The organism is Variovorax sp. J31P207 (genome assembly GCF_030316965.1).
GTDB lineage: Bacteria > Pseudomonadota > Gammaproteobacteria > Burkholderiales > Burkholderiaceae_C > Variovorax > Variovorax ginsengisoli_B.
Map to the genome: position 1 here is coordinate 113,301 of NZ_JASZYN010000010.1, position 111,125 is coordinate 224,425.

General features: G+C 65.5%; 109 protein-coding genes and 6 pseudogenes (2 of these 115 cut by a window edge). 49 read left to right on the forward strand and 66 right to left on the reverse strand.

The genetic code is table 11. From position 1 onward, the window contains the following. The 3 genes in view from QTI68_RS28800 to QTI68_RS28810 are tightly spaced (at most 36 nt apart) and all read right to left on the reverse strand, a layout consistent with a single transcriptional unit that may run on beyond the window. Positions 1-1,554, reverse strand: partial view of a TonB-dependent receptor gene (locus tag QTI68_RS28800; RefSeq protein WP_286526707.1) — the 5' portion only. 663 nt of this gene lie to the left of the window's left edge; 1,554 of the gene's 2,217 nt are visible here — the first part of the coding sequence; it begins with the start codon at positions 1,552-1,554; its stop codon lies off the left edge, out of view. Between the two features lie 36 nt (positions 1,555-1,590). Beyond that, the gene (locus QTI68_RS28805; RefSeq protein WP_286526575.1) at positions 1,591-2,871 is read right to left on the reverse strand and encodes an MFS transporter; all 1,281 of its coding nucleotides are present in this window, start codon (positions 2,869-2,871) and stop codon (positions 1,591-1,593) included. A 31-nt stretch (positions 2,872-2,902) separates the two neighbouring features. Continuing rightward, the gene (locus QTI68_RS28810; RefSeq protein WP_286526576.1) at positions 2,903-3,916 is read right to left on the reverse strand and encodes an aldo/keto reductase; all 1,014 of its coding nucleotides are present in this window, start codon (positions 3,914-3,916) and stop codon (positions 2,903-2,905) included. A 96-nt stretch (positions 3,917-4,012) separates the two neighbouring features. Here QTI68_RS28810 and QTI68_RS28815 point away from each other — a divergent pair, with 96 nt between their 5' ends. Then, positions 4,013-4,912 (forward strand): LysR family transcriptional regulator, encoded by a 900-nt coding sequence (locus tag QTI68_RS28815; protein WP_286526577.1) that lies wholly within the window; start codon positions 4,013-4,015, stop codon positions 4,910-4,912. A gap of 59 nt (positions 4,913-4,971) precedes the next feature. Here QTI68_RS28815 and QTI68_RS28820 read toward each other — a convergent pair whose 3' ends face one another. Then, positions 4,972-5,445 carry an Lrp/AsnC family transcriptional regulator gene (locus tag QTI68_RS28820; RefSeq protein ID WP_286526708.1) on the reverse strand — a complete coding sequence of 158 codons (474 nt, stop codon included), beginning with the start codon at positions 5,443-5,445 and terminating at the stop codon, positions 4,972-4,974. Positions 5,446-5,619: 174 nt separating this feature from the next. On the opposite strand from QTI68_RS28820, the gene QTI68_RS28825 reads away from it, so the two are divergent. From QTI68_RS28825 to QTI68_RS28850, 6 genes are all read left to right on the forward strand, one after another. Beyond that, positions 5,620-6,624 carry an ABC transporter substrate-binding protein gene (locus QTI68_RS28825; protein ID WP_286526578.1) on the forward strand — a complete coding sequence of 335 codons (1,005 nt, stop codon included), beginning with the start codon at positions 5,620-5,622 and terminating at the stop codon, positions 6,622-6,624. A gap of 15 nt (positions 6,625-6,639) precedes the next feature. Beyond that, positions 6,640-7,569, forward strand: a complete 930-nt coding sequence (locus QTI68_RS28830; RefSeq protein WP_286526579.1) for an ABC transporter permease — start codon at positions 6,640-6,642, stop codon at positions 7,567-7,569. Beyond that, positions 7,569-8,363, forward strand: a complete 795-nt coding sequence (locus QTI68_RS28835; protein ID WP_286526580.1) for an ABC transporter ATP-binding protein — start codon at positions 7,569-7,571, stop codon at positions 8,361-8,363. The genes QTI68_RS28830 and QTI68_RS28835 overlap by 1 nt, the downstream gene beginning before the upstream one ends. Before the next feature lie 24 nt (positions 8,364-8,387). Further along, positions 8,388-9,614, forward strand: a complete 1,227-nt coding sequence (locus tag QTI68_RS28840) for a Glu/Leu/Phe/Val dehydrogenase dimerization domain-containing protein (RefSeq protein ID WP_286526581.1) — start codon at positions 8,388-8,390, stop codon at positions 9,612-9,614. A gap of 51 nt (positions 9,615-9,665) precedes the next feature. Continuing rightward, a complete protein-coding gene (gene hppD, locus QTI68_RS28845; RefSeq protein WP_286526582.1) occupies positions 9,666-10,745 on the forward strand; it encodes a 4-hydroxyphenylpyruvate dioxygenase in 1,080 nt (359 codons plus the stop codon). Between the two features lie 170 nt (positions 10,746-10,915). Further along, positions 10,916-11,173, forward strand: coding sequence for a hypothetical protein (locus QTI68_RS28850; RefSeq protein ID WP_286526583.1), 258 nt, complete (start codon positions 10,916-10,918; stop codon positions 11,171-11,173). A gap of 52 nt (positions 11,174-11,225) precedes the next feature. Here QTI68_RS28850 and QTI68_RS28855 read toward each other — a convergent pair whose 3' ends face one another. The 3 genes from QTI68_RS28855 to QTI68_RS40190 all read right to left on the reverse strand — a co-directional run bounded on the left by QTI68_RS28855 (position 11,226) and on the right by QTI68_RS40190 (position 11,995). After that, a complete protein-coding gene (locus QTI68_RS28855) occupies positions 11,226-11,471 on the reverse strand; it encodes a hypothetical protein (protein ID WP_286373112.1) in 246 nt (81 codons plus the stop codon). A 99-nt stretch (positions 11,472-11,570) separates the two neighbouring features. Then, entirely contained in the window at positions 11,571-11,720 is a 150-nt protein-coding gene (locus tag QTI68_RS28860; protein WP_286526584.1) for a hypothetical protein, read from the reverse strand. After that, positions 11,717-11,995 (reverse strand): cytochrome P450, encoded by a 279-nt coding sequence (locus QTI68_RS40190; RefSeq protein ID WP_353506450.1) that lies wholly within the window; start codon positions 11,993-11,995, stop codon positions 11,717-11,719. The genes QTI68_RS28860 and QTI68_RS40190 overlap by 4 nt, the downstream gene beginning before the upstream one ends. Positions 11,996-12,033: 38 nt before the next feature. Here QTI68_RS40190 and QTI68_RS28865 point away from each other — a divergent pair, with 38 nt between their 5' ends. After that, on the forward strand, positions 12,034-12,336 hold the full coding sequence (locus QTI68_RS28865) for a thermonuclease family protein (RefSeq protein WP_286526585.1): 303 nt from the start codon (positions 12,034-12,036) through the stop codon (positions 12,334-12,336). On the opposite strand, the gene QTI68_RS28870 is transcribed toward QTI68_RS28865, so the two are convergent. The 11 genes from QTI68_RS28870 to QTI68_RS28920 all read right to left on the reverse strand — a co-directional run bounded on the left by QTI68_RS28870 (position 12,333) and on the right by QTI68_RS28920 (position 21,856). Further along, on the reverse strand, positions 12,333-12,857 hold the full coding sequence (locus QTI68_RS28870) for a cytochrome b/b6 domain-containing protein (RefSeq protein ID WP_286526586.1): 525 nt from the start codon (positions 12,855-12,857) through the stop codon (positions 12,333-12,335). The genes QTI68_RS28865 and QTI68_RS28870 overlap by 4 nt on opposite strands. Positions 12,858-12,859: 2 nt before the next feature. Then, on the reverse strand, positions 12,860-13,132 hold the full coding sequence (locus QTI68_RS28875) for a PepSY domain-containing protein (protein WP_286526588.1): 273 nt from the start codon (positions 13,130-13,132) through the stop codon (positions 12,860-12,862). A 327-nt stretch (positions 13,133-13,459) separates the two neighbouring features. Continuing rightward, positions 13,460-13,849 carry a DUF3597 domain-containing protein gene (locus tag QTI68_RS28880; protein ID WP_286526589.1) on the reverse strand — a complete coding sequence of 130 codons (390 nt, stop codon included), beginning with the start codon at positions 13,847-13,849 and terminating at the stop codon, positions 13,460-13,462. Positions 13,850-14,243: 394 nt separating this feature from the next. Further along, positions 14,244-15,146: a dioxygenase family protein gene (locus tag QTI68_RS28885; protein WP_286526591.1), complete on the reverse strand. Its 903-nt coding sequence runs from the start codon at positions 15,144-15,146 to the stop codon at positions 14,244-14,246. 107 nt (positions 15,147-15,253) lie between these two features. Next, a complete protein-coding gene (locus tag QTI68_RS28890; protein WP_286526592.1) occupies positions 15,254-15,853 on the reverse strand; it encodes a nuclear transport factor 2 family protein in 600 nt (199 codons plus the stop codon). A gap of 238 nt (positions 15,854-16,091) precedes the next feature. Then, entirely contained in the window at positions 16,092-16,982 is an 891-nt protein-coding gene (locus tag QTI68_RS28895) for an alpha/beta fold hydrolase (protein WP_286526593.1), read from the reverse strand. Continuing rightward, entirely contained in the window at positions 16,979-17,794 is an 816-nt protein-coding gene (locus QTI68_RS28900; protein WP_286526594.1) for a shikimate dehydrogenase family protein, read from the reverse strand. The genes QTI68_RS28895 and QTI68_RS28900 overlap by 4 nt, the downstream gene beginning before the upstream one ends. Further along, positions 17,781-18,599 carry a sugar phosphate isomerase/epimerase family protein gene (locus tag QTI68_RS28905; RefSeq protein ID WP_286526595.1) on the reverse strand — a complete coding sequence of 273 codons (819 nt, stop codon included), beginning with the start codon at positions 18,597-18,599 and terminating at the stop codon, positions 17,781-17,783. The genes QTI68_RS28900 and QTI68_RS28905 overlap by 14 nt, the downstream gene beginning before the upstream one ends. After that, the gene (locus QTI68_RS28910; protein ID WP_286526596.1) at positions 18,596-20,023 is read right to left on the reverse strand and encodes an FAD-dependent oxidoreductase; all 1,428 of its coding nucleotides are present in this window, start codon (positions 20,021-20,023) and stop codon (positions 18,596-18,598) included. The genes QTI68_RS28905 and QTI68_RS28910 overlap by 4 nt, the downstream gene beginning before the upstream one ends. A 30-nt stretch (positions 20,024-20,053) precedes the next feature. After that, positions 20,054-20,851: an alpha/beta fold hydrolase gene (locus tag QTI68_RS28915; RefSeq protein ID WP_286526597.1), complete on the reverse strand. Its 798-nt coding sequence runs from the start codon at positions 20,849-20,851 to the stop codon at positions 20,054-20,056. Positions 20,852-20,860: 9 nt separating this feature from the next. Then, a complete protein-coding gene (locus QTI68_RS28920; RefSeq protein ID WP_286526598.1) occupies positions 20,861-21,856 on the reverse strand; it encodes a Bug family tripartite tricarboxylate transporter substrate binding protein in 996 nt (331 codons plus the stop codon). A 116-nt stretch (positions 21,857-21,972) separates the two neighbouring features. Here QTI68_RS28920 and QTI68_RS28925 point away from each other — a divergent pair, with 116 nt between their 5' ends. Continuing rightward, positions 21,973-22,863, forward strand: a complete 891-nt coding sequence (locus QTI68_RS28925; protein WP_286526599.1) for a LysR substrate-binding domain-containing protein — start codon at positions 21,973-21,975, stop codon at positions 22,861-22,863. Positions 22,864-22,943: 80 nt separating this feature from the next. Here QTI68_RS28925 and QTI68_RS28930 read toward each other — a convergent pair whose 3' ends face one another. The 11 genes from QTI68_RS28930 to QTI68_RS28980 all read right to left on the reverse strand — a co-directional run bounded on the left by QTI68_RS28930 (position 22,944) and on the right by QTI68_RS28980 (position 32,660). Continuing rightward, positions 22,944-23,267: a hypothetical protein gene (locus QTI68_RS28930; protein WP_286526600.1), complete on the reverse strand. Its 324-nt coding sequence runs from the start codon at positions 23,265-23,267 to the stop codon at positions 22,944-22,946. 472 nt (positions 23,268-23,739) lie between these two features. After that, positions 23,740-24,528 (reverse strand): crotonase/enoyl-CoA hydratase family protein, encoded by a 789-nt coding sequence (locus QTI68_RS28935; RefSeq protein ID WP_286526601.1) that lies wholly within the window; start codon positions 24,526-24,528, stop codon positions 23,740-23,742. A 14-nt stretch (positions 24,529-24,542) separates the two neighbouring features. After that, positions 24,543-25,541, reverse strand: coding sequence for an acyl-CoA dehydrogenase family protein (locus QTI68_RS28940; RefSeq protein WP_286526602.1), 999 nt, complete (start codon positions 25,539-25,541; stop codon positions 24,543-24,545). 10 nt (positions 25,542-25,551) lie between these two features. Continuing rightward, positions 25,552-26,709 (reverse strand): acyl-CoA dehydrogenase family protein, encoded by a 1,158-nt coding sequence (locus tag QTI68_RS28945; RefSeq protein WP_286526603.1) that lies wholly within the window; start codon positions 26,707-26,709, stop codon positions 25,552-25,554. Then, a complete protein-coding gene (locus QTI68_RS28950) occupies positions 26,706-26,936 on the reverse strand; it encodes a hypothetical protein (RefSeq protein ID WP_286526604.1) in 231 nt (76 codons plus the stop codon). Before QTI68_RS28950 ends, QTI68_RS28945 begins: the two co-directional genes overlap by 4 nt. Further along, positions 26,933-28,027 carry an SDR family oxidoreductase gene (locus tag QTI68_RS28955; protein ID WP_286526605.1) on the reverse strand — a complete coding sequence of 365 codons (1,095 nt, stop codon included), beginning with the start codon at positions 28,025-28,027 and terminating at the stop codon, positions 26,933-26,935. The genes QTI68_RS28950 and QTI68_RS28955 overlap by 4 nt, the downstream gene beginning before the upstream one ends. A gap of 1 nt (position 28,028) precedes the next feature. Beyond that, positions 28,029-29,009, reverse strand: a complete 981-nt coding sequence (locus QTI68_RS28960) for an NADPH:quinone oxidoreductase family protein (RefSeq protein ID WP_286526606.1) — start codon at positions 29,007-29,009, stop codon at positions 28,029-28,031. Further along, the gene (locus QTI68_RS28965; protein WP_286526607.1) at positions 29,006-30,235 is read right to left on the reverse strand and encodes a CaiB/BaiF CoA transferase family protein; all 1,230 of its coding nucleotides are present in this window, start codon (positions 30,233-30,235) and stop codon (positions 29,006-29,008) included. The genes QTI68_RS28960 and QTI68_RS28965 overlap by 4 nt, the downstream gene beginning before the upstream one ends. Continuing rightward, on the reverse strand, positions 30,232-31,089 hold the full coding sequence (locus tag QTI68_RS28970; RefSeq protein ID WP_286526608.1) for a MaoC/PaaZ C-terminal domain-containing protein: 858 nt from the start codon (positions 31,087-31,089) through the stop codon (positions 30,232-30,234). Before QTI68_RS28970 ends, QTI68_RS28965 begins: the two co-directional genes overlap by 4 nt. Then, a complete protein-coding gene (locus QTI68_RS28975; RefSeq protein WP_286526609.1) occupies positions 31,086-31,865 on the reverse strand; it encodes a crotonase/enoyl-CoA hydratase family protein in 780 nt (259 codons plus the stop codon). Before QTI68_RS28975 ends, QTI68_RS28970 begins: the two co-directional genes overlap by 4 nt. Before the next feature lie 30 nt (positions 31,866-31,895). Continuing rightward, complete coding sequence (locus QTI68_RS28980) at positions 31,896-32,660, reverse strand: SDR family NAD(P)-dependent oxidoreductase (protein WP_286526611.1); 765 nt, start codon at positions 32,658-32,660, stop codon at positions 31,896-31,898. Positions 32,661-32,849: 189 nt separating this feature from the next. On the opposite strand from QTI68_RS28980, the gene QTI68_RS28985 reads away from it, so the two are divergent. The 17 genes and pseudogenes from QTI68_RS28985 to QTI68_RS29065 form a co-directional block, all read left to right on the forward strand. After that, complete coding sequence (locus QTI68_RS28985) at positions 32,850-34,037, forward strand: ABC transporter substrate-binding protein (RefSeq protein WP_286526612.1); 1,188 nt, start codon at positions 32,850-32,852, stop codon at positions 34,035-34,037. A gap of 43 nt (positions 34,038-34,080) precedes the next feature. After that, positions 34,081-35,223, forward strand: a complete 1,143-nt coding sequence (locus tag QTI68_RS28990; protein WP_286526614.1) for an ABC transporter substrate-binding protein — start codon at positions 34,081-34,083, stop codon at positions 35,221-35,223. A 19-nt stretch (positions 35,224-35,242) separates the two neighbouring features. Next, positions 35,243-36,013 carry an ABC transporter ATP-binding protein gene (locus tag QTI68_RS28995; protein WP_286526615.1) on the forward strand — a complete coding sequence of 257 codons (771 nt, stop codon included), beginning with the start codon at positions 35,243-35,245 and terminating at the stop codon, positions 36,011-36,013. Beyond that, positions 36,010-36,744: an ABC transporter ATP-binding protein gene (locus QTI68_RS29000; RefSeq protein ID WP_286526616.1), complete on the forward strand. Its 735-nt coding sequence runs from the start codon at positions 36,010-36,012 to the stop codon at positions 36,742-36,744. Before QTI68_RS28995 ends, QTI68_RS29000 begins: the two co-directional genes overlap by 4 nt. Next, positions 36,741-37,613, forward strand: a complete 873-nt coding sequence (locus QTI68_RS29005) for a branched-chain amino acid ABC transporter permease (protein WP_286526617.1) — start codon at positions 36,741-36,743, stop codon at positions 37,611-37,613. The genes QTI68_RS29000 and QTI68_RS29005 overlap by 4 nt, the downstream gene beginning before the upstream one ends. Further along, positions 37,613-38,617 (forward strand): branched-chain amino acid ABC transporter permease, encoded by a 1,005-nt coding sequence (locus tag QTI68_RS29010; protein WP_286526618.1) that lies wholly within the window; start codon positions 37,613-37,615, stop codon positions 38,615-38,617. Before QTI68_RS29005 ends, QTI68_RS29010 begins: the two co-directional genes overlap by 1 nt. Then, entirely contained in the window at positions 38,614-39,777 is a 1,164-nt protein-coding gene (locus QTI68_RS29015) for an acyl-CoA dehydrogenase family protein (protein WP_286526619.1), read from the forward strand. Before QTI68_RS29010 ends, QTI68_RS29015 begins: the two co-directional genes overlap by 4 nt. A gap of 21 nt (positions 39,778-39,798) precedes the next feature. Further along, a complete protein-coding gene (locus tag QTI68_RS29020) occupies positions 39,799-40,458 on the forward strand; it encodes a TetR/AcrR family transcriptional regulator (RefSeq protein ID WP_286526620.1) in 660 nt (219 codons plus the stop codon). Continuing rightward, entirely contained in the window at positions 40,415-41,746 is a 1,332-nt protein-coding gene (locus QTI68_RS29025) for a phenylacetate--CoA ligase family protein (RefSeq protein ID WP_286526621.1), read from the forward strand. Before QTI68_RS29020 ends, QTI68_RS29025 begins: the two co-directional genes overlap by 44 nt. Next, positions 41,739-42,839, forward strand: coding sequence for a CoA transferase (locus QTI68_RS29030; protein WP_286526622.1), 1,101 nt, complete (start codon positions 41,739-41,741; stop codon positions 42,837-42,839). Before QTI68_RS29025 ends, QTI68_RS29030 begins: the two co-directional genes overlap by 8 nt. 26 nt (positions 42,840-42,865) lie before the next feature. Further along, positions 42,866-43,693: an SDR family NAD(P)-dependent oxidoreductase gene (locus QTI68_RS29035; protein WP_286526623.1), complete on the forward strand. Its 828-nt coding sequence runs from the start codon at positions 42,866-42,868 to the stop codon at positions 43,691-43,693. A 51-nt stretch (positions 43,694-43,744) separates the two neighbouring features. Continuing rightward, complete coding sequence (locus QTI68_RS29040) at positions 43,745-44,941, forward strand: thiolase family protein (protein WP_286526624.1); 1,197 nt, start codon at positions 43,745-43,747, stop codon at positions 44,939-44,941. A gap of 34 nt (positions 44,942-44,975) precedes the next feature. Beyond that, the gene (locus tag QTI68_RS29045) at positions 44,976-46,244 is read left to right on the forward strand and encodes an acetyl-CoA hydrolase/transferase family protein (protein WP_286526625.1); all 1,269 of its coding nucleotides are present in this window, start codon (positions 44,976-44,978) and stop codon (positions 46,242-46,244) included. A 102-nt stretch (positions 46,245-46,346) separates the two neighbouring features. After that, positions 46,347-47,369, forward strand: coding sequence for a cyclase family protein (locus QTI68_RS29050; RefSeq protein WP_286526626.1), 1,023 nt, complete (start codon positions 46,347-46,349; stop codon positions 47,367-47,369). Between the two features lie 25 nt (positions 47,370-47,394). After that, on the forward strand, positions 47,395-48,381 hold the full coding sequence (locus QTI68_RS29055; protein ID WP_286526628.1) for a Bug family tripartite tricarboxylate transporter substrate binding protein: 987 nt from the start codon (positions 47,395-47,397) through the stop codon (positions 48,379-48,381). A gap of 55 nt (positions 48,382-48,436) precedes the next feature. Further along, positions 48,437-49,138, forward strand: coding sequence for a TetR/AcrR family transcriptional regulator (locus tag QTI68_RS29060; RefSeq protein ID WP_286526629.1), 702 nt, complete (start codon positions 48,437-48,439; stop codon positions 49,136-49,138). A gap of 158 nt (positions 49,139-49,296) precedes the next feature. Then, a pseudogene (locus QTI68_RS29065) lies at positions 49,297-49,476 on the forward strand (integrase core domain-containing protein); the annotation flags it as partial. Between the two features lie 486 nt (positions 49,477-49,962). On the opposite strand, the gene prpB reads toward QTI68_RS29065, so the two are convergent. The 12 genes and pseudogenes from prpB to QTI68_RS29125 all read right to left on the reverse strand — a co-directional run bounded on the left by prpB (position 49,963) and on the right by QTI68_RS29125 (position 62,786). After that, complete coding sequence (gene prpB / locus QTI68_RS29070; protein WP_286526630.1) at positions 49,963-50,859, reverse strand: methylisocitrate lyase; 897 nt, start codon at positions 50,857-50,859, stop codon at positions 49,963-49,965. Between the two features lie 22 nt (positions 50,860-50,881). After that, the gene (locus tag QTI68_RS29075; protein WP_286526631.1) at positions 50,882-51,559 is read right to left on the reverse strand and encodes an isochorismatase family protein; all 678 of its coding nucleotides are present in this window, start codon (positions 51,557-51,559) and stop codon (positions 50,882-50,884) included. 40 nt (positions 51,560-51,599) lie between these two features. Then, the gene (locus tag QTI68_RS29080) at positions 51,600-52,988 is read right to left on the reverse strand and encodes a dihydroorotase (RefSeq protein ID WP_286526632.1); all 1,389 of its coding nucleotides are present in this window, start codon (positions 52,986-52,988) and stop codon (positions 51,600-51,602) included. After that, on the reverse strand, positions 52,985-54,043 hold the full coding sequence (locus tag QTI68_RS29085; RefSeq protein WP_286526633.1) for a CobW family GTP-binding protein: 1,059 nt from the start codon (positions 54,041-54,043) through the stop codon (positions 52,985-52,987). The genes QTI68_RS29080 and QTI68_RS29085 overlap by 4 nt, the downstream gene beginning before the upstream one ends. Positions 54,044-54,052: 9 nt before the next feature. Further along, a complete protein-coding gene (locus tag QTI68_RS29090; protein WP_286526634.1) occupies positions 54,053-55,441 on the reverse strand; it encodes an MmgE/PrpD family protein in 1,389 nt (462 codons plus the stop codon). 12 nt (positions 55,442-55,453) lie between these two features. Then, a complete protein-coding gene (locus QTI68_RS29095; protein ID WP_286526636.1) occupies positions 55,454-56,872 on the reverse strand; it encodes an FAD-dependent oxidoreductase in 1,419 nt (472 codons plus the stop codon). A 23-nt stretch (positions 56,873-56,895) separates the two neighbouring features. Continuing rightward, positions 56,896-58,308, reverse strand: a complete 1,413-nt coding sequence (locus QTI68_RS29100; RefSeq protein WP_286526637.1) for an MmgE/PrpD family protein — start codon at positions 58,306-58,308, stop codon at positions 56,896-56,898. After that, positions 58,293-58,916 (reverse strand): annotated as a pseudogene (locus QTI68_RS29105) (ABC transporter ATP-binding protein); the annotation flags it as partial. The gene QTI68_RS29100 and the pseudogene QTI68_RS29105, both read right to left, overlap by 16 nt. 72 nt (positions 58,917-58,988) lie before the next feature. Next, the gene (locus QTI68_RS29110) at positions 58,989-59,774 is read right to left on the reverse strand and encodes an ABC transporter ATP-binding protein (RefSeq protein WP_286526639.1); all 786 of its coding nucleotides are present in this window, start codon (positions 59,772-59,774) and stop codon (positions 58,989-58,991) included. Between the two features lie 12 nt (positions 59,775-59,786). Further along, complete coding sequence (locus QTI68_RS29115; RefSeq protein ID WP_286526640.1) at positions 59,787-60,641, reverse strand: branched-chain amino acid ABC transporter permease; 855 nt, start codon at positions 60,639-60,641, stop codon at positions 59,787-59,789. Between the two features lie 28 nt (positions 60,642-60,669). After that, positions 60,670-61,587: a branched-chain amino acid ABC transporter permease gene (locus tag QTI68_RS29120; RefSeq protein WP_286526641.1), complete on the reverse strand. Its 918-nt coding sequence runs from the start codon at positions 61,585-61,587 to the stop codon at positions 60,670-60,672. A 44-nt stretch (positions 61,588-61,631) separates the two neighbouring features. Then, on the reverse strand, positions 61,632-62,786 hold the full coding sequence (locus QTI68_RS29125) for an ABC transporter substrate-binding protein (protein WP_286526642.1): 1,155 nt from the start codon (positions 62,784-62,786) through the stop codon (positions 61,632-61,634). 196 nt (positions 62,787-62,982) lie between these two features. Between QTI68_RS29125 and QTI68_RS29130 the strand changes: the two genes are divergently transcribed. Further along, a complete protein-coding gene (locus QTI68_RS29130) occupies positions 62,983-63,846 on the forward strand; it encodes an IclR family transcriptional regulator (RefSeq protein ID WP_286526644.1) in 864 nt (287 codons plus the stop codon). Here QTI68_RS29130 and QTI68_RS29135 read toward each other — a convergent pair. From QTI68_RS29135 to QTI68_RS29175, 9 genes and pseudogenes are all read right to left on the reverse strand, one after another. Beyond that, a complete protein-coding gene (locus tag QTI68_RS29135; RefSeq protein WP_353506451.1) occupies positions 63,830-64,615 on the reverse strand; it encodes an AMP-binding protein in 786 nt (261 codons plus the stop codon). The genes QTI68_RS29130 and QTI68_RS29135 overlap by 17 nt on opposite strands. Before the next feature lie 639 nt (positions 64,616-65,254). Next, a complete protein-coding gene (locus QTI68_RS29140; protein ID WP_286526646.1) occupies positions 65,255-67,156 on the reverse strand; it encodes an ATP-binding protein in 1,902 nt (633 codons plus the stop codon). 63 nt (positions 67,157-67,219) lie between these two features. Continuing rightward, positions 67,220-67,474: a hypothetical protein gene (locus QTI68_RS29145; RefSeq protein WP_286526713.1), complete on the reverse strand. Its 255-nt coding sequence runs from the start codon at positions 67,472-67,474 to the stop codon at positions 67,220-67,222. Further along, on the reverse strand, positions 67,471-67,599 hold the full coding sequence (locus QTI68_RS29150) for a hypothetical protein (RefSeq protein WP_286526648.1): 129 nt from the start codon (positions 67,597-67,599) through the stop codon (positions 67,471-67,473). The genes QTI68_RS29145 and QTI68_RS29150 overlap by 4 nt, the downstream gene beginning before the upstream one ends. A gap of 59 nt (positions 67,600-67,658) precedes the next feature. Further along, complete coding sequence (locus tag QTI68_RS29155; protein ID WP_286526649.1) at positions 67,659-68,339, reverse strand: SGNH/GDSL hydrolase family protein; 681 nt, start codon at positions 68,337-68,339, stop codon at positions 67,659-67,661. A gap of 106 nt (positions 68,340-68,445) precedes the next feature. Continuing rightward, positions 68,446-68,610, reverse strand: a complete 165-nt coding sequence (locus QTI68_RS29160) for a hypothetical protein (protein ID WP_286526651.1) — start codon at positions 68,608-68,610, stop codon at positions 68,446-68,448. Between the two features lie 263 nt (positions 68,611-68,873). After that, a pseudogene (locus QTI68_RS29165) lies at positions 68,874-69,970 on the reverse strand (tyrosine-type recombinase/integrase); the annotation flags it as partial. Beyond that, positions 69,967-70,347: pseudogene (locus tag QTI68_RS40345) on the reverse strand (helix-hairpin-helix domain-containing protein); the annotation flags it as partial. The pseudogenes QTI68_RS29165 and QTI68_RS40345, both read right to left, overlap by 4 nt. A 421-nt stretch (positions 70,348-70,768) precedes the next feature. After that, a complete protein-coding gene (locus QTI68_RS29175; protein WP_286526652.1) occupies positions 70,769-71,278 on the reverse strand; it encodes a YidB family protein in 510 nt (169 codons plus the stop codon). 214 nt (positions 71,279-71,492) lie between these two features. Here QTI68_RS29175 and QTI68_RS29180 point away from each other — a divergent pair, with 214 nt between their 5' ends. From QTI68_RS29180 to QTI68_RS29190, 3 genes are all read left to right on the forward strand, one after another. Next, on the forward strand, positions 71,493-72,086 hold the full coding sequence (locus tag QTI68_RS29180; RefSeq protein ID WP_286526653.1) for a hypothetical protein: 594 nt from the start codon (positions 71,493-71,495) through the stop codon (positions 72,084-72,086). Between the two features lie 181 nt (positions 72,087-72,267). Further along, entirely contained in the window at positions 72,268-73,434 is a 1,167-nt protein-coding gene (locus tag QTI68_RS29185; protein WP_286526654.1) for a hypothetical protein, read from the forward strand. Between the two features lie 180 nt (positions 73,435-73,614). Continuing rightward, positions 73,615-74,175 (forward strand): lipid-binding SYLF domain-containing protein, encoded by a 561-nt coding sequence (locus QTI68_RS29190; RefSeq protein WP_286526655.1) that lies wholly within the window; start codon positions 73,615-73,617, stop codon positions 74,173-74,175. A gap of 115 nt (positions 74,176-74,290) precedes the next feature. Here QTI68_RS29190 and ligD read toward each other — a convergent pair whose 3' ends face one another. The 4 genes from ligD to QTI68_RS29210 all read right to left on the reverse strand — a co-directional run bounded on the left by ligD (position 74,291) and on the right by QTI68_RS29210 (position 79,629). Then, complete coding sequence (gene ligD, locus QTI68_RS29195; RefSeq protein WP_286526657.1) at positions 74,291-76,855, reverse strand: DNA ligase D; 2,565 nt, start codon at positions 76,853-76,855, stop codon at positions 74,291-74,293. A gap of 448 nt (positions 76,856-77,303) precedes the next feature. Continuing rightward, complete coding sequence (locus QTI68_RS29200) at positions 77,304-77,480, reverse strand: DUF3606 domain-containing protein (protein WP_286526658.1); 177 nt, start codon at positions 77,478-77,480, stop codon at positions 77,304-77,306. Positions 77,481-77,598: 118 nt separating this feature from the next. After that, positions 77,599-78,267, reverse strand: coding sequence for a glutathione S-transferase family protein (locus QTI68_RS29205; RefSeq protein WP_286526660.1), 669 nt, complete (start codon positions 78,265-78,267; stop codon positions 77,599-77,601). Positions 78,268-78,549: 282 nt separating this feature from the next. Next, entirely contained in the window at positions 78,550-79,629 is a 1,080-nt protein-coding gene (locus tag QTI68_RS29210) for a flavodoxin family protein (protein ID WP_286526661.1), read from the reverse strand. A 235-nt stretch (positions 79,630-79,864) separates the two neighbouring features. On the opposite strand from QTI68_RS29210, the gene QTI68_RS29215 reads away from it, so the two are divergent. Then, a complete protein-coding gene (locus QTI68_RS29215; protein WP_286526662.1) occupies positions 79,865-80,482 on the forward strand; it encodes a hypothetical protein in 618 nt (205 codons plus the stop codon). Positions 80,483-80,543: 61 nt separating this feature from the next. Here QTI68_RS29215 and QTI68_RS29220 read toward each other — a convergent pair whose 3' ends face one another. Beyond that, on the reverse strand, positions 80,544-80,936 hold the full coding sequence (locus tag QTI68_RS29220) for a nuclear transport factor 2 family protein (protein WP_286526663.1): 393 nt from the start codon (positions 80,934-80,936) through the stop codon (positions 80,544-80,546). Between the two features lie 88 nt (positions 80,937-81,024). Then, positions 81,025-81,414, reverse strand: a complete 390-nt coding sequence (locus QTI68_RS29225) for a hypothetical protein (RefSeq protein ID WP_286526664.1) — start codon at positions 81,412-81,414, stop codon at positions 81,025-81,027. A gap of 350 nt (positions 81,415-81,764) precedes the next feature. Between QTI68_RS29225 and QTI68_RS29230 the strand changes: the two genes are divergently transcribed. From QTI68_RS29230 to QTI68_RS29240, 3 genes are all read left to right on the forward strand, one after another. Next, positions 81,765-82,532 (forward strand): histidine phosphatase family protein, encoded by a 768-nt coding sequence (locus QTI68_RS29230; RefSeq protein ID WP_286526665.1) that lies wholly within the window; start codon positions 81,765-81,767, stop codon positions 82,530-82,532. Positions 82,533-82,539: 7 nt separating this feature from the next. Then, positions 82,540-83,445: an NAD(P)H-hydrate dehydratase gene (locus QTI68_RS29235; protein ID WP_286526666.1), complete on the forward strand. Its 906-nt coding sequence runs from the start codon at positions 82,540-82,542 to the stop codon at positions 83,443-83,445. Positions 83,446-83,768: 323 nt separating this feature from the next. Then, positions 83,769-84,050, forward strand: a complete 282-nt coding sequence (locus QTI68_RS29240) for a hypothetical protein (RefSeq protein WP_286526668.1) — start codon at positions 83,769-83,771, stop codon at positions 84,048-84,050. A 63-nt stretch (positions 84,051-84,113) separates the two neighbouring features. On the opposite strand, the gene QTI68_RS29245 is transcribed toward QTI68_RS29240, so the two are convergent. The 4 genes and pseudogenes from QTI68_RS29245 to QTI68_RS40200 all read right to left on the reverse strand — a co-directional run. After that, positions 84,114-84,353 carry a hypothetical protein gene (locus QTI68_RS29245; RefSeq protein ID WP_286526669.1) on the reverse strand — a complete coding sequence of 80 codons (240 nt, stop codon included), beginning with the start codon at positions 84,351-84,353 and terminating at the stop codon, positions 84,114-84,116. A gap of 457 nt (positions 84,354-84,810) precedes the next feature. Then, positions 84,811-85,884: pseudogene (locus QTI68_RS29250) on the reverse strand (IS30 family transposase); the annotation flags it as partial. A gap of 268 nt (positions 85,885-86,152) precedes the next feature. Further along, the gene (locus QTI68_RS29255; RefSeq protein WP_286526709.1) at positions 86,153-87,205 is read right to left on the reverse strand and encodes a cyanophycinase; all 1,053 of its coding nucleotides are present in this window, start codon (positions 87,203-87,205) and stop codon (positions 86,153-86,155) included. A gap of 1,256 nt (positions 87,206-88,461) precedes the next feature. Then, a pseudogene (locus tag QTI68_RS40200) lies at positions 88,462-88,593 on the reverse strand (type I restriction enzyme endonuclease domain-containing protein); the annotation flags it as partial. 261 nt (positions 88,594-88,854) lie between these two features. Between QTI68_RS40200 and QTI68_RS29260 the strand changes: the two are divergent. Next, on the forward strand, positions 88,855-89,604 hold the full coding sequence (locus QTI68_RS29260) for an SGNH/GDSL hydrolase family protein (RefSeq protein WP_286526670.1): 750 nt from the start codon (positions 88,855-88,857) through the stop codon (positions 89,602-89,604). A 414-nt stretch (positions 89,605-90,018) separates the two neighbouring features. Further along, complete coding sequence (locus QTI68_RS29265) at positions 90,019-92,235, forward strand: DUF6351 family protein (protein WP_286526671.1); 2,217 nt, start codon at positions 90,019-90,021, stop codon at positions 92,233-92,235. 57 nt (positions 92,236-92,292) lie between these two features. Here QTI68_RS29265 and QTI68_RS29270 read toward each other — a convergent pair whose 3' ends face one another. After that, positions 92,293-92,466, reverse strand: coding sequence for a hypothetical protein (locus tag QTI68_RS29270; RefSeq protein WP_286526672.1), 174 nt, complete (start codon positions 92,464-92,466; stop codon positions 92,293-92,295). Between the two features lie 429 nt (positions 92,467-92,895). Between QTI68_RS29270 and QTI68_RS29275 the strand changes: the two genes are divergently transcribed. From QTI68_RS29275 to QTI68_RS29285, 3 genes are all read left to right on the forward strand, one after another. Further along, positions 92,896-95,727 carry a cation-translocating P-type ATPase gene (locus QTI68_RS29275; RefSeq protein WP_286526674.1) on the forward strand — a complete coding sequence of 944 codons (2,832 nt, stop codon included), beginning with the start codon at positions 92,896-92,898 and terminating at the stop codon, positions 95,725-95,727. Between the two features lie 200 nt (positions 95,728-95,927). Continuing rightward, a complete protein-coding gene (locus QTI68_RS29280) occupies positions 95,928-96,359 on the forward strand; it encodes a universal stress protein (protein ID WP_286526675.1) in 432 nt (143 codons plus the stop codon). 179 nt (positions 96,360-96,538) lie between these two features. Beyond that, complete coding sequence (locus QTI68_RS29285) at positions 96,539-97,024, forward strand: SixA phosphatase family protein (protein WP_286526676.1); 486 nt, start codon at positions 96,539-96,541, stop codon at positions 97,022-97,024. 479 nt (positions 97,025-97,503) lie between these two features. On the opposite strand, the gene QTI68_RS29290 is transcribed toward QTI68_RS29285, so the two are convergent. Continuing rightward, positions 97,504-98,004 (reverse strand): hypothetical protein, encoded by a 501-nt coding sequence (locus QTI68_RS29290; protein WP_286526677.1) that lies wholly within the window; start codon positions 98,002-98,004, stop codon positions 97,504-97,506. A 275-nt stretch (positions 98,005-98,279) separates the two neighbouring features. Between QTI68_RS29290 and QTI68_RS29295 the strand changes: the two genes are divergently transcribed. The 7 genes from QTI68_RS29295 (at position 98,280) to QTI68_RS29325 (ending at position 105,440) form a co-directional block, all read left to right on the forward strand. Then, positions 98,280-98,663 (forward strand): nuclear transport factor 2 family protein, encoded by a 384-nt coding sequence (locus QTI68_RS29295; RefSeq protein ID WP_286526678.1) that lies wholly within the window; start codon positions 98,280-98,282, stop codon positions 98,661-98,663. Positions 98,664-99,113: 450 nt separating this feature from the next. Next, on the forward strand, positions 99,114-100,034 hold the full coding sequence (locus QTI68_RS29300) for an ABC transporter substrate-binding protein (RefSeq protein ID WP_286526679.1): 921 nt from the start codon (positions 99,114-99,116) through the stop codon (positions 100,032-100,034). A 1,687-nt stretch (positions 100,035-101,721) separates the two neighbouring features. Beyond that, the gene (locus tag QTI68_RS29305) at positions 101,722-101,895 is read left to right on the forward strand and encodes a hypothetical protein (protein WP_286526680.1); all 174 of its coding nucleotides are present in this window, start codon (positions 101,722-101,724) and stop codon (positions 101,893-101,895) included. 20 nt (positions 101,896-101,915) lie between these two features. Continuing rightward, a complete protein-coding gene (locus tag QTI68_RS29310) occupies positions 101,916-102,413 on the forward strand; it encodes an SOS response-associated peptidase (protein WP_286526681.1) in 498 nt (165 codons plus the stop codon). Positions 102,414-102,717: 304 nt separating this feature from the next. Continuing rightward, on the forward strand, positions 102,718-103,200 hold the full coding sequence (locus QTI68_RS29315; RefSeq protein WP_286526683.1) for a hypothetical protein: 483 nt from the start codon (positions 102,718-102,720) through the stop codon (positions 103,198-103,200). Positions 103,201-103,650: 450 nt separating this feature from the next. Next, complete coding sequence (locus tag QTI68_RS29320) at positions 103,651-104,691, forward strand: NAD(P)H-dependent flavin oxidoreductase (protein ID WP_286526684.1); 1,041 nt, start codon at positions 103,651-103,653, stop codon at positions 104,689-104,691. 287 nt (positions 104,692-104,978) lie between these two features. Further along, positions 104,979-105,440: a GNAT family N-acetyltransferase gene (locus QTI68_RS29325; RefSeq protein ID WP_286526686.1), complete on the forward strand. Its 462-nt coding sequence runs from the start codon at positions 104,979-104,981 to the stop codon at positions 105,438-105,440. 28 nt (positions 105,441-105,468) lie between these two features. Here QTI68_RS29325 and QTI68_RS29330 read toward each other — a convergent pair whose 3' ends face one another. Together QTI68_RS29330 and QTI68_RS29335 are read right to left on the reverse strand one after the other, a co-directional pair. Next, positions 105,469-105,984 carry a nuclear transport factor 2 family protein gene (locus QTI68_RS29330; RefSeq protein ID WP_286526687.1) on the reverse strand — a complete coding sequence of 172 codons (516 nt, stop codon included), beginning with the start codon at positions 105,982-105,984 and terminating at the stop codon, positions 105,469-105,471. Between the two features lie 106 nt (positions 105,985-106,090). Then, the gene (locus tag QTI68_RS29335) at positions 106,091-107,572 is read right to left on the reverse strand and encodes a winged helix-turn-helix domain-containing protein (protein ID WP_286526688.1); all 1,482 of its coding nucleotides are present in this window, start codon (positions 107,570-107,572) and stop codon (positions 106,091-106,093) included. Between the two features lie 131 nt (positions 107,573-107,703). On the opposite strand from QTI68_RS29335, the gene QTI68_RS29340 reads away from it, so the two are divergent. Then, positions 107,704-108,171: a nuclear transport factor 2 family protein gene (locus QTI68_RS29340; RefSeq protein WP_286526689.1), complete on the forward strand. Its 468-nt coding sequence runs from the start codon at positions 107,704-107,706 to the stop codon at positions 108,169-108,171. Positions 108,172-108,337: 166 nt separating this feature from the next. Then, on the forward strand, positions 108,338-108,550 hold the full coding sequence (locus QTI68_RS29345) for a hypothetical protein (protein WP_286526690.1): 213 nt from the start codon (positions 108,338-108,340) through the stop codon (positions 108,548-108,550). Positions 108,551-108,610: 60 nt separating this feature from the next. On the opposite strand, the gene QTI68_RS29350 is transcribed toward QTI68_RS29345, so the two are convergent. Further along, positions 108,611-110,074 carry a patatin-like phospholipase family protein gene (locus QTI68_RS29350; RefSeq protein ID WP_286526691.1) on the reverse strand — a complete coding sequence of 488 codons (1,464 nt, stop codon included), beginning with the start codon at positions 110,072-110,074 and terminating at the stop codon, positions 108,611-108,613. Positions 110,075-110,309: 235 nt separating this feature from the next. On the opposite strand from QTI68_RS29350, the gene QTI68_RS29355 reads away from it, so the two are divergent. Then, positions 110,310-111,068: a GntR family transcriptional regulator gene (locus QTI68_RS29355; protein WP_286526692.1), complete on the forward strand. Its 759-nt coding sequence runs from the start codon at positions 110,310-110,312 to the stop codon at positions 111,066-111,068. Between the two features lie 19 nt (positions 111,069-111,087). On the opposite strand, the gene QTI68_RS29360 is transcribed toward QTI68_RS29355, so the two are convergent. Further along, positions 111,088-111,125 carry the end of an acetyl-CoA acetyltransferase gene (locus QTI68_RS29360; RefSeq protein ID WP_286526693.1) on the reverse strand. 1,135 nt of this gene lie beyond the right edge of the window, so only the last 38 of its 1,173 coding nucleotides appear in the window; its start codon lies beyond the right edge, outside the window — the gene reads right to left on this strand; its stop codon occupies positions 111,088-111,090.

The window sequence follows — 111,125 nt, forward strand, 5'->3', positions numbered from 1 at the left end:
CAGCCCTTCGATGTAGTTGCCGTAGAGCGAGACCTCGGGCGTGACCTTGAACACCGCGCCGAACACCGGCGTCGTCTTCGACTCGTCGTAGTGGCTCTGCTCCAGGCCAGAGTTGTAGTCGTAGGTGGTCTGCTTGATGGTCTGGTAGCGCGCGCCGAGCGTGACCAGCAGCCGGTCCTGCATGAACGACATCGTGTCCGCCAGGGCGAAGCTGGAGGTCTGGACCTTGAGCGTCTGCATCGGGTCGTTGAGCACGCCGCCGGTGAACAGGGTGGGCGGGGGCGGGAACAGGGTCGCAACCGGCGTGTAGATGTTGCTCAGGATGGTGGTGCCCGAGAGTCCGTAGGCATTGCGCTGGTCGTCGTTGTAGGCGGTTGCGCTGGCCACCAGGCTGTGCTGGACCGAGCCGGTCGCGAACTTTCCGCGCACGCCGATTTCGCCGGTGCTGACGTTGTCCTGGCGAGTGTTGTCGAAGCGAGACGCGGCGGTGGCGCCGAAGATGTTGGTCAAGGTCGGATTGGCGACCACGTTCGACTCGTCGCCATGGCGCAGGCCGCCGGCGGCATAGACCGTCCATTGGTCGTTGATGTCCAATTCGCCGCGCACGGTGCCGAAGGTGTCGCGCTCGCTCGAAGTGGTCCAGGGCTGGGCGAAGTTCTTCTGGGCGTCCGGCGCGGCCGGGATCGGCAGGCCGAAGCCGGGCGTGACGCTCGGGCGGCCCTGGGTCAGCGTGTAGTCCTGATAGCCGATGTCGGCCGAGATGCGCGCATTGCGGCTGCGCCAGTCCAGCCCGACGCTGGCGGCGGTCAGGTCGCGCTTTTCGTCGTCGATGCCGTCGTTGCCACTGCGCTTGACCGCATTGACGCGGATGCCGGTGCTGTCGTCGGGCCCGAAGCGGCGCGAGATGTCAGCCGAGCCGGAGACTTCGCCGCCGCTCTGGACGCCGAGGTTGAGGCGCGTCAGCGGCTCGTTCGATGCCCGCTTGGGCAGCAGGTTGATGGCACCGCCGAGCCCGCTGCCGCCCGGTGCGGCACCGTTCAGGAAGGCACTGGCGCCGCGGAACACCTCGACCCGTTCAAACAGTTCGGAGGCGATGTACTGACGCGGCAGCATGCCGTAGAGGCCGTTGTAGCCGATGTCGTCCGAATAGACCGGGAAGCCGCGGATGACATACAGCTCCTGGAAGTTGCCGAAGCCGCGCGCGGTGCGCACCGTCGGGTCGTTGAGCAGCACGTCCGACACGCTCTGCGCCTGCATGTCCCGGATGAACTGGCTGGTGTAGCTGGTGCTCGAGAAGGACGAGTCCATCACGTCCTGGTTGCCCAGGATGCCGATGCGGCCGCCGCGCGCCACCTGGCCGCCGGCAAAGGGCGCCGTCAGGCCATCGGCCGAGGCGTCGGCACTGGCTTCGACGGTCACCGTGGCCAGCGAGCCGACCGGCACGGTGGAGGCTGCAGCCGCAGGCGCAGTCTGCGCCGAGGCCGTAAAGGCCTGCAGCAGGGCCAAGGCACAGGCAACGGCGATCGGGCGCGGGAAGAAGCGAGGGGCGGGCATCGTCATGAATAGAAATACAAATGGCAATGATTATTATTAACCAACCTGGACGCCAGTGCCTGCAAATGTGTCGTTGGCTGTGCCATCCGACCTGCACATCGGTTCCGCTGCAGTTCGTGACACGAAGAAGAACAACGCAAGCCCGGCAAGGGTCAGCCCGAACCCCGCCCACACTGCTGACAGCAGGCCGTTCCCATGCGCGATCGTCTGACCGCCAGCCCAGGCGCCAATGGCGTTTGCCACGTTGAGGGCAGCCAGGTTCATTGCGCCCATCAGCGTCGGTGCGTCCGGTGCCGCCCGGGTGAGGCGCACCTGGATCGTCGGGATCGCAACCATCATCGTGCCGCCCACCATGACCAGGCCCGTCATCAGGATCCAGGCGTTGCCGCCACCGACCGCCAACAGCGCCAACGCAACCAGGGCGCTGCCGAACCCGGCGACCAAGCCCCGTGACGGATAGCGGTCCGCCATCCATCCTCCGACGACGTTGCCCGCCGTCATGCCGACACCGAAAAGGCCCAGCGCGATCGGAGTCCATGCTTGCGGCAGCGATGCCTCGTCGGTGACGAAGTGCCCGATGAACGTGTAGACGGCGAAGATGCTGGACACGCCCAGCGCCGCCACAGCCACCATCGCCCAGACAGCCGGCCGGTTCAATGACCGAAGTTCCTGCAGCACGGGTCCACCGTTCAAGGCGCTGGATCGCGGCACCCACATCCAGAGCGCCAGGAACGCCACCACGCCAAGAGCCGAAACGGCCAGGTAGGCGTTTCGCCAGCCGAGGTTCTGGCCGAGGAGGGTGGCGAGCGGCGAGCCGACGATGGTGGCCACCGTCAAGCCCGTCATCACCAGGGCGAAGGCGCGCCCGCCCTGGCCCGGCCCGACGATGTAGGAAGCGACCACGGCGCCCGCGCCGAAATAGGCGCCTTGCGGAATGCCGCTCACGAAGCGTGCGAGCGTGAACATGCCCAACCCCGTGGCGATGGCCGACATGACATTGCCGAGAACGAAGATCGCCATCAGGACCAGCAGCAGGTGCTTGCGATTCAGTTTCGCGGCCAGGATGGTCACGGCAGGACCTCCGAGCACGACGCCGAAGGCATATGCCTCGATGGCATGCGTGGCGGTGGCTATGTCCAGATCCAGGCTGGCGGCAAACAGCTGAAGAATGCCCATGCTCGCAAACTCGGACGTCCCGATGCAGAAGGTGCCGAGTGCAAGTGCCAGCAAGGTCAGCGTGCGGCGATTCAGTTGCCGCGTGTCGGCGCAGTGCGCCTCCATCGAGGCGCACTGCGGTTCACAGGCTTCGTTCAGCATTTTTGTCGTCCTGAAGGGTGGCGCGCCGGTGTCAGAGGCCGTGGGGCAGCGGCGCTTCCGCTTGCACGAGGCCTGCCTGTCGCAGCTCGCGCCAGAAGTCCTTCGGCACCACCGCTTCAAGCGCAGCGCGGTCCTCCGCAATGCGACCCGGCCGGCTGGCCCCGGGGATGACTGCGGCCACCGCGGGGTGCGCCAGGGCGAACTGCAGTCCTGCCGCCTTCATCGGCACGTCGTGGCGATCCGCGATGGCCTTGATGGCCTGGACCTTGGCCAGGATCTCCGGCGTGGCGGGCGCGTATTCGAAGTTCGGCCCGCCCACCAGCGCGCCTGAGCTGTAGGGCCCGCCGACGACGATGCCGAGGCCGCGAGCCGCCAGCTGCGGCATCACGCGCTGCAGCGCCCGCGCGTGGTCCAGCAGCGTGTAGCGGCCGGCGAGCAGGAAGCCGTCCGGACGCGGCCCTTCAAGCCCCAGCAGCAGCTCGATCGGCTCCACCCGGTTCACGCCCAGGCCCCAGGCACGGATCACGCCTTCGTCACGCAACCGGTCCAGCGCCTTGAAGGCGCCCTTGCGCGCGGTCTCGAACACGCCGAGCCACTCGTCGCCGTAGAAATCCTGGGCGACATCGTGCACCCAGGCAATGTCGATGCGGTCCGTCTTGAGTCGTTTCAGACTGTCTTCGATCGAGCGCAGGGTCGCGTCTTCCGAATAGTCGTTCACGATGCGGTTGGCGCGGCCATGCCTGAACACATCGCCCTTCTCGCCGAGGTCGCGAGCGTTGACGTCTTCCACTTCGTCGAGGATCAGGCGACCGACCTTGGTGCTGATGACGAACTCTTCGCGAGCGCGGGCCGCCAGCCCCTCGCCCAGGCGGGCTTCCGCCAGCCCTGCGCCGTAGAACGGCGCGGTGTCGAAGAAGCGGATGCCGTCGTTCCACGCGGCGTCCACGGTGGCTCGCGCTTCCTCCTCGGGAATCGCGCGAAACATGTTGCCCAAAGGGGCAGTGCCGAATCCCAGCACGCCGGGAAGAAGGTTCTTCAATTTCATGGTGATCTCCTGTGAATGGCTGAATGATGGGCATCCACAAGAAATTTATCCAATGTATTTCCTCGATTCCAGATTTATCCTTGGCGATAATTCTGCATGCGATACGACCTCAACCTTCTGCCCATCTTCGTGGCCCTGCTGGAAGAGCGCAGCGTGACCCGCGCGGCGGATCGCCTGGGCATGACCCAATCGGCGCTGTCCAACGCACTGACGCGCCTGCGCATCGTGCTGCAGGACCCACTGTTCATCCGGGAGCGTTACGGCATGCGACCGACGCCGAAGGCTGAGGCGCTGGCACCGGCGCTGACATCAGCACTGGCTGCGCTGGACACTGTGGTGCTCGGCCAGCAGGCCTTCGATCCGTCCCGCGCCGATCATCTGGTCACGATCGCGCCCAACAGCTACGTGGAGTTCGTGTTCGTGCCCGCCCTGGTGGCGCGGCTGCGCGAGCTCGCTCCGGGCATTCGCCTGCGCACATTGCCCTTCGGCGCCGATGTCGCCGCGACGGGGGTCACCTCCGGAACCACGGCGATCGTGCTCGGCCGCATCACTGATGCGCCCGACAACCTGGTCGTGCAGCACATTGCGGATGACGGCCTGGCCTGCGTGGTGCGTGCCGACCATCCGAAGGTCGGCTCGAAGATCACCAAGGCGCAATACGAGCGGATGAAGCACGTGAACCTGCTGCCGGCGGGAGGGCGCCTGCGCGCAGGGCTTTTCCAGGCACTGGAGCGGGGAGGGCTCAAGAGGGACGTCGCGGTGACAGTCACCCACTTCATGTCGATCCCCGAAATCGTGGCCGCCACCGACTACTGTGCGACGCTGCCGAAGCTGATTTGCCGGCGCCTGGCCGGCGATTCGAGGTTGAAGGTGCTGCCGGCGCCGGTCGATCTAGGCACCTTTCCGATGCAGATGGCCTGGCACGTGCGCTACCGCGAGGACCCTGCGCATGTCTGGTTGCGCAACCTGGTCGCGGACGTGGCTGCGTCCCTGTGAGGTGTGATCACCCGTTGACGATCGTCCCCCGAGCGCGCTGTTTCGCCGGGGCGTCGCCGTCATTCAGGTAGCGGCAGGGCACTCGTGCACTTGAATTCGTCCAGGCAGACGCTGGAACGCACGCCGTCGACGCCCGGCAGCCGCATCAGCTTGTCGATCAGGAACCGCGACAGCCCCTTGAGGTCGCGCGCGATGACCTTCATGACGAAGTCGTAGTCGCCGGTGATCGAGTAGCACTCGAGCACCTCCGGCATGTCGATGACCACGTTGGTGAATTTCGACAGGTCGCGGATATGCCCCTTTTCCATGGCCACGAGGATGAAGGCCACCACATGCAGGTCAAGCCGCGCCGGGGCCAGGCGCGTTTCATACCGCGCGATGAATCCCGCTTCTTCCAGTCGGCGGTGGCGGCGATGGCATTGGGCGGGCGACAGGCCCGCGGCCTCGGCAAGCTCCAGGTTGGACGCGCGCCCGTGCTCCTGCAGGAAGGCCAGGATCTTGCGGTCGGTACGGTCGAAATCGGGGTCGTACAAGATCGTCTCCTTTTTTGTGTTGAACGAGAAATTATGTTGCTTGTACGAGGGTTCGCCCCAACCCGCGATGAAAACAGATTGTTCGTGCGGAAGTTCACACTTCTTCACCTAGAAGACGGCCCCCGGACGGTGATCAAACAGGTTTCCGGCCGAGGCGGTTTTCCTAATTGAACCATGCCGACTATTTCTCACAAGGACATCAACGTGCAACATTCTTTCCTGCGCTCCTCCCTGGCCCTGATCGCCACCGCCGTCGCCTCTGCCGCGGCCACGCCCAGTTTTGCTGTCGAGAAGTCGGTCGCGGTCACAGCGATCGTCGAGCACAAGGCGCTCGACGCCGTGCGCGACGGCGTCAGGGACGAGCTGAAGTCGGCCGGCTTCGAAGCCGGCAAGAACCTCAAGTACGAATACCAGAGCGCGCAGGGCAACACCGGCACGGCCGCGCAGATCGCCCGCAAATATGTGGGCGAGCGGCCCGACGTCATCGTCGCGATCGCGACGCCCTCGGCGCAGGCCGTGGTCGCGGCGAGCAAGGACATCCCGATTGTCTACAGCGCGGTGACCGACCCCGTCGCGGCCAAGCTGGTCAAAGGCTGGGAGGCTTCGGGCACCAACGTGACGGGCGTGTCCGATCTCTCTCCGCTGGACAAGCACCTCGAGCTGATCAAGCGGGTCGTTCCCAACGCGAAGCGCGTCGGCGTGATCTACAGCCCGGGCGAGGCCAATTCGGTGGCGATCATCGAGGCGCTGAAGAAGGCCGTGCCGGCCGCCGGAATGACGCTGGTGGAAGGCGCCGCGGCGCGCACCGTCGACGTGGCGAGTGCGGCGCAGAGCCTGGTCGGCAAGGTCGATGTCATCTACGCGCCCACCGACAACAACGTGATGTCGGCTTTCGAGGGCATCGTCAAGGTGGCCCAGCAGGCGAAGATCCCCGTGGTCGCGGCGGACACCGACGCGGTCAAGCGCGGCGCCGTCGCGGCGCTGGGCCTGAACTACTACGACATCGGCCACCAGACCGGCAAGATCGTGGTTCGCATCCTCCAGGGCCAGGCGGCGGGCACGATCGCCTCGCAGACCAGCAACACCTTCGAACTGCACGTCAATCCGGGCGCTGCGCTGAAGCAGGGCGTGACGCTGTCGGACGAGCTCGTCAAGTCCGCGCAAGTGGTGGTCAAGTAAACCGGCATCGCCAACATGTCGCTCATTGCTTCACTGGGTGCCATCGAGATCGGTCTGATATTCGGACTGGTCGCGCTGGGCGTCTTCCTCTCGTTCCGCATCATCAATTTCCCCGACCTGACGGTCGACGGCAGCTTCCCGCTCGGCGGTGCTGTTGCCGCGGCGCTGATTGTCGCGGGCTGGAACCCGTTTGCCGCCACTGCGGCGGCCGTCGTCGCCGGCGCGCTGTCGGGCTATCTCACCGCGTGGCTCAACGTGCGGCTGCGCATCATGCAGCTGCTCGCCAGCATCCTGGTGATGATCGCGCTCTATTCGGTCAACCTGCGCGTGATGGGCAAGCCCAACATTGCGCTGATCGACGAGCCCACGGTGTTCAGCCTGCTCGAATTCGGCGGTCTGCCGGACTACGTCCTCAAGCCGCTGGTGCTGCTTGCGATCGTGGTCGCCGCCAAGGTTCTGATCGACCTGTTCTTTGCGTCGGAAGTCGGCCTGGCCATGCGCGCCACAGGTGGCAATCCGCGCATGGCCCGCTCGCAGGGCATCTCGACCGACCGGCTCACGGTGTGGGGCCTGGCGTTGTCCAACGGGCTGGTCGCGCTGGCCGGGGCCTTGTTCGTGCAGAGCCAGGGCGGCGCCGACATCTCGATGGGCATCGGCACGATCGTGGTCGGCCTGGCCGCCGTGATCATCGGCGAGACCATCCTGCCGGCGCGCAGCCTGGTCATCACGACGCTGGCTTGCGTCCTCGGGGCCGTGCTCTACCGCTTTTTCATCGCGCTGGCGCTCAACAGCGATTTCATCGGCCTGAAGGCCCAGGACCTGAACCTGGTGACTGCCGTCTTGGTCGCGTTCGCGCTGCTCGTTCCAACCTACAAGCGCAAGTTGGCTGGCCTATGGCCCGGCGTGCGCGCCAATCCGACGCACGTCGTGAAGGAGGCCAAGTAATGTTGCGCGCCAAAGGCCTGGAAATCACTTTCAACCCCGGCACCCCGATCGAGAACCGGGTGCTGCGCGGGCTGGACCTGAACATCCCCACAGGACAGTTCGTCACCGTGATTGGCTCCAACGGGGCCGGCAAGTCGACCTTCCTGAACGCAGTGAGCGGCGACCTCGCGGTCGACCGCGGCAGCATCCAGATCGACGACAGCGACGTCACCCGCCGCTCGGCATGGCAGCGCTCGGACCTGGTCGCGCGCGTCTTCCAGGACCCCATGGCCGGCACCTGCGAAGCGCTCACGATCGAGGAGAACATGGCGCTGGCGTGGAAGCGCGGTGCGCGCCGCAGCTTTGGCTTCTCGCTGACGCGCAAGCTGCGCGAACTGTTCCGCGAGAAGCTGAGCATCCTCAACCTCGGGCTCGAGAACCGCCTGGCCGACCGCATGGGCTTGCTCTCCGGCGGGCAGCGTCAGGCCGTGAGCCTGTTGATGGCCTCGCTGCAGCCGTCGCGCATCCTCCTGCTCGACGAGCATACGGCCGCGCTCGATCCGAAGACCGCCGCCTTCGTGCTCGAACTCACCGCGAGGATCGTCGAGGCCGGCAAGCTGACGGCCATGATGGTCACGCACAGCATGCGCCAGGCGCTCGACTACGGCACGCGCACGGTGATGTTGCACGAAGGCCGCGTGATCCTCGACGTCAAGGGCGTCGAGCGCGCCGGCATGGACGTGCCCGACCTGCTGCACATGTTCGAGAAGACTCGTGGCGAGAAGCTCGACGACGACAAATTACTTCTAGCCTGACTCCAGAGAGTCTGAAAGACCGAGATGAAAGAACTGCTGAATCGCTTCGAGAACAAGGCGCCTGAGATCGTCTTCGAATGGCACGACGCCGAGACGCCCGCCAAGGGCTGGGTGGTCATCAACTCACTGCGCGGTGGTGCTGCCGGTGGTGGCACACGCATGCGCCCGGGGCTCGACCGGCGTGAGGTCGAGTCGCTGGCAAAGACCATGGAGGTCAAGTTCAGCGTCTCCGGCCCGGCCATTGGGGGCGCGAAGTCGGGCATTGATTTCGATCCCGCCGATCCACGCAAGAACGACGTGTTGCGACGCTGGTACAAGGCGGTGACGCCGCTGCTCAAGACCTACTATGGCACCGGTGGCGACCTGAACGTCGACGAGGTGCATGAGGTGATCCCCATCACGGAGAGCTACGGCTTGTGGCACCCGCAGGAGGGTGTCGTCAACGGCCACTTCGCGCCGAGCGACAGCGAGCGCATCCAGAAGGTCGGGCAGCTGCGCATGGGCGTGGCCAAGGTTGTCGAGGACCCGCACTACACGCCTGACTCCGCCCGCAAGTACCTGGTGGCCGACCTGATCACGGGCTGGGGTGTGGCCGAATCAGTGCTTCACTACTACAGGCTCTACGGCGGCGAGGTCGCCGGCAAGCGCGTCATCGTGCAGGGCTGGGGCAATGTGGGCTCTGCCGCGGCTTACTATCTTGCGCAAGCCGGCGCGCGCGTGGTCGGCATCATCGATCGCGAGGGCGGCCTGCTCAATCCCGACGGCTTCAGCTTCGAACAGCTCCGCACGCTGTTCCTGCAGAAGAAGGGCAACCAATTGGCCGCGAAAGACATGCTTCCTTTCGACGTCATCAATCGTGCCGTCTGGTGCGCGGGCGCGGAAATCTTCCTGCCCTGCGCCGGGTCGCGCCTGGTGACGCAGCAGCAGATCGAGCAGTTGGTCAAGGGCGGGCTCGAAGTCGTGTCCAGCGGCGCCAACGTGCCCTTTGCCGATCGCGAGATCTTCTACGGCCCGATCTACGAGCAAGCCGATTCGAAGGTGGCGGTGATTCCCGACTTCATCGCCAATTGCGGCATGGCGCGTGCATTCGCGTTCCTGATGCAGGACGACGTGGAGATTTCCGACGCGGCGATCTTCGACGACGTCTCGGCCACCGTGGCGTCAGCGCTCGAACGCTGCCATGCGCGCTCCGGCGCCCGCACCGGCATTGCCCGCACCGCGTTCGAGAACGCGCTGACAGAGCTCGTCTGATGCGTGCACTGCGCTCACTCTCGTCGTCGTCGCAACCACAGGATCAGTGCCATGCCGGATCTGTTTGAAAACCCCATGGGCCTGATGGGCTTCGAGTTCGTCGAGTTCGCCTCCCCGACGCCCGACACGCTCGAGCCCTTCTTCGAGAAGCTGGGCTTCCAGCTAGTGGCCAGGCACCGTTCCAAGGACGTGGTGCTGTACCGCCAGGGCGACATCAACTTCATCGTCAACCGCGAACCCAACAGCCCGGCGGCGTACTTCGCCGCGGAGCACGGTCCGTCGGCCTGCGGCATGGCGTTCCGGGTCAGGGACTCGCACAAGGCCTATGCGCGCGCACTCGAGCTCGGCGCCCAGCCGATCGAGATTGCCACCGGCCCGATGGAACTGCGCCTGCCGGCCATCAAGGGCATCGGCGGCGCACCGCTCTACCTGATCGATCGCTTCGAGGACGGCAAGTCGATCTACGACATCGATTTCGAGTTCCTCGACGGCGTCGAGCGGCATCCGGTGGGCCACGGCCTGAAGCTGATCGACCACCTGACCCACAACGTGTACCGTGGCCGCATGACCTTCTGGGCCAACTTCTACGAGAAGCTCTTCAACTTTCGCGAGATCCGCTACTTCGACATCCAGGGCGAATACACGGGTCTCACCTCCAAGGCGCTGACCGCGCCGGACGGCAAGATCCGCATTCCGCTGAACGAGGAATCCTCCAAGGGCTCGGGCCAGATCGAGGAATACCTGATGAAGTTCAACGGCGAAGGCATCCAGCACATCGCGTTGCTCTCCGACAACCTGATCGACACCATCGACCAGCTTGGTCTCGCCGGCGTGCCACTGATGACCGCGCCCAACGACATCTACTACGAAATGCTGGAGACCCGCCTGCCGGGCCATGGCCAGCCCGTGGCGGAACTGCAGGCGCGCGGCATCCTGCTCGACGGCACCACCGAGGGCGGGCAGCCGCGACTATTGCTGCAGATCTTCTCGGAGACCGCGTTCGGGGGGCCGGTGTTCTTCGAATTCATCCAGCGCAAGGGCGATGACGGCTTTGGCGAAGGCAACTTCAAGGCGCTCTTCCAGTCGATCGAGCGCGACCAGGTGCGTCGCGGGGTGCTGAGCGCGGCATGATCACCGCTGCATGGATTGCTGCTCGCCGATCAGCACCCAGAAACGGACAGTGCCCGACGATGCATTGGCCGTGTCGTCCGGCGATGGGCAGCGAAATAAGGGTATTCAAAACAACGCCCTCTTGCGAATGTCGCACACTCCACACTCCCTAATCGCCTGAAAGGCACTTCATGTCCATGACCATTTTGCAGGCAATCGAGCGTCTGAAGGAGATCCCCAACGATCTCGACATTCGCGGTCGACTCGAGGCCTTCGAGCTGTGCGCGCCCAGCCACAAGGGCCGGCCTAGCGACATCAGCATGGTCAAGTCCGCACTGTGGCAAGGACAACTGCGCATCGACGCCGACACCCTGAAAGTCATACAGGCCATCGCGATCGAATCTGCGAATTCGCAGGATGCGCTGGCGCTGGCACGGGCCAGAGCTTGAGACTGGAGGCCTGCGCGCTCCGCGTTCTGTCCCATCTCGGCCGAAGGCTTGACTACGAGATGTGGAAGCGGCCGATGGCGTCGCGCTGCGCATTCGAGATCGCAGCAAACGCATCGTCGATGCCGCAGTCGCCCGTGTTGATCACGAGGGAATCGGACCAGTTCTTTCCGGCGTGATCGGCCTTGGCCAGTTTGTACTGAACGCTCACCTTGAGGCCCGCGCAGCCGGAGGTCCTGCGAGCCTTGTCGGTGATCCATTCGCTCAATTCCTCGAGCGTGACCGGGTGAGTTGTTGCCATGGTGTCCTTGTGTGTGGGTGCATTGTCGCTCTGCCACGCCGACCTTCAACGCGGGCGGTGGGCGCCGGGCAGAGCCGCTCAACCTGTCGTCCGCTGATGTCAATCGGTGGCAGCACGCGTCTTCAGACGCATACGCAGGTCGACAGGATGCATCGTGAACGTCAAGACCTCTTCAGGGACAGCACCGTTGGGCCCGGCGACCTCAAGCAACTCGAAGTTCCGAGCCAGCATCCCGAGCACGAGGTTCATTTCGAGCTTCGCGAGGTAGCGGGACCGGGGCAGAGTCGGGGTCCCGCGCCGAAAGGCATCGAAACGCGCTTCGGGGACGACGCTTCCATTGCCTTGTCGTCGGACAGCCAACGCTCGGGTTGGAATGCACTGGCATCTCTGACGTTGGCTTCGTCCACGGCTGCGGAGCGCATCACGCAAAACACCGTCGTGCCCTTGGTGACCCTCACATGGCCAACCTGCGTATCCTGGACGGCATCCAGGAAGAGGACTGGCGCTACCGGTCGAAGTCGCATCGCCTCCTTCGCGCAGGCTTCGGCGATACGCAGAAGTGTTGCGCAACGCCTTTGGCAACGTCTCGCGCCTGAGCCTGGCGCAGATGGTGGCAGGTCGGCAGGTGAGCGTGGAGAGCGTGGAGAGCGAGAAGACGGACCGCTACGGGCGCACGGTGGGCGTCGTGTTTGCGGGCGGCAGGGATGTCAATCGGCAGCAAATCGAACGTGGGCTGGCCTGGTGGTGCCGGGCCTACCTGTCAATGACATCGTTGCTGCCGCGTGCGCCGGCAACGTTGCATCGTCGTCGTTCGTTGGCACCGCCCCACTTCGAAAGATACTTCTTGGACCGACTTACTGACTAAGCGGGTGGGCCGCGCTTGCGTCCGCTCACCATCGCCGCCGCCAGGTTCTCGCGCCACCACCAACTCATCCCGCCGACCCCGAGAAGATGCAGGGCCACGGCAACTAGCAAGGCATCGGCGAGCCATGCGTGGATTTCCTGCAATCGCTCGTCGCCCCAGAAAATGTCAAGGCGGCTCATCCACCCCGTGAGTCCAAGAAGCAATACGAGCGACCAAAGAAGCCACACCATCCACAGCCCGAGAGGATCGTGCCCGATGCAACGCGGCGCGCGGCCACGAACATAGGCGACTACGGCGGCCGCAGAAGGCTTGAGAGCCGCCAAGCTGCCATGGCCCTTAGCGAACACGGCCCACAACAGGCGGGTCACGACCGCACTGGCCGCCGCATAGCCTGCAATGCGGTGCACCAGACCGCCGTCATCCTGGATCGAGCAAAAGATGACCAGTCCAGCCAACAGCCAATGATGAAGGCGGACAGCGGCATCCCATACAAGCGCATCGCTCCGTGCGGGATCCGCCACGGCTACTTTTCAACCTCGGTCTTCACGGGCTCGAGTGACTTGGCGTCGTAGTAGATCTCGACCTTCTTGCCGGCCTTGTTTCGGCCGTAAATCTCATAGCAGTTGCCGTCAACCTTGAACTTGGCGATCGTGTAGCCCTGTGCCTCAATCTTGGCCTTGGCGTCGGCTTGCGACATCCATTCGGACTTCGGATAGGCCTTGCAATTGGCCTTTGCGAATGCAGGGGCCGACGCAAACGTGCATATGCTCAGTGCGGCAAACACAATACGCTTCATCGATTTTCCTTGCTGAGTAAGAAGTCGCAAAAGCTTAGCACCGAACCGAGAGCCGGAGGTTGTCTACCCAAGCCTCAAGGCTGTCAACAGGGCTCTGGCGCAAACCGAGCCTCGGGTAGGTAGGCCAACGGCTCAGCGAGTCGGCCACGGCCTGCATCTCGTCCACACGCCCGGCACCGGACTGACCCTCCCGGCGTAGATGGCGCGCTTCACAAAACCAGTATTGGATTGTTTGCCCGCGGTGCAGAATCAACTTGCAGAGCAACGACGTTGATAGCCGCCGTACCGACTTGGTGCCTGGAACTCAGTGGAAAGCGGCCGCCTTGATCAATCTCGCAGTTCCGCAGGAACGGTGCCGCCGTTGGCCGCAATGCGTGTCATGACCTGGCGATGCAACCAGATATTCCACGCGGCAGAGCCAGGCTCGTCGCTGCCGGAATAGGTGAACTCAGTGGCAAGTTCCTTGCGGGCGGCAAGACTGCTGTCTAGACCGAGCAGCTTGAGCAGGTCCACGATCGAGGTGCGCCAGTTCAGGGCGCTGGCGCCTGGCATCGCGTCAAGGATGGGCGCCACGTCGCCGAGCGGGATGGAAGGTGGCGGCGCAGCCACTGGGGGCGAACTCGCGCTCGCTGCGGGTGCTGGCGACGGCGTTGCAACGACTTCGGCCGCGTTGGCCGAAGGAAAAATCTTCGAGAAAATCTTGCCAAAAAAGCTCATAGGTGCCCCGCTTGGTTCGATGGAGTTGACGGCGCGCCCGACGTGGGCACGAAAGGGTTCTAACACAGTCGCCAAGTTGCGGCGTTCGTCCGACTTGGCCTCGCCATAAACAACGGCCCCAACTACGCCTAGATGGGATGGACACCCGCCGCCCTTCGGTGCGGGATGGGCGAAGATGGAGGTGTCTCCGGAACCGAACGGTGCCGAAGTGGCGTCTCCATCCACCACTTCAGGAATGGAGGGGCCGGAATGAATCGCACGACGTATGGCCTGGACATCGGGTTGTCTTCGTCGATGTAATCGTCAAGGCACTCTGGCATCAGAGTGACCTGCTGACGGTCCTCGCCTTCGATGAATCGCTTCATGGGCCACCACCTCGTTCAGAGGGGTTGGCTCAATATAGGGCTTGCGGATGTGGTCTTCGCGCGGCCGCCCCAGAAAGCGCCTTGCCCAACACGAAGTCACGTCGCAGTACAGGCGTGGACGTCTCCACCGTAGCGCCGTACGACGTCGTCCCCGGCGCGGCAGTGCCGAGCACTTCGATCAGTGAATCCTTGACGCCGAACACCACATCGGAGTCGAGGTGGTCGCTGTCCGCCAGGAACAGATGCGTCACCAGCGTTTCGTGTCCGGGGGCCGACACCATGAAGTGCACGTGAGCCGGACGGAAGGGGTGGCGCCCTTGTGCCTCGAGCATGCGCCCGACGGGCCCGTCATTGGGGATCGGATACGCGGCCGGCACCGCGCCGATCACCCAGAACATCCCGTGGGCGTCGGTGCGGACCCTTGCGCGGCCACTCAAATTCACGTCGTCTTTTTGCACGTCGTAGAAGCCAGCTTCATCCGCGTGCCAGATGTCCACGGTCGCGCTGCCCAGCGGCTGTCCGTCCACACTGCGCACCGAGCCCTCGATCAGCAGCGCGGGCCCTTCAGCTGGCCCGGCGATGCGTGAGCCGCTGGGCACCTCGGGCGCATGCTCCACGTAGAACGGGCCCATCACCGTGGTTTCGGTCGCCGTGCTCGGAAGTCGATGGTTGATCGCGTCCACCAGCGTCGAGACGCCCAGCGCATCCGACAGCAGGATGAATTCCTGACGCGTGGAACTGCACATCTGGCCGGTGCGCGTGAGGAAATCGATCGCCTGCTCCCATTCAGACTGTGATGGCTCGATCTCGCGCACGAAGTCGTGCAGATGGCGGATCAGCGAAGCGCTGATATGTTTCGCACGAGGTGAAGGGCTGTTTGCCAGACGCGAGATCACCGCATCGGTGATGTCCTTTTCGTCGAAGTTGCGCATGCTGTATCAATCAAGGTGGGGCGCCGGGCCTGCGAAGGAACGGCGAGGTGGTCTTTGAAGAGACTCTGATTCCATCGGGCGCGGATCGCAAGACGCCTTTTCCGGAATCAGCGCGGCTTGGCGGCGAGCCATGCCTTGCCGCGGGCGTACAGCTCTTCGACTTCGGCTCCCTCCAGCTGTGGCATGTCGAGCTTGACCTTGTAGCCGATCTGCGTCTGGATGTAGGCCAGGTGCCGATAGCCGGCCGGGAACTTCGAGATCGCGGCTTGGTCGAGTTCGAGCCTGGCGCTCGGGTCGATCGGATCCACACGGTCCTTCTCGTAGATCGGCTGACGAACGACGACGCCCCAGCGGCCGTTGCGCTTCTCGACGAAGTCGTAGAAGCGCCCCGTGCAGACCACGTCGCAGGCGACGCCTTGCACATCGCCGCGCTGGGAGATGGTCATCTTCGTCTGCGCGATGGCGCGATCGCCGGCCATGTCGATCGAGGTCCCGCCCAGGAAGTGCAGGATGCTGACACCCTTGGCCCAGCCCTCTTTGGTGACTCGGATGAATTCGGAGGCCGGGCCCTGGAACCACGTCGCGTTCATGACACCGTCGTCGTGCCACACGGTGGCAAAGCGTTCCCAGTCACCCGCGTCGCGCCAGATGGCCCAGTTCTCGATGAGATCCCGGATGGCGAGGCGGTCTGTCAATTCGTTGGTCATTCGATACTCCTGTTCGTCGTAAATGAGTCGGCTCAGCGAGTTGGCGCAAAGCCGGCCATGCCCGCTCGCAAGCGATCCGGCCGCCCTGCACGCCGGCCCCGTCGCTGCAGCCGACCGAGCGCGTGATCTCGGTGAATTACACGCTGCCGTCGGACGCGGGCTGCGCATGGATCTGCAGGGCGAACAGCAGGCTCGCCAGGATCATCGGTCGTCGCATAGGTGTCTCCGTGGTTCTTCGTCAGGCGTGGCGTTGCAGGAAGGGCAGGACCCGGGCCAAGACTTCGTCGGGCGCTTCCTCGGCCATCAGGTGGCCGCAGTCGATGGTCCCGCCCTCGACCTGGTCGGCCCAGGTTCTCCAGATCTCCAGCGGATCCGGTGTTGCCGTGTTAGACGCACACCACAGCACCTGCAGCGGACAAGCGATGCGGCGACCCGCTGCGAGATCATCGCGGTCGTGCTGCAAGTCGATCGAGGCGGCGGCGCGATAGTCCTCGACCATCGCGTGCCGCACCGACTCCCTGGCGAAGGCCCGGTGGTACTCGGCGAGCGCCTCGGGCGTGATGGCGTCGAATTTGAGCACGGCATTGCGCAGCGACCAGTCCAGGTAGTACGCCGGGTCGGCGCGCAGCATGCGTTCGGGCAGATCGAAGGGCTGCGCGAAGAGATACCAGTGAAAGGCCTTGAGTCCGAAGGCCATGCCGGCGCGCTGCCACATCGCCTCGGTAGGGATCACAGTGAGCGAGGTGAAGGCGCTGACGGCCTCGGGCCGGTCGAGACACAAGCGGTAGCCGACGCGCGCACCGCGGTCATGGCCGACGACGGCGAAGCGTTCGAACCCCAGCGCCTGCATCAGCCCGATCTGGTCGCCCGCGAGCGTGCGCTTGCAATGGTGGATATGCAGCGGATCGCCGCCGGGTCCGGTGCTGTCGCCGTAGCCCCGCAGGTCCGGCGTCACGACAGTGAAATGGCGCGCGAGCACGGGCGCGATGCGGTGCCAGGCGACGTGGGTCTGCGGATAGCCGTGCAGCAACAACAGCGGCGGCCCGCTGCCGCCGACCTCGGCGTGGATCGTCGCATCGCCGAGCGCGACCCGGTGCACCGCGAAGCCGGGAAAGAAGGCCGCGCTCATCGCAGAGCACCGCCGAATAAGAAGTCGGCCATCGCTTCGAGTTGCTCGTTCATCATGTGCCGGCCGTGCACGATGCGCGCGCCCAGTTCTTGCCCATGCGCGAGTAGTGGCGTGGTAGCCGGCTCCATGATGACGTCGGCGACGGTGTGGCCAGGCCGAATGGCCGACAGTTCGACGGGCAGCGGGTCGGTCTTCTTCATGCCTGCGGGCGTGGCGTTCACGACGAGATCGCGCGGACTTGCGGCGTCCCAGATACCGGCCACGTGGCCGAGTGCGCGCAGACGCTCGACCAGCGCCGCGCGCTTCGCATCGTCGGCATCGTGCACATCCATCGACGCTGCGCCAGCCGCCGCCAGCGCCAAGGCGATCGCGCTGCCTGCCCCGCCCGCGCCCACCAGTCCTACGCTGCGCCCCTTTACTTCGAAGCCGTTGCGCACCAGCCCTGCGAGAAACCCCGCGCCATCGAGCAGGTCGCCTTGCCATCCCTCGGTAGTACGCCGGATGACATTGACGGCCTGAGCTTCGCGCGCGGCGCGCAGCAGTTCGATCGGCAACCCGGCCACGCGCTGCTTGTGCGGCACTGTGACGACGATGCCCGCGACGTTGCGCAGCGCGTGCATTGCACGCAGCAAACCCGCCACGTCGCCACCTCGTACATGCAGCGGCACCAACACCGCGTTGATGCCGCGCGCTTGCAGCAGGCGCGTCAGCGGCAGAGGCGCTTTCACCTGCGCAATCGGGTCGCCGATGATACCGAGCACGACGGTGTTGCCGTCGAGCCGCAGGCCGTCCCAGGATTCATTCGTGGCCATGGCCGTTTCCTTGCAAGAAGTGATGGGTTGCGCGATAGGCCGCGGCGGCGCGCTCGTGTACGCCGAGCGTGGCCATGCGAATGGCGCTCGGTGCTTCGACCGAGAGGATGGCGCCGACGGCCAGCTGCGGCAGCAAGTGGTGCACGGGCAGCTCGCCCTCGCCCGGAAAGAGCCGGTGCGCGCGCCCCTCTTCGCCCGCCGACAGGCCCGGATGGCGCTTCTGGGGGGCGTCGTTGATCTGCATGAAATGGCGATCGATGCGCGGGTCTGCCATGTCTTCAGGTGCGCAGCCCGCGCGAAAAAAATGCAGCGCATCGACGACCAAGCGCACCGCATCGCTTCCCGATGCCTCGGCCAGTTCGCGCGCGACACGCAGCGAGCACGCTGCCGTGTAGACCATGAACTCCAGGCCGAGGTTCAGGCCGTGCGATTGCGCGTGAACGGCCAGTACGCCGATGTTCCGTGCCGCGCGGCCGAGGTCCGCGTCATCGACGTTGACCATGAGCCGCCGTGCGCCCAAGCTTTGGGCGGAAGCCAGCACGCCCGCGAGCGCACGCACGTCGAAATCTGGCTTGATGCGCACAATCTCGATGTCGTGCACCGCCATTCCCAGATCGCGCAAGCGAGCGAGCGTTTCGCGCATCATCTCGCTGCCATCTTTCATGGGGAACGGCTGTTCTCCGGGCCGAGAGGGATTGAGCCGAATTCCGACCCCGCGAAAACCCGCCGCATGCGCCGCCTCCACCAGCAGGGGCGGCGGCGCATCGAGCATGCCGAGATGCGCGAGCGACAGCCTGAAACTCATGCGGGCACCGTGACGCTGGCCTGGCGCAATGGCACACCCTGCGCGCTCAGCAGCGCCTGCAGGCGCTTTACGTCCACGTCGCGCGGCAGCACGCCGCTGTCGGCCGCGAGTGCCGCCGCCGTGCCGGCTGCCTGTCCCGTGAGCCAGCATTGCGGAATCTCGCGCAGGAATCCGTGCGAGTTGGTGTCACAGGCGATGTGCTTGCCGGCCGCGAGCACGCCGTCAAGCGTCTCGGGCACGAGTGCGCCGTACGGCACCGAGATGTTGGGGAAACGCGGCGATGGACTCGGGCTGATTCCGATCTCGTCATCCTCGACCGCGCCGGCATCCCAGCCGCTGCGCAGCACGCGCTTCACGCCCACCAGCCGCCGGCCGTGTCGCGTGCCGATCTGCGGGGCCATCAGCATGATCCAGGCGTGCTCGAAGCCCGGCGCGTGGGCGCGATAGAACGCCAGGTGCTCGGCCATGCTCTTGCGCGATTCCCATTCGACCTGAGTCATCTCGTCGACGTCGAGCGCGCTGAAGCCCGACTTGCGCGGCCCGAGGAAAGTCGCGACGTCGTTGCGCCACGAGACGATGGGTTTTTCGAAACTTCCGATCTCCTCGCGGCCGCGCGCCATGAAGCCGGAGAAGGCCTCAGGCTGACGGGCGCGGAATTCGAGCCAGCGCTGCATGTCGACGCCCGCGAACAGCCAGGAGGTGTTGATGCAGTGGTGGATTTCGTGCGTGTCGATGTCGGAGTCGAAGGCCGCGCCCGCCGCCGCGTAAAAGTCGCCTTCGCCGGTGGTGTCGACCACGACCTTGGCGAGAATCGCGCGGCGACCCTGCTTGCTTTCGAAGACGGCCCCTTTCACGCGACCGGCCTCGGCGATCGGCGCGACCATCCAGCCGTGCAGGATCAAGTCGACGCCGGCCTCGCGCGCCATCTGGTGGTAGACGCCCTTGAGGATTTCGGGGTCGATGGTCGGCGAATGCGTGACCACGCCATGGAAGGCGGCCGTACGCAGCCCCCAATGGGCGGCCGCGTCCGGGTCCTGCGACCCCCAGTCCTTGCGCGGCGGCCCGGCGACGGCATCGGTACCTAGGCGGTCCATGAACTCTGCCGCGAGGCCCTGGATCACCGGCTCGCCCTGCCAGTCGGTCATGCGGTCGATCCAGATCACGAGCCCACCGGTGGAAAGCCCGCCGAGGTGGTTGTAGCGTTCCAGCAGCACTACATGCGCACCGGATCGTGCAGCGGCCACCGCAGCCGCCACGCCCGAGGGTCCGCCGCCCAGCACCAGCACGTCACAGCGCTCGTGCACGGGTGTGTCACGTGCGGCTTCGGTGATATGGCCTTGCGGCGTTCGCTTCTTGCGTTCGCTCAGGCGTGCGTTCACGTCGGAGCGGAAAAAATAGCGCTCTTCGGCAGTAAGGGTTCCCATCGTGCAGCTTTCAAAAAAAAGAGATCGGAGTCAGGCCGCGAGCTCGCGCAGCAGGTCGCTCAGCGGGCCAGGCGCGACGACCATCGCGTCGTGGCCGGTTGCGAGCGTGCGTGTGCGCCAGCCCGCATCGGCGCGCACACGCGCCTTGGTCGGTTCGAGCGTCGCGATCGGGTCGGCCGTGCATTCGATGTAAGTCTTGGGCAGGCTGTTGCCGAGCGGGGCCTTGAGTTGCAGCGGCTGCAAATAGGTGCCCACGGGCTGCGGCGTCATGCGGCGCTTTACCCAGGCCGCGTCGGTGGGATCCTGGACACCGAAGGCAGACGGCGGCAAGGCAGGCGCCGCGCCCACGCCGGCGCCGGTCTCACGGATCGTCTTCAGGCGCTGGTCGACCACGGCCTGCGGGAAATCCGAGAACAGGCTCTTGCCGGGCTCGAGCAGGAGCGCGTCGAGGAACACCAGCTGGCGCAGCCGGGCACGTGCACGATCCGCCACACCGGAGATCACGATGCCGGCATAGCTGTGGCCGACCAGCACCACGTTCTCGAGTTCTTCGAAATCGAGGAGGTTGACGATGTCGTCGATGTGCGTATCCAGGTTGACCTGTGGCGACAGCAGATGCCGGCGCTCGCCGAGCCCGGTGAGCGTGGGCGTGTAGACCGCGTGCCCCGCCGCGCGCAGTTGCGACGCGACGCGCGTCCAGCACCAGCCGCCGTGCCAGGCGCCGTGGACGAGGACGAAGGCGGGCTTGTCCGCAGGGCCCGCTGCGCGCGATGGCTGCACAAGGCTCGCGGCGGCGATGCCTGCAGCGAAGAGATGTCTGCGTTGCATCGTGAGCCCCTATTCGCTGCGCGCGCCCGTGAGCTTGATCACGCCGCCCCACATCGCCGTGTCCTCGGCGATCTTGTGCGCGAGCGCATCGGGCGCGCTGCCGATGGCGAGCCAGCCCTGGTCGAGTAGGCGCTGTTTCACCTGGGGCGTCTGGAAGATGCGGGCGATCTCCTGCGACAGGCGGTCGGCCACCGGAGCGGGCATGCTGGCGGGCCCGAAGATGGCGTTCCACGAGGCCACATCGAAGCCCTGCTTTCCGAGCGCCGACTCGATCGGCGGCACACCGCCCGGGCCCGGGAAGGCCGTGGCCGTGCTGACGCCGTAGAGCCGCAGCCGTCCATTCTTCGCCTGCGGCACGGCGATCGACGGGATCATGAAGGACAAGTCGATCTGCCGACCCATCAGTGCCGTCGCGATCTGCGGGAAGCCCTGGAACGGCACATGCACGGCCCGGATGCCGGTGTGGGTCTTGAGCAGCTCCATCGTGAGGTGCGAGCCCGAGCCCGGTCCGATCGAGCCATAGCTGAGCTTGTCGCCCCGCGCCTTCGCGAAGTCGAGGAAGCCGCGCAGGTCGGTGGCCGGCATGGCGGTGCTGCCCGCGAGCACGAACGGACTGCTGGCGACCAGTGAGATCGGCCGCAGGTCGCGCGCCACGTCATAGGGAGTGGAGGGCGTCAGCGCCTTGGCGGTGGTCAGCGGGCCGTTACCCGTGAGGCCGATGGTGTAGCCGTCCGTCGCGCGCGCCACCGCCGCGACGCCGATGCTGCCGGCCGCGCCGACTTTGTTCTCGACGATCACCGGCTGCCCCAGTGCCTCGGCGAGCGGATCGGCGACCACGCGCGCCAGCATGTCGGGCGACGAGCCCGGCGGAAAACCGACGATCAGGCGCAGGGGCTTTTGCGGCCAGGAGGCGGCAGCCTGGGCGACGGCCGGCACCAGCGACGCGGCGAGCGCACCCTGCAGCAGGAGGCGCCGGCGTGATGAAAAGGCAGGTTCGGGGTGCATGAATGTCTCCGGTCTGTGTCGTTGCCCTCATTCTTGGGTCGTGGTGCAGCTCGAAACGTGATACTTTCTGATTCCCTACATCACGTTTCGTGATGCACCAATCCCTGGAGCCCACCATGTCTGCACCCGCCGATCCGCGCGCGCCGCGCAGCCACACCGTCGACATCGACCTGCTGCGCGTGTTCGACACACTGCTGCGCGTCGGCAGCTTCACCACGGCCGCCAAAGCGCTGTCGCGCACGCAATCGGCCGTCAGCATGCAGCTGCGGCGGCTCGAGGAGCAGCTCGGCGCGCAGCTGGTGATCCGCGGCACGCGCAAGCTGGGCCCGACGCTCGAGGGCCAGCAGTTGCTGCCTCTGGCGCGGCAGATGCTCGGCCTCAACGACCAGCTGTTCCACGATGTCGACATCGCGGAGGTCTCGGGCAGCATTCGCATCGGCTCGATCGAGCACTACGCGACACGTGTGTTGCCTGCGCTGATCGCGGAATTCTGCCGACTCTATCCAAGGATCCACGTCGAGCTGCACCATGGCGTGTCGTCGCTGATGCATGCGGAGCTCGGCTCACGCTACGACCTGGTGATCGGCATCGGACCGGTGGGTTCCGGGGAAGGGCTGCGGCTGTCGAAGTCGCGCGTTGTCTGGGCTTCGACGCCGGGCTCGGCCACGCATCTTCAACGTCCGCTGCCGCTGGCGCTCAATCCCGAGGGCGCGATGCTGCGGGATTGGGCCACACATGCGCTCGACAGAGCCGGCGTCCCGTGGCGCATCGCCTACACAAGCACAACGGTCACGGGGCTGGAGGCGGCTGTGCGCGCGGGCATCGCGATCGGCGTGTTTCGCGAGGCGACGATCTCCAAGCGGCTCAAGGTACTGGGTACCAGGGAAGGCATGCCGGCGATGCCCGAATGCGAGGTGTGGCTCGCGGCTGTGCCGCTGCCGGGGCGAAGGGCAGTGGAGTTGCTCGAGGCCTTTCTGATTCACAAGCTGCGCAAGTCCCAGCGCTGACTCGACCCGGGCGCGCCGCCTCGTGGCGTGTCGGTGAGGCCAATCCTGCCCGCATCTCAGCCGCGGGTGCATCTCCCGCGTCAGCCTCCGGTGCACGCTACCGGCATGGCGCGCCCCACAGCCCACGACGTGCGGCCCTGCTCGACGATCAGCGTTTGTCGTCCGTTGGAGAAGCTGGTCCCCGACTGTCCCATCGCCGGAAGGTCGACCGCAGCCGCCCCGTCGACGGAAACCGAGGCGCTTTCTCCCATCAAGCGCACGGCCAGGCGTGTCCCGCCGCAGACGTAGCTGCTGACTGGATACGGATTGCCGACGCCGATTGAGGGATTTGGCGTCGAATGGTGGCATGCCGCCAGCATCCATATGGCGAACGCGCTGACGATTGAACAAAAAAGGATTCGCATTCATTCCCCGATCTGCTCGCTGGTCCACGAGCGTTGCGACGTTCATCGTACGGCGTCAAGCAGGACGTCGTCCAGTGGGCTTGCGCGCAAGAGTCGGCTATGGTTCCTCCATTTGCCATCCGAACATGTCGGCTATGCAAGTGAGGCGTAACGGACTCGCGGTAGACAGCGACCAGGGGCAGTTCATGACAACCCAGATCGATCTCCTTCCAGCATTTCCACCATGCCCACTCCGGACACAATCTCCGCTCCACTGAATCGGGAAATTCCAAGCGATGCGTCCTCCAAGACGCCAGCTGCAGCAAACTCAAGCTCGACTCACCAGAGGTCGCAGCCAAAACCCATCTTGTTACGACAACCAAGTTGGCAGTTCATTTCGACCTGCGTATCCGATTGGCAACGTCGATGGACCAGATTCCTCGCCCGCCGCCCTTCGGAGTTTTCCCTTGCTCCGCGCCGGGCGCGGGCGCCGTCAGGAGAACTTCGGTGCCCGTTTCTCGACGAAGGCACGGACCGCCTCGTGATGGTCCGGTTCCATGTGGGCGATCGCCTGGTAGGCGGCGGAGACTTCGAGCAGCGATTCCAGTGAGGCGCTCTCGCCTTCGCGTAGCAGCCGCTTGGTCATGCGCAGGACGCCGCCAGGATTGGCCGCGATCTTGCCGGCCAGTGCCAGCGCGGCAGGCATCAGCTCGTCCGCCGCGACCACGCGCGAAACCAAACCGCAGGCCAGCGCTTCATGGGCATTCAGCGCTTCACCGGTGAAGGCCATTTCCGCGGCCTTGGACCGGCCGACGGTACGCGGCAGCAGCCAGGCGCCGCCATCGCCCGGCACGATGCCCACGCGCACGAAGCTTTCGGCGAAGGTGGCCTTCTCGCTCGCGATGCGGATGTCGCACATGCAGCTGAGGTCCATGCCGGCGCCGATCGCCGGCCCGTTCACCGCGGCGATCACCGGCACGTCCAGGTTGTAGAGCGCCTTGGGCAGCCGCTGGATGCCGTTGCGATACTCCTCGCGGATGGTATCCGGCGACAGCTTCTGCTGGAAGTAGCGCTGCATATCCTTGACGTTCCCGCCGGAGCTGAACACCGGTCCTTCGCCGGTCAGCACCACCACGCGGATGCTTCGATCGGCCTGGATCTCGGCGCAGGCCTGCACGAACTCCTCGACCGCGGTGTTGCCAGTCAGGGCGTTGCGCGTTTCGGGGTGGTCCATGGTGAGGACCAGCACCGCGCCGATACGATTTTTATTGAGGAAGCTCATGGTTGTCTCGCTGTTCAGTGGATGTCTGTGGTCATGCGGATCAGGTCGATGGCCAGGCCTTCGTGCCGATCCACCAGTTCCTCACCGAGCACCGTGTGCCAGAAGGATTCGGAGCCGGCCGCTTGGCGCCAGGCGTGCAGCCGCCGCGTGTAGAGCTGCAGATCGAACTCGGCCGTGAAGCCGATCGCGCCATGGATCGAGTGCGACAGGGCAGCGACTTCCACCGCTGCCTCACTGGTGCGGGCCTTGGCCACTGCGACGCGCAGCCGCTGCGGCACGTGCGTCGCCGAATGGCAGCCGATCTGGGCCGCCATGCGCGCCGCGAAGACATGTTCCGAGATCACGCTGATCTGGTGCTGGATGGCCTGGAACTTGCCGATGGCGCGGCCGAACTGCTGGCGCTCGTTAGCGTACTGCAGGGTGCGGGCGAACACGCTCATGAGCGCACCGGAGAGCTCCGCGGCCGCGCAGCAAGCCGACAGCGTCTCGAGGTCGTGCGAACCAGGCACGCGCCGCGCCTGCGCGAAGTCGGCCTCGTCCCACGCAAGGGTAGCGTCCAGCGGAAACACGCCGGGCGCCAGGCGCGCCTGCGCGACCGGCAGGAGGACGCTCGAACCATCGACGCGGGCGAGCACCCAGTCCGCCACGCGGCCGAAGGCCACCAGCGGGCAGCGCAGCACCGCGCCATCGCGCGCGGCCACCGGGGCGAGCGCGATGCTGCCCGCGGGCGGCGCCACGTCGGCCTGCGCCAGCAGCGCTCGCGCGAGCATCGTGTGGGCCAGCGGAACCGGCACGGCGAAGCTGCCGCACAGCTCGAGCAGCGGGAACACGGTGGCGAGCGCGAGTCCGGCCCCGCCCTGGGCTTCCGGCACCAGCGCGTCGGCAAAGCCGGATTCCTCCAGCTGCGCCCAGAATGCGGCGGGTGGCTGGCCCGCCTCGACGTCACGCACCAGCTTCGGTGTGCACTGGTCCTTCAGCAGCTGCTGCAGCGTATCGGTCAGGAGATCGTCCATCTTCTTCCTTTCAGCGCAGGCCCAGGCCACGCGCGATCATGCCGCGCAGGATGTCGCGCGTGCCGCCACGCAGCGAGAACGAGGGCGCCACCTGCGTGACGTAGTTGAGGGTCAGGAGCAGCTCGATCGGCGCCTGTTGCGACGGGCGGCGGTACAGGTCGTCGGCGATCAGCGTAGGAATCGCCTGCTCGACGCCGGTGCCCAGGTCCTTCACCAGCGCGGCTTCCACCGCCGGGCTCTCGCCCCGCGCGAGCTTGCCGTTCAGCGCGATCGACATCGCACGCAGCGGTGCCAGCTGCGAAAGCAACTTGCCCGCGAGCTGCAGCGACTCCGGCGTGCGCCCTTGCGGCGTTCGCACGAAGGCGAGCCATTCGTCGAACAGCACGATGCTGGAGAAGAGCCGTTCGGGGCCGCTGCGCTCGAAGGCCAGCTCCGACATGACCTGCTCCCAGCCGTCGCCTTCGCGCCCCAGCACCGCATCGGGGGCCAGCTGCACGTTGTCGAAGAACACCTCGCAGAAGTGCGAGTCGCCCGAGAGATCCGTGATCGGCCGCACCGTCACGCCCGGCAGCTGGAGGTCGACGATCACCTGCGACAGGCCCTTGTGCCGATCCTCGCTGATGCCCGAGGTGCGCACCAGCGCGATCATATGGTGGCAATGATGCGCATTGGTGGTCCAGATCTTCTGGCCGTTGAGCAGCCAGCCTTGGTCGTTTCGCCTCGCGTGCGTGCGCACGCCGGCGAGGTCCGAGCCGGCGTTGGGCTCGCTCATGCCGATGCAGAAATATGACTCGCCGCGGCACACCGGCGGGATGTAGCGGCGCTTCTGTTCCTCGGTGCCGTACTTCAGGATCAGCGGCGCGCTCTGGCGCTCGGCGATCCAGTGCGAACCAACCGGCGCACCGAAGCTCAGGAACTCCTCCACCACCACGTAGCGCGCAAAGGCATTGCGGCCGCCGCCGCCGTAGTCCTTGGGCAGCGTGAGGCCGAGAAAGCCGCGTTTGCCGGCCTCGCGGCTGAAGTTGCTGTCGTAGCCGCCCCAGGAGCGCGCGCGCACGTGGGCGGGCAGTTGCGTGACATGTTGGCGCAGGAACTCGCGGACCGGGCCCCGAAGCGCCTCGTCGTCGGCGGGGATGGCCGTGAGGGTGAGTGAATCAAGCGCACTCATGCAGAAATCCTTCCTTTGATTCGAGGTGCGCGGCCGGCCCGCTCCACCATCGGAGGCTTCATTGCACGGCCCACCATGGCACGCGCGAAGAAGTAGTTGTTGCGGCTGCGGTCGTCGAGCTGGTCCAGGTCGACTTCGCCATCGGGGTTGCACGGAAAGCTGTGCTCGGCCGGCGCTCCCGAGAGGGACCGGTACACGAGCCGGAAGTCTGGCGATGCCTCACTCATGCCGTCGACCCCTTTCGCAACGGCGGCAGGTAGCGCAGATCCTGCATCGCGTGTAGGTGCTGCACGATACATTCCTCGGTGTCGATGCAGTCGTGGAAGCCGAACTGCCTCAGCTTGAGGGCGGACACGATCGGCGGGACCGGCAGCGGCCGGCGCGAGGCAAAGGTGGCGTCCGCGTACTGCCACGAGAGGCCCAGCAACTGTTCCAGGTCGGGAACGGCCAGGCCGTCGCGCTGCGCCATGTGGCGCCACAGCTCGCCATGGCGCGGCATCTCGTCGGCCATCCTGGCTTCGGACGGGCTGCCCAGTTCCAGCCCGAACTCGGCGGCCAGCCGCTCGAAGAAGGTGGCCCACACGATCACGTCGCCATTGGCGATGTTGAACGCCTGCTGGTGCGCGCGCGGCTCGTTCCAGGCCCATTCGACGGCCGCCGCGATCAAGCGAGCGTCGGTGCATTCGGTCAGCAACTGTGAGTGGCCCGGATAGCTCAACGGCCGGTCGAGCTCGCGCGAGATCGCCGCATAGGCGCCCAGCGCAGCCACCGGATTCATCGCGCTGCCCACCGCGACGCCGAGCACGATCTGCGGCCGCAGCGCGGTCCAGCGGAAGCCCGCCGTGCGCGACCGCTCGGCCACCAGGTCTTCCTGCTCGAAATAGAAGTTGGTGTGGTCGCGCAGCGCGTCCTGTTCGCGCGCCGGTACCCGCATCGGGCGCCCCGTGTGCACGCCATACGCCTTCGTGCCCTGCAGCAGCGTGAGGTGCTCGAGCGGCGCGCCCGCCAAGGCGTCCAGCAGGTGGCGCAGCATGGCGGTGTTGACCGCCGCGTTGCCCGCCTCGCGCCAGCCGCGCAGCAGGTCGGGCTGCTCCGACACCGCTGCATAGACGACGTGGGTGGTGTCGCGATGCGCCGCGAGCGCCCGGGTGGTGTCGTCGGGGTCGCGCAGGTCGCATGCGACCCAGGTGGCCTCGGGGGCAAAGTCGGGCGCGCGCCGCGACAGGGCCCCCACCTCGATGCCGGGACGTCCAACCAGCCGCTCGACCACCGCGCGGCCGACGACGCCCAGCGCGCCCGCGATCAGGACCTTGGCCATCTCAGACGCCCGTGGTGAGCACGATCTTGCCGGTCACCTGTCGGTCCATCACGCGCTGCAGGGCCTCGGCGCAGCGTTCCAGCGGATACACGCCGCTGATGCGCGGGCGCAGCTTGCCCTCGCGCACCCAGCCGGCCAGTTCGCGCATTTCCTCTTCGTTGCGCTGGGGTTCGTTGCGCACGAAGGCGCCCCAGAACACGCCGACGATGGCGCAGCCCTTGAGCAGCGTGAGGTTCAGCGGGATGCTGGGGATCGGGCCAGCGGCGAAGCCCACTACGAGGAAGCGGCCACGCCACGCCATGGAGCGCAGCGCCTGCTCGGAAAGCGCGCCGCCGACCGGGTCGTACACCACGTCGACGCCGCGCCCGCCGGTGATCGACTTGATGCGCTCGCGCAGGTCCTCGGTGGCGTAGTCGATGGTCTCGTCGGCGCCGTGCTCGCGGCAGACGGCCAGCTTGTCGGCGGAGGAAGCGGCCGCGATCACGCGCGCTCCCATCGCTTTGGCGATTTCTACCGCGGCCAGGCCGACGCCGCCGGCCGCGCCCAGCACCAGCACGGTCTCGCCGGGCTTGAGCTCGCCGCGGTCCTTGAGCGCATGGTGCGAGGTGCCGTAGGCGATCAGGAAGCCGGCGGCGGTCTCGAAGTCCATGCCGTCCGGCATGCGGAACACGCGCTCGGCCTGCGCCAGCACCTGCTGCGCATAGCCGCCCCAGGTGGTTGCCGCGATCACGCGGTCACCGACGCCAAGGCCGGTGACGCCGGCGCCGACTTCCTTCACGATGCCGGCCACTTCGGCGCCGGGCGAGAAGGGCAGGTCCGGCTTGAACTGGTACTTGCCCTGAATGATCAGCGAGTCAGGGAAGTTCACCCCGGCGGCGTGGACCTCGACCAGCACCTGTCCGGCAGCGGGCACGGGTGCGGGAACCTCCTCCACGACCAGCGAGGAGGGCGGACCGTATTGCTTGCAGAGAACGGCTTTCATGCGGCGGTGACTTTTTGCTGTGCGAGGCGATCGATCGCGGCGTCGTCCAGGGAGAGCACCTCGCGAAGGATCTCGGCGGTGTGCTCGCCCAGCAGCGGCGGCGGCCGGTTGTACTCGAGCGGGGTTTCGGAGAAATTCAGAGGATTGCCCACCACCCTGAGCGTGCCGGACAGCGGATGGGGAATGCTCTTCACCAGCTCCCGGTGGCGGATCTGCGGGTCTTCGTAGACCTGGTCGAAGTTGTAGATCGGCGCGGCGGGCACCACGGCCTCGCGCAGCAGCGGCATCCAGTGGGCTATCGGCTTGTCCTTGAAGAGGTCCGCGATGATCGGCAGCAAGGCCTGCTTGTTCGCCACGCGCTGCGGCACGCTGGAAAAGCGTTCTTCCCGCGCGAGCTCGGGCCGGCCCAGCACCTTGCACAGCTGGGCGAACTGCTTGTCGTTGCTGGCGGCTATCATGATCTTGCCGTCGGCGCAGTCGAAGTCGCCATAGGGCGCGACCAGCTGCGAGCCCATGCCCACGCGCACCGGCAGCTGGCCGGCCACCAGGTAGCTCATGGCCATCGAGGAGGTCGCCGCCACCTGCGCGTCCAGCAGGGCCAGGTCGATGTGCTGGCCGCGGCCCGAGACGGTATCGCGGTGGTGCAGCGCCGCCAGGATGCCGATAGTGGCGTAGAAGCCGGAGGTGAGGTCCGACACTGGATAGCCCGCACGTTGCGGCCCGGCGCCGGGCTGGCCGTCGGGCACGCCGGTCAGGCTCATCACGCCGCCCATCGCCTGGAACAGCAGGTCGTAGCCGGGCAGCTGGCTGTAGGGGCCGGTCTGGCCAAAGCCGGTGATCGAGCAATACACGAGCTTGGGATTCAGCTCGCGCAGCGACTCATAGTCCAGGCCGTAGCGCTTCAGGTCGCCGGTCTTGTAGTTCTCGAGCAGCACGTCCGAGTGCGCGGCCAGCTCACGCACCAGCGCCTGCCCCTCGGGCTTGGCGAGGTCGATGGTGATCGAACGCTTGGCGCGGTTGGTGGACAGGAAGGTCGAGCGCTCGCCGGTCTCCTTGCCGGAGAGATCCTTGAGGCGCGCGCCCTGGTCGCGCAGGTCGTCCCCGGTGCCGGGGCGCTCCACCTTGATCACGTCGGCACCGAAGTCGCCGAGCATCTGTCCTGCCCATGGGCCTGAGAGCACGCGGCTCAGGTCGAGTACGCGGATCTTGGAAAGAATGCCGCTCATGTCGCCACCTCGAACGTGCCGTTGTTGACCACCACCACGCCGCGCGCGGGGACCGAGGTGCGGTAGGCGAAGCGACCGCCGCCTTCGCGCCAGATCTCGATATGCAGCAGGTCGCCAGGAAACACGGGGGCCGAGAAGCGGCCGCTCAGCGCGCGCACCGCCGACGGATCGCTGTCGCACAGGCGCTTCATGAGGCCGTGGCAGCTGGCGCCGAAGGTCGCGAGGCCATGCAGGATCGGACGCTCGAAGCCGGCGTCGCGTGCGGCAGAGGGGGAGGAGTGCAGCGGGTTGTAGTCGCCCGAGAGGCGATAGATCATCGCGCCCTGCGGCGAGGTCTGGACGTCGATGCTCGTGTCGGCGGCGCGCTCCGGAAGCGCTTGCACCGCGGGAGCCTCGGACTTGCCGCCGAAGCCTCCATCGCCGCGGCAGAACACGGTCTGCCGCACCGTCGCCAGCAACTCGTTGGAGACCATCTCGCGAATCTCGCGCTCGACGTAGATCAGGGCCCCGCGGTCCTTGCCCTTGTCGACCAGGTCGACGATGCGGCTGGTGCCGCGCACATGACCTTCGGCCGGGAGGCTCCGATGCAGGCGCAGGGCATGTTCGCCGTGCACCGTCTTGACCCAGTCGAGGCCGAACGCGGGGTCGCGCATCCAAAAGCCCGGATAGCCCAGCACGTTCGCCATCGCCGGGTGCACCTTGGGCGCGACCTCGTCGAGGAAGGCTAGATCGGCCTGGTCCATGGGATCGACGCCGGCGCCGATGCCCAGGGAATACAGGACGCAGTCGCGCCAGTCGTAGCGCTGCTCGACCTCGGGGATCCGGGCCGCGAGGAGTCGGTTCGGATCGATCATCGGCCTTGCCACACTGGTTTGCGCTTTTCCGCGAAGGCGGCCGAGCCTTCCCGGGCGTCCTGCGAGACGAACACGTGCTCGGTGAGCTCGGCCTGCTTGTCCCACATCTCCTCCGAAGTCCAGTCCTGCGATTCCACGACCACGCGCTTGCTGGCCGCCACCGAGAGCGGCCCGTTGCCGGCGATGGTCGTGGCCAGGCGGCGCGCTTCTTCCAGCGTCTGGCCCGCCGGCACCAGCCGGTTGATCAGTCCGTACTGGTAGGCGCGCGTGGCCGGGAACATGTCGCCCGTGAGCGCGAGTTCGAGCGCGATGCGGGAAGGCAACTGGCGCGGCAGTCGCATCAGGCCGCCCGCGGTCGCGGCCAGACCGCGCTTGACTTCGGGCACGCCGAACTGCGCGCTCTCGGAGGCCACGACCAGGTCGCAGGCGAGCACCAGCTCGAAGCCGCCGGCCAGGGCATAGCCCTCGACCGCGGCGATCAGCGGCTTGCTCGGCGGCTGACGGGTCAGGCCGCCGAAGCCGCGCCCCGGCAGGCTCGGGCGTTCGCCGCGCAGGAAGCCCTTGAGGTCCATGCCGGCGCAGAAGGTGCCACCCGCGCCGGTCAGGATGCCGATGCGCAGGTCGTCGCGGCTGTCGAGCTCGTCGAGGGCGGCAGCGATGCGCGTGGCCGCATACAGGGTCATCGCGTTCTTCGCGGCGGGCCGGTTGATCGTGATCGTCAGGATGCCTTCGCTGGCTTCGACCAGCACTTCGGAGCTCGGTTCATCGGATGTCATGAAGAAGACCTTTCTAGGGAAGGACGGGTTTCAGCGGGGCGCCATGCGCAGCGCGCCGTCGAGGCGGATGGTCTCGCCGTTGATCATGGGGTTGGAGACGAGGTGCAGCGCCAGTTGGGCATATTCGTCGGGCTGGCCCAGGCGCGCCGGATGCGGCACCGATGCGCCCAGCGTCCTGCGCGCATCCTCGGAGACGCGCGCGAGCATCGGCGTATCGAAGATGCCGGGGGCTATCGTGTTCACGCGGATCAGCCGGCTCGCGAGGTCGCGTGCGGCGACGATGGTCATGCCGACCACGCCCGCCTTTGACGACGCGTACGGGATTTGACCGATCTGGCCCTCGTAGGCCGCGACCGAAGCGGTCAGCACGCAGACGCCGCGTTCGCCATCTACCGGCTCGTTGCGCGCCATGCGCTCGGCGACCAGGCGCATCGTGTTGAACGTACCGATCAGGTTGATGCGGATGATGTTTTCGTAGGCCGCCAGCGAACCCGGCTTGCCTTCTTTGTCCAGGATGCGGACCGGGCCGCCCCGGCCTGCGCAATGCACCAGCACGCGCAACGGGCCCAGGCTCTCGGCCACGTCGAGTGCCGCGGGCAGCGAATCCTCGGTCGTGACGTCCGCGGCGGCGAAGCGTGCGTTCGGGCCGAGGCTGTCCGCCGCTTCGGCGCCGGCCGAGCCGGGCAGGTCGACCAGGACGACCTTGGCGCCCTGGTTCACGAGCCGCCGTGCGGTCGCCAGGCCGAGGCCCGATGCGCCGCCGGTGACGACTGCGCTCATTCCTTCGATGTTCATTGAGTGTGCTCCTGTTTGCGCTTGATCGATGCGTGGAATGCTACATACTGTTTGGTATCTTTGCAATCGACGATGGCATGAAAGGGCTGACATGTGTTTCTACATTCATAGGGAAAGCCCGATGTCTTTGTTGTGAAATTGGATTGACCGTTGGACATACCAATAGGTATGCTCGGTTCGGCTCGCTGCATGGCGACACCACCGGCGCACCCTGAACAGGAGACAAGTCAGATGAACGTGTTGAAGTCCGTCCTCGCCACCGCAGTGTTGGCCATTGCCTTCGCGGCGCCTGCCGTCGCACAGCCGAAACCCGTCAAAGTGGGCGTCATCATTCCGCTGTCGGGCGGCGCGGGCCCGCAGGGCCAGCACGTCACGCAAGCCATCCAGGCGATGGCGGCGACGATCAACGAGAGCGGCGGCGTCCTGGGACGTCCCATCGAGGTGCTGGTGCGCGATGACGAATCGACGCCCGCCGTGGGTATCTCGCGCGCCAGCGAACTGATCGGGCAGGACGTTGCGGTGATCATCGAAGGCTGGAACAGCCCCGTGGCGCTGGCCATGCAGCCGGTCATCAGCCGCGCGGGCGTCCTCGACATCACGCTGTTCGCGAGCGCCGACGCGGTGCTGTCTGGAGAGGGAAACCCGCTGCCGATCCGGCTCAACGCATCCAACTCGCAGGGCGGCGCGGCGGTGGCGCAGGCTATCGCGCAGACGCTGAAGGGCAAGCGCATCGCCTTCCTCACCGAGAACGATGCCTATGGCGTCGGCACCCAGGAGGCGATCGAGGCCGAATTCAAACGGCTGAACTACGGCTACCAGAAAGTGGCCGAGGAGAAGTTCCCGTTTACCCAAGCCGACTTCCGCGTGGCATTGACCAATGTGCGCGCGGCCAATCCCGATGTCACGGTGGCCATCAACGCCAATGAAGGGCTGGGCATGCCGGCCATCATCCGGCAATACCGGCAGAACCGGGTCCCTGGTCAGCTCTTCGCCGCCCTCGGCACCGTCGCGCCTAGCGTGATCTCGGTCGCGGGGGAAGCCGCCGACGGATTGATGAGCGTCGACATCTATTTCCCCGAGGTCGAGCCGTTCGCCTCCTATCCGGCAAATCGCCAGTTCGTCCAGCGCATGCAGGCCACGTTCAAGCAGAAGCCCGACAAGTTCATGGCGGTCGGCGCGACGGCCCTGCAAGTGTGGGCGGCCGCAGCCAACGAATTGAACACGCTCGGCCGCGAGGCCATCGCCAAGCGCATCCGCGGAGGAGGCGCCTTCAAGGGTACGGTGTTCGGCGACGTGAGCTTCGCGCCGAACGGCCAGATGCTCAACCATGCGTACCTGTTCAAAGTCCAGGACGGCCGCATTGGCGTCCAGCCGTGAGCACTCCGCTGCGGCACAAACACCAACTACCAGGAGACAGATGATGATCAAGTTCGTTCGCAAGTGGGCGTTCGCGCTCACCGCGGGTCTCGGCCTCGCCGCCGGCGCCTTCGCCCAGGACACCGTGAAGGTCGGGGTGATCTTCCCGCTCTCGGGTGGCGCCGGTCCGCAGGGCCAGCACGTCACCCAGGCGATCCAGAGCATGGCGGCCCTCATCAACGAGAGCGGCGGCGTGCTGGGCAAGAAGATCGAGATCGTCTCGCGCGACGACGAATCGACGCCGGCGGTCGGCATCTCGCGCGCCAACGAGCTCATCGGCCAGGGCGTGTCCGTGATCATCGAAGGCTGGAACAGCCCCGTGACGCTCGCGATGCAGCCGGTGATCGCGCGTGCGGGCGTACTGGACATCACGGCCGTCTCCAAGGCCGATCCGATCCTGTCGGGTGAAGGCAACCCGCTGGCCGTGCGCCTGAACAGCTCGAACTCGCAGGACGGCGCCGTGATCGCCAACTACATCGCCAACAGCAATGCCAAGCGCATTGCCTTCCTGACCGAGAACGATGCCTATGGCAACGGAGCGCAGGAATCGATCGAGGCCGAACTGAAGAAGCTGAACTACAGCTACCAGAAGGTGGCCGAGGAGAAGTTCCCGTTCACGCAGGCCGACTTCCGCGTGGCGCTGACCAACGTGCGCGCGGCGAACCCCGACATCACGGTGGCGATCAACGCCAACGAGGGCCTGGGCATGCCGGCCATCATCCGGCAGGCGAAGCAGGGCCGCCTGGGCGGCAAGCTGGTGACCGCGGTGGGCACGGTGGCCCCGAGCGTGCTGAGCGTGGCGGGCGAAGCCGCTCAAGGCCTGATCGGCGCCGACATCTACTTCCCCGATGTAGAGCCTTTCGCCTCCAACCCCGCGAACAAGCGTTTCGTCGCCAAGAACCAGGAGCTGTTCAAGTACGCGCCCGACAAGTTCATGGCGCTGGGCGCGACCGCGCTGCAGGTGTGGGCGATGGCGGCCAACGACGTGAAGAGCCTCGACCGCGAGGCCATCGCCAAGCGCATTCGTGGCGGCTCGTTCAAGGGCACGGTGTTCGGTGACATCACCTTCGAGCCGAACGGGCAGATGAAGTCGCGGCACTACATCTTCACCGTCGACGGCGGCGGCAAGATGACCGTGCAGAAGTAAGGACCGAGCGGTGCAGGCAATGACGACCACTGCTGCGTTGCGCGTCGAGGGACTGGGCGTGCGTTACGGCGCGCTGGTCGCCCTCGAGGGCGTCAGCTGGGAGGTGCAGCCCGGCGAACTGCTGGGGATCATCGGGCCCAACGGCGCCGGCAAGAGTTCGTGCTACGAGGCGGTCACCGCGATGGTGGCGCGCCAGGGCCGGGTTTTCCTCGGCGGCATGGACGTCACCGAGGTGCCGCCGTACGGCCTGGCCGGCCGCGGCCTGAAGCGGGCCTTCCAGCAGAACGCCTTCTTCGACGACCTCAGCGTGCTCGACAACATGATGGCCGTGCTCGGCGGCGTCGCCTACTCGGGGCTGTTGGCCAGCATCGTCACGCCGCGCGCCGCCGCGCGACGCCGCGACGAGGCCGCGCGCTTCGCCGCGGGCCAGCTCGAGCGCTTCGGCGTGCCGGCGGCCTACCACGCGCTCTCGCCCAAGGAGATTCCGTACGGCGTGCAGCGAATGCTCTCGATCGCGCTGGCCTTCGGCGACGGCGCCGAGGTGCTGATGCTGGACGAGCCCGCCGCTGGCCTGGGCGGCGAAGACATGGCACGACTGGTGGCGCTGCTGTCGGACCTCAAGAAGGAGGGCGTGGCGCTGGTCGTGATCGAACACCACATGGATCTCATCATGGCCGTGGCCAACCGCATCTGCGTGCTCGATCTCGGGCGCCAGCTGGCGCTGGGCCTGCCATCCGAGATCCAGCACGACGAGCGCGTGCTCGAAGCCTATCTGGGGAGGAAGCAATGAGCGCGCCCGTGCTGGTGATCAAGGGCCTGCAGGTGAGCTATGCCGGCAACCGCGCGGTCGACCTCGCGGAACTGACGGTCGCGCCCGGCGAGGTGGTCGGCGTGGTCGGCGCCAATGGCGCCGGCAAGTCCACGCTGGTGAACGCTGTTTCCGGCTGGTCCCGTGGCGCGCCCCGCGTCGCAGGCCAGATCACCTTCGCCGGCCAACGCGTGGACGCCTGGCCGACGCACGAGCGGGTGCGCGCCGGCCTGGTGCTGGTGCCGGAGGGCCGCGTGGCTTTCGGCCGCATGACGGTCGAGGACAACCTGAGCGCCGCCTTTGCTGCGGCGCCGGCGCCGGGCCGCCGCGTCTACTCGCGCGACGAGATTTACGAGCTGTTCCCGCGCCTCGCGGAGCGCCGCGAACACCTGGGGCAGCAACTGTCGGGCGGCGAGCGCCAGATGCTCGGCATCGGGCGCGCCTTGATGATGGGCCCGAGCGTGCTGCTGCTCGACGAGCCCTCGATCGGCCTGGCGCCCAAGATGGTGTCGCAGGTGCTCGAGACGCTGCGTGCGCTCGCGCGCACCGGACTGGCGATCCTGCTCGTCGAACAGAACGTGCGGGCGGCGATCGAGGTCGTCGACCGGCTGCTGCTGCTAGAACGCGGCCGCAAGATACTCGAAGGCCCTGCGCGCGAAGTCGGCGACGACCCGCGCATCGCCGAAGCCTACCTGGGAGCGACCGCAGCATGACCTTGCTTCAACAGATCATCAACGGCATCGTGCTAGGCCACGCCTATGCGCTGGTGGCGATCGGCTGGACGCTGCTGCTCGGCGTCGCCCGGCTCGTGAATTTCGGCCACGGCCAGATGTACATGCTCGGCTCCTTCGTCACCTGGTGGGCGGTTGCCAAGGCCGGCGTGCCCTACGCGCTGGCGCTGCCGATCGCGATGCTGGTCGGCGGGCTCTTCGGGCTGGTCATGCAGCGGATCATGCTCAAGGCCACGCTGGAGCAGAACCTGGTCTCGATCATGATCATGACGCTCGGCTTCGGCTACGTGCTCCACGGCGGGGCCTCGCTGGTGTTTGGCTCCACCGGCCAGATCCTGGAGACCGCGCTGTCAACCCGCGACATCTCGCTGGGCGACCTGTGGCTCACCTGGCAGGACGCCGCCATCGTGGTCGCCGCGATCGTGGTGTTCATTTCGCTCAGGTGGATCCTCGAAGGCAGCCGCGTCGGCAGACTCGTTCGCATGGTGGCCGAAGACCCGAAGCTCGCGATGCTCGCCGGCATCAACGTGCGCTGGGTCTACTACGGCGTGTTCGCCTTCGAGGGCGCCGCGGTCGCCTTCGCCGCCGGCATGGTCGCGCCGCGCACGCCGATCCTCACCTCGATGGGCTTCGACGAGGTCATCATGACCTTCGTGGTGGTGGTGCTCGGCGGCATCGGCAGCGTCACCGGCAGCTACCTGGCCGGCGTGGCGCTGGGCCTCTTCACCGCACTGTTCGGCGCGCTGGTCTCGCCAGCCTACACGACCGCCGCGGCCTTCCTCGTCCTGATCGCTGTCCTGGTCTTGCGCCCGGGCGGCCTGAGCGCCGGTCCGGCGGCTGGAGCCCACTGATGAAATCCAAGAGTCTGCAAATGTGGGTGCTGCCAGTGCTGGCCGTGCTGGCGTTCTTCGCGCCGCAGCTGCTGGGCGGAGGCGGCGTCGTGTACAGCGCCTGCGTGCTGATCGCGATCTTCGCCGTGATGTCCTATGGCCTCGACATCGTCGTCTCGGACCTCGGCGAGGTTAGCTTGGCGCACACGGTGTTCTTCGCCGCGGGCAGCTACGCCACCGCGCTGCTGTCGACCCGTGCGGGCGTCGGCTCGGCCTGGGTCACACTGGCCGGCTCGATTCTTGTGGCGCTGGCCTGCGCGGGCCTGATCGGCTTCGTGACGCTGCGGTTGCGCGAATTCGTCTTCTCGCTGGTCACCTACGCGGTGGCAGTGGTGGCGATGGCGCTGGCGGCCAACTGGGCCTTCCTCGGCGGCTCGGACGGCCTGCGCGGTATTCCGATGATGGACCTGTCGCTGCCGGGCATCAGCCTCACGGCACGCGACGACCGCGAGCTCTGGCCCTTCGCCTTCGCGATGCTGGTGATCGCGGTCTATCTGGTCGCGCGTTTCCGGCGCTCGGCGCTTGGCGCCGCCGCCATCATGACGCACCTGAATCCGCGCCTGGCCGTCATGAGCGGCATCGATCCGGCGCGCGTGCGGCTGCAGGTCTTTCTGTTCTCGGCGCCGATCAGTGCGGTCGCTGGTTGGCTTTACGCCTACCAGCGCGCCTACGTGAGCGCCGACGTGCTGGAGAACTACTTCCTCATCCTGATGCTCACGGCCGTGGTGCTCGTGGGCCGGCGGCAGCTGCTCGGCCCAGTGGTCGCCACCGCGCTGGTGCTGGTTCAGGAGAAGTTCTTCTCCTTCGGCGGCTACGTCGACAAGATCGTGCTGGGCTCGGTGCTCATCGTGATCCTCGGCTTCTTCCCTGAGGGGCTCGCCGGCCTGGTGAAGCCACTCGCGCGGCTGCGCAAATCGCGCCGCGATCCCATCCCACCTCTCACCACCCTGGAGAATCTGAAATGACTGTGATCTGGAAGCCCGAACTGGACGCTGCCGCCACCAAGTGGCAGGCGCTGGCCGACCAATTGGGGCGCGACCGCTTCGGCCCGCTGGCCGAGGAACTCGACCGCGAGCAACGCTATCCCTGGGAGAGCATCGAAGCGCTGGTGGCGAACAACTTCACCGGCCTGTTCCTGCCGCGCGACTTCGGCGGCCAGGGCGAGAGCCTGGTGACGACCGTGGCCGCGGTGGAGACGCTGGGCACGCACTGCGCGTCGACCGCGGCCATCATGTGCGCCTACCAGCTTGGCGCCTTCCCGATCCTGCTCGCGGGCACCGACAAGCAGAAGGATTTCTATCTGCGCGAGATGACGCAGGGCCGCGCCACCAGCTTCGCGCTGTCGGAGCGCATCGCCGGCTCCGATGCCGCCGCCATCGAAGCCACGGCCACCCGCGAAGGGGAGGGCTGGCGCCTTCGCGGCGAGAAATACTGGATCGGCAACGGCGGCGCTTCGCGCTACTACGTGGTGTTCGCCAAGACTGATCCGGCCGCGGGCGGCCGCGGCATCAGCGCCTTCATGGTCGACAAGGAGCAGCCCGGCGCGGTCATCGACGAGCTCTCGGACAAGATGGGCATCCGCGGCACCCAGACCTCCAACCTGAAGGTCGACCTGGTGGTTCCGGAGAGCGCCCGCATCGGTGAGCTCAACCGTGCCCTGCGCCTCGCGATGCAGACGCTCAACGTCGGTCGCATCATGGTCGCGTCGCAATCTCTCGGCCTGGCGCTGGCTGCCTACCGCGAGGCCTCGCGCTACGCGGTTTCGCGCAAGACCTTCGGGCAGCCGATCATCGACAACCAGGGCATCGGCTTCAAGCTCGCCGACATGGCGACCGAGATCTCCGCCGCGCGCCTGATGCTGTACGAAGCTGCGCGCGTGTACGACCAGGGCGGCGACGTGTCCAACCTGGGCGCCATGGCCAAGCTCTTCTGCTCCGAGGTCGCGCACCGCGCCGCCGATGCCGCCGTCCAGATCTGGGGCGGGCTGGGCTACTGCAAGCCCACGGTGGCCGAGCGGCTCTACCGCGACCAGCGCATCCTCGAGATCTACGAGGGCTCCTCGGAAATCCAGCGCCTCGTGCTCGCCCGTAGCGTGCGCAAGGAAGTGGAAGACCAGGCGCGCTGATCGGTGGCGACTTCCGCATCCGTGGTGACCCGGCAGTCGGCGAGCGAATCGCGCGACGAGATCCTGCACGCGGCCGCCGAGCTCTTCATGGAGCTGGGCTATGCCGCGACGTCGCTCGATGCGGTGGCGGAACGGCTCGGCTCGACCAAGGGACGGATCTACCACCACTACCGCAGCAAGGCCGACCTCTTCTTCGACGTGCAGGTCACCGCGATGTCGCGCCTGCACGACCAGGTCGCCCCGATCGCGCGGGGGCCGGGCACGCCGGTCGAGCGACTGGCCGCCATGGCGCTGCGCCATACCCAGATCCTGCTGACCGAGCTTCCCATGCAGAAGGTCGCGGTGCAGGGGCTGGAGCGGCACCTGCTCGGCACCGAGGCGGCGATGCGCCTGCGCTCGGTGATCCGCATGCGCGACGACTACGAGGCGTTGTTCGCCGAAGTGATCGACCAAGGTATCCGGGAAGGCGCCCTGGTCGATCTCCCGCGCCATCTCGCCACCAAGCCGTTCTTCGGCATCATGAACTGGGCCACCGTCTGGTACAGCCAGCGGCGGCTGCAACGCACCCAAGCCATCAAGGAAATCGCCCAAACGCTCGCAGCTCGCGCGGTGCGAAGCCTCCTGAAAGACCTCCGACATGAATCAGCCCAAGCAACCCTACTCCAGCACGATCTGGGATGAAACCGAGATCTGGTCGCGCGACCGGATCGAGGCGTTCCAACTCCAGGCGCTCCGGCGCCAACTCGCCCGCGTCGGCGAGCGCAGCAAGCACTACCAGCGTGTGTTCGAGCAGCACGGCTTCCGCGCCGAAGACCTGAAGAGCCTCGCCGACCTGCGCAAGCTGCCCTTCACGCGCAAGTCGGACTATCTGGCCGGGCTCGAGGCAGAGCCGCCGTTCGGCACCTTGGCTGCGGTCGGCCCCGGCGAAGCAGCGCGCGTGCACTTCTCCTCGGGCACCACCGCGAGCCCGGCGCCGGTTTTGTGGAGCCACGCCGACATCGACCGTTGGGCCGACCTGTACGCGCGCTACCTCTACGCGCAGGGCCTGCGCCGCGGCGACGTGTTCCAGTGCATGTTCAACTACGCCTGGTTTGTCGGCGGACTCGGCGCCACGCTGGCCGCGCAGCGCCTGGGCGCCCTGGTCATCCCGGCCTCTTCGGGCGACACCACGCGGCAGATCGAGACCATCTTTCAGTACGGGTCGCAGTGTGTGATCGGCACGCCCTCGTTCATGGCGCACGTCGCGGAAGCCGCGGCCAAGCTGGGCCGGGACCTCACGAAATCGAAGGTCAAGATGGTCTGCGTGGGCGGCGAGCCCGGCGGCAGCGTGCCGGGCACCCGCGAGCGGCTGGAAGCGCAGTGGGGTGCGCCCATGTTCGACTGCTACGGCGCGCTCGAGTGCCAGCCGATCGGCTGGGATACCGCGGCCAAGCTGGGACCGACTCTGGCCGAGGACTTCATCTACGCGGAAGTGCTTCACCCCGAAACGCATGAGCCAGTGGCTGACGGCGAGCGTGGCGTCCTGGTGATCACGCACCTGGACAAAGAGGCCTGTCCGCTGGTGCGCTGGTGGACCGGTGATATCGTCGTGCGCGACAGCCAGCCAGCGCCGGACGGCCGCACTCATGCGCGCCTGCGCGGCGGCGTGCAGGGGCGGGCCGACGACATGCTCATCATCAAGGGCGTCAACCTGTTCCCCACGGCGGTCGAGGACGTGGTGCGCGGCTTCGCGGGCCTCACGAACGAATACCTGATGGTGATCGACGACAGCGTGAAGGACCCCAAGACGAAGTTCCTGAACGGCGTGAAGTTGCGCGTCGAACGCGAGAGCGGCGCGCCCGCCGACATCGGCGAGCGGGTGCAGCAGCGTCTGCGCGAGAAGCTGCAGGTGCGTTTCGTGGTCGAGGTGCTCGAGTCCGGGACGCTGCCTCGCACGGTCCACAAGGCGAAGCGGGTCGTCCATGAGTAAGGCCGGTGCGCGTGCCCTGCCGCGGCCGCTGGCCGGCAAACGGGTCATCGATCTCTCGCAATTCATCGCTGGCCCTTCGGCCGCGATGTACCTCGCCGATTTTGGCGCGGAGGTGATCAAGATCGAGCCGGTGCAGGGCGACGGCTCGCGCGCCTTGCCGGGCAATGCCTTCGGCAGCTACTACACGCGCACCTTCAATTGCGGCAAGGAGAGCCGCGTGCTCGACCTGCGCGACCCGGCGCAGCGCAGGCAACTCGATGTCTGCCTCGCGGAGGCCGACGCCTTCGTCTGCAACCTCGCGCCTGCATCGCTCAAGGCGCTCGGGCTCGACGGCCCGGCGCTGCGCGCGCGCTTCCCGCGGCTGGTCGTCGCACTGATCTCGGGCTACGGCCAGGACGACCCGCGCCCCTGCATGGACACCGTGGCGCAGTGCGAGTCCGGCTTTGCGTTGCTCAACGCGGACGAGGACGGATCGCCGCGCCTGTCCACCGGCTGGCCGGTGGACATGGCCTCGGGCCTGGTCGCAGGTATGTCGTGCGCGATGGGCATGCTCGATCCCCGCGGCGAAGGCTGCGTGATCGACATCTCGATGATGGAAGTCGCGGCCAACATGCTGCTCGGGCCGGCCGCGCTGGCGATCAGCGAAGGCGATGCGCCTGGCCGCCCGATGGGCAACCGGGACCGCGCGTCGGCGCCATCGAACATCTACCGCTGCAGCGACGGCCACGTCTACGTGCTGGGCGGCCTCGATGCGTACTGGTCGCGCCTGAAGCCGCTGGTCGGCTGCGACGACGATGCGGCGATCGCCGAGCGCATCGCCCGCGCGCCTGAGTTCGACGCGATGCTGGAGCGCTGGACCCTGCAGCGCTCCAGCGACGAGGTGCTGGCCGAAATGGCGCGCCTGCAGATCCCGGCCGGCGCCGTGCGTGCGCCGGACGATGCGCTGGTCCGCATGCGCCGGCTGCGTCCCGATGCGGTGACATGCCGCCTGGCCAGCGGCGAGCACTTTCCCACATTTCCCGCGCTGCTGGACGGCCAGCGCCTGCCGCGCACGGCCACGCCGGCGGTCGGCGGCGCGCGGCGTGCAGTCTGAAGCAACGCATTGCCGGAGTCATTGCCATGTCTTCCTCTTCCTCATCTTCATCCTCCCAGCCTGTCGCGGATGTGCAGGTGCTGCGTCCCGGTCTCCTCGCGGGCCGCAGCGCGCTCGTGACCGGTGCGGGCTCGGGCATCGGCCGTGCCATCACGCTGCGCCTGATGGCGCTGGGCATGGACGTGTTCGGCATCGGCCGCCGCGTCGAGGCGCTGGCCGAGACCGGCCGGCTGGCCGCCGAGCTGCCCGGGCGCTTTCGCTTCGAGCCGTGCAACGTGCGCGACACCGAGGCCATCGAGGGCCTGGTGGCGCGCGTCGGCACGGAGCACGGCATCGACCTGCTCGTGAACAACGCGGGTGGACAGTTCTTCGCCCCCGCCACGTCGATCAGCCGCAAGGGCTGGGACGCGGTGCTGGACGTGAACCTCGGCGCCGTGTTCGTCGTGACCAAGGCCGCCCATCCCTTCCTGAAGGCGCGTGCCGGCGCGGTAGTGAGCATCTCGCTCTCCGGCGTCGACCGCGGATCGATGGGCATCGCGCATTCGATCGCGGCGCGCGCCGGCGTGCTCGGCCTCATGCGCACGCTCGCGCTCGAGTGGGCGAGCGACGGCGTGCGCCTCAATTGCATCGGCCCGGGCGCGGTGCTGACCGAAGGCCTGGCCGACGAGGCGGCCAAGTCGCTGCTTGACCGATTGATCGAGGCGACGCCGCTGGGCCGCGCCACCACCGTGGAGGAAGTCGCGGAACTGGTGGCCTTCCTCGCCAGCCCGGCCGCGCGCCTCATGACGGGGCAGCTGATCCAGATCGACGGGGCCGCGCACCTGGGCACCGGCCTGCACATGTTGCCCCAATGAACAAACTCTTCCGGCGCATGTGCGCCAGTTCGGCTCTTGAAAGGATCCATCATGGAAAAACCCACTGACATCGTGGCGGTCGCTGCCGCGCGCACGCCGATCGGCAGCTTCGGCGGTACCTTGCGGGACGTGCCCGCCTACGACCTCGGCGCCGCCATCATCCGCGCCACGCTGGAGCGCGGCAAGGTCGATCCATCGGCCATCGACAAGGTCATCTATGCCAACTGCCGGCAGGCGGGTAACGGTCCCAACCCGTCGCGCACCGCGGCTGTGCGCGGCGGCCTGCCGAGTTCCTCGCCCGTGATGACGGTCAACATGGCATGCCCTTCCGGCATGAAGACCGTGATGCTGGCCGCGCGTGAACTTCAGAGCGGCGACGCAGGCTTCGTGCTGGCCGGCGGCATGGAGTCGATGAGCACCATGCCCTACCTGCTGAAGGGCGCGCGCTGGGACGGCTTCAAGGCCGGCGACAAGACGCTGATGGACAGTTGGTCCGACACCATAGACCCGCTGTGCGGCTACGGCATGGGCATGACCGCGGAGAACCAGTCCGACAAGTACGGCATCACACGGCAGGAGCAGGACGAATTCGCGCTTCGCTCGCAGCAGCGCGCCGCGGCCGCCCAACAGGCGGGCTGGCACGCCGACGAGATCGTGCCGTTCCGCCTGGAGCCGGACCGCAAGAATCCCGACGGCCGGCTGCTCTCCGAGGACGAACCGGGCCGGCCGGACACCACGATCGAGAAGCTGGCCAAGCTCAAGCCCGTGTTCAAGAAGGACGGCACGGTCACGGCCGGCAATGCCTGCACGATGGGCGACGCCGCCTGCGCGATCGTCTTGACCACGCGCGAGAAGGCGCAGGCGCACGGGCTGAAGCCGCTGTTCTCGGTGGTGTCCTTCGCCGAGACCGCGGTCGATCCGGCGACCATGGGCGACGGCCCTTCGCAGTCGATCCCGCTGGCGCTGAAGGCCGCCGGCATGACGCTGGGCGACATCGACTTCATCGAGGTCAACGAAGCCTTCGCGGCCCAGATGCTGGCCAACGAGCGCGAGCTCCAGTGGGACCGCGAGCGCGTGAACGTCTGGGGCGGCGCGATCGCGCTCGGCCACCCGACAGGCTTCAGCGGCGGCCGGCTGCTCATCACGCTGACATCGATCCTTCGGCAGAAGGGCAAGGAACTCGGCGTGGCGGGCATCTGCGGCGGCGGCGGCGTGACCACCGCCATGGTGATCCGGCGCGAAGCATGACGACGCGCAAACGCTCGTGGGCGGCAGTGGGCGCATGAAGCAGCTGAAGGATCCCGGCGCCCTGCTGGCCGGCCTGCTGGCGGACTCGACCCTGGTGCTGCACAGCGGCTTTGCCGAGCCGCGCGGCCTGGCGCGCACGCTGGCGCAGCATGCCGCCGCCATGCGGCGCGTGCGCGTGGTCGCCATGATGCCGATGGGACAGGCGCCGTACGCGGAGCCGGCGCCGGCGGAGCACCTCGAGCTCTGCACCTTCTTCCCAGGCAAGGGCCTTCGCGCCGCACTCGACGCCGGCCGCGCCCGCGCGCTGCGCCACCCGCTCTCGGCCATTCCCGGACTCTTCGAGTGTGGCGAGTGGCGTGCGGACCTGCTGATGCTGCAGGTGAGCCCGCCCGACGAGACCGGTCAGGTTTCGCTGGGCGTGTCGGTCGACTACATGCGCGCCGTGCTCGCGCAGCGGCCGGTGATCGTTGCCGAGATCAATCCGCGCATGCCGCGCACCTGCGGCGACACGCTGCTGCCCGTGTCCTCGATCGACTGGTTCGTCGATGCCACCGATCTGCCGGAAGAGATGGCCCCGGCGGCGGCCGATGCGGTCGATGCGCAGATCGCGCACAACGTCGCGAGCCTGGTGCGCGATGGCGCGGTGCTGCAGGTGGGTATCGGCTCGCTGCCGGATCGCGTGCTCGGAAGCCTGGGGCATCTTCGGCATCTGGGCCTGCACAGCGGCATCGTCACGGACGCAGTGCGACCCCTGATCGAAAGCGGCGCGCTCGACAACAGCACCAAGCGCACGAATGCGGGCGTGAGCATCGCCACGATGGCGGGCGGCACGCAGGCCTTCTACGACTTCCTGCACCGCAACCCCGCGATCGAGTTCCACCCATGCTCGGCAACCCATGCGGCATCGACGCTGGCCGGCATCGACGGCCTCTGCGCCATCAACTCGGTACTCCAGGTGGACCTGAACGGCAGGGCCAACGCGGAGACCGCGGGTGGACGCCGCATCGCGCTGCCGGGCGGCCTGCCGGACTTCGCCACCGGTGCGCGCCGCGCCAGAGGTGGCACCAGCATCCTCGCGCTGCGCTCGACCGCGGGCAGGAGCGGGGTCAGCAGTATCGTCCCGCGACTGGGCGACACGATCACGCTCGAGTCGGATCAGGTTGACTACGTGGTGACCGAATACGGTATCGCGTCGCTGCACTCGGGGAATCTCGAAGCCCGTGCCGCAGCGCTGCTTGCGGTGGCCCACCCGGGCCATCGGGAGGCCCTGGCGCAATCGATCGGGCGGGAGGCATGGCAATAGATTGACCGAGCCTGTCGTCCACCTCGCCCTTGCGGCGAGCGGCGGCGGCCCTTCGCAAACAGGCGCCGCGAGGCGCCAACCCAAGACAAAGGAGCAAAGCAAATGGAAAATCCTCGCTGGAAGCAGCGTCCTCCCGGTTCCAACTGGGGTGATTTCGGCCCGAACGATCAGATCGGCCGCATGAATCTGCTGACGCCCGAGCGGCGACTCAAGGCCATCCGCGAAGTCGAGCACGGCCTGACTTTCTGCCTCAGCCTGCCGCTGGACTATCCGGGCGGCAACAAGCTCTTCGCGCACCGCAAGGAGCCGAAGTTCTTTCACGAGCGCCGCGGCGAAGGACACAACTACAACTTCAGGCTGTCAAGCCTTTGCGGCTGCTTCACGGACGTCATTTCCGATGACGCGGTGATGCTCTACACCCAGTATTCAACCCAATGGGACGGGCTCGGCCACGTGGGCCAGATGTTCGACGCGAACGGCGACGGCCTGCCCGAAAAGGTTTACTACAACGGCTTTCGCGGCGGCGTCGAGATCGTGGGGCCGGACGACGCCACCGGCGGCCACGGCGCCAAGGCGATCGGCATCGAGCGCTTGGCGACCGCGGGCGTGCAGGGCCGCGGCGTGCTGGTGGACCTCGAGCGCCTGCACGGCCGCGAGCGGGCTCTGGTCGGCTACGACGGCCTGATGAAGGCGCTGGATGCGCAGAAGGCCACGGTTCTGCCAGGAGACTTCCTCTGCCTCTACACCGGCTTCGCCGACCTGATCCTTGAAATGAAGAAAGATCCGGACGGCGACGTGCTCGCGAAGTCCTGCGCGGTGCTCGACGGCCGCGACGAGAAGCTGCTGCAGTGGATCACCGACTCCGGCATCGTGGCGATCTGCGCCGACAACTTCGCGGTGGAGGCCTACCCCGCGCGTCCCGCGGAAGGCGAGCACTACCCCGCCTTGCCGCTGCATGCGCATTGCCTTTTCAAGCTGGGCCTTAACCTCGGCGAACTGTGGTATTTCGCCGAGCTCGCGCAATGGCTCCGGGCGAACGAGCGCTCGAGCTTCCTGATGACGGCGCCTCCGCTGCGCCTGCCCGGCGCGGTGGGTTCCCCCGCGACGCCGGTCGCCACTGTCTGACCATCGACCTGAAGAGACAAGTCCCATGATCAAGCGAATCCATCTCAAAGCACTCACGGCCCTGGCGCTGGCGGCGGTCCTGCCGCTGCCACTGGCGCTCGCGGCTGATGCGGGCGATTGGCCCAACCGCGCCGTCACGCTCGTGATCCCCTATCCCGCGGGCGGCACCAGCGACGTCGTCGGCCGTCTGCTCGCCAAGCGGCTGCAGGAGGAGCTGGGGCAGAGCTTCGTCGCGGACAACAAGGCAGGCGCCGCCACCGCCATCGGCGCCATGGCGGTGGCACGGGCACCCAAGGACGGCTACACGCTGCTGCTGTCGGCGGGCACGACCTTCACGGTGATTCCGCACCTCAATGACAGCCTGCAATACAAGCTGACCGACTTCGAACCGGTCGCGCCGGTCTGCGCCGTGCCGTTCGCCTTCGTCGTGAAGAAGGACTTTCCCGCGAAGACCCTGAGCGAGTTCGTGGCCTACGGAAAGGCCAATCCGGGCAAGATCAACAATGCGACCAACGGGCAGGGCAGCATGGTCCACTTGCTCGGTGAGGTGATAGCCAACGGCACCGACGTCAAGATGACCCAGATCCACTACAGGGGCGCGGCGCCCGCGACGGTAGACATGCTCGCCGGCGTGGTCGATTCGAACGTCGAGGCGCTGACCAGTGCCCTGCCGAACGTGAACGCCGGGAAGTACCGCGCGCTGGCGGTGCTGAGCGACAAGCGCCAGCAGACGATGCCCGATGTGCCGACATTCAAGGAGCTCGGCTATCCCTCGATCGTCGGCGAGACCTGGTATGCCGTGTTCGCGCCGGCCGGCACGCCGAAGCCGGTGGTGGACACGCTGAATGCGGCCCTGAACAAGATCACCACATCGACATCCTTCCAGGACGCGATGCAGAAGATCGGCAACGAGTCGAAATCGGGCACGCCCGCTGAACTGCGGGAACTGACCGCACAGCAAAGCAGGCAATGGGGAGACCTCATCAAGCGTCTGAACATCAAATCCGAGTGAGGGCCCGTGCAGCGGCGAGGAACGGCGCGGCATACGCGCTATCCTTCATCTCCAAATGAGCAGCAAAAGCGATAACCCCACCTCGTCGGCGAACGGCGTACAGACGGAGCCTTCCAAGGCGGATTCGCGCGCGGAGATCCTGCGCGCGGCTGCCGAGCTCTTCATGCAGTTCGGCTACGCTGCCACTTCGATCGATGCGGTGGCCGAGTCGCTCGGCGCCACCAAGGGCCTCATCTATCACTACTACCGCAGCAAGGCCGATCTGTTCTTCGACGTCCAGATGGCGGCCATGACGAAGCTGATGGAGTGCATCAAGCCGATCGCGGTCGGCAAGCAGGCGGCGGTGGAACGGCTCGCTGCCATGGCCCTGCGCCATACGCAGATCCTGCTGACCGACCTGCCGATGCAGAAGGTTGCGGTGCAAGGCCTGGAACGGCATCTGCTCAGCGGCGAGGCGGCGAAGCGGCTGCGTTCGGTGATCCGCATGCGCGACGACTACGAAGCGCTGTTCGTCGAGGTGATCGACCAGTGCATCCGCGACGGCCTGGTGGTGGACTTGCCGCCGAAGCTCCTGACCAAGCCCTTCTTCGGGGCGATGAACTGGGCCACGGTTTGGTACAGCCAGCGCCGGCTCCAGGGTCCCGATGAGATCGACGGAATCGCACGCGTGCTCGCAGGCTGTGCAGTGCGCAGCTTGCTGCTCGATCCGCAGCACCCGGCGGTGCGGGGTCTTCCACTCCTGGCGGACGAGGCCTAGGTGTTGAGTTTCAGCAGGTTGTTCATGGCCGGTATCCGGGTAAATGTGCCCCGATTGCCCTCCCACCGCCAGGGCCGCACGCGTGAAGCTACGCTCGCGCGACCGCCCTGAACGCCGACAGGTCGCCGATGGAGTCGCGCGTCATGAATTGGGTCGGGCCCTACACCCCGACGGCAAATGGCAAAGCTGAACGCTTCGTGCAGACCAGCCTGCGCGAGTGGGCCTACGCCAGACCTTACGAGAATTCAGCTTAACGCGAGGCCGCGCTGCAGCCCTTCATCCATCACTACACCTGGCATCGGCCACACCCAGCCCTCAACCATCAGGCGCCCATGACCCTACCCCTACAAGGGCGAGAAATCCGTGCGCTGTCGGCAGGCGTCTCGGCGCTGGCCAACTTTCCCAAGGAATTTCGGACTCCTTCGAGTTGTCGTCGTCGAGTCAACTCAGGACGCGCACCGGCGTTGGCGTCTGCGCGGGGATCTGGCGCGAACGCCTCTGCACGGGCCACTCGAGTGCCGATCTATCCCGGTTCGGGCGCGCTCAAAGCTGCGGGCCGATGTCAAGAGGATCTCAAGCTGGCCGCGACCAAGAGAGCAACGAGTATCGCGAGAGTCAACCAGTAGCCGATTGGCATGGAGTCGTCCACATCGATGTCATCTTTGGAAACGGTCGCGATGAGGCCAGGCAAGGGGCTGACCACAATTTCGCGCCTTCGAATTCTCGGCGCGCCATCTGAAGCGCCGAGCCCCATCGCTTGGGTCTCGAGTTCAGGGCGCGTGGCGGCCAGAGTCGGCCTGCTTGGCGACGGACAGAGGGGAGGTTCATTCACTTCGCTCTCTCCGGCTGAAAAGCGCGTCGAGCCTTTCTTCAAACGCGTGGTAGTTGATGCTCTCGTAGAGTTCCGCGCGCGTCTGCATGCTGTCGAGGACCGCCTGTTGTGAACCATCCCGACGGATCGTTGCATAGACCGCTTCTGCCGCCCGGTTCGCAGCGCGAAAAGCGCTCAGCGGATACAGCACCATGCCGACGCCGGCGCCGGCGAGCTCGTCGACGGTGAACAGCGGCGTCTGGCCGAACTCCGTGATGTTGGCGAGCACCGGGACGCGAAGGGTGGACGTGAAGCGGCGGTAGGTGTCGAGGTCATAGGCGGCCTCCGCGAAGACGGCATCGGCGCCGGCCTCGACGAAACGGGCGGCACGCTCCAGTGCAGCATCGACGCCTTCGGAAGCGATCGCGTCGGTGCGCGCAATCAGGTAGAAGCCGACATCGGTGCGGGCGTCGACGGCGGCCTTGATGCGGTCGATCATCTCCTGGGTCGTGACGATCTCCTTGCCCGGCCTGTGTCCGCAGCGCTTGGCGCCGGCCTGATCCTCGATGTGGCAGGCGGCCGCGCCGAACTTGACCAGGCTCTTGACGGTGCGCGCGATGTTGAAGGCGCTCGGGCCGAAGCCGGTGTCGATGTCGACCAGCAAGGGCACATCGCACACGTCGGTGATGCGGCGAACGTCGGTGAGCACATCGTCCAATGTGTTGATGCCCAGGTCGGGCAAGCCGAGCGACCCGGCCGCGACGCCGCCGCCAGACAGGTAGATGGCCTTGTAGCCCGCGCGTTGCGCAAGCAGCGCATGGTTGGCGGTGGTGGCGCCGACGATCTGCAGCGGCTGTTCCTGCTGCAGGGCCAGACGGAAGCGCTGGCCGGGGGAGAGGGGAGCGGTCATGGTGTGGATGTCCGTGAAGGGGTCAGGCGATCGCCTGGAGCCTGGCGATCAGGTCGGCGGTGGGCAGCACGTCGGCATACTTCTGGCCGAGGTCGAACAGGTTGACCTTGTGCGAGGTGATGCTGCGGTCGTACACGCATTCCTGCGGAATCGCGACCTTGAAGTTCAGCGAGAAGGCATCGACCGCCGTGCCGCGCACACAGCCGCTGGTGCTGCAGCCGACGACGATCACGGTGTCGATCTGCTTGTCGATCAGATGGCTGCACATGGCGGTGCCAAAGAAGGCGCTGGGGTGCTTCTTCGGGATCAGGACGTCGCCCGGTTGCGGTGCGATCTCGGCGACGAATTCATAGCCCTTGGCCGAGACGCCCATGATCGCGGGCACCTTCTCCGCCAGGCGGCCGCCATCGTAGGCCTGCTTGGGCGCCACGTGGGGGTACATGACGGGCCATCCGCGGTCGCGAAAGACCTGGATCAGTGGCACGAGTGCCGAGACCGCATCCCAGGCGACCTCGCCGCAGGAGGTGGGAAACTCCTTGATCGCTTCGTAGAACGGCTTGCGTTCGGTGCCGACGGTGCGGTATTGCACGTCGATGATGAGCAGCGCGGGCCGCTGGCCGAGGCCGCTCGGGCGACCGAAGCCGGCGGCGGCATAGGCCTTCTGCTCGTCCTCGCTGATGACGTCGTCCCAGATGTTCATGGTGTGCTCCGATGAGGTTGATTCGAATGGGGGAGATTGTTCAGGCCGCCTGCAGTTCGACGCTGCCGTCGTTGTGCCTGAAGAGGTACTGGCCGTCCCCTGGGGCTCCGGTGAGCTTGCCGTCCTGCATCACGGTCTTGCCGCGCAGGATGGTCTCGACCGCCCAGCCCTTGAAGGTCCAGCCGTCGTAGATGCTGTAGTCCGAATAGGACAGAAGCTCCTCGTGGCGCACGGTGCGCTCCAGGTTCAGGTCGACCAGCGTGATGTCTGCGTCCATGCCGGGGCGCAGGGCACCTTTGCGGTCGTCGATTCCGAAGATGCGCGCCGGGTTGGCCGCCACCAGTTCGCAGATGCGACGCAGCGGCAGGCCACGCTTGTGATGCCCCTCGTGCAGCAGCACCGGCAGGATCGTGGCGGTGCCCGGGAAGCCCTGCGATGCGAGCCACAGCGATTTGTCCTTGGTCGCGCGCTTGCGTGGGCAATGGTCCGAGGCGACGACGTCGATGCTGCCGTCGAAAAGGCCTTCCCACAGCGCTTCGCGTTCGGTCGCGTTCCGAAACGGCGGGTTGGCCTTGCCCATCCCGCCCAGGTCCATGTCGCTGGTGTGGGTCAGGTAGTGCGGGCAGGTCTCGACGTAGACGCGCTCGTAGCGCGCGCGCCAGCGCCGGACCTCGTCCAGGCCCAGCTTGGAACTCATGTGCGGGATGTAGATGGTCGCGCCAGCCTGTTCGGCGAGAAACATGGCGCGGATGCAGGCCTCGGCCTCGGTGATCGGCGGCTTGATCGCCTCCCACTGCAGCAGGTTGTCCAGCCCGCGGTCGAGCTGCGCGTTGCGCAGGCGGTTCACGATCTCGATGTTCTCAGTGTGGCACACCACGGTGACGCCACCGATGCCGGCCGCCTGCTGCAGCAAGGCGTGGAAATAGCCGTCGTCGGTGCCGTCCAGGCCCAGGTAGCGGCCTTCTTCACCCTTGAAGTTCATGAAGTACTTGAAGGAGGTGACGCCGTAGTCCTTCACATAGGAAGGCAGCTCCTGCACATGCAGTTCGGAGGCAGTACTGAAGTGGAAGCCGTAGTCGGTGTGGGCGCGCGGGCGCGCATAGCCCTGCTCGCGCCGGTAGACATCGCCATAGGCCTCGTTGTTGAGGAAGTAGGCCAGCACGGTGGTGAAGCCGCCGATCGCCGCGTGCGCGGTCTCGGTCTCGTACTCGGTGACCTTCTCGCCGAAGCCGAAATGCATGTGGGCCTCGATCAGGCCGGGGAAGACGTGCAGGCCATCGATGCGCCGCTCTGCGACGCCTGCGGCAGCCGGGGTGCCGGGGGCCAGCAGGGCAGCGATGCGGCCGTCCTCCACCAGCAGGTCGAGAGGGGATGGATCTTGCTCGGCACTGACGACGATGCCGCCGCGGAGGATGAAGTTGTGGCTCATGGCGATTTGCTTTCGAAAGTCGACGGGGAAGAAGGTGCGCGCTCGACGATGGCGTCGAGCTCGGCACGACCGATGGATTCGCCGATGCACACCAGGAAGCCGGCGCGCCCGCCGGGCGGCCACGCGACCAGGCGCTCCGGTGGCGCGAAGTAGCCCTGCACGCCCTGCACCACCCACGGCGCGCTGCCGTCGCCCAGCGCCAGCAGGCCCTTGCAGCGGAGCAACCGCTGGCCCAGCCGCGCCGACAGCGCCTGCGTCCAGCGCGCATAGCGCTCCCAGTCAATGGGTTCGTCGATCGGCAGCACGTGCGTGGTGATCTGGCGGAAGGCGCTGCCGTGGGTGTCGGGCTCGTCGCTGCCGTCGGCGTACTGGGGGCGAAGCGGGCCGCGCAGCCAGGCAGCCGGGCCCGCGCCGGCCCCGTGTGGCGTCGACTCGGGGGCGTCGAACAACGGCGCCGGCGCTTCGCCCTGCCGCCAGAGCGAGACTGGCGCATGGGCGTTGATGCCAGCGAGCTGCGAAGCCAGTCGGTCGCGTTGCGTCGAGTCGGCGGTGTCGGTCTTGCTGATCACCAGGCGATCGGCGAATGCCACTTGGCGGCGGGCTTCGGCGTAGCGTTCCAATGTGTGCGGGCCATTGTGTGCGTCCACCAGCGTCAGCACCTGCGACAGCGTGCAGCGCGGCACGAGCGCCGAGTCGCCGAGCAGCGATGCCACCAGCGGGCCGGGGTGGGCCAGCCCGCTGGTCTCGACGATCACGCGATTGAACGGCGCCACGCGGCCGCTGCTGCGTCGGGCGAACAGATCGATCAGCGTGTCGCGCAGCGTGCCCGAGGCGGCGCAGCACAGGCAGCCCGAATCGAGCAACACGACCTGGTCGTCGGCGCTCGACACCAGCAGATGGTCAAGCCCGACCTCGCCGAATTCGTTGACGATGACCATCGCGCCGGCGAACGCCGGATCGCGCAGCACCGCGTTGATCAGTGTCGTCTTGCCGCTGCCCAGGAAGCCGGTGACCAGGTCGAGCGGCATGCGGCGGGTGGCAGGAGAGAGCGTCACGGGCGCAACCTATTCCGCGATCGAGCGCAGCGCCTGCTGGAGCGCGTCTAGCGTGCCGCCGTTCAATACGGCGTCCCATGTGGCGCGGCGGGCTTCGGGCCCGAGCGCGGTGCCGGCATTGGCCTCGAACTTGGCGCGCACCGCCTCATCGCCTGCGGGCCGCTCCGAACTGCCGAACACCTGGTCGACGGCATGGTGCAAGACCGTGCCGTCGACCAGCTCGATGCGCATGTCGGCATCGAATCGGGCCGGAAAACCGCTGTCGCTGCGCGGCGACCAATGGATTCGTGCGGCCAGCGCCAGTGCCTCGGCGTCGACGCTGCTTGATGTCATCGTGGCGATGTCCACGGGCCGGCCAAGCAGGATGCGCGAGAGGCAGTAGGGCAGGCTGTACTTGGCCTCGTTGCCGCTGGCCGGCCGTTGCTTGGCGTCCCAGGGATCGCAGATGACGGTTGCGGCGCCCGGCGCGACCCGGCAATGCACCGATGCGATGGCAGCGGGCGACGGCACCTGCGCGAGCAGCCGCTGCGCGCATTCGAGAAAGGGATGGATGTAGTGGCAGCAGGGGAAGAACTTGAAGGCGGCGTCCGCGAGCTTCCAGCTTCGGCCCAGGTCCTCCAGGCCAAGCGCCAGACGCGCGCCGGCCGCGCCGTCGTCGGCATAGGTGTTGTAGAGGCCGAAGCGGCCTTCGAGCACCGTGGCCGGACCCGTCATGCCGCCTTGTGCGCAGGCCGCAGCCCAGAGGCCCGCATGCGCCGCCCAGCCCGGATGGAGCGCCTTGACGCTGGAGCCGTTACTGAGGAACTCGAAGATGCCGCCGGCCTGGCTGCCGGCGATGCCCATGGCGGCTACCGTTTCGGCCATATCGGCTCCGCCCGCCACCGCGCCCAGCAAGGCCGCCACGACCACGCCGCCCACCGATGTGACCTGGAAGCCCCGGCGCTGGAATCCACCCGGGCTGGCCTCGCCGATGCGCACCAGCACTTCCCAGCCGGCCACGACCAACCGCACGACCTCGTCGAGCGAAAGGCCGTGGGCCTCGGCCGCGGCCAGTGCAGCCGGCACGATCACGGCGCTGCCGTGCACGATCGACGCCATGTGGGTGTCGTCGTATTCCAGCGAATGGATCGACATGCCGTTGAGAAGCGCCGCCACCGGTGCCGGTGCGCCTGTGGAAAAGCCCAGCACGGTGGCCGCGCCCGCAGCGCCGGCCTCCGTGCGCAGGCGGGTCAGCAAGCGGCGCTGCGCGGCCACCGACGCAGCGCCGAGACCGACGCCCAGCGCGTCGGCGATGTGCAGCCTGGCCAGGTGCCGGATGGGCTCCGGCACCGCCGTCGGCCGAAGTTCGTGGGTGAACTGCGCCAACCGGGCCGAGAGCGAAAGGGCTGCGGGCGTCATGCCGTCACTCATTCAGGCCTCGGCGTCCGCGCGCGCAACGGCGGCGGCCTGTCCGGCCAGGTAGCCGAGCCCGATGGCGGTGAGCAGTCCATTGCCCGAGGCATAGCCGCCCGCGCCCGCGCGGCCACTGATGCCGGCCGCCGCGCCACCGCCTGCGAACAGACCGGCGATCGTCGTGCCGTCCTCGCGCAGCACGCGGCCCTCGTCGTCGACCGCAAGTCCGCCCTGCGTGTGGAACAGGCCCGGCGTGACACGACAGATCCAGAGCCGGCCGGTGAGCGGCGCCATGCCGAAGCGCGTGCGGCCCTGGGCGTCGGGGGCCTGGCCGGCCGCCGCGGCATTGAAGGCCAGCAGCGTGGCTTGCAATGCGTCGGCCGGCAACTGGAAGCAGGCGGCGAGTTCGGCCGCGGAATCGGCCTTCTTGAGGCCACCGTATTCGACCAGTTCGCGGAACTCGTCTTCTTTCGATGCCAGCGTCATGATGCGCTCGTCGAATACGGCGTAGACGTTCGTATCCTGCGCCAGCACGTGGCGCGCATAGGCCGAGTAGCCCAGGTCCTCGTTGCCGAAGCGCTCGCCGCGTGCGTTGATCAGCAGGCCCCCTTTTTCGATGGTGGTCCACGAGAGCAGGGAGCCATGCGGATAGGCCACGGCCGCATAGCCCTGGTAGGCCTGCATGTTGGCCAGACGCGCGCCGAGTTGCCGCGCCCAGAGCACAGCCTCGCCCTCGCTGCCCAGTGCGCCGAAGTATTCGGCTCCCGCGATCTCGCCGCAGTACTCGGCGACCAGTGCGCGATTGGCGGCGAAGCCGTTGGACGCCAGGATCACGCTGCGTGCGCCGATGCGCGAGGGCTCGACGCCCGGGCCGCCGATGCCGCCACCCACCACCGCGCCGTCACGGCCCAGGTAGAGCACCTGCACCGGGTTGTTCACGGCCAGCGGAATGTCGCGCCGCTCCACTGCGGCGACCAGGTCGTCGACCAGGTCCTGCCCGCGCCGGGAGACCGGCGCATGCAACCGTGGAATGGTGTGGCCGACGTGGCAGTAGTCGGTAATCAGCGCCATGCGCGCGCCGACCTTGTCGACCAGCCACTCGCAGAGTTCGGCAGAGATGCGGGCCATGCGCAGGGTCAACCCGGGCAGCTCGCCTTCGCCTGCGATGCGCTGCAGGTCGGCGACCATCACCTCGGCCGAATCGACGATGCCGGCCTCGTGCTGGAAGCGGCTTCCCGCGCCGGGCACCGAGCCGGTGCTGAGCGACGAATTGCCGCCCGGTCGATCGCGCTTCTCGACGATGGCGACCTGCGCGCCTGCATCGTGGGCTGCGATCGCCGCGGCCATGCCGCAAGCGCCGGCGCCGATCACCAGCACGTCGACTTCCATGTCCCACTGCGGCGTATCGCCGGCCGGCTGTACCAAAGCTTCAGTCATCGGTTGTCCTCTATCGATCGGTTTCATGCCGCAGGCGAGTCGGCGAAGATATCGTCCAGCCATTCGCGCCAGGGGCGTGACAGTGCGGCGGTGTCCGCAGCGCCGGCTGCGGCATCCGCGGCGCGACGCAGGGTGGCGGCGAAGGCCGGTGCATAGGGCCGGCTCAACGTCGCCAGCTTGTCCCAGAGCTCGGTGTCGAGGAACGGCCGGTCGGGGCCACCTCGCGCGCTCCAGCACTCGGCAGCCAGGCGGCTGCCGTCATTCGTGGTCAGGGTGATGCGCGCCGGCCTGTCTTCGGGCCAGGCGCGCACACCCTCGAAAGGAATCAGCCGCGTCGCCTCGCGCAAGCGCGAAATGCGCGGGTCGTCTAGCGATGCGGCGTCGAACGAGGCAACGCCGCCGTCGCCATGCACCAGCGCAGCGGCTGCGGCATGCGGCAGGGAGAACTTCGCACCGAGCGTGGTCGTGGGGTGGCGGTCGTCGAGCGCAAAGGCCAGGGGATGGGCCTCGATCTCGATGTCCAGCACCTGCGCGCCGCCAACCAGGCCAGCCTCGCGCTGCAACAGCGACTGGACCGCCTCGATGGCGGAATGCGTGTACTGGCAGCAGGCATTCATCTTGTGATAGCCCGACTCGACAGCCCAGCCTTCGTCCGCATGCGGCGCGAGCACCGACAGGTCAGCGTTGGCGCCCAGGGCCACGGCGTAGACATCGTGCGGGCTCGTCTCCGAACCGCCGATGCCGCAATGCGCCCACTCCAGGGCATTCAGCCCGGCCATCGCTGCCTGCGGCGCCCAGGTGTTGCGCGCGAGCACGCCCTTCAGCGCGTGATTGAACGGCCCCGCCATGCCCAGCGTCGCCGCGCCCGCGACGGCCGACAGGAGTTCTTCCGCCGGCAGGCGGCGCAGGAAGCCCACGCCCGCGGCCGCGCCGACGGGCGCCAGCAAGGCGTGCGGATGGATCTTGAGCGACGGAAAGCGCCAGGTGCGCGCCACCCGAGTGGCCGTCTCGTAGCCCAGTGCCAGCGCACGCAGCAAGTCCTGCAGCGACGCGTTCTCTGCCTCGCCCACCGCCAGCAGGGCGGGCAGCACATAGAGGCCGGCATGGCAGACCGCCTTGCGGTATCCCTCGTCGAGTTCGTTCCATCCCATCGCCAGGCCGTTGCCCATGGCGGCCTGCATCACCGAGACGCGCGGCCGGCCAGCGCTCAGCAGCGACGCCGCTCCACCACCGACGGCGGCAGCCCGCAGGCGAGCCTGGGCCAGTGCCACTTGCGGCTCGCGGACGGCACTGAAGGCCGCGGCCATGTCGTCGGCCAGCACGAGCACCGTGCGTTGGCGCGCGCTGGCTTCGAGATCGCGCCATTCGACGTCTGCGGCCCAGCGCAGGAAGGTCTCGAAGGCCGCGCCGGGATCGCCGTTCAGAACAGTTCCCACAGATTCTCCTGTGCGAGCAGCTCGCTGCTGGGTCCGTCGAAGATGATGCGGCCGGATTTGATGACCACGGCGCGATCGACGTTCTCGAGCGTGGCCTGCACGTTCTGTTCGACGATCACCAGCGTCGTGCCCCGGGTGCGGTTGATCTGGGTCACGCTGCGCAGCACATCGCGCACGATCACCGGCGCCAGGCCGATGGTCGGTTCGTCCAGGAGCAGGATCGACGGCCGGGTCATCAAGGCCATGCCGAGCGCCAGCATCTGCTGTTGCCCGCCGCTGAGCGAACTGGCGATCTGCTGGCTGCGTTCCAGCAGCAGCGGAAACACCGCGTGCACTTCCGACAGCGCAGCCTGGTCATGGCGAAGGCCGGCAATCTCGAGGTTCTCGGCCACTGTCAGGTCGCGGAACACGTTGTGGCCCTGCGGGACGAAGCCCATGCCGAAGCCCACGTTGCGATGCACTTCGCCGCTGACGACGGCATGCTCTCGATAGCGCACGCTGCCGGAGCATTCCTCGAGATCGCCGACGCAGGCGCGCAGCAGGGTGGTCTTGCCGGCGCCGTTGTGGCCGAAGATGCCGACCCTTTCGCCTTCGGCGATGGTGAGCGAGAAGTCGTGCAGCACGTGCAGCTTCCCGAAGTGGGCGTTGATGCCTTGTAGTTGCAGCATGGTGGGTGTCGTTCAGGTGCTGTGGGGCTGCGCGGATTGCTTGCCGAAGTAGAGTTCCGCCAGGGCCTTGCTTTCCAGCAGGGTGCCGACATCGCCGCGCTCCAGGATGCGGCCCTGCACCATGAACACGGCGCTGCTGCACAGGTCGCGGATGAACGACACGTTGTGCTCCACCACGCACACCGCACGGCCGGCCTGGGCCTCTTCGCGCACGATGCTCCGCATGGTTTCGTAGGCGCTGCCTTCGACGCCGCCCATCGGCTCGTCGAGCAGCAGGCAGGGGCCGTTGCTCATCAGCGCACGGGCCAACCCGACCAGCTTCTGCTGGCCGAAGGTGATGTCGTTGACGCTGGTCCCGGCCAGCGACTCCATGCCCATGCGTGCCAGGATGCCCATCGCATGCTCGCGGGCTGCGCGCTCGGCCTGGTGCACCGAGCGGCCGGCAAAGACCAGGCGCAGCAGCGATTCCCCCGGGTAGTGCGAGGTGCCGACCAGCATGTTCTCAAGCACCGACATCGAACTGAACAGCCGCATGTGCTGCCAGGTTCTCGCCACGCCCAGCCGCGCACGGCGGTAGAGCGGCAGCGATTGCAGCACCTGGCCGCCGAGGGCGATCTCGCCGGCATCCGGCATGACCACGCCCGAGATCAGATTGAACAGCGTGGTCTTGCCGGCGCCGTTGGGGCCGATCAGGCCCATGACCTCGCCGGCGTGCAGGTCGAGGTCGATCCGATCGGCCACGACCACGCCGCCGAACTTCTTGCAGACATTCTTCAGGGAGAGCACGGTCTTCGTCATGGCGTGCCTCCTTCAGCGCGTGCGCGCCGGCGCGACCAGCCCCTGCGGCCGCAGGAACAGGAAGACGATGACGAGCAGCGTGAAGATCACGCCCTGCAGCGGGCCCATGATCTCGGACGGCAGGTTCAGGAAGGTGATCGCCTCGGGCAGCACGATCAGCAGCACTGCGCCCACCACCGGCCCATAGACGGAGCCCATGCCGCCGACCACCACCATCGTGAGGATCATGGCCGACTGCAGGATCTGGAACTGGTCCGGCGTGAGGTACTGGTAGTAGTAGGCATAGATGCCGCCGGCCACGCCGGCCATGCCCGAGCCGAGCGCAAAGAGCGTCATCTTGATGTTCATCGCGTTGCGGCCCAGCGCAGAGAAAGCCAGTTCGTCGTCGCGCATCGCCTGGATCGCGCGGCCATAGGGTCCGCGCACCAGCCAGCGCACCAGGAGCACGCTGGCCACCGCGAGCGCCAGCGCCACCGCGGCGAACACTGCGCTGCGATGCGCCTCCACGATGTTCGGAATGCCGCTCAGGCCGCTGGCACCGCCGAGGAAATCGAGGTTCTTGATGATCTCGATGAGCCCCAGCTGGAAGCCGATGCTGGTGATGAGCAGGTAGTCGCCCGAGATGCGCAGCGATGGCAGCGACAGCATGAACGACGCCAGCAATGCCACCGCGCCGCCTGCAGCGACCGACAGCACCGGGTGGAGCTCGAACTGCACGCTGAGCACGCCGACCGTATAGGCACCCAGCGCGAAGAAGATCGGATGCGCGATGCTGACCAGCCCGCCGAAGCCGATGATCAGGTTGAAGCTGCTGCTGAGGATGACGTAGAGGCCGATCAGTACCAGCAGCGAGATGACATATTCCATGGGGGAGTCCGTGTGTGCGGGGCGCGCCTCAGGCGCTGGCGACCGTTGCGACAGCGGGTGCCGCTCGCCGCGGCAAGCGCAGCTTCACGCCGTTGGGGAACAGCAGGATCGTGATGAACAGCAGCGCGTAGAGGATCAGGCCCTGCCACGCGGAGGGGATGACCAGGATGCTGAACGCGCGCAGCAGGGCGAGGAAGAGCGCCGCCCAGGCTGCGCCGAACACGTTGCCCATGCCGCCGAGCAAGGCGGCGATCACGGCGAACAGCATCATCTCGAGCGGTGTGTTGGGCACCATCGATGCGCGGGTGCCGAACAAGTACATCGCGGCGCAGACCAGCACCGACGCGACGACGAAAGTCAGCGCGTAGATGGGCCGGACGTTGATGCCGTAGAGCCGCGAGAGGTGCGGGTTGTCGGATACCGCCACCATGAACTTGCCATGCCGCGTCTTCTTCAGCAGCACGTAGAGCGCGGCCATCAGCACGGCAGTAGTGCACAGCGCCGTGAGATCCCAGCGGCTCACCATGATGCCGCCGACGAGCGTCGATTCCGACATCAGCGTGGCGGCCAGCGACACCGGCTCGGTACCGAACAGCATGGCCAGCATGTACTGCACGAACTCCGACACCACCAGCGTGAAGATGAAGTACGTGAGCGATGGCGAATGACGGCGCCGGAAAGTCTGCAGGCCGTAGACCTCCATCGCCAGGGCGGCGGCGATGGTCACTGCCAGTCCGGCGGCGATGCCCACCGGCGCAGGCAAGCCGAAGCGCTGGATCGCCAGGTACATCGTGTAGTACGCGATGCCCATCATGCCGGCCTGCGCGAAGTTCCAGACCTTGACCACCTTCAGCACCAGCGAGAACGCGGCGGCCAGCAGCACGCCGTAGGTGGCGGTGGAAATACCGGTCCAGAAGATCTGGAGCAGCGTATGGATGTCGACCATGGAGAGAGGAGTCCTTGTGAACGCCGCGGCGCCGCCGCGGCTGTTTACTTGACGGCAGCGACGGGCACGAACTGGCCGCCCTTCACTTCGTACAGGTACACCGGCTTGTTGACGCGGTGGTCCTTGGTGATTTCGAGCACCCCTGTCATGGGCAGGTCGAACTTGCCCACCTCGACCAGTGCGTTCTTCATGTTCTCGCCCGTGAGCGGCTGTTTCGTCTTGAGAAGGTGCGCATACAACTGGCCGACGAGGAATGGCGCGTCGTACAGGTATTGGGTGTAGGGCAAGCCGTTGGGTACGCGCTTCTCGGTCTCCTTCCAACGTTCGACGAAGGTGGCGATGTTCGGGTTCTGCTCGGCCGACGGCGCGAGCGCCGACACCAGCATGCCTTCGGCCGCTGCGCCCAGCTGCTCCACCACCTTCGGGTTGTAGCCGGCGGAGTAGGTGGAGATCGGTTGCTTCAGGCCCAGCTGGCGCAGTTGCGCGACCACCTGCGGCAGGTCGGACACCAGGCCCTGGATATGGATGATGTCCGGGTTGGCCGAGCGCAGCTTGAGCAGCGCGCCGGTGTAGTCGGTCGCCTGGGCGTCGTAGGCCTCGTAGGCGACCACCTTGCCGCCGGCCTCTTGGAACGCGTCGCGGTAGATGCGAGCACCCTCGACGCCGCTGTCGTTGTGGATGTAGAGCACCGCCGCGGTCTGCTTCTTGAGGGTTTCGCGGGCGTAGCGTGCCTGCGCGCGCACGTCCACGTCGGCCAGCGGGTAGGTGGTGTAGACGTAGTCGCCAAGCTTGGCGATGTCGGGCGAGTTGGCGCCTACGCTGAGCTCCAGCACCTTGCTGCGATTGGCGATCGGGGCCACGGCCTTGACCACTGCGCTCCAGGCCGTGACGAACACCGGCACCTTGTCGACGTTGATGAGCCGGTTCACGGCGTTGATGCCGAGCCGCGGGTCGGCCTGCGTGTCGAGCAGCACCATTTCCAGCGGATGCCCGTCGATGCCGCCCTTGGCATTGATGTCCTGCACCGCCCATTGCGCCGCCTTGGCCTGGTCGGCGCCGAAAAGCGCTTGCGGCCCGGTCAGCGGCATGGCGAGGCCGAACTTCAGCGGGGTCTTGGCGGGTGCCGGCTGCGCCTGTGCACCGAAGGTGCAGGCGAGCAGGATGGCGGAAACAACAAGACTGCGACGCATAGCTTTCATGACGGAGGTCCTCGAGGTTTTGGGGAAAACGGCAGCCGATGGCTTTGTTACGCCAGACGATATTCGATATCGGGTAAAATATCAATCAGAGTTTAGTAACGCAGAGCGAAACTGCATGCGCCTATTTTGGTGTGCCTGAATGCACCAGGAAGGTGCCAACAACAGAAGGTGTGGGATGACGCAGAATCCGCGGTCGATGCAAACTTCTCCAGGCCCCGTGCCGGCACCCCAGCCCGGCGACAAGAAGCTCAACTCGGTCGAGGCCGTCAAGGTGGCTGTCCGCATCCTGGACGAGCTGGCGCTCGGTCAGCGCGCGATGGGCGTCACGGAACTGGCCGATGCGCTCGGCGAGACCAAGCCCCGCGTCCACCGCCACTTGTCCACCCTTCGCGAGATGGGGCTGATCGAGCAGGACCAGGCGACCGAGCGCTACCGGCTCGGCTGGCGCGTGTTCCAGTTGGGCGAGGCCGCCGGCACGCAGTTCGACCTTCGCAGCCGCGCCGAGCCCTACCTCCTGCGCGTGCGCGACGAGCTGAAGGAAACCGCCGTGCTGGCGGTGCCGATCAACGGGCGGCCCATGGTGATCGCGAACATGGACAACATCTACGCGCGCATCTGCATCAGCGTGAAGCCGGGCAACCGGCCGCTGCCCCACTGCTCGGCGCTCGGGCGACTGACGCTCGCTTTCTCGCCCGCTTCATTGCAGGAAGAGTTGCTGGCCAGCCCGATGACAGCCGAGACGCCGCAGTCGATGACCGATCCGGTCGTCATCCGCCAACGGCTGCGCCTCATCAAGGCCCAGTTCTACGAGGTTTGCGACAACGAGGTGATGCTGGGCGTGAACACCGTCGCGGTGCCGATCTTTCGCAACGGTGATGTCCTGGCCGGGGCGTTGTCGATCGTCGGGTCCATCCAGAACATTCCCAATCCGCCCCGCCGCCAGCAGGTCGAGGTACTTCAAGCCTGCGCTGCCGAGCTTTCGGCGCAGCTCAACAGCGACGCCTACGAGCGCTGGCAGCTCGGGCGCCAGGCGCACGAGCTGCTCAACGCGCTGGAGTGAGCGTCGGCGCGTTCCGCGCAGCCTCTACAACGGCGCCAGCCCTTGAACCAAGGTGGCCTTGACCACCTTGCCCAACGAGTTGCGCGGCAATTCCTCGACGACAAACACCTGGCGCGGCGCCTTGTAGGGCGCAAGTTGCGACCTCCGCAGCCAATGCCTCTGGCTTGTACGGCGGCGGGCACAGGACCACCGTGCCTCCGGCGTAGAGGGTCGACATGCTGAATGCGCGGCCGCCGCCGAAATAGAGCGGGGTGGCGTTGATGTAGGTTTCCCTGCTGCCGAACCCCAGGTCCACCCAGTGCGTCCAGAAGCGGTTGAGGAACTTCTGGTGCGACACCATCGGGCTCTTGGGCCGACCCGTCGTGCCCGACGACAGCGACATCGCGATGCCTCGCGCGCCGTCGGGAAAGTCACGCTCGGGGTCCGTGGCCACGACCGCGTCGCGCCAGGCTTCGTCGACGGCGATGCATGGCGCACCGTCGAATGCTGCGCCCGGCTCCACCATCACGGCGGCAGGCTCGAAATGCGCGGCCAGCCGCTGCTTCTCGTTGTCGCGCCAGCGGCAGTCCATCGGAAGGATCACGGCGCCGGCGCGGGCCGCCGCATAGAGCAGGAGCACATGCTCGATGGAGTCTTCCAGGGCAATGCCGACGATGCTTCCGGGCGTCACGCCGAGGTCGACGAGCCTACCCTGCTGCTTTTTTAAGCGGTGGGGGTATGAGGATTGATCACCATGGCCATGATTGGCAAGGTCCTGCGGATGCACCACCGCGAGAACAAATCGGTGCGAGAGATTGCGAGGGCAACGAGCCTGTCGCGCAACACGGTGAGGAAGTAGCTGCGCGTGCCGGTGGCGCAGCCACCGAAGTACGTGCGCTGCGTCGGCACCGGGCGAAAAGGGCGAGGGGTTCGGACGTGCTTTGAGCTACATCAAGGCAGCGTCCAAGACGCTTGCGTAGCATCACTTCTCACAACAGGAGACTTTCAATGCATGCAACTTCCGAGTCCTTGAAGCGCGATGCGGACTCTTCCGATTCCTCGGCGCGTGAAGTGCCTCTCGTCCATTTTTACTTGAACCACTTGCTGACGCTCGCACCATGGCCCGCCGCCATGTGGGAGTTCTGGCGGGGCCAGTCCTCGCGCTATTCAACCTTCCTCGCTGGCGGCGCCCCATTTGACGCCTGATAAGGGATGCTCAGGAAGCAGGCTCGCACGCTCGGATGAGGTCGCCGCCACGGCAAGTCTCTCCATTACGCGGCGCAACTCCTTCCTGTCAGCAGCTTCTTCGTACCGGCGCTTCTCATCTGGAGTGAGCGGCCGAATCGGTGCAATCGGAGTGGGTTTCCTGTTCTCGAGATCTGCCCGCGGACGAGGGCGTATGTGGCAACCCGTACAGCAATAAGGCCACCTACTCGGAGAGCGTTGTCAAATTGAATTTGAAGATGACGCCCGGTCCAACATTCCTCTCCGCCCAGAGGCGCCCTCCGTGAGCCTCGAGAATGGCGCGGCAGACCGATAGCCCCATGCCGAGTCCCTTGATCTTGGTGGTGTAGAAGTTGTCGAAGACCCGTTCAAGATCGTCGATGTCGATCCCGGGACCTTCGTCGCGCACCGCCACCAGGACTTGAGATTCGCCGTGCTGGGAAACCGACACCTGCAGCCGCCTGTTACCCGATGACATCTCAGCCATGGCCTCGTTCGCATTCATCAGCAGGTTCAACAACACCTGCTGAATCTGCGCCTTGTCAGCCACGACAATCAGCCCAGGCGCAAGCGAGCGCTCCACTCGAATGCCGCGCTCGACGCAATCGCTGTGCATGAGGCCCACCACCTCGTTGACGCAGATTCCGATGTCGACGCGTTCGCGCGGAGTGTCCTGGCGCCGCAGCATGGTGCGCAGACCGTTGATGACGCCGGATGCGCGTTTGTCGTCCCGTACAACGTCCTGGAGGATCGCCCGCACTTCGGCCAGGTCCGGTTCGTCCTGCGCTAGAAAGCGCAGCGCGGCCTGGGCATTGCTCAGGATCGCCGTGAGGGGCTGCGAAATCTCGTGAGCGAGGGATGCCGCCAGCACCGCGGTGCGCTCGACCCGATCGGCATGCCAGACCTGACGACGCAGCGTATCCATCTCGCGTTCAGAGCGGCGCTGATGGGTAACTTCGGTGTAGATGGTGCACAGGGCATCGGCGGTTCCGTCGGGCTGCATGAGGGGGAACCTGAGCACCGCGAAGATGCGTGCGCCTTCGCCGTCACCTATTGACTCCTCGGCGCGATAGACCTGCTGAGTCCGCAGCATCTCTTGGTCGCTGGCATTCACCGCCTCGGCGCGCTGCCTGATATACAGGGCGCGATTCGTCTTACCGACAATCGATCGCTCCGACAACTGAAAGAGGTCATCGTAGGCGCGATTCACCAGGATGTTGTGACCGTCCGCGAGCTTGACGTTCACCGCAGCAGGCACGTTGTCCAGCACCCCCTGGAGGCGTGAGTGGAATTGACGGCGCTCATATGACAACTCGAAGTCCAACATCAATACCAGCGCCACGAAAGTGAACTCAGCGGTGTGAGGACCCTGCAGGATGTCCCAGTCGACAAGAAGACTTCCGATGGCCCCTCCACTGAGGAGCGTCAGGCAGGCCGCGAGCGTAGCCGCCCTGCGGCGCTTCTTGCCCGCGAGGCGCATACGCAACGAGACGTAGATTCCCCATGTGACGGTGAACAAGATCACGGCCACGCCCACCATAAACCAGACGTCGGGATCGAAGACCCGAATGTCCGTGACCTGCTCACCCCAGGGAAGCACCATCGATTCGACGTTCGGCTGCGAGGAGAACGAGGCACCGAAGGGCAACGTCACATTGAAAACGATCACGACAGCACAGCCAACCGTGATTCCGATCTGAACGGGCCGAACTTTCCTTAAACCCAGATAGGCGCCCGCAAACCATGGAAGCACCGCGGTCACCAGCATCGCCAACGACGTTTCGATACGGCGCATCAAGACCAGCGATTCCACCGTCCCAGCGCGATAGGAGCCGATCCTCGAAGCCACATAGACTGCGAAGAGCAGCGACCACAATGCGAACAGCAGGTGAGTTTTATTGCGCGGCCGTGCGAAGCCGACCAATGCGTGGTGCAGGCTCGCGTATCCCAATACGCCAGCCAGCACGGACAGAGTGATAACGAGGGCACCGCTCATGGCCGGTACTGTAGTGCCAAATCGGCATTGGGCTGAACGGACGTTGACTCCAACCCCATTGATGCTGCGCTCGACGAGAATCGCCGGATGGCGGAACTGTCGTTCCAGCAAGCGCGAGTATCGAGCGCCAGCTAACAGAGTTCGTCTCAATGGCATCGACGCACCAGGAGAGCATCACAATCCTGGGGGGTATGCAGTGAGCAGATGCGCGCCGCGCGGTGTCCAGCGCATCTGCTGCTTTTTCACGAACCGCTTGGCGATCACCTGGTTGACCGCGGATTCAATGAAGCCGGTTGCAATGCGCTCCCCGCACCGGTACCGCTCTCTGTAGTTGACTGGCGCCGGCGTTGTTGCAGGATTGTGATGCTCTCCTTCCCGGCAGCGCCGCGAAAACCAAGGCGCCAAAAAATGCATGAAAACCGAGATCACCCCATCATCCGCACAGCTGCAGGCAGGGCCTTCACGGCTTCAGCAAGCACCATCTTGCGGATGGCGTCTTCATCCAGCTTGGTGTCGATGTCAGCCAGCACAGCCTTCACGAAACCGAGGCGCATGTCCCTGGTGAGTTTGATCTTGGGGGTCTTGAAGAGGGCTGATGTTGAGCTGGGTTGGTTCAGTTGGCTGCAGGGGGCAACGCATCGATCCATCGGTCGTAGCCTGATGCGCTGAGATGCACACCATCGGCCAGGAAGTACTCCGGGATCTGCTTGCCATCCTTGGCCAGGATCTCCCAGGTGTCGAGGTAGCTGCACCGCGGTCGCTTGGCACAGAGCCGCTTGATCTCCTCGTTCGCAGCCTGGACCTCTTCCGGGTCGATGCGGAAGTCGTTGGTCGGAGTGATGCCACTCCAAACCACCGGAACACCTGCTGGAAGCAGGGCATCGATCTCGGCCAGTCGCCCGTGCAGGCCTTGCTTGCCGATCCAGATGTCGTTGATCCCGATCATCAGGAAGATCCGGTCCACAGCCAGGTTGAGGGTGGGCAGGGTGTTGATCAGACCCTGCGTCACCTCGCCGCTCACGGCATAGTTGATGGCATTGGGAGCATCCCCAAGGACCCAGGTGATGCTGTCACCCAGGAGTGCTGTGGTTTGCTTGCCCGCCAGCATCCGGTTGGCGTAGCGATCGTGGGTGGAGAGCATGCTGATCTTGTTGTCCAGCTTGGCCACATAGTCGCCCTTGATCACAAGGCCTCCGATTGCCAAATGCATCACGAAAACGTAGGCCACCACCACGAAAATCCACGGTTTACTCCTCATCGGGGTCTCTGTCGTTTTTTGTAAGTCGGTGTTCATGAATGTAACGCACACGATCAGGCGTGCCCCATTCAGGTGGATCCGTCTATGTGACTTTGTTGACGTGGATCAGACTGGTTCCTCCCCAGAAGTGGGGGAGGACAGGTCACCCCAGGGCGTCTCGCGCTGCTTCCTTGGAAGTCTCGAGGTGTAGGGAGTCGTTGGGGCAGGCATCGAGCCAGCTTTCATCCTTGAGGGCGTGCAGGATGGAGAGCAGCTTGCCTCGCTCGTTCTCCAGCTCGATGATTCCCTTCCCGATGGCCGTGTTCATCTTGGAGACACGTTAAAAATTGCTCCTTTCAGGGTCGTTCGGCGATGTTGGTCATCACCGTCTTCATGATCCCGAGCTCGTCGAGCTCGTCGAGCTCGTCGAGCTTGTCAGGCATCTTCTCGTTCAGCGACATGACACGAGAGCGGATGCCCTCGAAGTCGAAGTGAGATAGCCCCCTGATTCCCCGGCCCCGTCGACTGGAATACTCATGTTTGTCACCATCGATTGCAAATCGGTGCGCTTCAAGTGCGATCTGAGGGTTCCTATCCGCCGGGAGGCGCGCCGAACGCGGCATCCATTTGACGCGCCCGCTTGACCTCATCGCTGTGCAGGTAGATTGAGGTCGTTGCGACCGATGCATGCCTGAGGTTGTCGCGCACCGTCGTGAGCTCCGCGCCGCGCGCGAGCGCATGGGTGGCGTGGGTGTGCCGCATCCAATGCGGGCTGGCGCGCTTGAGCTTTTCCACTGTGGCCGGTGCCTCGGTCTCGATGGACTCGGCCACCTTCAGGAAGAACCGCCGCATGACGACCCACAGGCGAGTGGCGGTGATGTCGGCGGTGCTGTCCGCTTCGAGACTGCCGATCAGCCGCGTCTTGGGATCCCAGCGCGCCGGCGTCAGCGGCAGTTGGCGTTGCATCAGGTAGCGGTCGAGCGCAGCACGCGCCATCGGCGGCAGCGCCACCTTGCCCGCCTTGCTGCCCTTGCCGACCAGGTGCAGCCAGTGATCCCCGCGCCCATCGACCTCGATCTGGCCGAGCGTCGCACCGACCAACTCGCCAATGCGCAATCCGGTGGCGTAGGCAAAGTCCAGTACGAAGCGCAGACGCTGCGCCGCCGGTGCGCTCCAACCCTGTCCCCATTCGAGTCCCTGGCCCACGGCCTGGATCACGGCCCATTCGCGTTCACCGAAGACCCGGGTGGCGGCCAGGGGTTCTGTGCGCGAGGCCCCACGCACCTTTATGCCCGCAAAAGGATTGGCCAGCAGATATAGCGCTGCTGGATGAGCCAGCGATACATCGCGCCCAGTACCGAGAGGGCATAGGCGATGGAGCGTGCCGAAAGTCCACCCGCGAAGGGGCGCCATTCTGGCGACGAGCGCGCGTAGGGTGGTCCGATCCAGCGCGAGCTCGGCGTCGGGCGTCGCAGGAACGCCCGGTACGCCACCGCGTCCTCCGTCGTGAGCGAGGACAGCGCCCGTCCGCGTTCGACCACGGCCCACAGGATGAGGCGTTCGGCCTCCTTGAGGTAGGCCCGCTGGGTAGCCGCTGCCTCGTGCAGCGAGAGCCAGGCCTGCACGGCCTCGTAGTCGTTGTTGGCGTCTAGCGTGGAGGTCGCCGTCGGCGCGCGGAAGGTGCCCCGCTCAAGCTCTTCAATGCATCGGCGCTGGCCAACAACTTCATCTCGTGCAGTTCGAGCCCGGCCCGGCGCGCGAGGTCCTCGGCGTTGTCGAACAGGCATTCATGCCGGGCATCGACGATCCGCTGGGCCGATTCCCACCGAAGCCCTGACAACATCCGCAGCCCCAAGCGAACCGTGGGCCGGTGCGGCAGGTTCTCGAGCGTGCAGTCGAGGTCGCTGTGCATGACGTCGGCGGGTCGGACCTCCACGCCATGACGCTTGGCGCCTTGGACGAGCTGGCTCGGGCTGTAGAAGGCGAGCGGCTGCGAGTTGAGCAGGGCGGCCAGGAACTCGGCCGGATGGTACTGGCACTTGATCCAGCAGCTGGCGTAGACGAGTGTAGGAACGCAGCGAAGATTTCAGTAGCTCCCAAGGGTGGCCGCCCCAAGCAGACGCAATGTGTGCGATATGCCGGAAGCACCTGGAGGCGCAGGAGGCCACCGGGAGAGCCATCGAGACGTTGGCGGCAACGAAGAATCCGCCCCTGGTCTTCGCTCGACAAGGCAACATCAATAACGCGGGCGGAGGAAGTCGAGATGGTGCGGGCCATGTGAGCGGAGGATAAGGGCGACTCACCGCATCGAGGTCGCCCCCGCTCGATAGCTCGTGGCGGTAGTTCCCGAGCGCCTGAGCTCGCGATGCCTGTAGCGTGCACTTTCGCGCGGAGGATCTGCCGTCCGGCCGCGGCTATTTGCCCGGTGGTACTTGGCCGACGGGTCCGAGTGCGGAAGCACCTTGGACACGTCACGGACATGCTGCCTAGCGGAACTGCCGCAGAAAGTCGTCGACGCTCGACGTAAGCTGGCTCTGCTCGGGCACTTGACCGCCGGGCGTGAAATGGTCGACCACGTCGGGCAGCAGTTCCGACAGCCCTGAGCGCGCCTCGTCGTCGCCGAGGCCTGCCTGCTGCGCGATCTGGTGCAACTGATCTCGGCTGAAGATGTCGTCGATTGCAGTCGGGGGCAAGGCCTCGTTCGCGCCGGTGCCGACCCATGAATTGGCTTGGCTCCCGTAGCCCTTCTGGGTGAACTGTTCGAGCAGGCCGCCGAGGCCGCCCATGCCGGCGAGACCTCCGAGACCACCCGCTCCGCCGGCAGGACCCGGACCGAGGCCGCGCGCGTGGCCACGCTGGCTCAGCATGTTGAGGACCACCGGCAGCAAGGCCATCAGGATCGGGCTGATGCCGCCGCCGCCGCGCGAACCGTCGCTGCGGCGTCCGCCGAGTGCATTGCCGGCGAGTCCGCCGAGAATCTGCGTCAAGAGGCCCATGATGATCTCCTTGGTTGTCTTGCGCCCGGGGGCGCGCGGGGGTGGCACTTCGACCGACGCCAGTATCAGGCCGTGGGCGGGCCGCGCGTGGAGGACGAAGCCTCGTGCACGCACCAGCGACGGACTGCGCCGCCGACTCCTGTCTGGAGCCTTGGCCTACAACGCTTGGGCTCAAACGCTGATCCGTGCGCATGTCGGGTGGGCGGATACCTGCATGAGCCAGGAAGTCGCTCTGCCGCTGCGGCTTGCTTTCATTCTCTCCACCGGAGGCACTATGGACAACCTTTCAACCGGCTCGAGCCCGGACAGCGACCCGAGTCGCACCACCACGTCAAGCGGCACGCGGCCGGAGACCACCTGGACCGCAGGCGCGTCCGCCCCGTTCGAGCAAGACCGGCAGGCCGGGCAGCAGTCCGCACAGTCGCAGCAGTCCGCGCAGGGCACCTCGTCGCCGCAGGGCGGCTCTGCGGATACCCAGCCCTATACCGATGAGGGTGCGTCAATGCGCCGCAGCATGGATGCCGCTGACGCCGTCGGGCGCAATGCGGCGAATGCCGCCCAGGGCTACCTGCAGGATGCCAAGGACAAAGCTGGCAGCGTCGCAGACTCCGCCAAGACCTACGCCCGTAATGCGGTCGATGCGGCGGGCCAGAAGATCCAGGGCATGAAGGAACAGGCGGGCGACCTGCGCGCGAAAGGGCAGCAAACCGTGATGGACGAGCCGATCAAGGCAGTCCTCTGCGCCGCTGCGGGCGGCGCGCTGGTCACGGCGTTGTTGATCGCTCTGTCCGCGCCGCGGCGCCGTTGACCCGCCCGAGCCGGGAAACCCCAGCCCACAGTCACTTGCCCGCGCCGGGCAGGGTTCGCGACCCAGCTAGGTCTTCACGCCCTTGTGCTGGTTGGGCGCCGACGGCGCCGTGCTGAGCTTGGGCGAACGCCCGGCCGCCCAGGCGACGGCGGTCCCCCTCGACGTGCACAATCTTCAGGCTATGACTACGCCATCCGCCGTTTCGATCGTCGGTCTGCTCCTCGGCTTGCAGCTTGGCGCTTCTGGCGGCCTTGAACGTGACCGCCTGTCGCTCGAAGGTGTCAGCTGGGCTCCCGGGATCGGCGGCGCGGCCGAAATCGGCATCGCCCGGCTCGAAGCAACATCCGCGATGCTGCGCCGCGGGCCACACGAGATCCGGGTCGGCCGGGTGACCGTACAGGGCCTGCGATGCACGCTGGAATCGGCGGATGGCCGGCTGCGGCTCGGCGTGCTGACGGCCGAACGGATCGAAATCACCGGCCTTGAGCTTTCCGGTCCCCTGCAGATGCCGTCGCAGCTCGAGCCGATCGCCGACAGCCTGCGCCAGGCGGGCGCCACTGCGCCGGCACCGGAGCCCTCGGCCGGGGCCACTTTGCCGGCTTGGTTCCTCGGCCCGCTGGCCGCCGCGGAGGGCAGCATCCGCGGCCACATCGAGGACGCGCAGCTTCTTTTCGACGCTGAGGTCACGATTCCCATCCGAGCGGGTCGCGTAGATTTCAGGGACGCAACGGTCGAGCACGTCGGTCCGGATTCGCGCATGGGCGTGAGCCGAATGGGCATCTATGTCGATGCGCCGAACGGTCGCAGCTATGTCTACCAGTTCGCTGCCGCCCCGGTCAGCGGGGTCGAGTTCGAGCGGCGGGGGATCCCGCTCGGCCCCTTCGTGTCCGACCGCGGCAGGATCGATCTGCAGCCATTTGCCGAGACGCTTCTGAGCGCCGCCGCACCCCGCGCGGGCCAGGGGCTGACGGAGCAGGCGCGGACCCTACTCGGGCGCACGTCGCTCGAAGGCGAGATCCGGCTGGGTGATGGCTCAGTGGCGATGCCGGGCGTCCGCGCGCAGCTTCAACGGGCTAGTGCGGGCGACAATACCGTCCGTCTGCGCTCGCCGAAGATGGCTGCGAGCCTGGACCTGGAGTTGGCCTCGCTGGCGCTGCGCGAGGCGTACGCGAGCTTCGCCGGACTACAGGGCCAATGCGGGACGATCGCCGGCCGGCTGCGCGCGAGCCTGCAGGCTTCAGGCGCCGAGAGCCGCTTCGAGCTGGAGATCGCGTCGCTTGAGCTGCTCGGACTGCGCATCGAGGCGGCGCCCTTGGCGCGCGGCGCAAGCCCGGCTTCGACCGCATGAAGGCGGCCTGCGTTCCCGCTATCGCCGCCTTCGCCCTTCGCAGGGCTCTGGTTCCTTGGTAGCCGAGGTGACCGGATCTGTGGGAACATTCGGACGGGTCGCTCGCAGGGAGACGTGCGGCCGAGCCGGACTCCCTCGTGCCTATGAGGCGGATTTGCATGACCGTGAAAGGAGAACGCAATGAAACGTCGCAAGCTACTCGTCGTCGGTGCATCGCTGGCATCGTTGCTGGCCCGCGGTGCCTACGCGCAGGACAACGCTGCCAAGCAGGCCGAGGTCAGGGCTAAGGCCAAGCAGGCGCTCGAGGACTTCTACAAGGCCGATGCCGAGATCAAGAACGCGGTAGGCAAGGCGCCCGGTTACGCCGTATTCACGACTTACGGTTTGAGCTTCGGCCTTGGCGGAGCGGGCGGGAAGGGCATAGCGCACGACAGCAAGTCCAAAAAGGACACGTACATGAACATCGCCCAGGCGAGCGCAGGCCTGCAGATCGGGGCCTCCGACACGCGCTATCTCTTCGTGTTCAAGGATGCCAAGTCGCTGGCCGACTTCATCGACAACGGCTGGGATGCCTCGGCCGGCGCTGCCGCGGGCGCAGGCACCGGCAAGGACGAGGCCAATATCAAGGCGGGTGCTGTCGCGTTCTCCGGCGGCACCGCTTATGTGCTGACCAAGGCCGGCCTACAGGCGGGGGTGTCCCTCGGAGGCTCGAAGGTCTGGAAGGACAAGGACCTGAACTAGGGTTCGGACGTGAATCGCGCCGTGCGCTCGACCGCGCCGAAGGCCCGGGTGCAGTCGCCGCCGGCCGAGCCGCCGCTCTTGTATGGCAAGCGCGAAGGCGATTGGCCCGTAGCAGCTACGTTCCCGGCCTGAACCCGATCCTCTTCATCGCAGCCGCCAGCGGCTGGCGGGCCGTCCAATACTCGGCCCATGGGTCCGTCGACTGAAACGACAGGTGCTCCCGCGCCGTGGCGATGGTCCATTGCGCACCGCTCTTCAGTTTGGTCAGGTCATCCCAAGCCACGGGCATCGACACGCCGAGCCCGGGGCGCGCCCGAGCAGAAAACGCCGCCGCGGTCGTAGCGCCGTGCCCGTTGCGCAGGAAGTCGACGAACAGCTTGCCGACCCGGTTCGAGGGTCCGCTCTTGGCCACGAAGCGTGCCGGGATGGCGCGCGCGAGGTGCTGCACCACCGCCTGCGAGAAGCCCTTGACCGCCTCGTAGTCGAAGCGCGGCGCGATCGGCACCACGACGTGCAGCCCCTTGCCGCCACTGGTCTTCAGCCAGGCCTGGAGACCCAGCTCCGACAACAGCGTGCGCACCAGGATCGCCGCCTCCTGGACGTGCTGCCAGGACGTGCCTTCGCCCGGATCGAGGTCGAAGATCATCCGATCTGGTTTGTCGATGTTCTTCGCCATGGAGTTCCAGGTGTGAAACTCGATGACGTTCATCTGTGCCGCAGAGGCAAGTGCTTGCGCGGTGCCGATCTCGAGCAACGCAGCGTGACCCGGCCACAGCGTGGGGTCCAGTTCCTTGATCCCGGGAATGCTGATCTTCTCGTCGTGTTTCTGGAAAAAGAGTTCGCCCGTCACGCCGGTCGGCCCGCGCACGAGCGAGCACGGCCGGTTCTTCAAATGCGGCAGGATCCAGTCCGCCACCGACTCGTAGTAGCGCACCAGGTCGAGCTTCGTCAGGCCCGAACCGGGGTCGATGACGCGTCCAGCGTTGCTCACCTTGATCCCCCCGTCGGCGGTCTTGCCTGCCGTCTTCACGGGGCCAGCATCCGCGAGCGTCCTGGCCGTCTCGCGCACGATCGCGCTGACCGGCTTGTCGGTGCGCAGCGCAACATAGGACGCATGCCGGACCTGCCCGTCGGGCGTCCATTCGGCAAAGGCCACTTCGGCGACTATGCGCGGCGCCACCCAGCGCTCGCTGCCTGGGGCTCGCTTGGACCACCGGCCGGGCTTGGCCGCGCCGGCAGGGAAGGGGGGCTTGGCAACCTCGATCTTGACCAGCTTGCGCTTCAACGCCGCAGCCTCGTCCGAGTCCCACCCGGTGCCGACGCTGCCGACCGAGACCAGCGTGCCGTCCGGCGCATGCACCCCCAGGATCAGACTGCCGATCTGCGGGGAGCCGTCGGACCGGTCGGTGTAGCCGGCGACCACGAACTCCTGGCGCTGCTGGCACTTCAGCTTGAGCCAGGTCTCCGTGCGGCGCGAGGCGTAGGGTGCGTCGGCCCGCTTGGCGATCACGCCCTCGAGATTCATGCGGCAGGCCGAATTCAGCACCGACGCCGCGTCGGCTTCGAAGGCGGCGCTGAAGCGGACATGCTCCGTCGCCTTCTCGTCGAGCAGTGCCTTGAGCAGCTGCCGGCGCGACACCAACGGCGCTTCGCGCAGGTCGTAGCCTTCGAAGTAGGGCACATCGAACACGAAGTAGACGATCTGCGCGTTGCCCGTGCCGAGGTCGAAGGCCTTCTGCAATGCGTTGAAGCTGGGCAGGCCTTGGTCGTCGAGCACGACGATCTCGCCATCCAGCCAGGTTGACTTGAGCCCGAGGCTCTCCAGCTCGCGCACCAGGCCGGGCATCCTGTCCGACCAATCGTGGCCGCCGCGCGTGACGAGCGCGGCCTTGCCGTTGCCGATGCGGGTCATGATCCGGTAGCCATCGAACTTGATCTCGTAGAGCCACTGGCCGGCCGCCGGCACGCCGGTGGCCAGGGTTGCGAGCTGGGGACTCATTTTGGCGGGGAGTGGTGCCTTCACGGCCCCCGGCACCCTGTCGTCCGCGCTGCGGGCGCGCTTGGCCGAGGCACCGCGCGTCGTCGCGCTCTTGCGCTCGGAACGCGCCGGGCGCAGTGGCTTGGCGATCACGCTGTCGGGCAGGGCCGAGACAACGTCGTATTCCGCCTTCGGTCGCGCAAACGCGTCCTTCTTCTTGAACAGGATCCAGGGTTCCTGCTTCTCACCGCCCTTGGCGATCTTGACCAGCTCCCACAAGCCGGCCAGTTTTTGGCCTTGCAGGTGGAAGAGCAGCTTGCCTTTTTTCAGGCCTTCCTGCGGGTTGCCCACGGGCTCCCAGGTGCCGTTGTCCCAGACGATGACTGTCCCGGCGCCATACTGCTTGGGGGGAATGGTGCCCTCGAACGATCCATAGGAGAGGGGGTGGTCCTCGACATGGATCGCCATGCGCTTGTCGGCGGGGTCGAAGCTGGGCCCCTTCGGCACAGCCCAAGAGAGCAGGACCCCATCCAGCTCGAGGCGGAAGTCGTAGTGCAGCCGGCTGGCCGCGTGCTTCTGGATGACGAAAGAAAGAGCCTTGCCGTTGCGGGGCGCGTGTTCGCCCCGAGGCTCGGAGGTGACCGCGAAGTCGCGCTTCGACCAGTATTTCTGGAGCGGATCCAGGCGGGTTTCGCGGGCCATGCCGAAATCTACAGGGCGCGCTTGGCAGCGTCGAGTTTCGCGCTTGCCGGTCGCGCTCGCTTTGCCGGCTTGCGTTCCCGAACGGCGAAAACAGAGGCGAAGCCCCCGGTCCTCAAATTCCGCCACCGCCACCAAGTATTCGCGTCGGGCGGACTTCGAACTCACGAGTCCAGCCACGTGGTCCGCCGGTACGTCTCCAGACGGTTCCACGCCCTCAGAAGCGCAAGCAGAATCATGAAGCCCTCTTCGCAGTCGAGCGAGCCACTGGTTTCCTGGCGGCAGTTTTGGCGGCGGGGGGCCTTCTGGAGGCCGCCTTGGCGCGCGGCGCAGATCCTTCCGCCGCAGCAGCAGCGCGAGCCGGCTGGGCGGCCGTTTGCAGCGACGCGACCAGTCGGGCCATGTCGTCCTCGAAGGCCTTCGGGAGGCGGGGCATGACGGCCTCTTCGCGCTACTTCTTTTCGAGGTACGCGCGCACGGCCTCGGCACTGTTGCCCACGGCGCCCACGGCCTCCTTGAGCTGCTCCGCGGTGCAGCCGAGCGACTGGGTCCAACTCTGGACTTCATGCGGCTCGGACAGGGAAATCAACTTCCGGTCGAGACCGGTTTTCTTTGGATCGTCTGCCATCTTCAACTCCTGTAGGCGCAAAATTGACGTGATCGCGGCGGAGGATGAGTGGACCGCGCGCACGCGCACCGGTCGACCTCCTCAATGAATGGCCCGCCGCCGACCGAAGGGCGCCTGGCTATGGGCCCTCGCTTTCCCAAAGCGGCACGAAGGGATAGCGGGCCGCCCAATGGTCCAGCAACCGGGGCTCGGCGTCGACGCGTCGGACCACTTCCGCCATGCGTGGCGCCTCCCGGTAGAAACGCAGCCGACGGGGCTGCCACCGGGACACCACCGCGACGTAGAGGTCCAGCACGCTCACCCGGTCGCCCAGCAAGTAGCGAGGGCCACGCGGCATCTGCGCATCCATTTCCCGCCAGCATTGCGCGATTCGCTCGCCTGTCCGGTCAAGGATCGTCGCTTCCGCGTCCGGGTTCGAGGCGAGACGAGAGGGCTCGTCACGTACCCAATAGAGAGCGTAGATCGCAGCCGAGACGTAGGTCATCCATCGGAGAAACTGGCCACGTGTCGGATCATCCGTCCTCGGCGCCAAACCCGCCGCGGGGTAGCGGTCGGCGAGCCAGATCAGCATGGCGGCGCTCTCGGTCAGGATCTCGCCGGACGGCAGCACGAGCACAGGGACCTGACGCATCGGGTTCACGGCGCTCAGGCGCCCGCGTTCATGGTCTCCTTGCCAGGGCGCAACGTCCACGACCTGGACCGGGAGCTCCATCAGCGTGAGCGCCGCATGCACCGCAGTGGCCCCGGAGCCCGGGGCGCCGTACAGGATGAAGGGGGTAGAGGCCATGGCGTACCTCACGAGGGTTCGTCGCTGAGAGAAAGTAGCACTCGGACTCGCGCGAAGTCTGTAGGCCCGCGCCTCATCTCTGCACGATCAGCCCGCGCCTGCTGCCCAACTGGATGGGGCTGGCAAGAAATCGAAAATCGCGCCGGATGGTTGGTCGCAGCGCAGAGTATGGAAAATGCGGCGTGGCGCACCCTGCTGTCACTGCCGACGACATGGAAGTTGTCGCCCAAGCAAAAAGAACTTCTTCGCGGCGCCGCCGCCGTCGCTGCGCTGAATGGTGCACTATTTGAGTCTTGGCCGCGACAGTGAGCGGTCCGGCACGCTGAGCCTGCCGGAGCGCAGTTCGCCCACGGCGAGCGCTACGGCACGCGCCACGTTACGCGTTTCCTCCTGGATGTCGAGGTCGTCGCCGAGCGTGTCGTGACTGGTGGCGTACGGCTCGTAGTAGCCGATGTATCGATCCAGTCGGGACTGGGCTCCAGCGTCGACGAGGCCCATCCAGTCGAGCCAGTCGCAAAGGTTGCGCCGCAGACTCTCGATGCCTGCGACATCGCCATGCACCAGCACACCGTAGACGCGGCCAGCCAGGTGCTTGGGGAAGGCCCAACCGTCGCCGTCCAGTTCCAGCGCCTTGGCCTCGTCGGCCTTCTTGCCGTGCGTGCTGGTAGGGTCGGGGTTGCCGCCATCGGCGCACACCAGCCGGTCGATCATGAGCTTCAGCGGACTCGTGGCCTGGTACCAGTGTGTCGGCGTGACGAGTATCACGCCGTGGGCTGCCACCCAGCGTTCGTAGATCTCGTTCATCCAGTCTCCGACCTGGCGCAGCGAATGATTGGGGTAGCAGCTGCAGGGCCAGTGGCACAGTGGCATGGCCGTCGACACGCAGCTCTTGCAGGGGTGGATCTGCCTGCCGTACTCCGACGTGACAAGGCTCAGGTCCAGCACGTCCGCCTCGATGCCTGCCGCCACCAGGACTTCGCGCGCGAGTTCAGTGAGGCGCCAGGACTTCGACACTTCCCCAGGACAGGTTCCGTCGTTGCGCGGCGATCCGTTCACCAGCAGGACACGCGATCGCGTGCCCGGACTGCACCACGCAGCTTGCGCGGCATCAATGCGCGCCTTGGCCTCGATCCAGGCGACGGAGAGGTCGTAGTCCGGGTCCGCATAGCCAGGTCCTGCCTTGCGCGTGACGGGCGCCTTGCGTCCTTCCTCATAGGCTTCCCATGCGATGAGCTCGATGCGCTTGAGCGCTTCCGACTCCGCCTGGAAGGCTGGGTCCTGGTAGGGCTGCATGAATCGGTCGTGGAAGTTGGCGCGATGCAGCTTGTCGGGCGCCTGTCCCTTCCGGATTCTTGGGGTCATCACGTCAACCTAGCGCCGCGCGGCCTTCGCGAAACGCGGCGTGGATGCCGAGCTGCGGTAGGTGGGCAGCTACGTCGGGACCAGCTCGACGCGGCGCACGTGTGCTGCGCGAACCCTTGAGATGCGTTTCGACTTCGCTTGGGCATTCTCCTACTCGCGCTGACTGATCTTTCTTCCGCCACCACGCGCTCGAAGGCGCGTACCCTGACGTCCCAGAGGTGGATTCGGGGGCAACATGAAAGACTGGCTGACATCTCACCGCGTCGCAGTGCTGGCGGCGCTCTTGGTTGCCGGATGTTCCGCGCCGCCGCAACGTTGGGGCGAATGGATCGACCCTGCGCTAGGACCGAACTCGGGCGTTCTGCGAGAGGGCAATGTCCTGGTGGCGTGCGACACCTTCGATCTGTCGACCCGTGCGCAATGCCAGGACAACCTCCAGCAAGCACTCCGGGCCAGAGGCGTCAGCACCGTTGCCGCCCCGATGGAAACGACTGCGGTGAACCCCCGCGAGTGGGAGGCACAGTTGGCCACCAGCGCCAACGCCTCCGGCGCAAGGACCATTTTCATCTTGAGTCTGACTCCGGCGACGACTTCGATGGGTTCAGGAATGTCCATCGGCGTGGGCGGCTTCAGTTTCGGGCGCAGCGGCGGTGCGGGGATCGGGCTGAGCGCGCCGATCGGCGGCTGGGGGACGACCGGTTTTTCAGCCACTGGCCGCGTCACCGACGTTCGCCAAGGGCGGATGGTGTGGACCTCGACCTTCGCTGCGTCACCGTCGTCCGACTTCGGCGCGCAGTTTCGAGACCTGACCCGCAACGTGCTGGATGCTGCGCAGGGGGCGGGCCTCCTTTGAGTCGATTTCCGCCGCTTGCGCCAAGGAACACTGTCAACTGATCTTCTGGACCGGTTTGCGCCTATCTTCCCGCCGCCACGTAGGCAGCCGTGTCGAGCGTGCCGATCCAGCGGCTTATCTTGTCGTTCTTGAGCGTGAAGACATGAACCCACTCGCTCTCGAAAACCTTGCCGTTGGGTCGCGGCTTGGTCTGTTCCCAGCCAAGAACGGTGACGTGATCGGGTCCTTCGAGGAATTCGCGCGGCTCGAACTTCTGGATGTCGTCCGATTCGGCCAGCGTGCCGAACCATCCTCGAACCTGTAGCTTGCCGGTGTACTCGCCCGCATAGGGGATGCCCGCACTGGCCACGAAACGCCACCGCACTTCATCGGTCAGCAACGCCAGGATGCCCTCTACGTCCCCGCGCCCGAAGGCGGCATAAGCCTGTTGTACGACTTGGGTCGGTGTGCTCATGGCGGACCTCCGTGGAAGTGCAAGCTTCCAGTCTAGGCCGGCCGTCAGCGTTTTCAACTTGACCGGTAGCTCGGCTGGCGGGGCGACTTCACCTTGGCTTGGGTGTGCAGAGCAGTTCCGCCAGCAGCGGGCGAAGCCGCTCTTCTTGATAGTACCCGCCGTATTCCGTGTAGCGAAGAAAGGCGCTCTTGCAGGCCGTGCAGGACCACACGGAGCACTGGTTATAGGGATGCCAGCCGAGCGCAATCGGAGCCTGGGGAGACCATAGGTGGGTTCCCTGCGGGTGGTACTCCTCAAGATGGTCGGCGGCATCTTCCGTGCGCAGTGAGCCGACCAGCATCAGGTGGCCGACCTGCGTCGCACCCGAGACAGACTCCCAGCCAGGTCGCCACAGCACGGCGCATTCGGCACAGCGAGGATGGCCTTCAGCTGCGGCCGCAAGCACACGGAGCTGCTCTTCAATCAATTGTGATGTCATGACCTTCGTCTTGTCGGCCTTGGCACCTGTCGTGAGTCACCATTGGCCAGCGTGCGCCTTCGACCTTCGTGTAGCCACTGTACTCGTTCTGGGAACCGCCAAGCATCACCGTGCCATGCCTGCCCGATCCCATCGTGTGGCGCGAGAAGCCGGCGCCCTTCGCGGACAAGAAGAGAACCCGTCCTACGCCCACGCGAAGCGCGAGATCGCATGTTCCAAAACGGGAGTCATCCAATGCCAGAACAAATGCCCGCCACTGCCTCGCAGACACGAGCCCCGCCGCTGTCCCCGCCGTTTCACCGTGTGGAAGCGGCGATCAGCCTTGCAAACGCCGCAGCAGGGGTGACGCCATGAATGCCGGCTGGCCATCCCAGTTGTGGATCGTCCGGCATGGTGAAAGCGCCGGCAACGTCGCGCGTGATGCGGCCGAGTCCGGAGGCTTGGCGGTCATCGATCTGGCCTGGCGCGACATCGACGTTCCGTTGTCGGACCTCGGGGTTCAGCAGTCCAAGGCTTTGGGCGCCTGGTTCGCCAAGCTGCCTCGAAACGACCAACCGGAGGTGATTCTGTGTTCGCCCTACGAGCGGGCGCGCCAAACCGCTGCGCTGGTGGCCGAGTGCGCCCGGATGTCGAGCGCAGTCGCGACGCTGCGCCTGGACGAGCGCCTGCGTGAGAAGGAATTCGGCATCCTCGACCGCCTGACCAAGTTCGGCATTCAACAGAAGCATCCCGAGCTCAACGAGCAACGGCTGCATGTCGGCAAGTTCTACTTTCGGCCGCCCGGCGGAGAAAGTTGGTGCGATGTGATCCTTCGACTGCGCAGCCTGATCGAGATGATCACGCGGGAATATGCGCAGCGCCGCGTGCTGGTGGTGGCGCACCAGGTCATCGTCAACTGCATGCGCTACCTGCTCGAACGCCTCGACGAGCACCAGATCCTCGACATCGACCGCAAGGGCGACGTTCCCAACTGCGCCATCACCTCCTATCGCGCCGCGCGCGGTCATGGGGACGAGGAGGAATTGCAACTGGACCTCGTCAACTTCCTCGCGCCGTTGCGCGAAGCAGCCACGCCCGTCACCAGCGCGCCCGATGTGCCGTCTGCGGCAAAGCCCTGAGCGCCCAATGGCTGCGACCGAATCTCGTCCGAAGCGACTGACACCCGCCGCCCTGGCGCGCTGGCCGCTGCCGAAGCCGGGTGAAGATGCGGACAAGGAGGATCGCGGCCATGTGCTGATCGTCGCCGGCAGTGTGGAAATGCCGGGCGCGGCGCTGCTGGCTGCTGTGGCGGCGTTGCGGGCGGGTGCAGGGAAGCTCACGATCGCGGCGCCGGCGGGGATTGCGTACGGGCTCGCGTTCTCGGTCCCCGAGGCGCGCGTCGTCGGCCTGCCACAGGCCCGCAGTGGCGCGCTGCTCGCGCGCGGCGGCGATTCGCTCGCCGCGCTGGCGGGGCACGTCCGTGCGCTGGTCGTGGGGCCCGGCATGCAGCACGAACGCTCGATCGTCGGCTTGGTCCGCGCGCAGATGCCGCTGTTCAGCCACGCGACGGTGGTGCTGGACGCATTGGCCATGTCAGTCGTGCGCGACGGCGCGCTCGACCAACCGGTGGTGATGACGCCGCACGCCGGCGAAATGGCCTACCTCAGTGGACAGAGCAAGGAGGCTGTCTGCGAAGACCCGGTCGCGGCGGCGCGCGAGGCTGCAAGCCGCTGGAACGCGTGCGTGGCGTTGAAGGGCGGCAGCACGGTCATTGCCTCGCCGGACGGTGCGTTGTGGCAGTTCGATGATGGGGCGGCGGGATTGGCTACGTCGGGCTCCGGGGACACGCTGGCAGGTTTGATTGGCGGCCTGGCGGCGCGGGGCCTGCAGCCGCTCCCCGCCTGCGCCTGGGGCGTGGCGGCACACGCCAGCGCTGGGGCTGCACTGTCGCGGCGGCACGGTCCGTTGGGCTATCTGGCGCGCGAACTGGCTGCAGAACTGCCCGCCAGCTTGCACGCGCTCGGCAACCGTTCCGCGTCGCACCGAGGCTGAGCGCGCCTCGCAGCGGTTCCCTGCGCGTGCGGGTCGCTTAGAGCGACATCTTCGCGTTGCGATCGCTTTCCGCGGAGGCGCTGCAGCGTGCGGCGAGCAAGCCCATCGCCTACGCGACCTGCGCTGCTGGATGACCACGCTTGCAGGCGCGGAAACGCACATTGCAGCCTTGACATTCAACAGGGCTATCGTCGCCCGCGCCGGGGCGCGTGCGGCAGCACCCATCGTGGAAGGTCTCGCCGATCGGTTCACAGCGTGGCTTCTGACATTCGGTAACTCCTCGTCGAACAAGAATCGGGCAACAGATCCTCCAAGGAGACGCCATGTTCGAACGATACAAGGTCAGGATTCAAAGCTACTGCGAGGAAGCCGGCATCGAGGTCCCTGTCGGTTTCGGGCGCCACGCGGCCGGCCGCTACGTGGCGATCGACGAGGAATCCTCGCCGCCCAAACTCGTGGCGACGACATGGCCGAATCGCAAGGATGCGGTGGCCTACCTCGTCAACGTGGCCGCAGGCCGGCGGACTCGGATTCTCGACTTCAAAGAACGTCGCGAACTGGGCTTCGACGGCAAGGCGAGCCTGCAGAGGGGCGCCATTTTCTGAGTGCCCGCTGCGTAGGTGCCGTGCGCCGAAGATGCCGGACAAGCGGATGGTCGTGCCGGAGGCTCACCCGACCGGATCCGCGTCTTCGCCCAACGCCCTGGGGCCGGAGCGCTCATCCGGAACGAGCTTGAATAGTTCCACGCAGCCGGCGTCGAACGCCTCCATCCAACTCAGATAGGCCTCAGCACTCGACTCGATGTCGACCCAGACTGACCCATCCTCGGTGCTCTCGTGGATCACCCAATGGAAGTGGCTGGGGTCCGGTTCGTCGACCCAAACTGCGATGTGCCTGAGGTGTGTCATTGGGTCGTTCCTAATGTTGATCAAGATTTTTCAATCCCGCCACTGCGGCCCGCCGTCCCAGGGGCCGGGCGCGCGGTCGGCAGTCCCGGCTTCTTGCCCCTTGCGCTTCGGTTCGGGTTTCCGATGCGAGTCTGCTATGGCAGTCTGTCGATGTGATTTCTCACGCGAATCGTGGCTTCCAACACCGCTGCAGCCTCGACCAGGTGCTTTCGATGGCTTGTCACATTCAGCCGTTTGCCGTCGATGTCGCAGGTCCAACTCCACGTCCTGCAGGCTAGCGTCGTAGTGATCGAGACGTCATGGGTCTTGAATTCGAAGCGCTTCTTCAGAACACGTAACCGGTCAGTCATTCAGGGGCGACACGAAAAAGCCCGCCGAAGCGGGCAAAGACCATTGGGTGGTCGGAGGAGAGCCAATGATGTGCCGATTCTGTGAACGACTGCTGAACGCTGCGGATTCAACCGGTCGATGCAACACATTCGCTGAACATCTCAGCAGGTGTATGGAAGCCGAGCGTCTTGCGCGGCCTCTCGTTCAATTGTCTCGCGATCGCATTGAGTTGAGGCTGTGAGAACCCTGAGATGTCCATGCCCTTCGGCATGTACTGCCTGAGCAATCCATTCGTGTTCTCGTTGCTTCCACGCTGCCATGGGTTCTGCGGATCGCAGAAGTACACCTGAATGTCGGTGGCCAACGTGAACTTCTTGTGAGCGTGCATCTCCGTGCCCCTGTCCCAGGTCAGTGACTTGTAGAGCTCCTGCGGCAGCTTGCGGGCATTCTTGATGAGTGCATTGACGACGGTCTGAGAGTCCTTGCCATCAAGCTTGACCAACATCACGTATCGCGTTTGGCGCTCAACCAGCGTGGCGATCTGGCTGTTGGCGCTTCCGAAGAGCAGGTCGCCTTCCCAGTGTCCGGGAACTGCTCGATCTTCAACCGTGGCTGGCCGCTCGCTGATGGTGACGGCGTCAACGATTCTTCCGTGGACGTCTGTCTTCTGCGTGTACTGACGTGAGCGGCGCATGCCCCGAGTACGCCGAAGATGCTGCAACAGCTCCTTCTTCAACGCCCCGCGGGCTTGAATGAACAGGCTACGGTAGATGGTCTCGTGGGACACGTGGGAGGTCTCGTCGCTCGGGTAAGTATGCTTGAGCCATCCGGCAATCTGCTCCGGAGACCATTGCCGCCGAAGCTTCTCCGTGACAATGCGCGCCAAGTCCCGGTTCTCAGCCAGCCTGCAGCGCTTGGGTCGACGAGCCCGATCCCAGGCCGCCTGGTCGGCCCGGGTCGCCCGATAGCACCCGGAACCACCGTTGCGCTTGATCTCTCGGCTGATGGTGGATGGCGCTCGCCCGAGGATCACCGCAATCGAGCGAATCGAGAACCCAGCCGCCATGGCACGTGAGATCTCCTCGCGCTCGGCCAGCGTCAGCGCCCTTGATGAACGAGTTCGCTCCGGCGGTCGAATGCCGCCGGTACGGGACAGAATTCCCTGTATCGACGTGTGGGGCCGATTGAACAGTTGAGCAATGCAGTCATCAGTGTGTTGCATCGACCGGTTGAATCCGCACTCGGAACTTGACCTTCGACATCCACATCGAGTGATTGGTGATGGCCGCGAGCACCAGTTCGCGGCCGCGCTTGGTCGCTGACATTTGGCGTGGTCACGCTCTTGACGGAGGGCAACTATCGGCGAGTTTGGCGAACATGCAGTCCCGGCCATGAGCCGTCTGGGTTGCGCCGATCCCGACGGCAGCTATCGCATCACGGACCAATGCAAGTTGCTCGACGAGGGGGCCTCAGTATGGATTGTTGCCTGGCCCGTACAGCACGCCACGCTGGACATACAGTGAGTAACTGGTGCCGCCTGTCATCAGCCAAGGGTCCATCTGAAACCGGGCCCTTGGCGCGTTCGTGAGCTTGTCCACATGGATCGACGAGACTTCGAGTGGTGTCCTGGGTTCGACAACGAGGGAGGTACCGGGGTCTTGGGGAAACTTCAGGAAATATGCCGCGCCCGTTCCGCCGGCATTTGAGCGCACGTTGGCTATTCCACCATCGATGACGACAGCGGTGCCCTCATCCACACCGATGGCTCGCGCATCGCGCCATGAGATTCCGTCTTTCACCATCCTTGCCAGGAATGTCACGAGCCGGCCCATGCGGTCACGACTCACCAGATGGGCGTCGGCAATGGTGTTCTGGAGTTTGGGAACCGTTTCGAGGAAAGTGTTGTCAAGCGTCAGCCTCAGGTCGTACGGGTTGTTGAGTGCATCGGGCGAGGTGATCGTGTCGTGTTGTGCGGAAAAATCAACGGCGCCCAGTACAGCCAGGCCTGCGCTGGTTCCCCCGATCGGCACATTCTTCGCAAGGAGCACGTATTTGATCGTGCGCTCGACGGCAGTGTCGTTCCACTGGTTGATGTAGGCCCACTGGTCACCTCCGGCAATGAACAGCACGTCCGCCCCTTCGATGATGCTGATCACTTTCGGATTGTCGGCACCGCTTTGCTTCTTGATCACAACGGTCTCAACCGAATCGACACCGTCCATTGCGAAAAGGTAGTCGTTGTAGCCATCTTCCCCAGAAGCACGAATGACGACCACATCGATCTTGTCACTGCCGTGACCCCCGGCCTTGCGAATCATGTCGATGAAGGCCTGATCGACGTCAAGCCCGCCACCCATCAACACCGTCATTTGACTGTCGGGCGCGCGGGGTTTCTGATCGGCCGCATTGCCCGTCAGGTAGTAGTCGAAGTCGCTGGTGCTGAGCGTGGGTGGGTTGCCACTCTTCTTGTCATTGCCCGCAGCGTGCGCAGCGGAGACAAGAATGAACACTGCGGCAACCATGAGCAACAGATGTCCAGGCCAGCCAAGCCAAGCGTGTCGGGATTGAATTTGCATCGCGCACCCTACCGCACCCTCGCGCGCTCGGCAACCCAATACTGATCGGTGGTGCACAAAAATGGGGCTCTGATGCAAACATTGGCGTCCGGCGGGCTATCGACCTTCGTGATGTGAAGGCTGAACGTTGGCGAAGAAGTTCCAGAGCATGGTTGAGCTGTTCAAAGGTGGATAGGCCGCGCTATAGAGCGCACGGCGGCCGACAGAGAGCTGGAATTGGCAATAGCAATCGCAGCGCCTCGGCGTCGGGTCGGCGGCGGCGGGCGAGGATGTTGGCGATGGCTCCGCCGGCTGACGGCCATGAACGGTGGCTTGTACGCCTCTGTATGAGGCGACTCAACTTTTTTTGCCAAATGAAGCCCGGCTTAAGCGCTTTGGTCATTTTTATGTGCTTGGCAGAGTTGGAATAAGAAATGGTGTGAGCGTTCGGCTGTCGAGTCAAGTCCCGCGCAAACCAAAGGAAGTCGCCTCGAATCGACTGAAATTTCCAGAGTTCTGTCAATTCCACGCAGCCCAGAACGGAATGCTCCGTCGGCGCCGGGCGCTTGGGGCTCCCATCAAGGCTGGCGCAACAGGACTAATATCCTGGATAAAAATTCAGCCTCTTCGACCTACCGGAGCTAAAAGCGGATACCCCTTATGTTTATCCAGTATTAACTGCCCGGCAAATCCGGCAGCTTGTTTACATCATCCTCTGCGTCTTGCCTGGGCTCAGGAGGGCTGCTGCCGTCATGCAGCCACTGTTGTCCGAGTCCTTGCTACCCCGCGAAACCCTGCGTCCAGCGCCGGCTGTCGCAGAGCTGCGGGACCAGTTGGGGCGTGCTCGACGAAGCGTGCATCGGCGAACGCCCGCTCCTGATCGGGATGATGCGGGCGGCTGCGGTCGCCGCACGGGCGTCACAAGCGCATCACCCCTAAAGGGGGATGAGACGCTTGACGCCCGTTCTGTGAAAGCGCCGCAAAGGAGAGGGAACCTGCCCGTGTGATGTGACCCGCCGAACGGGCCAGATCCATGAAAGATCGAATTGCCTTCCGGCTCGGCACCGAGCCCACCGAAGGATTCCGAAACGGCTTCCTGATTGAGCCGGATTCCTTCCGGATTGGCCAGGTGCCTTCGGCTTCGATGGAGTCCAATGGCTGCGTTGCGTGCGGGCGCCTCACAAGCAACTTGCGCTGAATCGTGCCGGTCGCCAGCACCGTGCACGCGTCAGGCCTCGCACGGAATCGCGCACCGCCCAGTCGACGGTCACCGAATTGCGCAAGCTCTGGGTCAATTCCACCGCAATCTTCTTCAGCTTCTCGTCCCCAAGGTCGCGCACTGCAGCCTCGTTCGCCGTTCAGACTGCGACAGTGATACGTGCCGATCGGATTCGTCCTAGTCGTGGTTGTGCGGAGACAGTCAGTTCCCTCGTCGCCTTGTTGAAAAGCCATAAGCGGTGCTGCGCAAAGGTATCTGCAGCGGCTCCAGCACTGCGGTGGAGTTAACCTTTTTAACGACGCCGTTAACTTGAAAGCTCTCGCCATTCCGATCCAACGATGTCAATGTCGTGCCGGCGCAAGCAGGGGGCGGTCGCATCAAGTGGAGGGAATGAGCCATGATTCCTTTTCTTGTCTCCGTGTTGCTGGCAGGATTGCTTGCTGGCTGTGGAGGAGGGGGCGATGCGGGTGCGGGTACGGCCGCGCTCGTCACCGTCGGCCAGTCCGTCGAGACACCTGCTGTCGGCTCGTCGAAGGGGCAAGCCGCCGCGAATCTCAGCAAGCCGGGCGATGATCCATCCTTGTGCACCGTCGAGATTTATGGCGACTCGATCATGGCTTCCAACGGGACCGCGGTCAGCCCCGCCATGACGCTGCAGCGCATCAGACCCAATCTGGTGATCGTCGATCATTCGTTCCCTGGCAACAGGCTTACCGACTTGGCGCCTGTCTTTCCCGGCCTGCCGCGCAGCGGGCACTTTGTGATCATCGAAAACGGTGTAATCGATGCTTGGGAAGGTAAAAACATCAACACTGTGATCTACGACTACTACGCCCTCATCCAGCGGGTGCGGGATGAGGGTCGTATTCCGGTGCTGACTGGCTTTTCCCACCAGGCCCTGGGTGGGGAACTGAATTACTTCAATCTCCGGTTCCGAGATTTTTACGACACGATCGTTCAGGCGGTGGCCATCAACACGAACACAACCTTTGCCGACTGGGGAAGGGTGCCGTTCTATGGCGCCTTTGATCTGATCGACTTCGTACATCCCAACAGGAACTACAGCGATCGGCTGATCGGTCGACTCGCGATGACACTTGATCCGCTCACCACGAACTGCACAGATATTCTGGTTCCTCCGGGCTGATCATCTACGCCAAAAGGGTCGAGGGACGGGCGGCGATGGCCAAGGCAGGACGATCCAATAGCCCTGCCGATCTCTTCCATAGCGAAAGGAGCGCCGATGCTCAACCGACCAATCGTCGCAGTACCGTCTCCGGCGGCCGATCTCGTCGACGCAGTTCGTCGGAGAACAAGGACCCCGGTCGTCGATCGAAGAATGGCTCTTGCTGTGGGTTGTGGCGGATCGACGGCCCCCGTCAAGCCCACGGTCGATCTATCCCCGACAGACCAACGTGCGCAACCCCCACACCTGTGCTTGCGCTACGTCGCAACCGCACTCACCGCGCTACTGCTTGTCAGTTGTGGAGGTGGTGGTGGCGGCGGGAGTGCCGGTTTGCCGGCCTCGATCGGCACTAGCTCGACCGGCAGCAGCAGCGGCATGACAACATCGAAAGTTGCTGGTGCCGCTCTGAACAAGCCACCCCCCTCGACCAAGCTCACGCTGTCAATCTTGTCGAGCCGTGCGGACATGGTGAGCGGCGGCGACGCGCTGCTCGAAATTGCCCTGCCCGACGGCATCGATGCGGCCGAGGTGCAGGTGACGCGCAATGGCGAAGACGTGACACCCGCATTCACCGCGCAGGCGAGCGGCCGCGCGCTGCGCGGACTGGTCACGGGGCTCGACGTCGGCGACAACAATCTGGCCGCCAAAGCCGGCCACGGGAAGGACAAGGCGAACGGCCACCTCCATGTGACCAACTATCCGATCAGCGGCCCCGTGTTCTCGGGTCCTCATCTCAAGCCCTTCGAATGCCGCACGATCGAATCGAATCTAGGGGCGCCGCTCGATGCCGATTGCTCCGTCGCGACGCGCTATGACTGGTTCTATTTCACGCCCACCGGCGCGCGCAAGGTGCTTGCTGATCCGCTCGGCGCGCGGCCCACCGACCTCGCGACGACCAAAACCATAGACGGCAAGACCGTGCCGTTTATCGTGCGTGTCGAGTCTGGCACCATCAACCGCTCCATCTACCGCATTGCGGTGCTCGACGATCCGATCGAGGCCGACCGCTGGAATCCCGCGGGATGGAACCGCCGGGTCGTCTTTCGCTTTGGTGAGTCGACTGCCGCCCAGTACAACCAGGGCGTTAACACGCTCGATGAGGTGTTCAAGGTCGATGCCATCGATCAGCAAAACTTGCAGTCGCTGGCCAGGGGCTATGCCTATGTGATCTCCACGCTCAACATCCACAAGGTCAACGTCAACGACGTTCTGGCCGCGGAAACCGCCATGATGCTGCGCGAGCACATCGCTGAAAGCTATGGGCTGCCGCGATGGATGGTCGGAATGGGCGGCTCCGGCGGTGCAATCCAGCAGATGCTGATCGCGCAGAACTACCCGGGCATCCTCGACGGAATCATGCCTGATGCGGCGTTTCCGGATGTCTTCAGTACAGCCTTGGCCGTATCCGATTGCCGGCTTCTCAATGCATTCTTCACGAACCCTGCAAGCCCAGGCTATCCGTTCAGCGACACCATGCGAAAAGCGGTCGAAGGCCATACGAAAGGAACCTGTGCAAACTGGAGCGTGGGCAACGGCGATAGCCTGGTCGCCACCCGCGGCGCGGTCTCTCCGGCCTGCGGCCTCATCGACAGCACGTTGGTCTACAACCCGCTCACTAACCCGACCGGCGCAAGATGTACGGTGTACGACGTCAACGTCACGAGCCTCACCCGCGACCCCGTCACCGGCTTTGCGCGTCGGCCGCTGGACAATGTCGGTGTCGCGTATGGACTCGCGGGTCTCAAGGGCGGCGCGATCACAGCGACCCAATTCCTCGATCTCAACGAAAAGGTCGGTGGCTTCGACATCGACGGCAACCTCGTCGCGCAGCGCACGGTAGCGGATTCCAAAGGGCTCCGACGCTCCTATAGACTTGGTCGCATCGGCAACGGTGCCGGTGGCTTGGGCACGGTGCCGATCCTGAGCCTGCACCCATATGCGGAGCCTGGTGCCGACATCCACACCGTCTACAACGACGTGAAGATCCGAGCACAGTTGCTGCAGGCCAACGGTCGGGCCGACAACCAGGTGATCTGGGTATTCCCCAATCCACAGTTGGCCGCGCTGATTGGCAAACCGGCGCAGGTCGTGCCTCTCAGCCTTCTTCTGCGCGACACCATCCTTGAGCGCCTGTCGCTGATGACGCATTGGCTCGATGCGATCACCGACGATCCAGCGCCGCTTTCTGCCGAAAAGGTCGCACGCCTCAGGCCTGCCACCGCGGTGGACGCCTGCTGGGATGTCAACGACAGCACGCGCTATAACGAGGAGGCCACCTTTGACGGACCGGGAAAGTGCAATGCTCTCTACCCGAAGACACCGCCTCCGCGCATGGTGGCTGGCGGGCCGCTGGCCGACAACGTCCTCAGGTGCCAGCTCAAGCCGGTGACGGACGATGACTTCCTGCCGGCCACCTTTACGCCGTCGGAAAAGCAGAGGCTGAATTCAATCTTCGCGAACGGCGTGTGTGATTTCAGCAAGCCCGGTGTTGGCCAAGACGCGCTCAAGGGAACATGGTTGCTCTACGGGAATGGTGAAGTGCGGGGGGATCTGACCGATGCGGTGGTCGCGGACGATGCGGTAGCGCAGTGAGATCAGGGACTTGCCGCGATTCTATGGAGGCGAATTGCTGGACTGAACGTAGTTCAGCTACCCGTAGATGTAGAGCTTGATCGCAGATCGGGTACGCTGAATTGCGGTGACGAGCATCGGGTCGGCCGCCTCGATGCGCTCGTGCGCCAGACCGGGTAAAAAGAGCGTCTGCTCGTCCGTGGCCTCATCGTCGGCCAGCGACGTGCACTCGCCGGCAGCGAGCTCGCCCAATCGCAAGAACCGAAACGGCCCGCGTAACGTCGAGGGGCAGCTTTGGGGCGAGCAATCGTGGGGCCTGTAAGGCCGCATTGGGCCCAGACTACCACTCCGGCGACGTCAAAAGCGCCCACTCGATTTGTCTTCGAAACCGGGTTGGCGAAGTCGCTGAGGGGGTAAGGCTCGGGCGATGTCCGCAGTACCTTGGGACCGGTCGTAGATTCTGAGATGGTCGTGGCGCCTGAATGACCGGACTCGGCGTCACAGCGTGAGTTCGTCGGGCGGCAGGGAAAGACAGTTGCTCCAGTGCTTTGCGGTCCGCCGCCGCGCGGCGCACGGCGCTCGCTCGAAGCCGCCGCCTCGCGGCGCGACGGCGGCTGGAAAACCTCCGATTTCCATCCGCTCTGCGGCGCGCGACACTCGCGCAATGACCAGGAGCCCATCATGCACGACCGCGATTCGCACGGCAAGCCGATCGACCAGCTCGTCGCCGACTTCGAGACCCATCTCGAGCAGGGCCTGACCGCTCGCGAGGCAGCCGAGCGATTCGGGCGGTTGGGCGCCAACGAACTATCGGAACGCCCGCGCCCGGGCTTCTGGTCCCTGCTGTGGGACCAGTTCAACAACTACCTGGTGGTTATCCTCTTGATCGCGGCCGTGGTGTCGCTGCTGCTCGGCGAATGGGTCGACTCGATCGCCATCATGGTCATCGTCGTGCTCAACGCCGTGGTCGGCGTGATCCAGGAGTCCAAGGCCGAGCAGGCCCTGGCGGCGCTGAAGAAGTTGGCCGCGCCCAACGCGCAGGTGATCCGAGACGGCCATCGCCTGTCGATCCCGAGCCGCGAGATCGTGGTCGGCGACGTGGTGTTGATCGAAGCCGGCAACTTCGTGCCGGCCGACCTGCGCCTGTTCGAATGCTTCAACCTCAAGGTGGAGGAGGCCTCGTTGACCGGCGAATCCGTGCCAGTCGAGAAGGACCATGCTGTGGTGCTGGACAAGGACATCCCGCTCGGCGACCGCAAGAACACGGCCTTCATGAGCACGCTGGTCACCTACGGGCGCGGCAAGGGCCTGGTCACCGGCACCGGGATGGACACGCAGATCGGCCTGATCGCGCAGATGATCCAGTCCTTCGAGGACGAGAGCACGCCGCTTCAGACCAAGCTCGAGCACCTGGGCAGGGTGCTGGGCACCGCTTGCCTGACGATCTGCGCGGTCGTCTTTGTGTACGGCCTGTTCCGCGATACGCAAATCGCCGACGTTGCGAGGATCGGCCTGATGAACTACCTAGAGGCCGAGCGCAAGGACATCATCGGCCTGTTCATGACTGCGGTCAGCCTGGCGATCGCCGCGGTGCCCGAAGGGCTGCCGGCCATCGTGACCATCTGCCTGGCGCTCGGGATGCAGCGCATGCTCAAGCACCATGCGCTGATCCGCAAGCTGCCGGCTGTGGAGACGCTGGGCTGCGCCACCGTGATCTGCTCGGACAAGACCGGCACGTTGACGCAGAACCAGATGACGGTCGTCCAGGCCTGGACCGGCGGCCGGCGGCTGCGCATCACGGGCGAGGGCTACGCGCCCAAGGGTGCGTTCTTCCATGGCGAGCAGGCCTTCGACCCGCGCACGAGCCCCGACGCTTCGGCGCTGGTGCAGGGCGCGATCGCCTGCAACGACGCCCAGCTGGAGGAGCGCTCCGACGAGTCGGGCTCGCGGTCGTGGAACATCATCGGCGATCCGACCGAGGGCGCGATGATCGTCGCGGCGGCCAAGGCCGACTACCTGCAGGACGCGTTCGCAAAGACGATGCCCCGGGTGCAGGAGATTCCGTTCGACTCCGAGCGCAAGCGGATGACGACGATCCATCGCAATGCGGACGTTAGCGCCGCATCCGGGTTCGCCTACCCGCCGCTGACGGCGGTTGTCAAGGGCGCGCCCGACGTGGTGCTCGAGCATTGCACGGGCATGCTCGACGGCGGCCATGTCGTGCCGCTCGCGGCGGCGATGCGCAACACCATCCTCGAGCAGAACCGCGACATGGCGGGCCAGGCGCTGCGCGTGCTGGCCGTGGCGTTCCGGGCGCTGGAGGCGATGCCCGAGACGCTCAGCCCCGAGACCGTGGAACGCGACCTTGTCTTCGTCGGGCTGCTGGGCATGATCGACCCGCCGCGGCCCGAAGTGATCGAAGCGCTGAAGATCGCCAAGGGTGCCGGGCTGAAGACCGTCATGGTGACCGGCGATTATCGCGAGACCGCCGAGGCCGTCGCGCGCCAGATCGGCCTGTGCACGCCCGGCGGACTGGTGCTCACGGGCGCCGAGATCGACAGGCTCTCCGACGCCGAACTCGCGGCGCGGGCCGAGCGGCTGGACGTCTGCTGCCGCGTGTCGCCGCAGCACAAGACGCGCATCGTCGACGCCTTCAAGGCGAGCGGCCAAGTGGTGGCGATGACCGGCGACGGCGTGAACGACGCGCCGGCGCTCAAGCGCGCCAACATCGGCGTGGCCATGGGCATCACGGGCACCGACGTGGCCAAGCAGACGGCCGACATGGTCCTCACCGACGACAACTTCGCGAGCATCGTCGCCGCCATCGAGCAGGGGCGGATCATCTACTCGAACATCCGCAAGTTCGTGTACTTCCTGCTCGCCTGCAACGTGGGCGAGATCCTGATCGTGTTCGGCGCGATGCTCGCCGGGATGCCGATGCCCCTGCGGCCGGTGCAACTGCTCTGGCTGAACCTGGTCAGCGACGGCGCTCCGGCGCTCGCGCTGGGCATGGAAAAAGGCGAGGACGACATCATGAAGCAGCCCGCACGCTCGCCGAAGGAACCGATCATCAACCGCGACATGGCGTTGTGCATCGGGGTCGTGGGCGCGGTGGACGTGCTGGCGATCCTGGGGGTCTTCTATCTCGCGCTGCAGCGCTATCCGGACCACCTGGAAGCCGCACAGACCATGGCCTTCGTGACGCTGTGCACCTCGGAGCTGTTCCGCGCCTTTGCCGCGCGGTCCGAGCACTACAGCGTTTTCGCGATCGGCCTGTTCTCGAACCGTTGGATGGTGGCCGCGGTCGCGGTGTCCTTCGTGCTGGTGCTGGGCGTGGTGTACGTACCCTTCCTGGCACCCTTCTTCGACACCGTGCCGCTGTCGCCGAGCGACTGGCTGCTGATGCTGCCGTTCTTCTTCGCCTCTCCGGTGGCGATGGAACTGCTCAAACTGTACCTGCGCCGGGACAAGGTGGCGACGCCCGCAGCGCGGGGCGCGGCGCGCGACGATTGATGGTCCGCGCGCCGCAGCGCGATGCAGGCCCGGCTTCGAGCTGGCCCACGGGATTGCTGCGCCGCTGTCGAACTTCAATGCGCCTGCACGAGCTTGCGTGACCGTTGGTGCGCTCGCGCACCGCAGCGCATAATCATGGCGAGTGCGCCCGACCGGTGCCGGGCCTCGCAGCGATGTCGCGCCGGAAAGGGGGTGACATCATGAAGAAGGTTCTGCTGCCCATCGATGGCTCGGAATGCTCCCGGCACGCCGTCCAGCATGTCCTCGCCCGACGCGCCAACTACCGCAATCCGGACGATCTCGAGGTCCACCTGGTCAACGTGCAGGTGCCGCTGTCGCGTGCGATCATCCAGTTCGCCAGCCACGACCAGATCGCCACTTTTCACGCCGAAGAGAGCGAGAAGGCTTTGCGCGAGGCCCGTTCGCTGCTCGATGCGGCCGGCGTGAAGTACAGCGCCCACGCCGAAGTCGGCCATGTCGGCGAGGTCGTCACCCGGCTGGCCGATGCGCTGCATTGCGACGAGATCGTGATGGGCACGCATGGGCGCGGTGCGCTGCGCGAGCTGCTGGTCGGCTCGGCCACGCTGAAGGTCATGCACCTGTCGAAGGTGCCCGTGCTGGTGGTGAAATAGGCGACCGGTGCCTCCGCGATTCAGCAGACCGGGCTGGTCTGCGGTGTTGGGGGCTGCGCTGCCGAAGCCGAGCGCCAACAGCGACTCGCGCAGACGAGCATGGAGCCTGGCGAGAGGGGGGCAGGGAGCCACTCCGCCAAGGACGCCGGTGTAGAGTTGAATCAACTCGAAAGGTGATCGTGAAAACCCTGTATCTAGTACGGCATGCGAAATCGAGTCGCGATGATCCATCCTTGCCCGACCGGGAACGACCGTTGAACGATCGCGGCCGCCAGGACGCACCTGCAATGGGCAAGCGCCTCTGCAAGCGCGGGGTGAAGCCCGATCTGCTCGTGTCCAGTCCGGCACTGCGCGCGCTGACGACGGCGCAACTGATCGCCGACGAGATCGGCTACCAACGCAAGGACATCATTGTCGATGAACGGCTCTATGCCAGCAGCCCTGACGACTTGCTCACCATCATTTGCGCAATCGGGGACCAGGTAGCCCGCGTGATGCTCTTCGGCCACAACCCCGAGTTCACTGACCTCGCGCACCGGCTGTCGAGCGAGGTCGTCGACATGCCCACATGCGCCGTTGCCGAGTTCCTCTTCGATGCAAAGGTGTGGGCGGATGTCGCAAAGGTCGGCCCGGCCAAGGTCAAGCAGGACGCTCCGAAGAAGTAGTTCAAGCTTCGAAGCCGCGACGTTAAGGCGTCTTGGGCCGACGCGGACTGGGCGCCGATGGCGAACGGCTGGTCCTGGGCCGCATTCTGCCCGTCGCCAGTCTCGCCTGTTGCTACGGAGCCAGCAGGCGCTGGAAGACCGGTAACGGATACCTGCTGAGAAATGGAGCAAATTCGACTGTCTCAAGCCTCATCCGCTGGCCAGATTTCCGCCCATTCGAGAGGGGCGCGGTACTTGATTTGATAGGCATGAAGCTCGTCTGCAGGCTGACGCGCAAGCCATTCATGGAATTCCTCTGCGTACGACTCGCCATCCCCCATCCGCCATCCCATTGATGTCCTCGGCAGGTTGGGGTACTTGAGCCACGGCGGGTATGGGTCGCCATCCGGGTCGTTGTCGCTGTCATAGGGCGACCACAGCGGGTGTCCAGGCTGCCCCCAGTCAGACGCAGCCACTTGGCCAAGCCCGCGGTCCCCGGACTAGGTTGAATCGACGCGAGGCGGATTCCGAAGATTGGTATGGTCTCGCACCGAGCTGTCCAACAAGCTCGAGACGTCCAGCGCGGCGCCTGGCAACGTGAGGATTGTGTCCAACGGCTGGCTCTTGTTCTTGGTGTGCTTCGCCGCGACCAAAAAGTGCGGCTCTACGCACAAGCTCTGCGCCACGTCCGAGAGCCGGAAGAACTCAAAGCTCGGACTGCCTGTTTCCACATTGGCGATGAGCGCGACGATTACATCTTTGCCGACAGCTTTCGTCACCGTCTGGTGAGTGAAGCGAATATTGTGACCAACCTTCTTGGAACTGGCCTTGATTTCGATGTGATACGTGCGGCCTTCGTGCTCTAGGACCGCGTCAGCGATATGGGGATTGTTACTTCCTCGACCCTTGTTCATGGTCGGTTGCAGGGTCGCGCCCGGAAGGCGCTCCTGAATGTAGGCTTGGAGGTAAGTAAAGGCCTCGCTCTCGAGTTTTTTAGACATGTTTAAACATCGTGGTGTGGCCGCATTCTGCCTTTGCCTACGGCAGGTGTTCCAGGTGTCATATAGAGGCGCGTCGTGAGTTGAGCGGAGCGCAGAATTCTGAGCCAAGCTCGAACGACCGGAGTTGGCCGACTGTAGCTTGTCTCGCTCGGCCGGCGGTCCTCGCCGACCTCCGGGGAGCGTCAGGCTACCGCTGCGTTTGAGCTCTTTTCCGCTTCCCCGGTCTGGACCAACTGAGCAACAATTCCCAAGTCACGGAAAATTGGAGGTGAAGCATGAATGTCACCGTCGCAGACCTGCAGGCCTTCGCCGCTGCTTGGAACAGCCACGATGCTGAGGCGCTCATGAGCTTCATGACGGACGACTGTGTGTTCGAAGCATCCGCCGGCCCCGACGTCTGCGGAACCTCGTACATTGGCAAAGAGGCCGTCCAAGCCAGCTTTTCCGACGTTTGGAAGGCATTTCCGGACGCGCAGTGGCTTTACCCTCGCCACTTCGTTTGCAGCGACCGCGGGGTGTCGGAGTGGACATTCACCGGGACGCGGGCGGACGGCTCACGCGTCGAGGTCAACGGATGCGACGTGTTCACTTTCCGCCAAGGAAAAATTGCCGTTAAGAACTCGTACCGCAAGAATCGCCCGCCACTTCCCGCGAAATAGCGCTCGCCTTCAACCGTTGCGGTCGCAACGCATGGCCGGGTGAACGTCGGGTTTGAGGCTCGGAATCGACCGTCTCCTCTTGGCCGAACTGAGTCTTCGGCCGTCGCCGAGCGAAAGGCGGAAATCGATGCGCAGCAGCCGCACGACCGGTGCTAGTGGAGGGCAGGGTAGGGCAGGACCCGAGGCCGAGTTCACCACCTGCCCCAAGGCGTCTTCCGGCGTTACCGGCCTCGCCGAAGTCGTCAGTACGGCCGCTGGGCGCATCCTGCCCGCCACTCTCACCGCCGGCACTTTGCCAGGCGGCTTGCACAACGTCGTTGCCGACAAGATGCTAGGCCTCGCTTCCAGAATTCGTGCTTGACCGTGCGTCGATCGCGTCGTCAAATTGTCGGCATGCACCGTCGACTTGCTGTCTCGGTCGTTGCCGCTTGCGGGGCCACAGGTTCCGGAGTGCTGTTCGCACAGGGAAAGGTGGCCGCGATGCCGCGCGTTGGCGTGCTACTTTTTGGAGCCCCGCCAGCGGGGTCAGAGCCGTATCCGATAGCGAAGGGGCGGCGCCGGTTGCTAGAGCTCGGCTACATTGAAGGCCAGAACATCGAACTCGTCATTCGCCACGGCGACGGACCCCGACAACTGGCAGAGCATGCTGCCGACCTTGTTCGTTCGAAGGTCGACGTGATCTTTGCTGGCGGTCCGTTGCCTTTGGACGCGGCACGCGGGGCGACAGACCTGATTCCAATTGTGGCGATCGCGGGCGGCGATCCAGTTCGCGATGGATGGGCAAGATCGTTCGCGCGGCCTGGTGGCAACGTCACGGGCTTAACCGTGATCTTTCCCGAGGTAGTCCAGAAGCAGTTCGAACTCCTCCGATTGGCGGTGCCTGGGATTGAGCGGGTTGCCCTGTTGCTGCCAGGCAAAGGCACGGACCGCACCGAACTAGAGGCCAGCGCGCGTAACCTTCGATTGGATCTGCTCGTATTGGAGGTCGCAGACCTGGATGGCATAAATGCGGCGCTTGAACGCGCGGCCCGAGCTGGCGTGCAAGGTCTCGTCGGCAGCGGTGGCAACTTCATCCTCGAGCATCGATTCGTGTTCGCTGAGCTCGCAATCAAGTACAAATTGCCATCCATCAGCGTGTTGACTCAACTTGCTGAAGCCGGCTTTCTGATGAGCTACGGCGTTGACCTGGAGGCCTTGGGTCGACGCGGGGCGGACTACATCGACAAGATCCTCAAGGGCACTCCGCCAGGCGAACTACCGATCGAGCGCCCGAAGGACTTCCAGTTTGTGATCAACCGCAAGACGGCCAAGACGCTCAATTTGTCGCTGCCCCAGTCGCTTGTCATGCGTGCAAATCGAATCGTCGACTAGTGTCAACGCTGGTAGTCGGCTGGCGAAGAGGCCCGCGATGCGGGTCGGCGCGACCCTTCAACCATTCTTCGCGCTGGCATCCACCAGTAGCAGAAATGGCGGAAGCCAACGCGACCTCGTTTGCGCCCGTGCTGAATGACTGACCTCGGGCCGTCAGGCCCAGTTCGATGTCCAAAGCTCGATCGCTGGCTTCACCTTGGGATCGGCAGTCGATGCCGCTTCGTCCTTCGCTGCCGAACGACCGGAGTCGGCTTCACAGCGTGACTTCAGGGCGCAACACGGGAGGACGGCAATCGCTGCACAGCCGCTGTCCAGTTGGCCCTGGATGTGCTTGCAACCGCAGCCGCAGCTCCGGCGGAATGTCTAGTGACGGGAGTTGCCAGCCTGGTCATCCAGCAGCAGCATGGCGAGCGAGTTCCACCTTTCCGCCGCTAAGCGGGCGTGGACCACGCATCGGTGCGCATTCCGGAAGTCGTCGTTGCCGATGAGCCATTCGGCACGGGTCTCCGGATGGAGCGCGGCATGGAGCACGTCCGCACTCTGCCCCGGGCCCAGGGGAGGGCCCCCTGCGCGGCTGCCGCCAGTGAGCGGTCTATCTCGGCCTGGCAAGCCGCCGCCATTGGCGCTGCCAGGTGAAGCATAAGAGAAGCCATTTGTGCAGCCTCGGGCGTCAGCGCCTGGGCCTCTTGGCAGACTTGATCCACTTGATCCAGCGTCATTCGGGCATTGTGCGTCTGCGGGCCGCTGTTGCTTTCGGCATCTCTCGAATGTGTGCTCGATGTGACACTAGAAGGAGGCCCTACTCCTGGTGCCAGAGGTCCCCGCGTTGTCGCTCTTGCGCCGTCAAGGCTCGACTTGAAGGAGATCACCATGGAGAACAGGTGGTGCAGCGCCCGCGGTTGCGCGTTTCTTCCCCGGCCCCAGGCGCCTCGGCAGTCGTACTGCACGTTGCCGGAATGCCGGCGGGAGCGCCGGCGTATCTGGCAACTCGCCAAGCGCCAGACCGATCCGGATTACCTGCTCAACCAGGCCCGTGCATGCAGGCCTGGGCAGCGCGGAATCCCGACTATTGGCGACACTACTACAGCAGGAGCACCCCGAATACGCCCAGCGAAACCGCGATCGACAGCGTGACCGGAGGCAACAGCGCAAACGCACGGATGTTGCAATGACCTCGGCGTCGGCCAGCCTTTCGCCGCAGAGGCTCCCGCCGGCGGGCGCTGGCCAAGCAGTCCTCGCTCGCCATCGCGCCGCTCGCCCGGAGACGCGCGTCCATCAACGGCCGGGACATGAGGCGAGCGGAACGCGCTTAACGCCTCATCAATCGACTGCAGCAGGGCACTCTCTCAGGCTACGGCAATCTGTCGATGCATCGTCTCGCGCGGAACGTGGCTTCTATCAGCGCCGACGCTTCCATCAAGTTCCGTCGATGGCTTCTCACATTCAGCCGTTGACCGTCAATGTCGCATGTCCAAATCCAAGTCCCCCAACTTCGCGTCGTAGTGATCGAGACGTTGTGGCCCTTGTACTCGAACTGCTTTTTCAGGACTTTGATTCGGTCAGTCATCCAGCAATGAAACGAAAAAGGCCCGCCGAAGCGGGCAAGACCAGTGGTGGTCGGAGGAAGGCCAAATGATGTGGCGATTCTCTGAACGAGTGCTGAACGCCGATCCAAATTTTGGAAGGCGTGACTTCCACCACAATGGCGCCGATGTGCGACCGATACGAGCCCGCTGAGGTGTGGGAAGTCGAGCGCTTCTGGCACATCGGCCGCCACAACCAGCTGCCCTGGCCGCGCCAGGTGTTCCCGCGGGCGCCGGGCCCGTTCATCCGCCGCGCGCGTGACGCAAGCGGCTACTAGCGCGAGCTCGTGGTCGGGCAGTGGGGCCTGATCCCCTGGTTCGCCAAGACCGCCAAGCTGACCTCAGCACGAACAACGCACGGTCCGAGGAGCTGGCGGCCAAAGCCACCTTCAAGGACCCGTGGAAGCGCGGGCAGCGCTGCATCATCCCGGCGGCCAGCTTCGACGAGCCGAACTGGGAGAGCGGGAAGAACCAGTGGTGGCAGTTCCGGCGCGCCGACGGCGATCCGTGGGGCCTGGCCGGTCTGTGGAGCACCTGGACCGACAAGGCCACGGGCGAGGTGCACGAGAGCTACACCATGCTCACGCTGAACGCCGACCACCACCCGCTGATGAGCCGGATGCACAAGCCGGATCCGAAGCTGCCGCCCGACCAGCAGGACAAGCGCTCGGTGATCGCGATCGAGCGGGGCGACGTCGATCAGTGGCTCGCGGGCACCATGGACGAGGCAAGGCAGTTGATGCGCCTGACGCCGGTCGAAGTGTTCGCCGCGGGCCCGATAACTTCGCCGGGTTAGACCTCAAGGCTATTGATGGCGATGGGATGGCCGCCCCGCCCAGGAGACGGGCGTGAAAGGCCCGCGCGCGGCGGGCTTTAGCTGGAGGCGCAGGCTCGCCCTAGAGCGCCATTAGTTGGCGTAGCTTGTCAGAGCTAGTCTATGTGATCGGGGCTATCCGATTTCGGAAACGGCTCCGATGACGGATGCATTGCGCCGCACGCGATGCACCATTCGCGTCGGTCCGCAACACAAGTTCTGGTGATGTATCGCGACAGGCGTCGGATACAGTGCGAAGACTCAGCTTCGCCACGAGGAGTTGCTCATGCGACGCGCCACCTGCATCCGAGCCTCGATTGCTCTTTTTGCAGTCATCACGGGTTGTGCCAGCCCCCCGCCCGAGCGCATGACCGGAGAGCAACTGAGCGTCTACCCTCCCCTCACGCAGGAGCAGTTCGACAAGGTGGTGAAGGTAGGCACGACAGTGCGCTTCCGAACCGCGGCCACAGGATCTATCCGCAGTTGGCGCAACGACGGGGATGGCAAGTTTGTCGCAAGCTTCACGAGCCCCACCTTCGAAGGCGGCCGACCCCAGCCGTGGGTTTTCGGACACGGAAAATGGTGGACGAACCACAATCAGTACTGCGTGAGCATCGAATGGCGAAGCAAGGATGACAACGCCATGAACGTGGAAAACTGGTGCCGCGCGCTTTACCTGGTCAATGGCACCTACTACCTCGCGCCTGTCGAACTGAAGACGGCTCGCCAGCGCCAGGCCATCTGGGGCACGGCTCAGTTCTCGAACTGAAGCGGGCGCGCAGAAGCGGGCCAGGGTCGATAGCGGCGTCGAGAAGCTACTTTCTGGCATCCACATTGAATGGCTGGTGATGGCCGGGACTGCCTGTTCACCAAACTCGCAGATAGCAGCCTTTTGCCAACAGCGCGATCACGTCGAAGGTCAACTATCGAGCGCGGCCTCGAACTGGTGCTCGCGGCCACAAGCAGCCGTTTAGCCATGCGGCAGAAATCGCGCAAGCGCACCCCGTTGTAGACCCCTTGCTAACTTGCTCGCCACTGTATCCACTGGACCTTGTTCTGCCTTGCTCTGTCCTTGGCGCCGTCTGGGGTCGTATTCATCAGCGGTCCAGGGAATACAGGGCCCGTCAGGATGCCGCCCGCCGAAGTGCCGACGGGCGATTGGAACGCCGGGAAAGGCGAGCGAGCAAAGTGGGCTCGCGAGCGATAGCGTCCGGCATTCTTGAACGCTAAACTGCTCACTTGCCTGCCTTACGTTAACCACGTTGACCGAGCGGAGGGTGCGGTGCAAACGCGACTCACAAAGAGGCTCGGTATCGAGCATCCAATCATCTCCGCGCCGATGGGCACTGCCGCGGGTGGCAGGCTCGCAGCCGCGGTGTCCAGTGCGGGCGGGCTCGGCTTAATCGGTGGCGGCTATGGAGATGCGGAGTGGCTCGAGCGGGAATTCGAAGCTGCCGGTCATGCCAGGGTTGGCTGCGGATTCATTTCGTGGTCGCTTGCGCAGAAGCCGCAACTGCTCGACATGGTTCTTGCCCATGAGCCCGCCGCCGTGATGTTGTCTTTCGGCGAAGTCGCGCCTTTCGGACAACGCGTCAAGGCCGTCGGCGCGATGCTGGTTTGCCAGGTCCAAACGCTGGCAATGGCACGCGAAGCTGTCGCTGCCGGTGCTGATGTCGTTGTGGCGCAAGGCGCGGAGGCGGGCGGCCATGGCGTCGAGCGCGCCACGTTCACGCTGGTTCCCGAGATTGCCGACTACCTCTCAGGCGCAGCGCCTGACACGTTGCTCGTCGCCGCCGGCGGCGTCGCAGACGGGCGCGGGCTCGCGGCGGCCTTGATGCTCGGAGCCGATGGTGTGCTGGTCGGCACGAGGTTCTGGGCGAGCACTGAAGCGCTCGTTCCTCCCGGTTTCCACACGGCAGCGGTCGCTGCCGATGGGGATTCGACGCTTCGCACCACCGTGGTCGACATCGTGCGTCGATACGGCTGGCCAGCGGCTTTCACCGCGCGCGTGCTCAAGACCCGCTTTGCCATGGATTGGCACGGGCGTGAATCTGCGCTCGCCGAGCCCGCCACCCTTGAACACGAAGAGGCACGCTTCGCGAATGCGTTCAAGGCGGGCTATGCAGACGAAGCCTGTGTATTTGCAGGCGAGGCCGTCGGTCTTGTGCGAGATATTGCACCCGCCGGTGAAATCCTCGGCCGAATGGTGCGCGAAGCCGAGAATCTGTTCGGCAAAGCGTCGGGTATGAGGAGTACCTGACGGCCTGACGAGTTCGTTGGGGGTTGCCGTCGTTGGCTAGCTGCACCCAGGACCGCGGGGGGGGCGCGCGTGCCAACGCGGAGCGGACGCTTTTCGCCATTCCAATCCCAATCGAAACCGCCGAAAGGCAGCTTGGGCCGGAAACGCCTGGCAGCCAACAGGCTACAGTCGGCCATAAGCGGACCGCCGTGAAAGTGCCCGAATACATGCTGGGAAAGGTCGCTCGCTTGTGACGAGACACGCGAAGACTGCGCCAACACATTCAGCGAGAGAGTTGAGGTGAAGCGATGACTACGGCATCTGCAATCACAGTCCGTGCAGCCCATCAGGGGGACGCCGTTGAGGCGGCCGCCTGCGTCAACGCTGCCTTTGAGCCCTACGTGGAGCGCATCGGCAAGCCGCCGGCTCCGATGCTTTCCGACTATGCGGCACTCGCCGCCGAAGGGAAAGTCTGGGTCGCGGAACGGCAGGGACGGGTGGTTGGCGTGCTGGTTCAGTACGAGACCGAAGACGGCTTCTACATTGATACTGTCGCAGCGTTCCCGAAGACGCACGGTACCGGGGTCGGCCGCACCCTGTTGGAGTTTGCCGAAGGCGAGGCTCGTGGACGCGGCTTCGAGTCTGTATACCTCTGCACCAATTTCAGGATGACCGAGAACCAACTCCTCTATCCGAGGATTGGCTATGTCGAGTACGACCGCCGAGCCCAGAGCGGCTACGAGCGCGTGTTTTACAGAAAGCGACTGTGACTGGGCATGGCGCGTCGCTGCCTTCTTGCTAGTTCAGTCCGTCCTTTTTCATTTCATCCAGAGCCCATCCCTTGTTTGATGTGAAGAAGAAAAGCTTCCACTTGCCGCCCTCGAGACGCCAGCGACTAAAGCTCGGCTCGCTCACGTCTTCGCGCTTGTACTTTCCATCGGTCTTGGGCGGAATCAGACCGACTTGGCGCAACACAACGCTGGCTGTTCCGTCGGGCATCATGCGGACGCGCTGCACGTCCCATTTGAGGTCGGTATTCTTCACGTCGTACTCGAAGGTGGTTTTCACCGCCTTCTTGCCCTTCATGCGCTCGTAGTAGTCGAGAGTCTGCGTGAACCAGACGTCCTCGGTCATCAAGGCCAGCCAGGCATCGACGTCGTGCTGGTTCCAGGCCTTTTCGAATTGAACGATGGCGTTGCGCAAATCGCCCTCGGTGCCAGCGCCCGAAGCCTTTTTTGCCTGGGCACCCGCGCCGCGGTTGAACAAGATCGCTGTGGCGGTCACGCCAATCATGAAAGTCCGACGCTGGTTCATGTCCGATCCCTCCAACTGGAAACTTGGTCGCCGGTATGGGACGTCTCCCGCGCGTCCTCGGCGTTCAAGCAGTGATCTGATCTTTCGCCTGGCAACTTGTCGCGCTTCATGGTGGAAACTTCAACCGCTCGATCATGGCGGTGAACCTGTCATCCTCGCGAAGCGTTTTCCAGCGCGGGTCCAGGCGCAGCCACACGAGCCAATTGGAGCGCTCCTCGAACGCCTTGTCGAGCCAATCGAAGGCTTGTCGCTTCTCGCCCAGCCCGGCATGCACGAGCGCCATCCCATACGCGGTGACGAAGCGACGTCTCGACAACGCGTCCATCTCGAGGAGCACCGATCGTGCGTCTCCTTCCCTGCCTGCCAGGCCATAGGTGTAGCCCCGCGCTGCGACCAGCACAGGCCACTCGCGCGCCGAGCGCTCGGCGCTGGCGGTTTCCACCAGCGCCTCCTCATAGCGGCCGGCTTCGACGAGAGACCGGGCCATCCACAGATGCGCAAGGAGAAAATCGCTCTTCATGCCGAGAACCGATTTCAGTTGCGCGATGGCTTCGGCCTCGCGGCCGTTGTAGTAGTGGTGAAACGCAATGTCGGTGTTGACGGCGAGCGACAAAGGATCGAGGCGCTGTGCGGTCGCGATTTCGCGGAAGGCATGGTCGGGGTGGCCCGCAGCCAGCAGATACACCGCGTACCACTGGTGGGAAACGGGATCCGCCGGGTTCAAGTCGATGGCCCGCATGAATTCCTCGCGGGCGCCGGCCCAATCCCAGTCGAAATAGAACTTGACATAGGCCAGCGATGCGTGGGCTTGCGCGAGCGAGGGGTCGAGTTCAAGGGCCTTCAAGGCATGGAGGCGAGCAACCGGAAAGGAGTTCACAGGCGCCACGTAGCTCAGGTATCCAAGGGTCGTGTGCGCATTGGCCAATGCGGCGTGGGCCAGGGCGAAGTCCGCGTCGAACTCGATAGCCTGCCGGAAATGGTCGATGGAGCGCTTGAGGCCGTCTTCCGATCGCTCGTTCCACAGAAAGCGGCCCTGTAGATAGGCACGGTACGCGGCCTCATTGGTTGTTGGCTTGCGATCCGGGCCACCAGGACCCGTGCCGTACCCTTGGAAGGCGAGCAATGCGGCCACCGCGATGAATGCAAGCGCAAGAAGCCAGCCGCCCGTCCGGCGGAAATGCACCGCTGAGGACGCCCTATCGGGAACCGTTGGATGCGGATCGTTGCCGCGGCGCAATTGCGCCAGATCCAAGGTCGCGATGTCCCCGGTCTCTACCGGGCCGACAAAGCGGTAACCCTGGCGGGGCACCGTCTCGATCCATTCGGCGCCGTTCGACGATCGCGCCAGGACCTTGCGGATCGCCGATACGTTCACGCTGAGATTGACTTCCTCGACCACGAGACCTGGCCAGACCTGCGCGAGCAGTTGATCCTTGCTTACGAGGTGGCCGGGATGGCGGATCAGCGCAACGAGGATGTCGAAGGCCTTGCCGGTGATCTCGACCACCTGGCCTCCCTGCAGAAGCAGGCGCTCGCTGGGCACCAACAGGATGTTGCCGCATCGAAAAAACGCCTCGTGACTGTCCATGTCGCCTGACTCCCGTCCCTCAGGGAAATTGCAGGAGAAAACCAGCCTTCATGCAGGGACTGGCATAGGGGAAGCCCAAATGATCGTAGCACCGGCACGTGCTGGTTTAACCACTTTCGAAGGAGTTGATCATGAACGTCTTGCCAAGACTGTGCCCGATGGCGCTGGTGGCTTTCACTGGTCTATGTGCTGGAGGGCACGCCGAGGCGGCGGTGGACGACGAGGTGCGAGCGACCTTCGAGCGATTCGTTCAAGTGCAGAACGCGCATGACCCCAAGGCGCTGGAAGGCATGCTTGCCGACTCCGCCGGTTTTCTATGGATCACACGTGGAACGGTCATCTGGGGGCGCGATGCAGCGCTGCAACAGTTCGCGAAACTCTACACGGGTACGTGGAGACTCGATCCCGAGTATGGAAGCTTGCGTGTTGTGGCGATCGGCGACGACGTCGCACAACTCCATGTGCCGGTCCAATTCACCACGGGTGCCGCCGGGCAAGCCCCCCAAGTCGTCCGGCTGTATCTGAACCAGGTGCTCGTGAGATCGGGAGGGGTCTGGCGCGTGCTGTCTATCCTTCCGATCCCTGTGCCGACCCCCTAGAGCAGGTTTTCAGACTGGTTGCAGCCGGTCGAATTTCTGGGGCGAACGACGGCGACGATTGAAAGCTGACTTTCGGGCTTTTCTTGGCGACCGGCTCGTCTAGTTCGGAAGTTGACCTTCGCCGACATTGTTCCACTGACACTGGCAAGGCAAGATCCGGCGCCTCATGACGTTCCTTCGAATCTTCCTTGTATGGCTGGTGTTGTTTGCATTGCAGTTCGTGATCCTCGAAGCCCTCAGTTTCGCCTTCGGGGGCAAGGTTCGATTCGAGGGTGAATTCAATGGAATCGTGGCGCTGGTTGCCGTGCTTGCCACCATGCTCGTCGCAGAAGAAGGCATGGTCTTGATCTTTCAAAGTCTTGGTGGCAAGCCGGGTTGAGAGCCGACGCACCTCGATTCGAGGAGCTTTGGAAATGCTCCTTGGCGAACCAAGACGGCTCTAGGGTGCCGCTGCCGGTCGTTGGGGCCCGGCGGCCGGCGCTGGAACCAGCGTGCCCCCCACGTCCCTGAGAAGACGCTTGAACTCGGGCGAGTCCGCCATGATGGTTCCCGCGGCAGCGCGCAGGCGATCGACGGCGACGTCCGGCAGCACGAAGGTGGTCGGCTGCTGATTGAGATATGCCAGTTCCGCCTTGTCCTTCAGGGCGGCGAACGAGACGTCGACGGCATAGATCTCGGCGTCCGGTCCGCGGGTGATGGCCGCGACGGCAGGGTCCTTGTTGCCCGCCATCGCCGCTGATGTCCGAATTTTTCGCATCGTGTTCCAGCGGGCGGCCATGTCCCTCAGCAACTCCACGGCTTCGAACGAGTAGCGATCGATCGGCACGCCGCTCGACTTGAGCAGAATCTCCACACTTCCGGGCGGCGTTTCAGATTCGTCCCAGTTCGTCGGCGGCACGGAGAGCGAATTGACGATGAAGACAACGATCCGCTTCGCACTGTCGAGCTGCGTTGGCATGCCGGCTTCCTGCATCGCCTCGAGGATCTCCAGGGAATCGAGCACGCCGCGCATGCCAACGTTGTCGGAAACGCCGCCATCCACGAGATGGATATACGGCCGTTTGGCGCTGTCTGTGAAATCGCCCAGTGACCTGAGCGAGCGAATGGCTCGCGCAGCAGGCCGCGGCGGGTTGTCCGTATCCGTGAACCGCGCCACCCATGGGGGCGGGATCATGTTGCAAGTGCCGCCATAGTTGTTGAGCGTGACTGGCGACAGGACCACCGGCACCGCCGATGAGGCGGCGGCTGCGCGCGACAAGGGCACGGCGTTCAGGTCCGAGCACAGCACGTCGAAGACGCTCTGCTGGAAAACCAGGCGCGCACCGCTCGAAATGTCGGTTGCCGATGCGAGGATCAGCGGCCCCTTGCCGCGATTCAGGTCGCCGAAAGTGGCGTTGTTGAAGAGGACCTCGTCGTATAACTCGGCCGCGAGCTCGGAACGCCCCCACGCGGTCGACGACAGCCTGGGCCAGTTGCTCGGATTCAGCGAACGCGAAATGATGGCGCCCTGAACGTCGCGCTTCAGAAAGCGCTGCTCGTAGTCGTCGAACAGCTTGTCGCCGTAGAGCCCATACGCCAGCGCGGTGAAGCTGCCGCCCGACACGCCGGTGATGATGTCGACCTGGTCGATTAGCCGGCCCCTCCCTTTCGGCGTGACGATCTCGGTGCGCCGCAGGTACTCGAGCGCGCCGTACGAGAACGCGGCAGCGCGCGTGCCGCCACCGGAGAACGCGAGGATGACAAGCGCGTCCTTGTCCTTGACCTCGGCCTGGCGCGTTTCGAAGCGATAACCGCTGCTTGGATTCGCTTGCGAAATGGGGGGATTGACCGGGCGGGTGGCGCAACCAGCAACCAACAATGCGCAGGCTGCGAGGCCCCAATGTGAAATCCGCGATTCAGTCATGGGTTCTCCAGGAAGTCGATCGATTGCGAGCGACCGGTTTTTGATTCCAACCATTTGGCACTGTAGCCGCAAGGCTCGGTGCCTTCTGTTGCTCGGTCGACTGCGCATCGGCGAGTGCCGCGCCCGCGCCCGAGACTTGTGATTTAATACGTGATCACATTTGGTATGTTAACAATCTTGCGCTGCTTCTCCCTCCGATTGGCGGCTCAAAATCTTGATATGGCGACGAAGACCCATGAATGCCCTGAAGAAGGCGAGTTCCAAAGCCGAGCTTGATCGCACCGAAGCCGAAGTGCCGGCGCCGCGCGCCAAAGCCACCCTGCGGCAGCTTCAGACACTTCCGGAGCAGATCGCAGAGCTGATCTTCAATTCCATCGCCAGCGGCGAGTACGAGCCGGGCGAGCGCATCCGCGAAGAAGCCCTTGCAGAGCAGTTCGAGGTGAGCCGCGGCCCCGTGCGTGAGGCGTTGCGCATCCTTGAAAAGGATTCGGTCGTCCGCATCCTGCCCAATCGGGGCGCGCACGTGACGCAGCTCTCGATCAAGGAGGTCGCCGACATCTTCGAGATTCGCCGCAAGCTGTCCTCCACGATGATCGCCCGGCTTTCCGCCGACGAGGCGGCGCGCCTCGCCGCAGTCATCGACGCCGACATCCGTGCACTGGATTCGCTCGCTCTGGACCCGGACGGAAGCCACGAATACTTCCAGATCTCGTTTCGTCTCAGCCGCGTCTTGCGCGAGTCCTGTACCAACGAGCGGCTCGCCGAGATTCTTGCTTCGCTGTCGCGCCAGACATTGCGGTACACGCAATTGGGCCTCGCCACGCCGGCACGGCGCAAGGAGTCGGCGCGCAACTGGAAGTCCATGCACAAGGCCATGAAGGCCGGCAATGTGGACGCCGCTGCCGAGGCGGTCGAAAAGCTGATCGAGGACTCCCAGCGCGAGGCGATCAGGCAACTCGAGTCGCGGCAGGGCTCCGGCCCCGCTGAAGCGTGATCGCACGGTGTGGCCTCCGTCAGTCCGCCGCGCCCAGGACCATGACCATGTAGGCGG

What these genes read in the sequence shown, in the direction of transcription:
- QTI68_RS29210 (WP_286526661.1), bottom strand. Translation starts at nt 79,629, where the DNA reads ATGACCCCAAGAATCCGGAAGGGACAGGCGCCCGACAAGCTGCATCGC.
- QTI68_RS28900 (WP_286526594.1), bottom strand. Translation starts at nt 17,794, where the DNA reads ATGGCCACGAATGAATCCTGGGACGGCCTGCGGCTCGACGGCAACACC.
- QTI68_RS28860 (WP_286526584.1), bottom strand. Translation starts at nt 11,720, where the DNA reads ATGAACCTCGTGCTCGGGATGCTGGCTCGGAACTTCGAGTTGCTTGAG.
- QTI68_RS29025 (WP_286526621.1), top strand. Translation starts at nt 40,415, where the DNA reads ATGAATCAGCCCAAGCAACCCTACTCCAGCACGATCTGGGATGAAACC.
- QTI68_RS29345 (WP_286526690.1), top strand. Translation starts at nt 108,338, where the DNA reads ATGACGTTCCTTCGAATCTTCCTTGTATGGCTGGTGTTGTTTGCATTG.
- QTI68_RS29295 (WP_286526678.1), top strand. Translation starts at nt 98,280, where the DNA reads ATGAATGTCACCGTCGCAGACCTGCAGGCCTTCGCCGCTGCTTGGAAC.
- QTI68_RS29340 (WP_286526689.1), top strand. Translation starts at nt 107,704, where the DNA reads ATGAACGTCTTGCCAAGACTGTGCCCGATGGCGCTGGTGGCTTTCACT.
- QTI68_RS28915 (WP_286526597.1), bottom strand. Translation starts at nt 20,851, where the DNA reads ATGCAACGCAGACATCTCTTCGCTGCAGGCATCGCCGCCGCGAGCCTT.
- QTI68_RS28850 (WP_286526583.1), top strand. Translation starts at nt 10,916, where the DNA reads ATGTCCATGACCATTTTGCAGGCAATCGAGCGTCTGAAGGAGATCCCC.
- QTI68_RS28815 (WP_286526577.1), top strand. Translation starts at nt 4,013, where the DNA reads ATGCGATACGACCTCAACCTTCTGCCCATCTTCGTGGCCCTGCTGGAA.
- QTI68_RS28970 (WP_286526608.1), bottom strand. Translation starts at nt 31,089, where the DNA reads ATGATCGATCCGAACCGACTCCTCGCGGCCCGGATCCCCGAGGTCGAG.
- QTI68_RS29255 (WP_286526709.1), bottom strand. Translation starts at nt 87,205, where the DNA reads ATGGTTGCCGCAGTGTTCATTCTTGTCTCCGCTGCGCACGCTGCGGGC.
- QTI68_RS28990 (WP_286526614.1), top strand. Translation starts at nt 34,081, where the DNA reads ATGATCAAGTTCGTTCGCAAGTGGGCGTTCGCGCTCACCGCGGGTCTC.
- QTI68_RS29275 (WP_286526674.1), top strand. Translation starts at nt 92,896, where the DNA reads ATGCACGACCGCGATTCGCACGGCAAGCCGATCGACCAGCTCGTCGCC.
- QTI68_RS29035 (WP_286526623.1), top strand. Translation starts at nt 42,866, where the DNA reads ATGTCTTCCTCTTCCTCATCTTCATCCTCCCAGCCTGTCGCGGATGTG.
- QTI68_RS29125 (WP_286526642.1), bottom strand. Translation starts at nt 62,786, where the DNA reads ATGAAAGCTATGCGTCGCAGTCTTGTTGTTTCCGCCATCCTGCTCGCC.
- QTI68_RS28810 (WP_286526576.1), bottom strand. Translation starts at nt 3,916, where the DNA reads ATGAAATTGAAGAACCTTCTTCCCGGCGTGCTGGGATTCGGCACTGCC.
- ligD (WP_286526657.1), bottom strand. Translation starts at nt 76,855, where the DNA reads ATGGCCCGCGAAACCCGCCTGGATCCGCTCCAGAAATACTGGTCGAAG.
- QTI68_RS29010 (WP_286526618.1), top strand. Translation starts at nt 37,613, where the DNA reads ATGAAATCCAAGAGTCTGCAAATGTGGGTGCTGCCAGTGCTGGCCGTG.
- QTI68_RS29030 (WP_286526622.1), top strand. Translation starts at nt 41,739, where the DNA reads ATGAGTAAGGCCGGTGCGCGTGCCCTGCCGCGGCCGCTGGCCGGCAAA.
- QTI68_RS29185 (WP_286526654.1), top strand. Translation starts at nt 72,268, where the DNA reads ATGACTACGCCATCCGCCGTTTCGATCGTCGGTCTGCTCCTCGGCTTG.
- QTI68_RS28930 (WP_286526600.1), bottom strand. Translation starts at nt 23,267, where the DNA reads ATGCGAATCCTTTTTTGTTCAATCGTCAGCGCGTTCGCCATATGGATG.
- QTI68_RS29015 (WP_286526619.1), top strand. Translation starts at nt 38,614, where the DNA reads ATGACTGTGATCTGGAAGCCCGAACTGGACGCTGCCGCCACCAAGTGG.
- QTI68_RS29230 (WP_286526665.1), top strand. Translation starts at nt 81,765, where the DNA reads ATGAATGCCGGCTGGCCATCCCAGTTGTGGATCGTCCGGCATGGTGAA.
- QTI68_RS40190 (WP_353506450.1), bottom strand. Translation starts at nt 11,995, where the DNA reads ATGCGACTTCGACCGGTAGCGCCAGTCCTCTTCCTGGATGCCGTCCAG.
- prpB (WP_286526630.1), bottom strand. Translation starts at nt 50,859, where the DNA reads ATGACCGCTCCCCTCTCCCCCGGCCAGCGCTTCCGTCTGGCCCTGCAG.
- QTI68_RS28840 (WP_286526581.1), top strand. Translation starts at nt 8,388, where the DNA reads ATGAAAGAACTGCTGAATCGCTTCGAGAACAAGGCGCCTGAGATCGTC.
- QTI68_RS28980 (WP_286526611.1), bottom strand. Translation starts at nt 32,660, where the DNA reads ATGAACATCGAAGGAATGAGCGCAGTCGTCACCGGCGGCGCATCGGGC.
- QTI68_RS28995 (WP_286526615.1), top strand. Translation starts at nt 35,243, where the DNA reads ATGACGACCACTGCTGCGTTGCGCGTCGAGGGACTGGGCGTGCGTTAC.
- QTI68_RS29005 (WP_286526617.1), top strand. Translation starts at nt 36,741, where the DNA reads ATGACCTTGCTTCAACAGATCATCAACGGCATCGTGCTAGGCCACGCC.
- QTI68_RS29215 (WP_286526662.1), top strand. Translation starts at nt 79,865, where the DNA reads ATGAAAGACTGGCTGACATCTCACCGCGTCGCAGTGCTGGCGGCGCTC.
- QTI68_RS28890 (WP_286526592.1), bottom strand. Translation starts at nt 15,853, where the DNA reads ATGACCAACGAATTGACAGACCGCCTCGCCATCCGGGATCTCATCGAG.
- QTI68_RS28935 (WP_286526601.1), bottom strand. Translation starts at nt 24,528, where the DNA reads ATGAGCTTCCTCAATAAAAATCGTATCGGCGCGGTGCTGGTCCTCACC.
- QTI68_RS29040 (WP_286526624.1), top strand. Translation starts at nt 43,745, where the DNA reads ATGGAAAAACCCACTGACATCGTGGCGGTCGCTGCCGCGCGCACGCCG.
- QTI68_RS29050 (WP_286526626.1), top strand. Translation starts at nt 46,347, where the DNA reads ATGGAAAATCCTCGCTGGAAGCAGCGTCCTCCCGGTTCCAACTGGGGT.
- QTI68_RS29265 (WP_286526671.1), top strand. Translation starts at nt 90,019, where the DNA reads ATGACAACATCGAAAGTTGCTGGTGCCGCTCTGAACAAGCCACCCCCC.
- QTI68_RS29150 (WP_286526648.1), bottom strand. Translation starts at nt 67,599, where the DNA reads ATGCGCCTCGGTTTCGTGAAGGCTGTGCTGGCTGACATCGACACCAAG.
- QTI68_RS28905 (WP_286526595.1), bottom strand. Translation starts at nt 18,599, where the DNA reads ATGAGTTTCAGGCTGTCGCTCGCGCATCTCGGCATGCTCGATGCGCCG.
- QTI68_RS28910 (WP_286526596.1), bottom strand. Translation starts at nt 20,023, where the DNA reads ATGGGAACCCTTACTGCCGAAGAGCGCTATTTTTTCCGCTCCGACGTG.
- QTI68_RS29090 (WP_286526634.1), bottom strand. Translation starts at nt 55,441, where the DNA reads ATGACGCCCGCAGCCCTTTCGCTCTCGGCCCGGTTGGCGCAGTTCACC.
- QTI68_RS29280 (WP_286526675.1), top strand. Translation starts at nt 95,928, where the DNA reads ATGAAGAAGGTTCTGCTGCCCATCGATGGCTCGGAATGCTCCCGGCAC.
- QTI68_RS28835 (WP_286526580.1), top strand. Translation starts at nt 7,569, where the DNA reads ATGTTGCGCGCCAAAGGCCTGGAAATCACTTTCAACCCCGGCACCCCG.
- QTI68_RS29225 (WP_286526664.1), bottom strand. Translation starts at nt 81,414, where the DNA reads ATGACATCACAATTGATTGAAGAGCAGCTCCGTGTGCTTGCGGCCGCA.
- QTI68_RS29075 (WP_286526631.1), bottom strand. Translation starts at nt 51,559, where the DNA reads ATGAACATCTGGGACGACGTCATCAGCGAGGACGAGCAGAAGGCCTAT.
- QTI68_RS28895 (WP_286526593.1), bottom strand. Translation starts at nt 16,982, where the DNA reads ATGAGCGCGGCCTTCTTTCCCGGCTTCGCGGTGCACCGGGTCGCGCTC.
- QTI68_RS28920 (WP_286526598.1), bottom strand. Translation starts at nt 21,856, where the DNA reads ATGCACCCCGAACCTGCCTTTTCATCACGCCGGCGCCTCCTGCTGCAG.
- QTI68_RS29055 (WP_286526628.1), top strand. Translation starts at nt 47,395, where the DNA reads ATGATCAAGCGAATCCATCTCAAAGCACTCACGGCCCTGGCGCTGGCG.
- QTI68_RS29060 (WP_286526629.1), top strand. Translation starts at nt 48,437, where the DNA reads ATGAGCAGCAAAAGCGATAACCCCACCTCGTCGGCGAACGGCGTACAG.
- QTI68_RS28985 (WP_286526612.1), top strand. Translation starts at nt 32,850, where the DNA reads ATGGCGACACCACCGGCGCACCCTGAACAGGAGACAAGTCAGATGAAC.
- QTI68_RS29190 (WP_286526655.1), top strand. Translation starts at nt 73,615, where the DNA reads ATGAAACGTCGCAAGCTACTCGTCGTCGGTGCATCGCTGGCATCGTTG.
- QTI68_RS29205 (WP_286526660.1), bottom strand. Translation starts at nt 78,267, where the DNA reads ATGGCCTCTACCCCCTTCATCCTGTACGGCGCCCCGGGCTCCGGGGCC.
- QTI68_RS28855 (WP_286373112.1), bottom strand. Translation starts at nt 11,471, where the DNA reads ATGGCAACAACTCACCCGGTCACGCTCGAGGAATTGAGCGAATGGATC.
- QTI68_RS29220 (WP_286526663.1), bottom strand. Translation starts at nt 80,936, where the DNA reads ATGAGCACACCGACCCAAGTCGTACAACAGGCTTATGCCGCCTTCGGG.
- QTI68_RS28825 (WP_286526578.1), top strand. Translation starts at nt 5,620, where the DNA reads ATGCCGACTATTTCTCACAAGGACATCAACGTGCAACATTCTTTCCTG.
- QTI68_RS29110 (WP_286526639.1), bottom strand. Translation starts at nt 59,774, where the DNA reads ATGACGAAGACCGTGCTCTCCCTGAAGAATGTCTGCAAGAAGTTCGGC.
- QTI68_RS29330 (WP_286526687.1), bottom strand. Translation starts at nt 105,984, where the DNA reads ATGAACCAGCGTCGGACTTTCATGATTGGCGTGACCGCCACAGCGATC.
- QTI68_RS28955 (WP_286526605.1), bottom strand. Translation starts at nt 28,027, where the DNA reads ATGGCCAAGGTCCTGATCGCGGGCGCGCTGGGCGTCGTCGGCCGCGCG.
- hppD (WP_286526582.1), top strand. Translation starts at nt 9,666, where the DNA reads ATGCCGGATCTGTTTGAAAACCCCATGGGCCTGATGGGCTTCGAGTTC.
- QTI68_RS28950 (WP_286526604.1), bottom strand. Translation starts at nt 26,936, where the DNA reads ATGAGTGAGGCATCGCCAGACTTCCGGCTCGTGTACCGGTCCCTCTCG.
- QTI68_RS28885 (WP_286526591.1), bottom strand. Translation starts at nt 15,146, where the DNA reads ATGCGCAACTTCGACGAAAAGGACATCACCGATGCGGTGATCTCGCGT.
- QTI68_RS29315 (WP_286526683.1), top strand. Translation starts at nt 102,718, where the DNA reads ATGCGACGCGCCACCTGCATCCGAGCCTCGATTGCTCTTTTTGCAGTC.
- QTI68_RS28805 (WP_286526575.1), bottom strand. Translation starts at nt 2,871, where the DNA reads ATGCTGAACGAAGCCTGTGAACCGCAGTGCGCCTCGATGGAGGCGCAC.
- QTI68_RS28925 (WP_286526599.1), top strand. Translation starts at nt 21,973, where the DNA reads ATGTCTGCACCCGCCGATCCGCGCGCGCCGCGCAGCCACACCGTCGAC.
- QTI68_RS29080 (WP_286526632.1), bottom strand. Translation starts at nt 52,988, where the DNA reads ATGAGCCACAACTTCATCCTCCGCGGCGGCATCGTCGTCAGTGCCGAG.
- QTI68_RS29180 (WP_286526653.1), top strand. Translation starts at nt 71,493, where the DNA reads ATGAGCCAGGAAGTCGCTCTGCCGCTGCGGCTTGCTTTCATTCTCTCC.
- QTI68_RS29155 (WP_286526649.1), bottom strand. Translation starts at nt 68,339, where the DNA reads ATGAACACCGACTTACAAAAAACGACAGAGACCCCGATGAGGAGTAAA.
- QTI68_RS29240 (WP_286526668.1), top strand. Translation starts at nt 83,769, where the DNA reads ATGTTCGAACGATACAAGGTCAGGATTCAAAGCTACTGCGAGGAAGCC.
- QTI68_RS29245 (WP_286526669.1), bottom strand. Translation starts at nt 84,353, where the DNA reads ATGACACACCTCAGGCACATCGCAGTTTGGGTCGACGAACCGGACCCC.
- QTI68_RS29235 (WP_286526666.1), top strand. Translation starts at nt 82,540, where the DNA reads ATGGCTGCGACCGAATCTCGTCCGAAGCGACTGACACCCGCCGCCCTG.
- QTI68_RS28830 (WP_286526579.1), top strand. Translation starts at nt 6,640, where the DNA reads ATGTCGCTCATTGCTTCACTGGGTGCCATCGAGATCGGTCTGATATTC.
- QTI68_RS29175 (WP_286526652.1), bottom strand. Translation starts at nt 71,278, where the DNA reads ATGGGCCTCTTGACGCAGATTCTCGGCGGACTCGCCGGCAATGCACTC.
- QTI68_RS29335 (WP_286526688.1), bottom strand. Translation starts at nt 107,572, where the DNA reads ATGGACAGTCACGAGGCGTTTTTTCGATGCGGCAACATCCTGTTGGTG.
- QTI68_RS29260 (WP_286526670.1), top strand. Translation starts at nt 88,855, where the DNA reads ATGATTCCTTTTCTTGTCTCCGTGTTGCTGGCAGGATTGCTTGCTGGC.
- QTI68_RS28975 (WP_286526609.1), bottom strand. Translation starts at nt 31,865, where the DNA reads ATGACATCCGATGAACCGAGCTCCGAAGTGCTGGTCGAAGCCAGCGAA.
- QTI68_RS28945 (WP_286526603.1), bottom strand. Translation starts at nt 26,709, where the DNA reads ATGAGTGCGCTTGATTCACTCACCCTCACGGCCATCCCCGCCGACGAC.
- QTI68_RS29130 (WP_286526644.1), top strand. Translation starts at nt 62,983, where the DNA reads ATGCAAACTTCTCCAGGCCCCGTGCCGGCACCCCAGCCCGGCGACAAG.
- QTI68_RS28875 (WP_286526588.1), bottom strand. Translation starts at nt 13,132, where the DNA reads ATGAAGCGTATTGTGTTTGCCGCACTGAGCATATGCACGTTTGCGTCG.
- QTI68_RS29095 (WP_286526636.1), bottom strand. Translation starts at nt 56,872, where the DNA reads ATGACTGAAGCTTTGGTACAGCCGGCCGGCGATACGCCGCAGTGGGAC.
- QTI68_RS29350 (WP_286526691.1), bottom strand. Translation starts at nt 110,074, where the DNA reads ATGACTGAATCGCGGATTTCACATTGGGGCCTCGCAGCCTGCGCATTG.
- QTI68_RS29355 (WP_286526692.1), top strand. Translation starts at nt 110,310, where the DNA reads ATGAATGCCCTGAAGAAGGCGAGTTCCAAAGCCGAGCTTGATCGCACC.
- QTI68_RS28965 (WP_286526607.1), bottom strand. Translation starts at nt 30,235, where the DNA reads ATGAGCGGCATTCTTTCCAAGATCCGCGTACTCGACCTGAGCCGCGTG.
- QTI68_RS29115 (WP_286526640.1), bottom strand. Translation starts at nt 60,641, where the DNA reads ATGGAATATGTCATCTCGCTGCTGGTACTGATCGGCCTCTACGTCATC.
- QTI68_RS29160 (WP_286526651.1), bottom strand. Translation starts at nt 68,610, where the DNA reads ATGAACACGGCCATCGGGAAGGGAATCATCGAGCTGGAGAACGAGCGA.
- QTI68_RS28880 (WP_286526589.1), bottom strand. Translation starts at nt 13,849, where the DNA reads ATGAGCTTTTTTGGCAAGATTTTCTCGAAGATTTTTCCTTCGGCCAAC.
- QTI68_RS29000 (WP_286526616.1), top strand. Translation starts at nt 36,010, where the DNA reads ATGAGCGCGCCCGTGCTGGTGATCAAGGGCCTGCAGGTGAGCTATGCC.
- QTI68_RS28960 (WP_286526606.1), bottom strand. Translation starts at nt 29,009, where the DNA reads ATGAAAGCCGTTCTCTGCAAGCAATACGGTCCGCCCTCCTCGCTGGTC.
- QTI68_RS29045 (WP_286526625.1), top strand. Translation starts at nt 44,976, where the DNA reads ATGAAGCAGCTGAAGGATCCCGGCGCCCTGCTGGCCGGCCTGCTGGCG.
- QTI68_RS29290 (WP_286526677.1), bottom strand. Translation starts at nt 98,004, where the DNA reads ATGTCTAAAAAACTCGAGAGCGAGGCCTTTACTTACCTCCAAGCCTAC.
- QTI68_RS29200 (WP_286526658.1), bottom strand. Translation starts at nt 77,480, where the DNA reads ATGGCAGACGATCCAAAGAAAACCGGTCTCGACCGGAAGTTGATTTCC.
- QTI68_RS28940 (WP_286526602.1), bottom strand. Translation starts at nt 25,541, where the DNA reads ATGGACGATCTCCTGACCGATACGCTGCAGCAGCTGCTGAAGGACCAG.
- QTI68_RS29325 (WP_286526686.1), top strand. Translation starts at nt 104,979, where the DNA reads ATGACTACGGCATCTGCAATCACAGTCCGTGCAGCCCATCAGGGGGAC.
- QTI68_RS29120 (WP_286526641.1), bottom strand. Translation starts at nt 61,587, where the DNA reads ATGGTCGACATCCATACGCTGCTCCAGATCTTCTGGACCGGTATTTCC.